General features: G+C 36.9%; 112 protein-coding genes, 1 tRNA gene, 3 pseudogenes and 5 other annotated features. Of the genes and pseudogenes, 89 read left to right on the forward strand and 27 right to left on the reverse strand.

What is annotated here, in order from left to right:
• Window positions 1-61 precede the first annotated feature (61 nt).
• The 4 genes from HRG09_RS00005 to sspI form a co-directional block, all read right to left on the reverse strand.
• Window positions 62-439 (reverse strand): ammonia permease, encoded by a 378-nt coding sequence (locus tag HRG09_RS00005; protein ID WP_174098774.1) that lies wholly within the window; start codon window positions 437-439, stop codon window positions 62-64.
• A gap of 128 nt (window positions 440-567) precedes the next feature.
• Window positions 568-1,281, reverse strand: coding sequence for a CPBP family intramembrane glutamic endopeptidase (locus tag HRG09_RS00010; RefSeq protein ID WP_174098775.1), 714 nt, complete (start codon window positions 1,279-1,281; stop codon window positions 568-570).
• A 145-nt stretch (window positions 1,282-1,426) separates the two neighbouring features.
• On the reverse strand, window positions 1,427-1,984 hold the full coding sequence (locus tag HRG09_RS00015) for an HD domain-containing protein (protein ID WP_174098776.1): 558 nt from the start codon (window positions 1,982-1,984) through the stop codon (window positions 1,427-1,429).
• 175 nt (window positions 1,985-2,159) lie between these two features.
• Window positions 2,160-2,369: a small acid-soluble spore protein SspI gene (gene sspI, locus HRG09_RS00020; protein WP_017153966.1), complete on the reverse strand. Its 210-nt coding sequence runs from the start codon at window positions 2,367-2,369 to the stop codon at window positions 2,160-2,162.
• Between the two features lie 114 nt (window positions 2,370-2,483).
• On the opposite strand from sspI, the gene HRG09_RS00025 reads away from it, so the two are divergent.
• From HRG09_RS00025 to pheT, 3 genes are all read left to right on the forward strand, one after another.
• On the forward strand, window positions 2,484-3,248 hold the full coding sequence (locus tag HRG09_RS00025; protein WP_174098777.1) for a TrmH family RNA methyltransferase: 765 nt from the start codon (window positions 2,484-2,486) through the stop codon (window positions 3,246-3,248).
• Between the two features lie 62 nt (window positions 3,249-3,310).
• Window positions 3,311-3,541, forward strand: a binding site (T-box leader).
• A gap of 45 nt (window positions 3,542-3,586) precedes the next feature.
• On the forward strand, window positions 3,587-4,621 hold the full coding sequence (gene pheS, locus HRG09_RS00030) for a phenylalanine--tRNA ligase subunit alpha (protein ID WP_174098778.1): 1,035 nt from the start codon (window positions 3,587-3,589) through the stop codon (window positions 4,619-4,621).
• Between the two features lie 18 nt (window positions 4,622-4,639).
• Window positions 4,640-7,060 (forward strand): phenylalanine--tRNA ligase subunit beta, encoded by a 2,421-nt coding sequence (gene pheT / locus HRG09_RS00035; RefSeq protein WP_174098779.1) that lies wholly within the window; start codon window positions 4,640-4,642, stop codon window positions 7,058-7,060.
• Window positions 7,061-7,180: 120 nt separating this feature from the next.
• Here pheT and HRG09_RS00040 read toward each other — a convergent pair whose 3' ends face one another.
• A complete protein-coding gene (locus tag HRG09_RS00040) occupies window positions 7,181-7,339 on the reverse strand; it encodes a hypothetical protein (RefSeq protein ID WP_174098780.1) in 159 nt (52 codons plus the stop codon).
• A gap of 191 nt (window positions 7,340-7,530) precedes the next feature.
• Between HRG09_RS00040 and HRG09_RS00045 the strand changes: the two genes are divergently transcribed.
• From HRG09_RS00045 to HRG09_RS00055, 3 genes are all read left to right on the forward strand, one after another.
• Window positions 7,531-8,559 carry a hypothetical protein gene (locus HRG09_RS00045; RefSeq protein ID WP_174098781.1) on the forward strand — a complete coding sequence of 343 codons (1,029 nt, stop codon included), beginning with the start codon at window positions 7,531-7,533 and terminating at the stop codon, window positions 8,557-8,559.
• 462 nt (window positions 8,560-9,021) lie between these two features.
• Window positions 9,022-9,274 (forward strand) — a binding site (T-box leader).
• A 52-nt stretch (window positions 9,275-9,326) separates the two neighbouring features.
• The gene (gene asnS, locus HRG09_RS00050) at window positions 9,327-10,718 is read left to right on the forward strand and encodes an asparagine--tRNA ligase (protein WP_174098782.1); all 1,392 of its coding nucleotides are present in this window, start codon (window positions 9,327-9,329) and stop codon (window positions 10,716-10,718) included.
• Window positions 10,719-10,811: 93 nt separating this feature from the next.
• Window positions 10,812-10,946, forward strand: a complete 135-nt coding sequence (locus tag HRG09_RS00055) for a YuzL family protein (protein WP_174098783.1) — start codon at window positions 10,812-10,814, stop codon at window positions 10,944-10,946.
• A 150-nt stretch (window positions 10,947-11,096) separates the two neighbouring features.
• Here the strand turns inward: HRG09_RS00055 and HRG09_RS00060 are convergent, their stop codons facing one another.
• Both HRG09_RS00060 and rnhC read right to left on the reverse strand, forming a co-directional pair.
• Complete coding sequence (locus HRG09_RS00060) at window positions 11,097-11,351, reverse strand: hypothetical protein (protein WP_174098784.1); 255 nt, start codon at window positions 11,349-11,351, stop codon at window positions 11,097-11,099.
• Window positions 11,352-11,518: 167 nt separating this feature from the next.
• A complete protein-coding gene (gene rnhC / locus HRG09_RS00065; protein ID WP_174098785.1) occupies window positions 11,519-12,457 on the reverse strand; it encodes a ribonuclease HIII in 939 nt (312 codons plus the stop codon).
• Window positions 12,458-12,580: 123 nt separating this feature from the next.
• Between rnhC and zapA the strand changes: the two genes are divergently transcribed.
• From zapA to HRG09_RS00100, 7 genes are all read left to right on the forward strand, one after another.
• Window positions 12,581-12,850 carry a cell division protein ZapA gene (zapA, locus tag HRG09_RS00070; RefSeq protein ID WP_000082702.1) on the forward strand — a complete coding sequence of 90 codons (270 nt, stop codon included), beginning with the start codon at window positions 12,581-12,583 and terminating at the stop codon, window positions 12,848-12,850.
• A gap of 1 nt (window position 12,851) precedes the next feature.
• Complete coding sequence (locus HRG09_RS00075) at window positions 12,852-13,391, forward strand: CvpA family protein (RefSeq protein ID WP_174098786.1); 540 nt, start codon at window positions 12,852-12,854, stop codon at window positions 13,389-13,391.
• A 54-nt stretch (window positions 13,392-13,445) separates the two neighbouring features.
• Window positions 13,446-15,164, forward strand: coding sequence for a DNA polymerase/3'-5' exonuclease PolX (gene polX, locus HRG09_RS00080; RefSeq protein WP_174098787.1), 1,719 nt, complete (start codon window positions 13,446-13,448; stop codon window positions 15,162-15,164).
• A 20-nt stretch (window positions 15,165-15,184) separates the two neighbouring features.
• Window positions 15,185-17,545 carry an endonuclease MutS2 gene (locus HRG09_RS00085; protein ID WP_174098788.1) on the forward strand — a complete coding sequence of 787 codons (2,361 nt, stop codon included), beginning with the start codon at window positions 15,185-15,187 and terminating at the stop codon, window positions 17,543-17,545.
• A 207-nt stretch (window positions 17,546-17,752) separates the two neighbouring features.
• Window positions 17,753-18,442, forward strand: coding sequence for a 23S rRNA pseudouridine(2604) synthase RluF (locus tag HRG09_RS00090; protein WP_174098789.1), 690 nt, complete (start codon window positions 17,753-17,755; stop codon window positions 18,440-18,442).
• Window positions 18,443-18,559: 117 nt separating this feature from the next.
• Window positions 18,560-18,811: a binding site (T-box leader), on the forward strand.
• A 121-nt stretch (window positions 18,812-18,932) separates the two neighbouring features.
• The gene (gene brnQ6 / locus HRG09_RS00095) at window positions 18,933-20,258 is read left to right on the forward strand and encodes a branched-chain amino acid transport system II carrier protein BrnQ6 (RefSeq protein ID WP_174098790.1); all 1,326 of its coding nucleotides are present in this window, start codon (window positions 18,933-18,935) and stop codon (window positions 20,256-20,258) included.
• A 141-nt stretch (window positions 20,259-20,399) separates the two neighbouring features.
• A complete protein-coding gene (locus tag HRG09_RS00100; protein WP_174098791.1) occupies window positions 20,400-21,599 on the forward strand; it encodes a class I SAM-dependent rRNA methyltransferase in 1,200 nt (399 codons plus the stop codon).
• A 92-nt stretch (window positions 21,600-21,691) separates the two neighbouring features.
• Here the strand turns inward: HRG09_RS00100 and HRG09_RS00105 are convergent, their stop codons facing one another.
• Window positions 21,692-21,886, reverse strand: coding sequence for a YwbE family protein (locus HRG09_RS00105; protein WP_174098792.1), 195 nt, complete (start codon window positions 21,884-21,886; stop codon window positions 21,692-21,694).
• Complete coding sequence (locus HRG09_RS00110) at window positions 21,887-22,060, reverse strand: hypothetical protein (RefSeq protein WP_098337984.1); 174 nt, start codon at window positions 22,058-22,060, stop codon at window positions 21,887-21,889. It abuts the gene before it with no gap.
• A 170-nt stretch (window positions 22,061-22,230) separates the two neighbouring features.
• Between HRG09_RS00110 and HRG09_RS00115 the strand changes: the two genes are divergently transcribed.
• The 9 genes and pseudogenes from HRG09_RS00115 (at window position 22,231) to HRG09_RS00150 (ending at window position 28,382) form a co-directional block, all read left to right on the forward strand.
• Window positions 22,231-22,923, forward strand: a complete 693-nt coding sequence (locus HRG09_RS00115; protein WP_174098793.1) for a response regulator transcription factor — start codon at window positions 22,231-22,233, stop codon at window positions 22,921-22,923.
• Window position 22,924: 1 nt separating this feature from the next.
• Entirely contained in the window at window positions 22,925-23,860 is a 936-nt protein-coding gene (locus HRG09_RS00120) for a HAMP domain-containing histidine kinase (protein ID WP_174098794.1), read from the forward strand.
• Between the two features lie 124 nt (window positions 23,861-23,984).
• On the forward strand, window positions 23,985-24,908 hold the full coding sequence (locus tag HRG09_RS00125; protein WP_174098795.1) for an ABC transporter ATP-binding protein: 924 nt from the start codon (window positions 23,985-23,987) through the stop codon (window positions 24,906-24,908).
• 33 nt (window positions 24,909-24,941) lie between these two features.
• Complete coding sequence (locus tag HRG09_RS28690; RefSeq protein ID WP_254610001.1) at window positions 24,942-25,178, forward strand: hypothetical protein; 237 nt, start codon at window positions 24,942-24,944, stop codon at window positions 25,176-25,178.
• A gap of 125 nt (window positions 25,179-25,303) precedes the next feature.
• The gene (locus tag HRG09_RS28695) at window positions 25,304-25,579 is read left to right on the forward strand and encodes a hypothetical protein (protein ID WP_254610002.1); all 276 of its coding nucleotides are present in this window, start codon (window positions 25,304-25,306) and stop codon (window positions 25,577-25,579) included.
• A gap of 48 nt (window positions 25,580-25,627) precedes the next feature.
• Window positions 25,628-26,332: an ABC transporter permease gene (locus HRG09_RS00135; protein WP_174098796.1), complete on the forward strand. Its 705-nt coding sequence runs from the start codon at window positions 25,628-25,630 to the stop codon at window positions 26,330-26,332.
• A 55-nt stretch (window positions 26,333-26,387) separates the two neighbouring features.
• A pseudogene (locus HRG09_RS00140) lies at window positions 26,388-27,256 on the forward strand (DUF4097 family beta strand repeat-containing protein).
• Window positions 27,257-27,279: 23 nt separating this feature from the next.
• Window positions 27,280-27,636, forward strand: coding sequence for a hypothetical protein (locus HRG09_RS00145; RefSeq protein ID WP_174098797.1), 357 nt, complete (start codon window positions 27,280-27,282; stop codon window positions 27,634-27,636).
• Window positions 27,637-27,689: 53 nt separating this feature from the next.
• The gene (locus HRG09_RS00150; protein WP_174098798.1) at window positions 27,690-28,382 is read left to right on the forward strand and encodes an ABC transporter permease; all 693 of its coding nucleotides are present in this window, start codon (window positions 27,690-27,692) and stop codon (window positions 28,380-28,382) included.
• A gap of 65 nt (window positions 28,383-28,447) precedes the next feature.
• Here HRG09_RS00150 and HRG09_RS00155 read toward each other — a convergent pair whose 3' ends face one another.
• Window positions 28,448-28,951, reverse strand: coding sequence for a DinB family protein (locus HRG09_RS00155; protein ID WP_174098799.1), 504 nt, complete (start codon window positions 28,949-28,951; stop codon window positions 28,448-28,450).
• A 192-nt stretch (window positions 28,952-29,143) separates the two neighbouring features.
• On the opposite strand from HRG09_RS00155, the pseudogene HRG09_RS00160 reads away from it, so the two are divergent.
• Window positions 29,144-29,311 (forward strand): annotated as a pseudogene (locus HRG09_RS00160) (sigma-70 family RNA polymerase sigma factor); the annotation flags it as partial.
• A 65-nt stretch (window positions 29,312-29,376) separates the two neighbouring features.
• Here HRG09_RS00160 and fhuB read toward each other — a convergent pair.
• Window positions 29,377-31,413 (reverse strand): Fe(3+)-hydroxamate ABC transporter permease FhuB, encoded by a 2,037-nt coding sequence (gene fhuB, locus HRG09_RS00165; protein WP_174098800.1) that lies wholly within the window; start codon window positions 31,411-31,413, stop codon window positions 29,377-29,379.
• Window positions 31,414-31,420: 7 nt separating this feature from the next.
• Window positions 31,421-32,395 (reverse strand): ABC transporter substrate-binding protein, encoded by a 975-nt coding sequence (locus HRG09_RS00170; RefSeq protein WP_174098801.1) that lies wholly within the window; start codon window positions 32,393-32,395, stop codon window positions 31,421-31,423.
• A 546-nt stretch (window positions 32,396-32,941) separates the two neighbouring features.
• Here HRG09_RS00170 and HRG09_RS00175 point away from each other — a divergent pair.
• The 6 genes from HRG09_RS00175 (at window position 32,942) to trxA (ending at window position 38,681) form a co-directional block, all read left to right on the forward strand.
• Window positions 32,942-34,633, forward strand: coding sequence for a long-chain-fatty-acid--CoA ligase (locus HRG09_RS00175; protein ID WP_174098802.1), 1,692 nt, complete (start codon window positions 32,942-32,944; stop codon window positions 34,631-34,633).
• 111 nt (window positions 34,634-34,744) lie between these two features.
• Window positions 34,745-35,332, forward strand: coding sequence for a fatty acid metabolism transcriptional regulator FadR (locus tag HRG09_RS00180; protein ID WP_174098803.1), 588 nt, complete (start codon window positions 34,745-34,747; stop codon window positions 35,330-35,332).
• A gap of 11 nt (window positions 35,333-35,343) precedes the next feature.
• Entirely contained in the window at window positions 35,344-36,120 is a 777-nt protein-coding gene (locus tag HRG09_RS00185; RefSeq protein ID WP_174098804.1) for an enoyl-CoA hydratase, read from the forward strand.
• Between the two features lie 79 nt (window positions 36,121-36,199).
• Complete coding sequence (gene etfB / locus HRG09_RS00190; protein WP_174098805.1) at window positions 36,200-36,973, forward strand: electron transfer flavoprotein subunit beta; 774 nt, start codon at window positions 36,200-36,202, stop codon at window positions 36,971-36,973.
• A 36-nt stretch (window positions 36,974-37,009) separates the two neighbouring features.
• Window positions 37,010-37,987, forward strand: coding sequence for an electron transfer flavoprotein subunit alpha (gene etfA, locus HRG09_RS00195; RefSeq protein WP_174098806.1), 978 nt, complete (start codon window positions 37,010-37,012; stop codon window positions 37,985-37,987).
• 379 nt (window positions 37,988-38,366) lie between these two features.
• A complete protein-coding gene (gene trxA, locus HRG09_RS00200; protein WP_003200692.1) occupies window positions 38,367-38,681 on the forward strand; it encodes a thioredoxin in 315 nt (104 codons plus the stop codon).
• Window positions 38,682-38,990: 309 nt separating this feature from the next.
• On the opposite strand, the gene HRG09_RS00205 is transcribed toward trxA, so the two are convergent.
• A complete protein-coding gene (locus HRG09_RS00205; protein ID WP_174098807.1) occupies window positions 38,991-39,236 on the reverse strand; it encodes a cytoplasmic protein in 246 nt (81 codons plus the stop codon).
• Window positions 39,237-39,521: 285 nt separating this feature from the next.
• On the opposite strand from HRG09_RS00205, the gene uvrC reads away from it, so the two are divergent.
• A complete protein-coding gene (gene uvrC, locus HRG09_RS00210; protein WP_174098808.1) occupies window positions 39,522-41,306 on the forward strand; it encodes an excinuclease ABC subunit UvrC in 1,785 nt (594 codons plus the stop codon).
• Window positions 41,307-41,615: 309 nt separating this feature from the next.
• Here uvrC and HRG09_RS00215 read toward each other — a convergent pair whose 3' ends face one another.
• The gene (locus tag HRG09_RS00215; RefSeq protein ID WP_174098809.1) at window positions 41,616-42,065 is read right to left on the reverse strand and encodes a YslB family protein; all 450 of its coding nucleotides are present in this window, start codon (window positions 42,063-42,065) and stop codon (window positions 41,616-41,618) included.
• A gap of 312 nt (window positions 42,066-42,377) precedes the next feature.
• Between HRG09_RS00215 and HRG09_RS00220 the strand changes: the two genes are divergently transcribed.
• The 5 genes from HRG09_RS00220 (at window position 42,378) to HRG09_RS00240 (ending at window position 46,514) form a co-directional block, all read left to right on the forward strand.
• Window positions 42,378-43,004, forward strand: coding sequence for a succinate dehydrogenase cytochrome b558 subunit (locus tag HRG09_RS00220; protein WP_174098810.1), 627 nt, complete (start codon window positions 42,378-42,380; stop codon window positions 43,002-43,004).
• Window positions 43,005-43,017: 13 nt separating this feature from the next.
• Window positions 43,018-44,811, forward strand: coding sequence for a succinate dehydrogenase flavoprotein subunit (sdhA, locus tag HRG09_RS00225; protein ID WP_174098811.1), 1,794 nt, complete (start codon window positions 43,018-43,020; stop codon window positions 44,809-44,811).
• On the forward strand, window positions 44,804-45,565 hold the full coding sequence (gene sdhB, locus HRG09_RS00230; RefSeq protein ID WP_001291832.1) for a succinate dehydrogenase iron-sulfur subunit: 762 nt from the start codon (window positions 44,804-44,806) through the stop codon (window positions 45,563-45,565). The genes sdhA and sdhB overlap by 8 nt, the downstream gene beginning before the upstream one ends.
• 145 nt (window positions 45,566-45,710) lie before the next feature.
• Complete coding sequence (locus HRG09_RS00235) at window positions 45,711-46,157, forward strand: acyl-CoA thioesterase (protein ID WP_174098812.1); 447 nt, start codon at window positions 45,711-45,713, stop codon at window positions 46,155-46,157.
• 162 nt (window positions 46,158-46,319) lie between these two features.
• Window positions 46,320-46,514 (forward strand): hypothetical protein, encoded by a 195-nt coding sequence (locus tag HRG09_RS00240; protein ID WP_254610003.1) that lies wholly within the window; start codon window positions 46,320-46,322, stop codon window positions 46,512-46,514.
• A 105-nt stretch (window positions 46,515-46,619) separates the two neighbouring features.
• Here the strand turns inward: HRG09_RS00240 and HRG09_RS00245 are convergent, their stop codons facing one another.
• Both HRG09_RS00245 and HRG09_RS00250 read right to left on the reverse strand, forming a co-directional pair.
• Entirely contained in the window at window positions 46,620-47,399 is a 780-nt protein-coding gene (locus HRG09_RS00245; RefSeq protein ID WP_174098813.1) for a M15 family metallopeptidase, read from the reverse strand.
• 232 nt (window positions 47,400-47,631) lie between these two features.
• Window positions 47,632-48,459 carry a 5'-nucleotidase, lipoprotein e(P4) family gene (locus HRG09_RS00250; protein WP_174098814.1) on the reverse strand — a complete coding sequence of 276 codons (828 nt, stop codon included), beginning with the start codon at window positions 48,457-48,459 and terminating at the stop codon, window positions 47,632-47,634.
• 371 nt (window positions 48,460-48,830) lie between these two features.
• Between HRG09_RS00250 and HRG09_RS00255 the strand changes: the two genes are divergently transcribed.
• The 3 genes from HRG09_RS00255 to HRG09_RS00265 all read left to right on the forward strand — a co-directional run bounded on the left by HRG09_RS00255 (window position 48,831) and on the right by HRG09_RS00265 (window position 51,485).
• Entirely contained in the window at window positions 48,831-49,715 is an 885-nt protein-coding gene (locus HRG09_RS00255) for an ABC transporter ATP-binding protein (protein WP_174098815.1), read from the forward strand.
• A 2-nt stretch (window positions 49,716-49,717) separates the two neighbouring features.
• Window positions 49,718-50,938: an ABC transporter permease gene (locus HRG09_RS00260; RefSeq protein WP_174098816.1), complete on the forward strand. Its 1,221-nt coding sequence runs from the start codon at window positions 49,718-49,720 to the stop codon at window positions 50,936-50,938.
• Window positions 50,939-51,053: 115 nt separating this feature from the next.
• Complete coding sequence (locus tag HRG09_RS00265) at window positions 51,054-51,485, forward strand: Rrf2 family transcriptional regulator (protein WP_174098817.1); 432 nt, start codon at window positions 51,054-51,056, stop codon at window positions 51,483-51,485.
• Window positions 51,486-51,541: 56 nt separating this feature from the next.
• Here the strand turns inward: HRG09_RS00265 and HRG09_RS00270 are convergent, their stop codons facing one another.
• Together HRG09_RS00270 and HRG09_RS00275 are read right to left on the reverse strand one after the other, a co-directional pair.
• A complete protein-coding gene (locus tag HRG09_RS00270; protein ID WP_174099298.1) occupies window positions 51,542-52,207 on the reverse strand; it encodes an aquaporin in 666 nt (221 codons plus the stop codon).
• Window positions 52,208-52,536: 329 nt separating this feature from the next.
• Window positions 52,537-53,502 carry a DMT family transporter gene (locus tag HRG09_RS00275; RefSeq protein ID WP_174098818.1) on the reverse strand — a complete coding sequence of 322 codons (966 nt, stop codon included), beginning with the start codon at window positions 53,500-53,502 and terminating at the stop codon, window positions 52,537-52,539.
• A gap of 105 nt (window positions 53,503-53,607) precedes the next feature.
• Here HRG09_RS00275 and HRG09_RS00280 point away from each other — a divergent pair, with 105 nt between their 5' ends.
• The gene (locus tag HRG09_RS00280) at window positions 53,608-54,180 is read left to right on the forward strand and encodes a helix-turn-helix domain-containing protein (RefSeq protein ID WP_174098819.1); all 573 of its coding nucleotides are present in this window, start codon (window positions 53,608-53,610) and stop codon (window positions 54,178-54,180) included.
• A 190-nt stretch (window positions 54,181-54,370) separates the two neighbouring features.
• On the opposite strand, the gene HRG09_RS00285 is transcribed toward HRG09_RS00280, so the two are convergent.
• Together HRG09_RS00285 and HRG09_RS00290 are read right to left on the reverse strand one after the other, a co-directional pair.
• A complete protein-coding gene (locus tag HRG09_RS00285) occupies window positions 54,371-54,556 on the reverse strand; it encodes a PspC domain-containing protein (RefSeq protein WP_174098820.1) in 186 nt (61 codons plus the stop codon).
• 211 nt (window positions 54,557-54,767) lie between these two features.
• Window positions 54,768-56,591 (reverse strand): APC family permease, encoded by a 1,824-nt coding sequence (locus tag HRG09_RS00290; protein WP_174098821.1) that lies wholly within the window; start codon window positions 56,589-56,591, stop codon window positions 54,768-54,770.
• 638 nt (window positions 56,592-57,229) lie between these two features.
• Here HRG09_RS00290 and gerE point away from each other — a divergent pair.
• From gerE to HRG09_RS00325, 7 genes are all read left to right on the forward strand, one after another.
• A complete protein-coding gene (gene gerE / locus HRG09_RS00295) occupies window positions 57,230-57,454 on the forward strand; it encodes a spore germination transcription factor GerE (RefSeq protein ID WP_000659484.1) in 225 nt (74 codons plus the stop codon).
• Window positions 57,455-57,644: 190 nt separating this feature from the next.
• A complete protein-coding gene (racE, locus tag HRG09_RS00300; RefSeq protein WP_217447869.1) occupies window positions 57,645-58,469 on the forward strand; it encodes a glutamate racemase in 825 nt (274 codons plus the stop codon).
• Window positions 58,470-58,804: 335 nt separating this feature from the next.
• Window positions 58,805-59,851, forward strand: a complete 1,047-nt coding sequence (locus tag HRG09_RS00305; RefSeq protein ID WP_174098822.1) for a GerMN domain-containing protein — start codon at window positions 58,805-58,807, stop codon at window positions 59,849-59,851.
• Window positions 59,852-59,980: 129 nt separating this feature from the next.
• Complete coding sequence (gene rph / locus HRG09_RS00310; protein WP_174098823.1) at window positions 59,981-60,718, forward strand: ribonuclease PH; 738 nt, start codon at window positions 59,981-59,983, stop codon at window positions 60,716-60,718.
• Between the two features lie 10 nt (window positions 60,719-60,728).
• Window positions 60,729-61,340: an XTP/dITP diphosphatase gene (locus HRG09_RS00315; RefSeq protein WP_174098824.1), complete on the forward strand. Its 612-nt coding sequence runs from the start codon at window positions 60,729-60,731 to the stop codon at window positions 61,338-61,340.
• Between the two features lie 13 nt (window positions 61,341-61,353).
• Complete coding sequence (locus HRG09_RS00320) at window positions 61,354-61,860, forward strand: metallophosphoesterase (RefSeq protein ID WP_174098825.1); 507 nt, start codon at window positions 61,354-61,356, stop codon at window positions 61,858-61,860.
• Between the two features lie 100 nt (window positions 61,861-61,960).
• Window positions 61,961-62,034: transfer RNA gene (locus tag HRG09_RS00325), tRNA-Gly, on the forward strand.
• A gap of 413 nt (window positions 62,035-62,447) precedes the next feature.
• On the opposite strand, the gene HRG09_RS00330 is transcribed toward HRG09_RS00325, so the two are convergent.
• Window positions 62,448-63,062 (reverse strand): PH domain-containing protein, encoded by a 615-nt coding sequence (locus tag HRG09_RS00330; RefSeq protein WP_174098826.1) that lies wholly within the window; start codon window positions 63,060-63,062, stop codon window positions 62,448-62,450.
• 149 nt (window positions 63,063-63,211) lie between these two features.
• Between HRG09_RS00330 and HRG09_RS00335 the strand changes: the two are divergent.
• From HRG09_RS00335 to ysxC, 8 genes and pseudogenes are all read left to right on the forward strand, one after another.
• Window positions 63,212-63,367, forward strand: a pseudogene (locus tag HRG09_RS00335) (group I intron-associated PD-(D/E)XK endonuclease); the annotation flags it as partial.
• A 345-nt stretch (window positions 63,368-63,712) separates the two neighbouring features.
• Window positions 63,713-63,961 (forward strand): hypothetical protein, encoded by a 249-nt coding sequence (locus HRG09_RS00340; protein WP_174098828.1) that lies wholly within the window; start codon window positions 63,713-63,715, stop codon window positions 63,959-63,961.
• Window positions 63,962-64,159: 198 nt separating this feature from the next.
• Window positions 64,160-65,158, forward strand: a complete 999-nt coding sequence (locus HRG09_RS00345; protein WP_174098829.1) for a hypothetical protein — start codon at window positions 64,160-64,162, stop codon at window positions 65,156-65,158.
• Window positions 65,159-65,490: 332 nt separating this feature from the next.
• Window positions 65,491-66,774 carry a trigger factor gene (gene tig, locus HRG09_RS00350; RefSeq protein ID WP_174098830.1) on the forward strand — a complete coding sequence of 428 codons (1,284 nt, stop codon included), beginning with the start codon at window positions 65,491-65,493 and terminating at the stop codon, window positions 66,772-66,774.
• Window positions 66,775-67,042: 268 nt separating this feature from the next.
• Entirely contained in the window at window positions 67,043-68,302 is a 1,260-nt protein-coding gene (clpX, locus tag HRG09_RS00355) for an ATP-dependent protease ATP-binding subunit ClpX (protein ID WP_018764399.1), read from the forward strand.
• A 106-nt stretch (window positions 68,303-68,408) separates the two neighbouring features.
• The gene (gene lonB, locus HRG09_RS00360; RefSeq protein ID WP_174098831.1) at window positions 68,409-70,079 is read left to right on the forward strand and encodes an ATP-dependent protease LonB; all 1,671 of its coding nucleotides are present in this window, start codon (window positions 68,409-68,411) and stop codon (window positions 70,077-70,079) included.
• A 232-nt stretch (window positions 70,080-70,311) separates the two neighbouring features.
• Window positions 70,312-72,642 (forward strand): endopeptidase La, encoded by a 2,331-nt coding sequence (lon, locus tag HRG09_RS00365; RefSeq protein ID WP_174098832.1) that lies wholly within the window; start codon window positions 70,312-70,314, stop codon window positions 72,640-72,642.
• Complete coding sequence (ysxC, locus tag HRG09_RS00370) at window positions 72,639-73,235, forward strand: ribosome biogenesis GTP-binding protein YsxC (RefSeq protein ID WP_174098833.1); 597 nt, start codon at window positions 72,639-72,641, stop codon at window positions 73,233-73,235. The genes lon and ysxC overlap by 4 nt, the downstream gene beginning before the upstream one ends.
• A 28-nt stretch (window positions 73,236-73,263) precedes the next feature.
• Here the strand turns inward: ysxC and HRG09_RS00375 are convergent, their stop codons facing one another.
• Both HRG09_RS00375 and HRG09_RS00380 read right to left on the reverse strand, forming a co-directional pair.
• Entirely contained in the window at window positions 73,264-73,680 is a 417-nt protein-coding gene (locus tag HRG09_RS00375; RefSeq protein ID WP_174098834.1) for an organic hydroperoxide resistance protein, read from the reverse strand.
• 2 nt (window positions 73,681-73,682) lie between these two features.
• Window positions 73,683-74,135 carry a MarR family winged helix-turn-helix transcriptional regulator gene (locus tag HRG09_RS00380; protein ID WP_174098835.1) on the reverse strand — a complete coding sequence of 151 codons (453 nt, stop codon included), beginning with the start codon at window positions 74,133-74,135 and terminating at the stop codon, window positions 73,683-73,685.
• 437 nt (window positions 74,136-74,572) lie between these two features.
• On the opposite strand from HRG09_RS00380, the gene hemA reads away from it, so the two are divergent.
• The 8 genes from hemA (at window position 74,573) to ysxE (ending at window position 83,317) form a co-directional block, all read left to right on the forward strand.
• On the forward strand, window positions 74,573-75,910 hold the full coding sequence (gene hemA / locus HRG09_RS00385; RefSeq protein WP_174098836.1) for a glutamyl-tRNA reductase: 1,338 nt from the start codon (window positions 74,573-74,575) through the stop codon (window positions 75,908-75,910).
• 16 nt (window positions 75,911-75,926) lie between these two features.
• Window positions 75,927-76,760: a cytochrome c biogenesis protein gene (locus HRG09_RS00390; protein WP_174099300.1), complete on the forward strand. Its 834-nt coding sequence runs from the start codon at window positions 75,927-75,929 to the stop codon at window positions 76,758-76,760.
• Window positions 76,761-76,775: 15 nt separating this feature from the next.
• Complete coding sequence (hemC, locus tag HRG09_RS00395) at window positions 76,776-77,705, forward strand: hydroxymethylbilane synthase (RefSeq protein ID WP_174098837.1); 930 nt, start codon at window positions 76,776-76,778, stop codon at window positions 77,703-77,705.
• A 2-nt stretch (window positions 77,706-77,707) separates the two neighbouring features.
• Window positions 77,708-78,466, forward strand: coding sequence for a uroporphyrinogen-III synthase (gene hemD / locus HRG09_RS00400; protein WP_174098838.1), 759 nt, complete (start codon window positions 77,708-77,710; stop codon window positions 78,464-78,466).
• Window positions 78,467-78,494: 28 nt separating this feature from the next.
• Window positions 78,495-79,484, forward strand: a complete 990-nt coding sequence (gene hemB / locus HRG09_RS00405; RefSeq protein ID WP_174098839.1) for a porphobilinogen synthase — start codon at window positions 78,495-78,497, stop codon at window positions 79,482-79,484.
• Window positions 79,484-80,773: a glutamate-1-semialdehyde 2,1-aminomutase gene (hemL, locus tag HRG09_RS00410; RefSeq protein WP_174098840.1), complete on the forward strand. Its 1,290-nt coding sequence runs from the start codon at window positions 79,484-79,486 to the stop codon at window positions 80,771-80,773. Before hemB ends, hemL begins: the two co-directional genes overlap by 1 nt.
• Window positions 80,774-81,042: 269 nt before the next feature.
• Entirely contained in the window at window positions 81,043-82,071 is a 1,029-nt protein-coding gene (gene spoVID, locus HRG09_RS00415) for a stage VI sporulation protein D (RefSeq protein WP_174098841.1), read from the forward strand.
• A gap of 220 nt (window positions 82,072-82,291) precedes the next feature.
• Entirely contained in the window at window positions 82,292-83,317 is a 1,026-nt protein-coding gene (gene ysxE, locus HRG09_RS00420; protein ID WP_174098842.1) for a spore coat protein YsxE, read from the forward strand.
• Between the two features lie 27 nt (window positions 83,318-83,344).
• Here ysxE and HRG09_RS00425 read toward each other — a convergent pair whose 3' ends face one another.
• Complete coding sequence (locus tag HRG09_RS00425) at window positions 83,345-83,539, reverse strand: hypothetical protein (protein WP_174098843.1); 195 nt, start codon at window positions 83,537-83,539, stop codon at window positions 83,345-83,347.
• Between the two features lie 272 nt (window positions 83,540-83,811).
• Window positions 83,812-84,043, forward strand: a binding site (T-box leader).
• A 39-nt stretch (window positions 84,044-84,082) separates the two neighbouring features.
• Here HRG09_RS00425 and HRG09_RS00430 point away from each other — a divergent pair.
• From HRG09_RS00430 to pheA, 24 genes are all read left to right on the forward strand, one after another.
• On the forward strand, window positions 84,083-86,728 hold the full coding sequence (locus tag HRG09_RS00430; protein WP_174098844.1) for a valine--tRNA ligase: 2,646 nt from the start codon (window positions 84,083-84,085) through the stop codon (window positions 86,726-86,728).
• 92 nt (window positions 86,729-86,820) lie between these two features.
• Window positions 86,821-88,122 (forward strand): bifunctional folylpolyglutamate synthase/dihydrofolate synthase, encoded by a 1,302-nt coding sequence (locus HRG09_RS00435; protein ID WP_174098845.1) that lies wholly within the window; start codon window positions 86,821-86,823, stop codon window positions 88,120-88,122.
• Window positions 88,123-88,289: 167 nt separating this feature from the next.
• Entirely contained in the window at window positions 88,290-89,249 is a 960-nt protein-coding gene (locus HRG09_RS00440; protein ID WP_174098846.1) for a stage II sporulation protein B, read from the forward strand.
• 216 nt (window positions 89,250-89,465) lie between these two features.
• Complete coding sequence (locus HRG09_RS00445; protein ID WP_174098847.1) at window positions 89,466-90,041, forward strand: Maf family protein; 576 nt, start codon at window positions 89,466-89,468, stop codon at window positions 90,039-90,041.
• A 139-nt stretch (window positions 90,042-90,180) separates the two neighbouring features.
• Complete coding sequence (gene radC / locus HRG09_RS00450; protein ID WP_174098848.1) at window positions 90,181-90,858, forward strand: RadC family protein; 678 nt, start codon at window positions 90,181-90,183, stop codon at window positions 90,856-90,858.
• A gap of 159 nt (window positions 90,859-91,017) precedes the next feature.
• A complete protein-coding gene (gene mreB / locus HRG09_RS00455) occupies window positions 91,018-92,034 on the forward strand; it encodes a cell shape-determining protein MreB (RefSeq protein WP_174098849.1) in 1,017 nt (338 codons plus the stop codon).
• Window positions 92,035-92,075: 41 nt separating this feature from the next.
• Window positions 92,076-92,930 carry a rod shape-determining protein MreC gene (mreC, locus tag HRG09_RS00460; protein ID WP_174098850.1) on the forward strand — a complete coding sequence of 285 codons (855 nt, stop codon included), beginning with the start codon at window positions 92,076-92,078 and terminating at the stop codon, window positions 92,928-92,930.
• Between the two features lie 12 nt (window positions 92,931-92,942).
• Window positions 92,943-93,485 (forward strand): rod shape-determining protein MreD, encoded by a 543-nt coding sequence (gene mreD, locus HRG09_RS00465; protein WP_174098851.1) that lies wholly within the window; start codon window positions 92,943-92,945, stop codon window positions 93,483-93,485.
• A 35-nt stretch (window positions 93,486-93,520) separates the two neighbouring features.
• Window positions 93,521-94,207, forward strand: coding sequence for a septum site-determining protein MinC (gene minC, locus HRG09_RS00470; protein WP_174098852.1), 687 nt, complete (start codon window positions 93,521-93,523; stop codon window positions 94,205-94,207).
• Window positions 94,208-94,209: 2 nt separating this feature from the next.
• Entirely contained in the window at window positions 94,210-95,007 is a 798-nt protein-coding gene (minD, locus tag HRG09_RS00475) for a septum site-determining protein MinD (protein ID WP_174098853.1), read from the forward strand.
• Between the two features lie 173 nt (window positions 95,008-95,180).
• Window positions 95,181-95,924, forward strand: a complete 744-nt coding sequence (locus HRG09_RS00480; protein ID WP_174098854.1) for a M23 family metallopeptidase — start codon at window positions 95,181-95,183, stop codon at window positions 95,922-95,924.
• Window positions 95,917-96,777: a M50 family metallopeptidase gene (locus HRG09_RS00485; RefSeq protein ID WP_174098855.1), complete on the forward strand. Its 861-nt coding sequence runs from the start codon at window positions 95,917-95,919 to the stop codon at window positions 96,775-96,777. The genes HRG09_RS00480 and HRG09_RS00485 overlap by 8 nt, the downstream gene beginning before the upstream one ends.
• A gap of 68 nt (window positions 96,778-96,845) precedes the next feature.
• Window positions 96,846-98,234: an Rne/Rng family ribonuclease gene (locus HRG09_RS00490; RefSeq protein WP_174098856.1), complete on the forward strand. Its 1,389-nt coding sequence runs from the start codon at window positions 96,846-96,848 to the stop codon at window positions 98,232-98,234.
• Between the two features lie 77 nt (window positions 98,235-98,311).
• Window positions 98,312-98,389: a sequence feature (ribosomal protein L21 leader region), on the forward strand.
• A gap of 14 nt (window positions 98,390-98,403) precedes the next feature.
• Complete coding sequence (rplU, locus tag HRG09_RS00495; RefSeq protein ID WP_003200848.1) at window positions 98,404-98,712, forward strand: 50S ribosomal protein L21; 309 nt, start codon at window positions 98,404-98,406, stop codon at window positions 98,710-98,712.
• 11 nt (window positions 98,713-98,723) lie between these two features.
• Entirely contained in the window at window positions 98,724-99,068 is a 345-nt protein-coding gene (locus tag HRG09_RS00500) for a ribosomal-processing cysteine protease Prp (protein ID WP_090687665.1), read from the forward strand.
• Between the two features lie 3 nt (window positions 99,069-99,071).
• Window positions 99,072-99,362: a 50S ribosomal protein L27 gene (gene rpmA, locus HRG09_RS00505; RefSeq protein ID WP_017150650.1), complete on the forward strand. Its 291-nt coding sequence runs from the start codon at window positions 99,072-99,074 to the stop codon at window positions 99,360-99,362.
• A 64-nt stretch (window positions 99,363-99,426) separates the two neighbouring features.
• Window positions 99,427-99,975 (forward strand): sporulation initiation phosphotransferase B, encoded by a 549-nt coding sequence (locus tag HRG09_RS00510; protein ID WP_174098857.1) that lies wholly within the window; start codon window positions 99,427-99,429, stop codon window positions 99,973-99,975.
• A complete protein-coding gene (gene obgE, locus HRG09_RS00515) occupies window positions 99,975-101,261 on the forward strand; it encodes a GTPase ObgE (RefSeq protein WP_174098858.1) in 1,287 nt (428 codons plus the stop codon). The genes HRG09_RS00510 and obgE overlap by 1 nt, the downstream gene beginning before the upstream one ends.
• Before the next feature lie 92 nt (window positions 101,262-101,353).
• Complete coding sequence (locus HRG09_RS00520; RefSeq protein ID WP_174098859.1) at window positions 101,354-102,061, forward strand: response regulator transcription factor; 708 nt, start codon at window positions 101,354-101,356, stop codon at window positions 102,059-102,061.
• A complete protein-coding gene (locus tag HRG09_RS00525; protein WP_174098860.1) occupies window positions 102,051-103,133 on the forward strand; it encodes a HAMP domain-containing histidine kinase in 1,083 nt (360 codons plus the stop codon). The genes HRG09_RS00520 and HRG09_RS00525 overlap by 11 nt, the downstream gene beginning before the upstream one ends.
• Before the next feature lie 93 nt (window positions 103,134-103,226).
• The gene (locus HRG09_RS00530; protein ID WP_174098861.1) at window positions 103,227-104,003 is read left to right on the forward strand and encodes an ABC transporter ATP-binding protein; all 777 of its coding nucleotides are present in this window, start codon (window positions 103,227-103,229) and stop codon (window positions 104,001-104,003) included.
• Window positions 103,978-105,891: an ABC transporter permease gene (locus HRG09_RS00535; RefSeq protein ID WP_174098862.1), complete on the forward strand. Its 1,914-nt coding sequence runs from the start codon at window positions 103,978-103,980 to the stop codon at window positions 105,889-105,891. The genes HRG09_RS00530 and HRG09_RS00535 overlap by 26 nt, the downstream gene beginning before the upstream one ends.
• A 49-nt stretch (window positions 105,892-105,940) precedes the next feature.
• Window positions 105,941-107,851 carry an ABC transporter permease gene (locus tag HRG09_RS00540; protein ID WP_174098863.1) on the forward strand — a complete coding sequence of 637 codons (1,911 nt, stop codon included), beginning with the start codon at window positions 105,941-105,943 and terminating at the stop codon, window positions 107,849-107,851.
• A 96-nt stretch (window positions 107,852-107,947) separates the two neighbouring features.
• The gene (gene pheA, locus HRG09_RS00545) at window positions 107,948-108,799 is read left to right on the forward strand and encodes a prephenate dehydratase (protein ID WP_174098864.1); all 852 of its coding nucleotides are present in this window, start codon (window positions 107,948-107,950) and stop codon (window positions 108,797-108,799) included.
• 91 nt (window positions 108,800-108,890) lie between these two features.
• On the opposite strand, the gene HRG09_RS00550 is transcribed toward pheA, so the two are convergent.
• The 3 genes from HRG09_RS00550 to HRG09_RS00560 form a co-directional block, all read right to left on the reverse strand.
• Window positions 108,891-109,538: an MOSC domain-containing protein gene (locus tag HRG09_RS00550; RefSeq protein ID WP_174098865.1), complete on the reverse strand. Its 648-nt coding sequence runs from the start codon at window positions 109,536-109,538 to the stop codon at window positions 108,891-108,893.
• A 124-nt stretch (window positions 109,539-109,662) separates the two neighbouring features.
• Window positions 109,663-110,205 carry a transcription repressor NadR gene (locus tag HRG09_RS00555; RefSeq protein ID WP_174098866.1) on the reverse strand — a complete coding sequence of 181 codons (543 nt, stop codon included), beginning with the start codon at window positions 110,203-110,205 and terminating at the stop codon, window positions 109,663-109,665.
• On the reverse strand, window positions 110,205-111,347 hold the full coding sequence (locus HRG09_RS00560) for an IscS subfamily cysteine desulfurase (RefSeq protein WP_174099301.1): 1,143 nt from the start codon (window positions 111,345-111,347) through the stop codon (window positions 110,205-110,207). Before HRG09_RS00560 ends, HRG09_RS00555 begins: the two co-directional genes overlap by 1 nt.
• A gap of 354 nt (window positions 111,348-111,701) precedes the next feature.
• On the opposite strand from HRG09_RS00560, the gene nadB reads away from it, so the two are divergent.
• From nadB to nadA, 3 genes are read left to right on the forward strand one after another with little or no spacing between them, the layout of a single operon-like run.
• Complete coding sequence (gene nadB, locus HRG09_RS00565) at window positions 111,702-113,228, forward strand: L-aspartate oxidase (protein ID WP_174098867.1); 1,527 nt, start codon at window positions 111,702-111,704, stop codon at window positions 113,226-113,228.
• A gap of 19 nt (window positions 113,229-113,247) precedes the next feature.
• Window positions 113,248-114,081 (forward strand): carboxylating nicotinate-nucleotide diphosphorylase, encoded by an 834-nt coding sequence (gene nadC, locus HRG09_RS00570; RefSeq protein WP_174098868.1) that lies wholly within the window; start codon window positions 113,248-113,250, stop codon window positions 114,079-114,081.
• A gap of 29 nt (window positions 114,082-114,110) precedes the next feature.
• Window positions 114,111-115,217 carry a quinolinate synthase NadA gene (gene nadA, locus HRG09_RS00575; RefSeq protein WP_174098869.1) on the forward strand — a complete coding sequence of 369 codons (1,107 nt, stop codon included), beginning with the start codon at window positions 114,111-114,113 and terminating at the stop codon, window positions 115,215-115,217.
• Window positions 115,218-115,343 lie beyond the last annotated feature (126 nt).

Here is a 115,343-nt window from a genome sequence, read left to right on the forward strand (position 1 = left end):
GAAAAGCAGAGAATTAATTTTCTCTGCTTTTTTGTTTTGATATTAAAATGAGAAACCTGCATTATCCTGGAATGGAGAATGAATCAGGCATAGACATCAGTTGATAGAAAGTAGCTCCTAGTATCCCTACCGTAAAAATAATCATTCCCATATTGCGAATACGAATCATTTGGTTACGTATTCCACTTATACCTGCTAACAAACCAGCTAACGCGAAAATAACCCAATACAGCACAGTTGGAATTGGAATAAGTTTTTCCATATCAATCCCCATTCCCCAGAAAACAAAAGGCATAGTGACAAATGAAAAACAAATCATCCCCATTGTAATAACAAATGGCTTTCGATACATAAGTCCTGCTATAACTAAATAGATGCCACCAACGATCCCACATGATACAAGTATGGGCATAAAGAAAATCCATAGAAAGCTTAACATTTACATATATTTATTCCTCCTGATTGATAAGTTATATTTTACAATACTAGGGCTATTTTGGATATTATTAAGGGTGAATTAGTTTTGTTCTAGTTAAAAGAGGTATCGCCACGTAGCGATACCTCTTTTTATGATAAAAATGCCAGTGTATTATTCATAATATGAAATAATATAGCTGGAATAATAGAATTTGTTCGTTTGCATAATATAGCCATCAATAGTCCCATAAGAAAAGTAACAACCATTACGCCAAGTGAGTATGTATGAGCGATCCCGAAAAGTAAACTTGTCCCAATTGCTGCAATCCAAAATGGAAAGCGTTCTGAGAAGAAGCGAAGGATGATACCCCGGAAAATAATTTCTTCGAAAATAGGAATGAAAATTGCAGATCCAATAATTAATAAAATTCGATATTGCTTTAGAACATCTAAGTTTAAAGCAGATGCTTGTTGCGTTGTTGCATCTGGAAATAGGTGTGTTAGGATTAGCGAATTTAAGGCGATGTTTATAGTGAAGAAAAGAATTAAGTATATGTAAGTACTCAATTTTTTAAGTGCTCTAAAATTGAAAGCGGATGACAATAAGTTTTTTGCTGGTTCATACTTATAAATGAACAATAATAAAACAAGTAATTGCAATAAAGTACTTGCAGTATTTCCTATGGATTCATACAAGGCGATTTGTTTTTTTTCCGTCAGGCCACTTGTATAAATTGTTACAGGGAGTGCGATGAATAATGTTAGAAGTCCTGTCCCAAAAAAGGCGAATAAGATAGAACCGATAAACTGTCCCCATGACATGGAATGTTTTTGAGTGTCTGTAAGCTGTATGGTTGGGGGCATGGATAGAACTCCTTCTGTATATTTTTATATATAATTATACATATTTAGTTTATAAATGTCACTTTCAAATATGACATATGGAAATGGTTTTGGAAGACTTTTTAAAATAATAAAAGAGGTATCACTCTGTAGTGATGCCTCTTTTTTATTGATAAATTCGTTCTTCTTTTTTATTAGATTTTGATTGCTGCACTTGTAATTCACACTCTACCATTCGATCTAATTGCTGAATGGCTTTGAGTGCCTTTTCATAAGAGATTGTTCGATAGTGATGTGCTCCGCCTGGCTCTTCATCTGCTTCGTCCGCCCACTTAATAATATTTTGTAGAGGGGTTCTTTCAATTGTTTGTTCTACTAGAAAAGAATCGGTATGCAGGAGAATAGCAACAGAAATTTCCTTTGCTTGCTTCGGGTGTTCTCCTAATCGGACCAATAATTTATGAGCTCTTTCCGCTCCTTTAATTGCATGAATATCATTCTTTTTATACAATTCATAGTCCCATTCTCCGCCTGTGTACCATGTATGATGTCCTATATCATGAAGAAAACCAGCCTTTGTTGCCGCATCGACTGAGGCGTGATGCTTTTTGGCTAAGTGAAACGCATGGTAAGCGACTGCAATCGCATGGACCATTCCAGAACGGTTGACATATTTTTGTGTAATATGATGTTTGAAAATTTGTTCAAGCGTAATACGGTGCATAAAACATTCACTCCTTTTATCTATTGATATATATAAAGAAAATCGATAGGTTTAAATGTATTTTGAACATTGTACTCCATCACGCTATGTTAGTAAAGTAGAAATGTTTAGGAGGAGAGAATTTTTTATGCATATAAAAATCACCCTAGCTCATGCCAAGGTGATTTTTAATTCTTCATTTTTTTAGCCCTTGCTCAAGTGTTTCTAACATCTCATGCTTTCCGTTTTCGTCGGCATTTTGCCAAATGACTTCAAATAAAACACCAAGCCCTGGAAGCATTTTTTCTTCACCGCTTTGAATTGCTTCTACAATTGTCTCTTGTAATTCGCCTTGTGTATTTCCTGCAACGTTTGCTAATACAGCGCCGCGTAGATTAAAGTTCATTACTTTCACCTCTTCTTCTGAATTGAAACTGACGTTAGTTTTTGTTCTTTTTTATGTAAATATGTATGAAAAATAGGCTATAATGAGAAGACAAGAAGAGAGGGAATACATATTATGAAAAACATTGATTCAGTACAAAATCCGCGCGTAAAGCAGTGGAAAAAGCTGCAGACGAAAAAAGAGCGCGATAAAAAAGGCCTATTCTTTGTAGAAGGATTCCACTTAGTCGAGGAAGCATTAAAGGCAGGGGGTGTCACAGAACTTATTGTCTCAGATCAGACAGATCTTCCAAAAGATTGGGCGGTTACGGATGTTGAAATGTATATTGTGCCGGAAGCAATTGTAAAAGTACTTCGTGAAACAGAAACGACGCAAGGTGTATTTGCTGTTTGTGAGAAGCGTGAGAAAGAAATCGCTCTTACAGATGGGAAATTTTTATTATTAGATGGCCTGCAAGATCCAGGAAATTTAGGGACAATTATTCGTACAGCTGATGCAGCTGGTATTCATGCCGTTGTGCTTGGAGAAGGATGCGTTGATGTTTATAATAGTAAAGTACTTCGTTCTACACAAGGTTCTATCTTCCACCTGCCGGTTGTAAAAGGAAACTTGGAAGAATGGGTAGATAAATTACAAGAAAAGAACGTTCCTGTATACGGAACAGCGCTTGAAAACGGAGTCCCATATGGTGAAGTAACGTCGACAGGAAGTTTTGCATTAATTGTAGGAAACGAAGGAAATGGTGTACGCCAAGAAATTCTTACAAAATGTAATCAAAACTTGTATATTCCGATTTACGGCGGGGCAGAATCGTTAAATGTTGCAGTTGCTGCAGGGATTTTAACGTATTATTTACAAAGCCCAGTTGCGAACAGGTAAAAAACTTCTTATAATAAGTTGAAGTACATGTTCATGATGAACATATAATAAAAGTAAAATAATGAAAAACGTTGATAGAGAAGAGTAGCTTGCAAAATCGCCATATAGGGAGAGAATGCCGTAGACTGAAAGCATTCTTATGGTAGACGGAAGTGAATTCACCTCTGGAGTTGGCGCCAGGACCATTGTATATGTAAAGGCGTTCCGGTCAAAGCTGACCGTTATAACGAATTGAGTGGGCAGACTTGTTCTGTCAATTTAGGGTGGTACCGCGAATTTACCTCGTCCCTTTTTTAGGGAGCGAGGTTTTTTTATTTTTAAAATTAGGAGGGTTCCAAATGGAAGCACGTTTAAAAGAGCTAAAGCAAAAAGCGTTAGAGCTGATTGAAGAAGCGAAAGAGCTAAAGGGCTTAAACGATGTACGCGTAGCGTATTTAGGGAAAAAAGGTCCAATTACAGAAGTATTACGCGGCATGGGGAAATTGTCTCCAGAAGAGCGTCCACGTATGGGAGCATTAGTAAATGAAGTACGTGAAGCAATTCAAACGCGTTTAGAAGAAAAAATTAACAATATCGAAAAAGCAGTAATCGAAGCAAAATTAGCTTCTGAAACAATTGATGTTACATTACCAGGTCGTCCTGTAGAAACAGGCTGCCATCATCCATTAACAGCTGTTGTTGAACAAATTGAAGATGTATTTATCGGTATGGGGTATGAAGTAGCTGAAGGAACAGAAGTAGAGAAAGACTACTATAACTTCGAAGCATTAAACTTACCAAAAGATCACCCAGCGCGTGATATGCAAGATACTTTCTACATTACAGAAGAAACATTATTACGTACACATACATCTTCTGTGCAAGCAAGAACAATGGAAAATAATAAAGAAAAAGGTCCAATTAAAATTATTTGCCCAGGTAAAGTGTATCGCCGTGATGATGACGATGCAACGCATTCACACCAGTTCATGCAAATTGAAGGTCTTGTCATCGACAAAAACATTCGCATGAGTGACTTAAAAGGTACACTGCAAGTATTCGTGAAGAAGATGTTCGGTGAAGACCGTGAAATTCGTCTTCGTCCAAGTTTCTTCCCGTTCACAGAGCCATCTGTAGAGATGGATATTTCTTGTATGATGTGTCACGGAAAAGGTTGCGGCACATGTAAAGGAACGGGCTGGATTGAAATTTTAGGTGCGGGTATGGTTCATCCGAACGTACTTGAAATGGCTGGCTATGATTCAAAAGAATATCAAGGTTTCGCATTCGGTATGGGTGCAGAGCGTATCGCAATGTTGAAATACGGCGTTGATGACATTCGTCATTTCTATACAAACGATGTACGTTTCTTACAACAATTCAAACGAGCGTAAGGGAAGGAGAGGATAAATATGTTCGTATCATATCGTTGGTTACAAGAGTATGTAGATATTAAAGATGTAACGGCACAAGAACTAGCAGATAAAATCACGAAAAGTGGTATTGAAGTAGAAGGCGTTGAAGTACTAAACAAAGGTGTAAAAGGTGTTGTTGTTGGTCACGTATTAGAATGTGAAAAACACCCGGAAGCTGATAAATTAAGTAAATGTCTGATTGACATCGGTGAAGAAGAACCAGTACAAATCATTTGCGGTGCTTCTAACATTGCAAAAGGTTTAAAAGTCCCTGTTGCAAAAGTTGGCGCTGTTCTTCCTGGTAACTTCAAAATTAAAAAAGCAAAACTACGCGGGGAAGCTTCTCACGGTATGGTTTGTGCACTTCAAGAACTTGGTATTGACGGGAAACTAGTTGCGAAAGAATATGCAGACGGTATCTTCATCTTCCCAAGTGATGCGGAAGTTGGTGCAGATGCGCTTGAAATTTTAAACTTACATGATGAAGTACTTGAACTTGGTTTAACACCAAACCGTGCTGACTGCTTAAATATGTTAGGCGTTGCGTATGAAGTAGCTGCTATTTATGGCCGTGAAGTAAAACTTCCAGCTGTAGAATTACAAGAAACAGCAGAAAAAACGTCTGACTACATTTCTGTAAGTGTAGAAGCAACTGAGCAAAACCCATTATACATTGCAAAAATGGTGAAGAATGTAAAAATCGGTCCATCACCAATGTGGATGCAAACGCGCCTTATGGCAGCTGGCATTCGTCCAATTAGCAACGTAGTGGATATTACAAACTACATTTTAATTGAATACGGTCAACCATTACATGCGTTTGACTACGATAAATTAGGTTCAAAAGAAATTGTTGTTCGTCTTGCAACAGAAGGTGAAAAAATTCAAACATTAGACGATCAAGAACGTACATTACAAGCGCATCACCTTGCGATTACAAATGGTACAAAAGCATTAGCTGTTGCTGGTGTAATGGGTGGAGCTGAATCTGAAGTTGATAATGATACAATAAACGTTCTAATCGAATCTGCATACTTCGAAGGTCAAACCGTGCGCCGCGCATCAAAAGACTTAGGTCTTCGCAGTGAATCAAGTGCACGTTTTGAAAAAGGAATCGACCCAACACGTACATTTGAAGCAATTCAACACGCAGCAGCTTTAATGGCGAAATATGCTGGTGGAGAAGCACTTGAAGGTGTAGTAGAAGTTGATAACTTGCAAGTACAAGAGCGTACAGTATCTGTTACAGCTGAAAAAGTAAACCGTGTATTAGGTACAGAAATCTCTGCAAGTGAAATGGGTACAATCTTCACAAACTTGAAGTTCCCATTCACAGAAGTAGAAGGAACATTCCATGTGAATGTACCAGCACGTCGCCCTGATATTACAATTGCAGAAGACTTAGTAGAAGAAGTAGGTCGTCTGTACGGATACGATCATATTCCAGTTACATTACCAACTGGTACAATGACGCGTGGTAAATTAACAGCGGCACAAACAAAACGCCGTAAAATACGTCGTTTCTTAGAAGGTGCTGGTTTATATGAAGCAATTACGTATTCATTAACAAGCGCTGATAAAGCGAAACAATATATGGTTGAGCCAAACGAAAAGGCGCCTGTAAATCTTGCACTTCCAATGAGTGAAGAGCGCAGCCAACTTCGTTTAAGCTTAGTACCACAATTACTAGAAGCAGTCGCATATAACAACGCTCGTAAAAACGACAGTGTTGCACTATATGAAGTAGGTTCTATCTTCTTACCAACAGCAGAAGGTGAACTTCCGAAAGAAGAACAACATCTTGCTGGTGTGATGACAGGTCTTGCACTTCACCATGCATGGCAAGGTGAGAAGAAAGTCGTTGACTTCTTCGTTGCAAAAGGTGTGTTAGAAGGATTATTCGACGTACTTGGCGTTGCAAGCAGCATCACATATGCTCCTGCAAAACGTGAAGGCATGCACCCAGGACGTACAGCTGATATTTTACTAGATGGAGAAGTAATTGGTTTCATCGGGCAATTACACCCAGAAGCGCAAAAACAATTAGATGTGAAAGATACATTCGTGTTTGAATTATCTCTTGTAAAAGTATTCAGTGCAGACGTAGAAGAAACTTACTACTCAGCAATTCCACGTTTCCCATCTATGACACGTGATATGGCAGTTGTAGTAGCAAAAGAAGTAAAAGCTGGCGAAATGAAGCAAGTAATTGCAGAAACAGGCGGAGAACTTCTAAAAGAAGTAACACTATTCGACTTATACGAAGGTGAAAAAATGGAAGAAGGCAAGAAATCACTTGCATTCTCTATGAACTACTTTGATCCAGAACGTACATTAACAGACGAAGAAGTAACAGAAGCACATAACCGTGTATTAACAGCGGTAGAAGAGAAATTTGGTGCGGAGTTACGTAAGTAAAAAAGCAGCCTTGTGGCTCATAGCCATCAAGTTAAGGTTAGGTATAATTTTCATCAAAAACAGCTACCCTTTCATGGAGTATCCATGAAAGGGTAGCTGTTTTTATGTCTTCAATGAATTTTACGGAAGAATTACAATTGTTAAGTCAGGAATTAAAGAATACATTTTCACTTTCATTTCTTGAATACGTTGTTTATATGCTTCCACGATACTAAATACAAAGGACTCGACAGCTTCAGGACCTTGATGGTAGACTTCTAAGATTTGTTCTCGGTTCATCTCCTTCACCTTCTAACCTTGATAATTCAAGTGTTAGCAGGAAAAAAGAAGGTAAATCTAAAAGATACAGAAAATAAGAAACCCTCAAATCAAGAGGATAGCTGAGTAGTTATATTTTTTTATTTGAATATCCCTACTTTTTTATTTTCCATGTTATGATAGATATGTTAATGAATTGAAGGGGTGGTTTTATGAAGTTTGGTAAAATGGGATTAGTGGTTGTGGCAAGTTTAAGTCTTTTCGCTTTATCTGCGTGTGGAAAATCTGCAAAAGAAACAGTTGTTTCTTCAACAGAAAGCATTTTAAATGCAAAACAAATGGAATCAAGCGGTTCAATTTCTTTTAAATTCGATTCTAATGCGAAAGATATGAAAATAGAAGATAAAGCAGCAATGGATATGTTAAAAAACATATCAATTACAGTTGATTCAAAAACAGATAAAGATGCAAAAAAAGACGAAGTAACAATTGGTGCAAATATTAAAACAGATGCAATGAAAATGGATATATCGATTCCAATGTTTATGGATGAAGGGAAAGAGGCTTTATATGTAAAAGCGAATAATGTAAAATCACTATTACAATTAGCTGGCGTTCCTGGTGATAGTTTCTCTACTCTAGAAGGAAAAGTTATCAAAATGGATATGAAAGATTTAGGAGAAGTAGATACAAAAGAATCTGCGAAAATCCAAGAGAAAGTACAAAAAGCGTTATTAGATGCAATCAAAGCGCTTCCTGAAGACAAATTTACAAAAGAAAAAGATGTATACACTGTAAAATTAACAGGTAAAGATTTAGAAACAGTGATTGAAAAGGTATTTGATGAAATTTCTACAATGAAAAACTTCACTGGAACAAAACAAGAAATTGCAGACTTTAAGAAAGAATTGAAAGATGCAAATCTTGATAAATCTTCTATTTCTTTAATTTATACAATGGATGGAAAAACAATTAAAAAACAGGATGCATTAATTCATATCGAAGCAAAAAATCCTGAAAACGAAAAAGAAACAATTAAATTTGATATGAATATTAATTCTGATATCAAATCTATCGATAAACCAATCAAATTCACATTCGATACTTCTGAAAAGAACATTGTTCCAATGGATGAGTTACAAAAAATGATTGGTGAATTTATGAATCAATCTATAAATGATAAAATGGATGGCGGGAAAGTAACTCCTGTTCAACCAGCTCCAACAGAACCTGCAGCATAAAAAAAGACCCCTTAAGGGGCATAGCTATCAAGTTAACAAAAATAAACCAGATGCTGAAAAGCATCTGGTTTATTTTTGTTGAGTGTATAGAACAAGTCGTAGTTAGTTTAAATGAACAATATGATTTTTTCATTGAGACATTAGAAAGAGAAGAATTATATGAATTTATCCCGCATTAACGGGCAGTAAGACCCCTACCTCAAAATTCAGCGAAAGCAAAGAAGTTAGGTGGGGGATCAACTGCCCGTAAAAGCCCGATTGGTTCAACTAATAATCAGTGGGGGATGAAGAAACCCCCCACTGATTAAAGTTTCACTTTATTGTAGAAACCGCATCTATAGCAGAATTGGAAGTAGAAGAAGATATAACCGCAGAATGGCGAGAGTGGTAAGTTTCATTTTATCAATAGGACAACTTGCATCTTTCCCTCGAATGTAGTACATTAATTTTAGTTTAACAAAATGAAAGACGATGATAGGGAAAAGTAGTATATACTATAATCCATAGCGAGTCAGGGACGGTGCGAGCCTGATGAGGCGGTATATGTGAAGAACACCTTGGAGTTGCTAACCGAAATTGAAGCTTGTATTCAAGAGTAGACTTAGACGGGAATCCGGCCTGTTACAAACCGGGAAGTATGTAAATACATACGAGTTAAAGTTGGTCTTTATGACAAATTGGGTGGTACCGCGAAGTTTAACCTTTCGTCCCTTTATGGATGAAAGGTTTTTTTGTATTTAAATATATCAGCAAAGGAGAATTTTACTATGGAAAACACATTAGTAAAAAGTCTGTATAGAGATACAGAAAAGTATGCAGATCAAACAGTACAAGTATCAGGTTGGATTCGTAACTTACGTGATTCAAAAGCATTCGGTTTCATCGAATTAAACGACGGTAGCTTCTTCAAAAGTGTTCAAATCGTTTTCGATACAGAATTAGATAACTTCAAAGAAATTGCAAAACTTCCACTTAGCTCTTCAGTTAAAGTAGAAGGTAAAGTAATTGCAACACCTGGAGCAAAGCAACCATTTGAAATTAAAGCAGAAAAAATTGATATCGAGGGCTTATCAGATTCTGATTACCCACTTCAAAAGAAACGTCACACGTTTGAATACTTACGTACAATCGCTCATTTACGCCCAAGAACAAATGCATTCTCAGCAACATTCCGTGTACGTTCTATCGCAGCATTTGCAATTCACCAGTTCTTCCAAGAGCGTGGTTTCGTACATGTTCACACACCAATCATCACTGGTAGTGATACAGAAGGTGCAGGCGAAATGTTCCGCGTAACAACGCAAGATTTAAACAACTTACCAAAAGGTGAAGACGGACAAGTTGACGAATCAAAAGACTTCTTCGGTAAAGAAACAAACTTAACAGTAAGTGGACAACTTAATGCTGAAGCTTATGCATTAGCGTTCCGTGATGTATACACATTCGGACCTACATTCCGTGCTGAAAACTCAAACACAACTCGCCACGCTGCTGAGTTCTGGATGGTTGAGCCTGAGATTGCATTCGCTGAGCTAGAAGATGTAATGGATCTTACAGAAGATATGCTGAAATATGCAATGAAATACGTACTAGAGCATGCACCAGAAGAAATGGAATTCTTCAACAGCTTTGTTGATAAAACAGTTCTTAAGCGCATGAACAACGTAATTAACTCTGACTTCGGTCGTATCACATACACAGAAGCAATTAAAGTGCTTCAAGAATCAGGTGCAGACTTCAAATATCCAGTAGAATGGGGTATTGACTTACAAACAGAGCATGAAAGATACTTATCAGAGGAAATTTTCAAACGCCCTGTATTTGTAACAGACTATCCAAAAGATATTAAAGCATTCTACATGCGTATGAACGATGATGGTAAAACAGTAGCTGCTACTGATCTTCTAGTTCCTGGCATCGGCGAATTAATCGGCGGAAGCCAACGTGAAGAAAGAATGGACGTTTTAGTAGACAGAATTAAAGAATTAGGCATGAATGAAGAAGACTACTGGTGGTACTTAGAACTTAGAAAATACGGCGGTACAAAACATGCTGGATTTGGTCTAGGTTTTGAACGTTTCCTAATGTACATCACTGGTATGGCAAACATCCGTGACGTAATTCCATTCCCAAGAACTCCAGGTTCTTCGGAGTTTTAAGATATGCAAAAAGAGAGAGGAAAATCCTCTCTCTTTTTTGTGCTGTATACTTTCTTATTTCTAAGTAAAAAGTAACAAAAAGGGGTGAATGAAATGGGTAAAAAAGTAAAAAAAGATCCTTCTAGAGCAAGCCTTGGTTCCTCGCAAGTTGAAGGGCAAGGAACTACAACGCACGAAACTGGATCCTTTAAAGTGCCTTCATCAAATAAGAGACAAAAGCGTAGTTAACCGTATAAAAAGAGTAGTCAAGATGACTACTCTTTTTATACGGTTTTATTTTTCTTATTTTCAATTTCTTTCACAATTTTATTGTAAAGGGATTCAATAGCTGCTCTTTTTTAGGTAAATATTCCTATCTCTGACTTATTATAAGTATTGTCATTTTGAAACCATTTTCTCAAGCTCTTTACAAAATTGTTCAAGTTTGTTAGGGTTATGAATCAATTCGTAAGCATCACAAGTACTAATATATTTGCGAACTCGAAATTTTAATAGAATAGATCTGCCGTACCGTTCTATTAATTCATTAAACTTTGGTTCTTCGTTTAATAATCGGATATTTTCTCTAATCCTGCTTTGTTTTTCATGTGGTTTACCTATTAAAACATTCAAAATCATTTGTAGTAATAACAAAGTAATCCCCTCTTTTGTATAGTTTTATAATGAGTGTGTAAAGAATTGAACTTTAATAAAATGAAATTTCTGTATATTTAAATTATAACAAAAAACAAGGCGAAAAGAAATACGGATTCTTTTCGCCTTGTTTAGTTCATTTATATATTGTCGATACTGAAAAATAACTATTTTTTCAATAAACGAAATGCTTTCTCTGTATTCGCAAAGTGAAGCTTCACAAACTCAGGAAGTCGTTCTTTCCCTAGTTTTTGAATTAACTTTGCTGCGGCAATATCAACTTGTTTGCCTGCTCCTTTTGGAAGCGGCATACCCGCCTTTTTGCTTAGTTCATCAAACTGTTTTACGAATGAATAACGAGCCAAGATGGAAGCGGCGGCTACTGCTAAGTGGACACTTTCGCCTTTCGTGGCGAAGTAAACATTTTCACGCTGTACTTCTTTTTGTTTTGCTAAGTATTTGTAATATGTATCAGGCTGCGTAAATTGGTCAATTAGGATGCCTTCTGGTTTTGTCGGCGCAATCTTTTTCAGTAAATTTGTAAGAGCCTTATTGTGTAAGAGCGCTTTTAGTTTCCCTTGATTGTTTCCTTTTTCGAACATTTCGTTATATTTTTCGTTATGCAAAACGAGAGAACTGTAAGGAACGACGTTAAGTAGTTGTTTTGCGATTTCGGCAATTTGTACATCATTTAAGTTTTTTGAGTCTTTTACACCAAGTTCTTTTAATAATGGAATTTGCTTTGCATCTACATATACAGCAACAACTGTCATTGGGCCGAAGTAATCTCCAGTTCCCACTTCATCAGATCCGGCTATAGACATTGTTCCAATAGAAGCAGGCGGAGCGTAGCGATGCGAATTTACTGTTTTCTTACCAAGAGATTTTGGTGCTTGAGAAACATCTTGCCAGCGTGCTGCTTCTTCCTGAGCACGAATACCTTGAAACATTACTTTACCGGATTTATAGGCTGTAATTGTGCAAGATGGGACTTTTGCCATAAAGACACCGCCTTGCGGAACTTTCGGGGCAATTGCTTGTTTGTACTTTTGTTTCATATCTTCAATTGTTGCAGGATTTGTTTGGATTACAATAGAATTTGACAAAGTAGTCGCTCCTTTTCTATATTGTTATTTTTATCATATCGGATTGTTCTTTCTGTTTCCATATTATGATGGTTCATGGTATGATAAACTTTAGGATTCTGTACGTGATTGGAGGCCGGTGAGTTGTCACAACAAAAGGGAAATAAAAGTCGAATTAATGTAGAAATCTATGGTCAACAATATTCAGTTGTTGGCGATGAAAGTACAAGTCATATCCGCATGGTAGCAGCAATTGTGGATGATAAAATGCGCGAACTTAATGCCAAGAATCCTTCGCTTGATACGAGTAGACTAGCGGTATTGACGGCGGTAAACGTCATACACGATTACATAAAATTAAAAGATGAACATGAAAAATTGAAAGAAAGTATGACAAAAAAAGGAATGGAATAACATGATTGATATTATTATCATTTTGTTGCTTGTTATGGGATTTTTCCTCGGTTTAAAAAGAGGATTTATCTTGCAACTTGTAAAGTTAACAAGCTTTATTATCGCATACCTTGTTGCATACTGGTACTGCAAAGATTTAGCCCCAGTGTTTGAGAGATTTATTCCGTATCCATTTGATAAGAACGTATCGGTTCCAGAATGGATTGATGCGAATAATATCGAAGCAGTATTTTATCAAGCAATTGCATTTATTGTATTATTTATTATTACAAAAATCGCACTTTCATTGCTTGGAAATCTGCTGAATATGTTTACAGAAATCCCGGTTTTAAAGCAAGTAAATGCGTTTGCTGGGGCACTTCTTGGCTTTTTGGAAGTGTATATTATTTTGTTTGTCTTAATTATTATTGGAACAATTCTTCCGATTGAACAAGTACAAACACCATTACAAAAATCATCAATTAGCAAAATCATTATAGACGATACACCGATTCTTTCTGAAAAGGTGAAGGAACTATGGCAGACTGGTAGCAGAGTATAACTTCTCTTTTTTCGGAAAGAGAAGTTTTTTCTATGAAAGAAAGGCGGGGTAAGAATGAAAGTGAATAAAAAACAAGTGATTAAATTACTGGAGACAATCGGCCTTTTTATGGAATTAAAGGGCGAAAATCCATTTAAAATATCAGCATTTCGTAAAGCGGCAGCAGCATTAGAAAGCGACGATCGTAGTCTTTCTGAAATTGAAGATTTTACAAAAATTCCGGGAATCGGAAAAGGAACAGCGGCTGTTATTCAAGAATATATCGAGGCTGGAACTTCAGAAGTATTAGAGGAGCTTGAAAAGGAAGTGCCAAGCAGCCTATTACCATTATTAAAATTACCAGGGCTTGGTGGAAAGAAAGTAGCGAAGTTATACAAAGAGCTTGGCGTTATTGATATAGAGACATTGCAAAAAGCGTGTGAAGAGAATAAAGTACAGGCACTTGCTGGATTTGGAAAGAAGACAGAAGAGAAAATATTAGAAGCAATTGCTCAAGTTGGGTCTCGTCCAGAGCGTTTACCAATCGCAATGGTTCTGCCTATTGCCGGGGAAATAGAAGAGAAATTGTCGAATATCCAGGAAATTATTCGATTCTCGCGCGCTGGTAGCTTGCGCCGCGTTCGTGAAACAGTGAAAGATTTAGATTTCATTATTGCAACGGAAGATCCAGCAGCAGTACGTGAACGTTTATTGCAGTTTGAGAATATGATTGAAGTGATTGCAAGCGGTGATACAAAAGTATCGGTTCGCCTTCAATATGAATATGACATTTCAATTGACTTCCGTCTTGTGAAACCTGAAGAATTTATTACAACACTTCATCATTTCACAGGTTCAAAAGATCATAACGTAAGAATGCGCCAAATTGCAAAAGATAAAGGCGAGAAGATTAGTGAATACGGTGTGGAAAATTTAGAAACAGGTGAAGTGAAAACATTTGAAACAGAAGAGGCATTCTTTGCTCATTTTGGCCTGCCGTTTATTCCGCCAGAAGTACGTGAAGATGGAAAAGAGATTGAGTTAATTCAAGAATATCCGAATTTAATTCAGTTCTCTGATATACAAGGTGATTTACATATGCATACAACATGGAGTGACGGTGCTTTTTCGATTGAAGAAATGGTACAAGCATGCCGCGCTCGTGGGTATAAATTTATGGCAATTACCGACCATTCACAATACTTGAAAGTGGCAAATGGTTTAACGAAAGGACGTCTTCGTGAACAAGGAAAAGAAATTGAGCGTATTAACGAAAAATACCCAGATATCACAATTTTACACGGAATCGAAATGGACATTTTACCAGATGCAACGCTAGATTTTGATGATGAGGTATTAGTGGAACTGGATTATGTCATTGGTGCAATTCATTCTAGTTTCTCACAAGATCGTGAAACAATTATGAAACGTTTGCGCACAGCGATTGAAAATAAGCATGTTACAATGATTGCTCACCCAACAGGTCGTCTTCTTGGGCGCCGCGAAGGGTACGATGTAGATACAGATTTACTGATTGAACTAGCAAAAGAAACGGATACAGTTTTAGAATTAAATGCGAATCCGAACCGTTTAGATTTAAGCGCAAAGCTATTAAAACAAGCACAAGATGCTGGTGTAAAAGTAGCAATTAATACGGATGCCCACACACTTGAAATGCTAGAAGATATGGAGACAGGTGTAGCGGCAGCGCGTAAAGGTTGGATTCAAAAAGATACCGTAATTAATACATGGGATATTGAACGTTTATTAGACTATATTAAACGGAATAAGTAACACAAGGGGGACGTGCAACTATGTTAGAACGAACGTTGCGTGTATTAGAATATAACAAAGTAAAAGAACAATTGCTTGAGCATGTTGCATCTTCGCTTGGTCGTGATAAAGTGAAGAGCCTTATGCCAAGTACAGATTTTGAAGAAATTGTAGAAATGCAAGAAACAACGGATGAAGCAGCAAAAGTCATTCGTTTAAAAGGGCATGTGCCACTCGGCGGAATTTTTGATATTCGTCCGAATGTAAAACGTGCAAAAATTGGAAGTATGTTAAGCCCGCATGAACTTCTTGATATCGCAAGTACAATGTATGGTAGTCGTCAAATGAAGCGATTTATTGAAGATATGATTGATAATGGCGTAGAGTTACCAATCTTAGAAACACATGTGGCACAAATCGTATCTTTATATGATTTAGAAAAGAAAATTACAAGCTGCATTGGCGATGGTGGCGAAGTACTTGATAGCGCGAGTGATAAACTGCGCGGCATTCGTAACCAAATCCGCACTGCAGAAAGTCGCATTCGTGAAAAACTTGAAAATATGACGAGATCTTCTAATGCGCAAAAGATGTTATCAGATGCAATTGTGACAATCCGTAACGATCGCTATGTAATTCCTGTAAAACAGGAATACCGCGGTGTATATGGTGGTATTGTTCATGATCAATCAGCGTCTGGGCAAACGTTATTTATTGAGCCACAAGTCATTGTAGAACTAAATAACGCGTTGCAAGAAGCTCGTGTGAAAGAAAAACAAGAAGTAGAACGTATCTTAATGATGTTAACAGAAGAAGTAGCAGTCGAAGCGGATATTGTGTTAGCAAACGTAGAGGTTATCGCAAACCTTGACTTTATTTTCGCAAAAGCATTTTATGCAAAGCGTATTAAAGCAACGAAACCAATTGTAAATAATGAGCGATATATGGATTTACGACAAGCACGTCATCCGCTGATTGATCCGGAAATTATTGTGCCAAACGATATTATGCTTGGTAAAGACTTCACAACAATTGTTATTACAGGCCCGAATACAGGTGGTAAGACAGTTACATTAAAAACAGTCGGCATCTGTGTATTAATGGCGCAATCTGGTCTTCATATTCCAGTAATGGATGAATCAGAGATTTGTGTGTTTAAAAATATCTTTGCTGATATCGGTGATGAACAATCGATTGAACAAAGTTTAAGTACGTTCTCCTCACATATGGTGAACATTGTAGATATTTTAGAAAAAGCTGATTTTGAAAGCTTAGTATTATTTGATGAATTAGGTGCTGGAACAGACCCTCAAGAAGGGGCAGCCCTTGCGATTTCAATTTTAGATGAAGTATATAACCGCGGAGCACGCGTTGTTGCAACGACGCATTATCCAGAGCTAAAAGCATATGGTTACAATCGTGAGCAAGTTATTAATGCGAGTGTGGAGTTTGATGTAAACACATTAAGTCCAACTTATAAGTTATTAATCGGTGTACCAGGACGCAGTAACGCTTTTGAAATTTCAAAACGCCTTGGTTTATCTGATCGCGTAATTGACCGTGCTCGTAATCATATTAGTACCGATACAAATAAAATTGAAAATATGATTGCAAAATTGGAAGAAAGTCAAAAAAATGCAGAGCGCGAATGGAACGAAGCAGAAGAACATCGAAAACAATCTGAAAAACTGCATCGTGAATTACAGCGTCAAATTATTGAATTTAACGATGAGCGTGATGAAAGATTACTAAAAGCGCAAAAAGAGGGCGAAGAAAAAGTAGAAGCTGCGAAAAAAGAAGCAGAAGGAATCATTCATGAACTTCGTCAATTGCGTAAAGCGCAGCTTGCAAATGTGAAAGATCATGAGTTAATTGAAGCGAAAAGCCGTCTAGAAGGGGCAGCGCCAGAACTTGTGAAAAAACAAAAAGTAAAAGTGAAAAATACAGCGCCAAAACAACAATTACAAGCTGGCGATGAAGTGAAAGTATTGACGTTCGGTCAAAAAGGCCAGTTGTTGAAAAAAGTAAGCGAGAATGAATGGAATGTCCAAATTGGTATTCTAAAAATGAAAGTAAAAGAATCTGATATGGAATACATTAACTCGCCACAACCGGTTGAGAAAAAAGCAGTTGCGACTGTTAAGGGAAGAGATTATCATGTTTCCTTAGAACTTGATCTTCGCGGTGAGCGCTTTGAAAATGCGATGATGCGTGTAGAAAAGTATTTAGACGATGCACAGCTTGCAAACTATCCGCGCGTATCGATTATTCACGGAAAAGGAACAGGAGCACTTCGCCAAGGTGTACAAGATTACTTGAAAAAACATCGCGGCGTGAAAAACTTCCGCTACGGTGATATGGGCGAGGGAGGCCTCGGCGTAACAGTTGTCGAATTAAAATAGCACAAAACCAAGCAAAAGGGGTAAACCATTATGTTTATGGACAAACTTGCAAAAGTATTGTTAGCTTGTTGCGGCATATTTTTTGTCATTGGGATTATTTATTTAGTGGTTTTTGCGAAGTAAGAGAGCGTCAATCTCAGTATGATTTATACCGCCTGAGATTGACGCTTTTTCTTTTTGGATAATCTATAGAAAAAGGAATAGACGATGAAAATTAACCAATTTATAAGCGAAACATTATCCTGCTCAAGACGAGAAACAGATCGCCTCATTAAAGCAGGACGCGTGGCAATTAACAGTGAAATTTGTACACATGGCATGATTGTTACGACGGATGATATTGTATCGATTGATGGTAAAGCGATTGAAAAAGAGGATAAAGAAAAAATCTATATTGCCTTCCATAAACCTGTTGGGATTACTTGTACGGCTGCGGAACATATTGAAGGAAACATTATTGATTACATTAAGCACCCGGAGAGAATCTTTCCTGTTGGTCGTTTAGATAAAGCGTCGGAAGGTTTAATTTTGTTAACGAACGATGGAGCGATTGCCAATCAAATTTTACACGGAGATCATGATCACGAAAAAGAATATATTGTAACAGTTGATAAGCCTTTTACAGATTGGTTTATTGACAGTATGTCTCATGGCGTGAAGATTAAAGACGGGATGACGAAGCCATGTAAAGTAACGCGAGTAGATGGTTCTACATTCCGAATTGTGTTAACGCAAGGAATGAATCGGCAAATTCGCCGAATGAGTAGGGCGTTTGGATATACGGTAACGAAGCTACAACGGGTACGAATTATGAATATTAAGCTTGATGGATTAGAAGTTGGAAAGTGGCGAAATGTCACAGAGCAAGAGTTACAAGAACTAGTGCGGCAGTTATAGGGAGAGAAGGAGCTAGTCCTTTTTCTCCTTTTTATTTTTGTCAGAAAAAATATAACTATTGATTTTTTTGAAAATAGCCCATATAATAAAAAACAACAAGATTCGACAATATATTTTGAAAAAGTAATGATGAGGACATGAGTTATTTTTTACGATTTTCAGAGAGGGAAGCCTTAGGCTGTGAGCTTCCTAATACGAAAAGGTACACTTACCACCTCTAAACTTCAAGAGTGAACTGCATGACGCATTGTAATTCTTGGCGGATAAAACCGTTATCAATTTACACGAGCTATAAAATGAGTTTATTTTGTTATACATTCATTTTATTAGAATAAGGGTGGAACCACGATTTCAACACTCGTCCCTTTGTTAGGGACGGGTGTTTTTTGCGTTCTTTTATAGGGCAAGTAGGATTGAAAGAGGAAATGTAACGAGTTTTTATTTCTGAATATTTTGTCTATTAAATGATTTTTTAGGAGGTAGAGAAAAAATGAAATCATCTTTAAAATTATCTGAGATATTTGCGATAAGTTTAATGTTATTTGCGTTATTCTTCGGTGCAGGTAATATGATTTTTCCGCCAGCATTAGGACAAAGTGCTGGAACAGATGTATGGATTGCATTGTTTGGTTTTGTGATTACAGGTGTAGGGCTGCCTTTACTGGGAGTTATCGCCATTGCTTTAAAAGGAGATATTAATAAACTCGCAGGTCGTGTTCATCCGTTATTTGCACTTGTTTTCATCGTTGCGATTTATTTATGCTTAGGTGTATTTGTTAGTGTACCCCGTACAGGAACTGTTGCTTATGAAATGGCCGTTGCACCATTTTTACCAAGTTCAGTGGCTAGTGCGGGATATCCACTCGTTATGTTTACGTTTATTTTCTTTGCGGTTACTTTTTATCTAGCATTAAATCCTTCGAAACTAGTAGGGCGCATCGGGAAAGTATTAACGCCGATTTTATTAGCCATTATTGCAGTGATTGTAGTGAAAGCATTAATTTCTCCAATAGGCGAGTTTGGTGCACCAACTGAAAATTATAAAGATCCGCTTTTTAAAGGATTTATTGATGGATATTTAACATTAGATGGATTGGCAGCACTTGTTTTCGGAAATGTAGTTATTAATACTTTAAAAGGACAAGGAATTACAAATAAGAAAAGTATTGCGAAAGTAACAATAATTGCAGGGATTATTGCAGCGCTTGGTTTACTGATTATTTACTTAGCACTTGCTTATCTTGGAGCTTCTAGTGTATCGCTTGGTATGGGAGAGAACGGCGGTGTTATTTTAACAAACGTTGTACATCATTTATTCGGTAGTTACGGTACACTATTACTTGGCGTAGCAATTGCAGCGGCATGTTTAACAACTTCTGTTGGAATCGTCGCAGCTTGTGGAGAGTATTTCTCAGTATTACTACCAAAGCTTTCGTATCAAAAAGTTGTTTTCATCTTCTGCGCATTAGCATTTATGGTAGCAAACCTTGGTTTAACACAACTAAATGCATTAGCGTTACCAATTTTAATTGCAATCTATCCAATTGGAATCGTATTAATCGTATTATCACTTATTGAAAATTACATTCGTATCCCACTAGCGATGTATGTGGGCGGAATTGTAGGAGCATTTGTTATTAGTTTCTTTGATGGTTTAAATAATGCGCATATTCAAGTTGCAACATTAGCGCCGATTCTAGAAAAAGTTCCATTTTATAGTGTAGGGATTGGCTGGCTCGTTCCAGGATTGATCGGTATGTTTGCTGGATATGTTGTTTCTGTTTTTCAGAAACAAGAAGTTGTTGTAGAGAAGTAGTTAACAGTTGCGCTAGGTGACGAGCTTGTTGTACTCGCAAAGCAATAATATGGTATAGTGAAACGAGGCTGTTTTTTCGGTCTCGTTTTTTAAATGCTTCCTATTAGATAGAAAGCATTCAAATGGAAAGGAAGACATTACATGCGATCAGAAGTAACTGTAAAGATAAAACCGAAATTTATAAAAGAAATTAAAAGTGGCTATCCACTTATTTTAAAAGATGCGATTCAAAACTTAAATGATATACGTGAAGAGGGGGCAATCATCAAAATTATTGATGAGAAGAACCAATTTCTTGGTAAAGGCTATTATGGAAAGCAAAATAAAGGATATGGCTGGATTTTAACGAGAAAAGAAAAAGAGAACATTGACCAATCTTTTTTTGAAAGCAAAATAAAATCAGCGTTACATAAGAGAAAAAGTTTTTATAAATCAAATGATACAACAGCATTCCGCGTCGTAAATGGTGAAGGTGATGGGCTTGGCGGTTTAATCATTGATTATTATGACGGTTTTTATGTAATAAACTGGTATAGCGAAGGAATCTATTCATTCAAAGAAGAGATCATTGGAGCTCTTCAAAAAGTAGCAAACTTTAAAGGAATCTACCAGAAGAAGCGTTTTGATACAAAAGGAAAGTATATTGAAGAAGATGACTTTGTAACTGGAGAACGTGGTGAGTTCCCAATCATCGTGAAAGAGAACGGTGTAAACTTTGCGGTGTATTTAAATGACGGAGCAATGGTCGGCGTATTTTTAGATCAGCGTAACGTTAGAAAACAAATTCGTGATACGTATGCGAAAGGGAAAACAGTGTTAAATATGTTTTCTTACACAGGTGCTTTCTCTGTGTTTGCAGCACTTGGCGGAGCAACAAAAACAACTAGTGTTGACCTTGCAAACCGTAGCTTAAGTAAAACAATTGAACAATTTAACGTAAATGGCATCGACTATGAAGCGCAAGATATTATCGTAGAAGATGTATTCCATTACTTTAAATATGCAGCGAAGAAACAAATGAAATTCGATATGGTCGTATTAGATCCTCCGAGCTTTGCACGATCTAAAAAATATACATTTAGTGCAGCGAAAGATTATAAGAACTTATTAAAAGAAACAATCGCTATTACAGAAGATAATGGTATTATTGTTGCTTCCACAAATTGCAGTACATTTGATATGAAGAAATTTAAAGGCTTTATCGACACAGCATTTAAAGAAATGAACGGGAAATATAAAATATTAGAAGAACATTCACTGCCGGAAGATTTCCGCACAATTGATCAATTTAAAGAAGGCGACTATTTAAAAGTAGTCTTCATCAAAAAAATTAAAGGATAATCATAATATATCAGTGCAAATGTACTAGATATTTACTTGCAGACAAAAAACGATAGAAAAAAGGAGCTCAATTTCAAAGTGAGCTCCTTTTCTTATTGAACAATATGCTGTACTCTACCGACTTGTCCATCTTGCAATCGCACTTTAATACCGTGCGGATGAGACGGTGAGTTTGTCAAAATGTCTTTTACAATTCCTCGAGTGAGTATACCAGTACGTTGATCTTTTTTTAAGACAATATCAACTTCAAGACCTGGTGAAATGTTTACTCGTTTTTGCCCGTTCATTTACACACCTGTACGTCTACGTTGATTGTTTGTTTTCTTCGTTTGTTGGTTTTGTAGTTTTTTCGTTGCTTGACTTTGGTTTTTCGCATTTGCGCCATTCCCATTTCCTTGCTTTTTCTTCGCAAGTTGCTCGCGCATTAAATCAGCTAAGCTTACTTTTTTATTTTCTGACATGGTAAGTCTCCTTTATATAAAGTGAATTTGTACATATTAGTAGTGAATTTTATCATATCATTGTTGGAGGAGGAAAGGAAGTTGGTTTGAAAATTCATATAATTCTTTTCCGTCTCCGGTAGTTACGATACAATGAAAATGTTAATGAGTGTAAAAAAGGGGATGGAAATATGTCACATCATATTTTATTAGTTGAAGATGACGTCTCAATTCAAGAGATGGTTGAAACATATTTAGTAAAAGAAGGCTTTCAAGTTACAATCGCATCAGACGGAGAAGAAGGAGTTATCACATTTTTTAAAGGTTCATTTGATTTGATTATCCTTGATATTATGATGCCGAAGTTAGATGGTTTAGAGGTCGTCAGAATGATTCGCGAAAAAAGTGCGGTTCCAATTTTAATGATGTCAGCGAAAGATACGGATGTTGATAAGGCGGTTGGTTTAGGGCTTGGAGCGGATGACTATATTTGTAAGCCATTTTCTATGATTGAGCTGGCAGCGAGAGTTAAAGCTAGTATTCGAAGATCAACAAAATATTCAAATTCGCAGCAAAAAGAAGAAATTATTGAGATTGGTGATTTGAAAATTGATCCAATTAACTTTACTGTGCATAAACAAGATAAACAATTAAAACTTACTTTAAAAGAGTTTGAGATTTTAAAACTGTTTGTGAAAAATCAAAATCGTGTATTTACAAAATCGCAAATTTATAACTTGATTTGGAATGAAGAATATTATGGTGATGATAATGTAATTAATGTTCATATGAGAAGGTTGCGTGAAAAGATTGAAGATGATCCATCTCATCCAAAGTATATTAAAACACTATGGGGCATTGGCTATAAGCTGGAAGTGATATAGTATGATCTTTCTGTTAACGATTGTTATTTTCATATTATTAGGTGCAATTTATTTTCAATATAGAATAGGAAAAAGCAAGAGTGCGAATGTACGTTATACATATGAAAAATTAGAGAATATTATAAAGCGGCAAACGGGTGAGAAATTATTAGTTGTGACGGATGATAAAGAACTGCAAAAGTTATTAGTAGCGATTAATCATTTATTAGATGCGAAACAAAAAACGAATGCTGATCATGTGAAGGTCGAGATTTCGATGAGAAAGATGCTTTCTAATATTTCACACGATTTAAAAACACCGCTTACTGTTATTCTTGGATATACAGAAATGTTAAATGTGGATAAAACGATAAATAAAGAAGAACAACAAATTTTGCTAGAAAAGGTACATTTAAAAACATTAGAAGTGATGGAACTCATTCATAAGTTCTTTGATTTGGCGAAATTAGAGTCTGGGGATAAAGCAATCGAAATGACAAAGGTGAACATGAATGAAGTGTGCCGAGAGCGAATTTTATCGTTTTATGATTTATTGACGACGAAAGGATTTGAGGTGCATATCGATATACCGGAGAAAAATGTATACGCACTTGGAAATGCTGAAGTATTGGGACGAGTGCTAAACAATTTAATATCAAACGCGATTGCGTATGGATATGATGGTAGAACACTTGGTATGACATTAAGAGATGATGATAGTTGTGTGTACGTTGATGTATGGGACAGGGGAAAAGGAATTGATGAATCTCATATTGATAAAGTATTTGAACGGATGTACACGTTAGAAGATTCGAGGAACCGATTGTATCAAGGAAGTGGCCTTGGACTTACAATTACAAAGCGACTTGTAGAGGCTTTAGGGGGAGAAATTCATCTTTCTAGTAAGCCATATGAGAAAACGGTATTTACAATTGTACTGAAAAAAATGAAGTTTTAGCTTGTAGAAACGGTGATTCTACAAGCTTTTTTGAACGTAAGGAATTTGTAAGGAATGGGTAAGAAAAAAGAGACTTTCATTGACTATGATAGAAATATAAGGTAATACGAAAGGGGAAAACAGTATGGAATATATATTAAAAACAAACCAGTTAACAAAAGTGTTTCACGGAAAAGAAGTAATTTCCGGTGTTAATATGCATGTGAAAAAAGGTGAGATTTATGGATTTTTAGGACCAAATGGTGCTGGTAAAACGACGATTATGAAGATGCTTACTAATTTAATAAAACCAACGAGCGGAGATATTGAAATTTTTGGTGAGAAGTTAACAGATACATCTTATGAAGTGTTAAAACGCATGGGAACGATTATTGAGTATCCTATTTTTTATGAAAAATTAACAGCTCAGGAAAATTTAAATCTCCATTGCGAATATATGGGTTACTACGATAAGAAAGGAATTGAGCATGCATTAGACCTTGTTAATTTACACAATGTGGAGAATAAAAAGGTAAAAGACTTTTCACTAGGGATGAAACAAAGGTTAGGAATTGCTAGAGCGATTTTGACAAAGCCCGAGTTATTAATTTTAGACGAACCAATCAATGGTCTAGATCCAATCGGCATTAGAGAATTGCGTGACCTATTTAAAATGCTTTGTAAAGAATACGGAATTACTCTATTAGTCTCTAGTCACATTTTAGGAGAAATGGAGCAAATGGCAGATACGATTGGTGTGATTCAAAATGGAAAGTTGATAAAAGAAGTTTCCATGAAGAGTATTAATGGTAAGCAAACGGAGTATATTGAAATTCACGTTCAAGACGTGAAACGTGCAGCTTACGTTTTAGAAAATAAGCTTAGCATAACAAACTACAAAATGATGAGTGCAAATATCATTCGTGTGTATGAAATGACAGAGGCACAGCAGACGATTTCAAAAACATTAATTATGGATGATGTGGAAATTGAAAGTATAAATAAAAAGCAAAGCTCATTAGAAGAGTACTTCTTAAACCTTGTAAATGGAGAGGGAATCCATGCTTAATTTAATGAGGCTTGAGCTTATGAAATTTAAATTGTGCCGACTATTAGAGGGGCACTCATTGCAATATGTATTGTTTCTATATTTATTCCAGTAATTATTTTTGATGGGGAACTTGATAGCTATGATAGTGCCTTTCAATTTATTGATCGTTTTTCTAGAGGAGTATTTATGATTTTCGGAGCAAGTTTAATTACGAAATTTATTATTCAAGAGTTTCAAAATAAAACGATAACAGTCATGTTTATGTATCCGATTAATCGAAAAAAATGATGGTAGCAAAAATTCTTATCATCATTCTGTTTACTTTATGCGCAATAATAATTTCAGATATCATCTTGTTTAGTTTCGTTTATATTTTAAATGTATATCATCCAGTAATCATGGAACCATTAACGATGGCAATTCTAACTCAGAACGCAGCGGAATTATTAGTGAATGCTTTAGCATCAACAGGAATCAGTTTAATCCCACTTTACTTTGGAATGAAAAAGTACTCAGTGCGGACAACATTTGTATCTGCAATTATTATTACGTGTTTATTTGCTTCTAGTTTGAATGGTGAAATTTCGTTATTCAGCTTTATTGTGATACCTATCATGATAGCGTTTGTTGGTCTATTTATTGCTTATATGACCATAAGAAAAATCGAACAAGTGGATTTGTTTAAATAAGAGCAAACAAGTACAGCAAAAAAATGTAGTAGATGGGGGAGAAGCACCATGCTTAAATTGATGAAATTAGAATGGAAAAAACATCGCTTATCTCGTTATTTTAAAGGAGTAGCCATTTGCATTATAGCAATTTTTGTTGCGGTCGGTCTCATGGCATGGGGTTCTAAAGTTGAGAGTGAGAGGATGTTTCCAGATTATGCAGGGTTCATGTCTTTAACAAATATTTTTATTAGAACAACATTTATGATTTTTTCAGCTGTTATTTTATCACGTTTAATTATTGATGAATACAAAAATAAAACGATGCAATTATTATTTAGCTATCCATTACAACGAAAAAAATTAATGCAAGCTAAGTTAGCGATTGTCTTTGGATTTTGTTTTGGGAGTATCGTTATCTCTACTTTTATTATTAGCATGTTAACATTCTTCTTAAATCCAATGATAGGATTCTTTGAAGCACGTGTTGCTATGGATGAAATGATTGCTACAATTCCAGCTACCTTTATTAGTGCATTTATGATGGCTGGAGTAAGTCTGATTCCTTTATATTTTGGTATGAGAAAAAAATCAACACCTACAACGATTACCTCGTCTATAATGATTGGATTATTGATTAACTCAACTGTTTCTAATGGGGGAGGACAGATTAGTTTGTTTGACTTCATTGTAGTACCGATTGCGCTTTGTCTACTAGGTCTTGCAATTGGCTATCTGTCTTATCATAAAGTGAACAAAATGGATGTGGCTTAAATACAGATACAATCTTGAATGAGATGTAGATTTAAAATGAACTGGGGAGTAAAAAATGAAGAAAACGATGTTAGCTTCTATTTTAATAGTTCTAGTTGCAGGAGTAGTTTTTAGTCTCAAGGAAGTAGGGGCAAAGAGTTTTGAAAAAGAAACTTCTTTTATAGTAGATAGCGTAGAAGAAATAGAAATAAATAACGAAAATTGGGATGTTGCGATCAAAGGCGTAGAATCAAACAAAGTAGCAATCGCAGTTGAGGGAAAGCAGGAAGATAAGAAGAATGATCCTGTAACAATGAAAAAGGATGGAAAGAAAATTGTCGTGGATCAGAAAGAGCAAAAGGAAGGTTTTGCGGGAGGATTCAGTTTTGGAAAGAAAGGTACTATTTATATTTCCATCCCAAAAAATGGAGTAGATACGATTACATTGAATAATAGTTCTGGTGATATAAAAATGAATGATGTAACAACTAAAAATATTGTATTTTCAAACGAATCTGGTGCTGAAAAGATTGAGGGGCTATCAGCAAAAAAAGGTGATTTTACATCAAAAAGTGGGGAACTAAGTTTGAAAAATAGTTCGTTACAGGAACTATCTGTAGCTTCTACTACTGGTGATAACTACCTTACAAATTAAGGAGCCCTAAGACAAAAGTTACTTCGACAGATGGTGAAGTATTGATTACAGAGACGATAGAAGGAAAGTCATTATTTGTAGAAACAAAATCAGGAGATATTGGGGTGTCTTATAAAGAAGCTCCAACTTCATTACAGCTTGCTGCTAACAGCGACTCATCCGACATAGTAGTGAGTTTAAATGGATTTAAGAAAAGAACGAATACGGAAAAAACAAAAGAAGGTGTAATTGGTGATGCATCAAATAAGGTGGAGCTTTTAAGCAAAAAAGGCACTATATATATCAAATAATAATCAGAAGAGGTGAATATATCATGCAGAAAAAATCAACGCGTTCCGTCAGTGACGTATTGGCTATGCTTGGCTTTTACTGTACGACGGGATTGCTAAGCGTTATTGTCGTTCCAGTTTTGGCAACGATTGCGTACGGTTTTGGTTTTTGTACTGTACTTATATTAATTGCAGGTATTATTCGTTCCTTTGGAGTTACATGGGTACAAATGGATATTGGTCCTGGTTTATCAATCCCTCAGGAGTGGAGCATGGTTTATGCTCTGGTCATAGGTGGAATCGTGGGAAGCATCGCCTATTTTAGTTGGAAGTATCTTTGTATTTATTTGAATTTTTTATCGAGAAATTATCGTAAAGTATTACCAACGAATAAACAATAAAATCAAACCGGTGGATTTTTAAAAATAAAATAGATGAACTAAGGGGGGATAAAATGTTGCAACTTATAAAGCTAGAAATGAAGAAATTTAAGCTTGGGTGGTATATAAAAGGTGCGGTTATTGCAAATATAGTGATGGTTGCGATGTTATTTTTTGTAAGCTATATGTCACAGATTGAAGGGGATGTAGAACTAGGAAATCCTCAAGGAATTCTTTTAATGGCGAGTGCAATGGTGCGAGGAACGTTTATTGTCTTTGCTGGAGTATTAATTGCAAAACTAGTAATTGAAGAATATAAAAACAAAACAATATTACTCATGTTTTCGTATCCAATTAATCGAAAAAAAATCATTGCTAGTAAGTTATTAATCACAGCAATGCTAACGTTTGTAACAGTTTTATTATCTAATATTTTTGTAATAGGTATCTTCTTTACATTGAATAGTTATATGTTAGTTATTCCGAATACAATAACGGTAGCTGAGTTGATTCAAGAAGGTATAAAAGTGATTCCTTTTGCTATTGCAGCTGCAGGAGCAGGGTTAATTCCATTATATTTTGGTATGCGTAAATACTCTGTTCCAACAACAATTGTTTCTTCCTTATTTGTTGTGATGATTGCATGTCAAAGTCAGCCAGAATTCTCATTAGCAACTTTTCTACCACTTCAATTAGCACTTGCGGCTATTGGTACTATAATTGCTTATTATGGAATTAGAAATATTGAGAAGGAAGATGCGTTATAAAGTTTCACATGAAACAAGTTACAGAAAAAGACAAGGTGCTCAAGTCGCCTTGTCTTTTTTCGTTATTACATTTTCGGAGCTTCCATCCCGGCAGCTGCCCATTCTTCCTTAGCAGGTCCATAAATACCAGGAACCTGTAACCCAGCTTGACGCATTAAGACAGTCATTTGACCGCGGTGATGATTTTGATGATTAATGAGAGTCATTAAAAAGATAGAGTTTGGCATGGGGCGCCCAAAGAAATCATTAATTGTCGTTAAATCCTTATCAGTCCACTCTGTTTGAAGTGCTTCCACAAAATCCATATTTACTTTACGATAGCCTTCCGCAATCGTCTTCGCAGAAGTTGGAACAGGATAATCTTTTGTTTCCCCCTCAAACTGTAAACCAGTTCCTGATAGCATCACAGGAACTGCAGTAACGATATGCCAAGCCACTCTTCCTAGAGTCCAATGCCCAGGTGCAATCTCTTGTGATAAAGATTCATCCGTTAATGCATCCAATACCTTTTGTGTAGACTCAGACTCGTATTTCCATGTTGTTAGAAAGCCCTCAATTGTTTGATACATGTTATCCCCCCAATGGTTATATTCATAGAGTAAATTCGTGAGACAAGGGGTTTTTCCTGCTCTTTTTATTTTGTATATTTACATTGATATAATATGGAATATATATGGAAAATTATATATATGTGTCAGAAAACTAACATGATAATTCGTATATTAAGTGAATAGAGAATGATACAAAGAGTGGTGATAGGGATGCGAGAATTGGAAATAGTAGAGGGGTTGCGAAAAAAGGATATGACTGCATTGCGTGCAGCAATTGATCAATATGGTGATTTAATTTATAAAGTTGTTCATAGTGTGTTAGATACATCGTATAGTAAAGTACTCGTTGATGAATGTGTGGATGATATTTTATATATTAATTTTATGCCACACTAATAAAAAACGAAGGCTTCTAAAATAATAGATGCCTTCGTTTTTATTCATTAACTAACTTTCTTCCCACTCTTCCTCATCAACCAAAGGAAGTATGGTGCTCCAAGCACAGCGACAACAAGCCCGGAAGGAATCTCTTTCGGATATGCAATCGTCCGTCCAAGTAAATCAGCGATGCAAAGGAGAATAGCTCCAAATAGCGCTGAACAAACAAATAATCTTTGATGGTTCATCCCAACAACGATGCGTGCTAAGTGCGGCGCAACGAGTCCTAAGAAGGCGATTGTACCAACGGCAGCAATGTTCACTGACGCGAGTAATGTTGCTAGGATAATAAGTGCAAAACGTGTTTTGTTTACACGTTGCCCAAGTCCTGTTGCTAAATCATCCCCGAGTACGAGAACGTCAAGCTGTTTCATCAAGAAGAATATGATTGGTACGAGAATAAGAGATGGATATAAGAGTATGTTTTCTAAGTGATTCCAGCCTCTTGCGTACGTACTACCTGATAACCAAGTTAAGGCGGCAGCTACGTTTAAGTTTGCCCTAACGATAAAGATTTGAATGATTGCTGATCCAAGTGCTGATACACCAATTCCAATTAATGCAAGTGCTGTCGGGCTAAATCCTGATTTCCATGAAAAGAAGAGGACGATTCCAACTGCAAGTAGTCCACCAATAAATGCACCGATTGGTAAGAAGAATCCTGGAAGTGCCGGGAAGACATACATAATTGTTAAAGCACCGACACCTGCACCAGATGAAATACCAATGATAGATGGATCGGCAAGCGGATTGCGTAATATTCCTTGAAAGACTAGCCCGCTTATTGCAAGACATGCTCCAGCAACAGCAGCAACGAGCATTCTCGGTAAACGAAGGTTCATCATCATGTTTTGATCAAATTGGGTAAGCTGTCCTGTTATTACATTTGTTATGCTTTCTATATAAGCATTGCTGCCGATTACAACGCCAAGAGCAACTGCTACAATACAAAGAACGAGTGAAATACTAATTACTTTTTTATAAGAGAAATATTTTGAGTTAGCACCAGCTGCATTTGCTCCGTTATCGTTCATATATTGTTTGGATTTCATCATGCGATAAACTAAGTAAATGAGCCATGGTGAACCAATCATTGCAGTAACAGCACCAACCGGAAGTTCAGCGCCAGTTGGGTCTATTAATCTGCCAACAACATCTGCTCCAAGTAATAAAATAGCCCCCCATAAGAAAGAGGAGAGAAGTAGTGGGAAATGTTGGCGATAGCCGATCAGGCGCATTAAATGCGGTGCAACTAAGCCAACAAAACCGATTGGTCCAACAACTGTTACAACGACTGCTGTTAAAAAAATCGCAGCAATAAAAGCAATAAAACGTGTTACTTCTGTTTTTTCTCCAAGTGAAACAGCAACATCATCACCTAAAAGAAGCACATTTAATTTACGTGACATAAACAGTACAGCAAGAAAGGCACAGACAACAAATGGAACCGCAAATTGAACACCATCCCAGTTATTTTGTACAAGTGACCCTGCGCCCCATAGAAATAGACCAGCCGTTTCATTTTCATAAAAAAGCTGCATTGTCCCGGTAAAGGCAGAAAGCATTAGTGTCACAACCATACCTGCTAATGCCATACGTAGCGGCGTTCCTTTTTTACCACCAGAAATACGATATACGAACAAAGCTGTTACTGCTCCTCCAATAAATGTGAATAGAAGCGAGTGGCTTTGTAAGTATTCCGGTAAAAAGATAGTAGCGGCAATTAAAAAGAAATATGCTCCTGAATGAATTCCCATTGTACTTGCCTCAGCAAGTGGATTTTTCGTTAAAGTTTGTAAAATAACGCCTGATGCAGCAAGCGCGCCACCAGCTAAAATAGCAATAGCGGCCCGTGGCAAACGCAGCATAATTAAGGTTTGATGTTCAAGAGATTGATTTGGAGAAAAGAGAGCATCCATAATCATGCTGTAAGAAATATTCGCTTGCCCTTGTCCGATATGAATAAAGAAAAGGAGAAGCAAGAGAGCTGCTCCTCCTCCGAATACAAGACTTGCTCGAAGTGTATGTTGTAAGTTATTCATTATGCAATCACTTCTTCGCTGTCATTACATCTGCAACTTGTTTTGCTAATGATTTTGCAGATTCAGGGCCACCGAAGATCCAAGTGTCGCCTTTTAGTTTATACATTTTGTTTTCTTTTTTGAATTTTAATTCTTCCCATGCTGGGTTACCTTTTAGTTGGTTATCAAAGATGTTATCATCATCAGCTACTATGTATAAGAAGTTTGCATCTTGTACATTTTGTAATGCTTCTACAGTTGTTTGTTTGAAGCCGTCTGGCTCAGATTTACCAGGTTCAAATGCATTTGTTAAACCTAATTTTTTCGTAACTTGTATTGCTGTAGAATTGTCTGTTAACAGACGGAATGTTGGGACATTTTTCGCTGTAAATGATTGTGTTAAGACGATATTTTTATCTTTTAAGTTAGCTTTTTCAATTTTTGCTTTTGCATCAGCAAATGTCTTGTCCATATCTGCTAATACTTTTTTACCTTGTTCTTCTTTTCCAACTGCTTTTGCAATTTGTTTAAATGTTTCTGTCATTTCTGCAAAGTGATCGTTGTTACTTGTTGATGGATCGAACATAATTGTTGGAGCAATTTGTTCTAATTCATTTTTAATCGCTTTACTACGGAATGAAGCTGTAATAATTAAGTCTGGTTTTAAGCGGTTAATTTCTTCTAAGTTTGGTTGTTGACGTGTACCGACATCCACAACATCTTTATTTGGTTTTGTTTCTGTATTTACCCATTTATTATAATTTTTAATATCAGCCATCCCGACAGGTTGAACGCCAAGTGCTAATAAATCTTCTGCATATACCCACTCAAGTACAACAACTTTTTTCGCTGGTTTATCTAACTTTGTTTCACCTTCAGCGTGTTTAATTGTTATAGCTTGTTTTTTATCATCTGTTTTTACTTCTTTCTTCTCTTCTTTTTGCTGTCCACATCCGACAACGAATAGAAGGATGACCATAAAAATACTAAGAACCTTTTTCATTTTTTTCCCCCAAATGAATTATTTTGAAATGATATATAATCTTCCTTCAATTGAAAAAGATTATCAGTTTCAACACGGAAATCATACTATGAAGGCTTTTGTGGTGTCAATCCTTTTCTTTCTATTCAGATAAAAAAATCTCTTTAGAGCATTGAGGGATTTGTTTGCTACTATAACGCTTTCAAAATATGAATTTGTGAATGAGCCTGTAAGAGGAGTAGGAGAAGAGCGGAAATTATAAAATAATTAGGATGTTATTATGTATAAATATAAAATTTAAAAGGCATATCCCTTTTTTTCTACGTAGCCATGACTTGTATATTGAACAATCGAAATGGAAGGAGAAGTGAAAAATACAGAATAAGGAAACAAGCCAAAATATTTTCATAGGACAATAATATAAATAGTTATAGGGTTACAATGGAATAGTTGTATAAAAGTCAGAATATTATGATTGTAACGCGATTGTGACTATAATATAATGAAAACAATCATCATGAATGAACATTCATTTTATTCTTGTAAGAGCAGAAAGGGGGAATGGGGATGGAAAAACCTTGGCTACAAAGTTATCCAAAGGAAATTCCACATACAATTTCTTATGATATTCAGCCACTTCACGTATATTTACAACAGATGTCTACGCGGTATCCAGAAAAGAAAGCGCTTCACTTTTTAGGTAAGGATATTACATTTTCAGAGCTAGATCGTAAGGTGAAACAATTTGCTAATTATTTGCGTAAGCTTGGTGTGAAAAAAGGCGATAGAGTTGCGATTATGTTACCAAACTGCCCGCAAGCTGTAATTGGATACTATGGTACATTGCTCGCAGGTGGTATTGTTGTACAAACAAATCCTCTTTATACAGAGAGGGAACTAGAATATCAGCTCCATGACTCTGGAGCGAAAGTTATTCTTTGTCTCGATTTAGTCTTTCCAAAAGTTATCGATGTCCAGTCTGCTACAAAGGTTGAGCACGTTATCGTAACCCGCATTGCAGATTTTTTACCATTTCCCAAAAACTTAATTTATCCATTTGTACAAAAAAAGCAAACAAACCTAGTTGTAAAAGTAACTGAAAGTGAAACGATTCATGTTTGGAAATCAGTAGAAAGAGAAAGTGATGCAAGTGTAGAAGTACCTTGTGATCCTGAAAATGATTTAGCACTCTTGCAATATACAGGAGGTACAACAGGATTTCCGAAAGGAGTTATGTTAACGCACAAAAATCTTGTATCGAATACACTGATGGGTGTGCATTGGCTATATAACTGTGAAGAAGGAGAAGAAGTGGTTCTCGGTGTCCTTCCATTTTTCCATGTGTACGGAATGACAGCTGTGATGAATTTAACTGTTATGCAAGGATACAAAATGATAATTGTTCCGAAGTTTGATATGAAAATGGTGTTTGAAGCAATTAAAAAGCATAAAGTGACACTGTTTCCAGGAGCTCCGACAATTTATATTGCCCTTTTAAATAGTCCTTTGCTTCAGGAATATGATATTTCTTCGATTCGTGCTTGTATTAGTGGTTCTGCTCCGCTTCCAGTAGAGGTACAAGAGAAATTTGAAAAGATTACAGGCGGTAAGCTCGTAGAAGGATATGGACTGACAGAATCATCTCCAGTCACACATAGCAACTTCTTATGGGAAAAACGTGTGCCGGGAAGCATTGGCGTCCCATGGCCAGATACAGATGCTCGCATTATGTCACTTGAAACTGGAGAGTCATTACCACCAGGGGAGATTGGTGAAATTGTTGTGAGAGGTCCGCAAGTAATGAAGGGATACTGGAATAAGCCTGAGGAAACAGCGGCTGTATTACAGGATGGTTGGTTACACACAGGTGATGTTGGCTATATGGATGAAGAGGGATTTTTCTATATAAAAGATCGTAAGAAAGATATGATTGTTGCTAGCGGATTCAATGTTTATCCACGCGAAATAGAAGAAGTATTGTATGAGCATGAAAAGGTGCAGGAAGTGATTGCGATTGGTGTCCCAGACCCATATCGTGGTGAAACTGTCAAAGTTTTTGTTGTACTAAAAGAAGATGAAGTTTGTTCTGAAGAAGAGTTAGATCAGTTTGCTCGTAAATATTTGGCTGCTTATAAAGTTCCAAAAGTATATGAGTTTCGGAGTGAGTTGCCCAAAACAACGGTTGGAAAGATTTTACGACGTGTCCTTATAGATGAAGAGAAGAAAAAGAAAGAGAACGAGGATGAGCAAACGGGCTAAAGGCCCTTTCTTTTTGGAAATATAAGATTGACAATTTTTACAATAGTCAGTATTATTGATATATGAATGATTATTCATTCAGTCATTCATCATCTTGAAGGGGACAGTAAAGTGAAAAAAAATCGACCAAAATATAACCAAATTATTGATGCGGCGGTTATTGTGATTGCAGAAAATGGATACCATCAAGCACAAGTTTCTAAAATTGCAAAGCAAGCTGGCGTTGCTGATGGGACTATTTATTTATATTTTAAAAATAAAGAAGATATACTAATTTCCTTATTCCAAGAGAAGATGGGAGAATTTATTGAAACAATTCGTCAAAAAACAGCAGGAATTGAAAGCGCTGTATCGAAGTTATTTATGTTGGTAGAAACGCACTTCTTGCTGTTGTCGCAAAATGATCCTCTTGCTATCGTTACTCAACTAGAGCTTCGGCAATCCAACCAAGACCTGCGCTTCAAAATAAATGAAGTGTTAAAAGGATATTTACAAGTCATGGATGAAATTTTGGAAACAGGTGTAAGACAAGGAGAATTCAGGACAGATTTAAATGTTCGCGTAGCAAGACAAATGATCTTCGGAACAGTAGATGAAGTTGTGACCAATTGGGTAATGAGCGATCATAAATATGATTTGGTCGCACTTTCAAAAACGGTACATGGGCTGCTTGTTTCAGCTTGTGGTTATCGTCAATAATGGGAGGGATCATGTTGAAATTCCTATCTGTAACAGTAGAAGACCATATCGCGGTGGCGACATTAAATCATCCGCCAGCTAACGCTATGTCTTCACAAGTTATGCATGACGTTACTGAGTTAATTGATCAAGTCGAAAAGGATGAAAATGTCCGCGTTGTCGTTCTTCATGGCGAAGGACGCTTCTTCTCAGCAGGAGCAGATATTAAAGAGTTTACTTCTGTTGAGGAAGCGAAACAAGCGACAGAGCTAGCACAGCTTGGACAAGTTACGTTTGAGCATGTAGAAAAATGTTCAAAACCAGTTATTGCGGCAATTCATGGAGCGGCACTTGGTGGTGGCCTTGAATTCGCTATGTCTTGCCACATGCGCTTTGTAACTGAAAGTGCAAAGCTTGGTTTACCAGAGTTAACGCTTGGATTGATTCCTGGCTTTGCAGGTACACAGCGTTTACCACGCTACGTTGGTAAAGCGAAGGCTTGCGAAATGATGTTAACAAGTGTACCGATTACAGGGGCACAAGCGTTAGAATGGGGACTTGTTAATGGTGTATTCCCTGAAGAGTCGCTTTTAGAGGATACTCTTCAAATTGCAAAACAAATTGCTAGTAAAAGCCCAGCGACAACTCGTGCTGTGTTAGAGTTATTGCAAACAACAAAATCATCTCATTATTATGAAGGTGTGCAGCGCGAGGCGCAAATATTTGGAGAAGTGTTTACGAGTGAAGATGGAAGAGAAGGGGTAGCGGCATTTTTAGAAAAACGCAAACCTTCATTTAGTGGTAGGTAGTTCGAATTATTTTTTTAATATAAATTAACAGAATATTAAAATTGGTGGAATCTTTCTGAAAAACAAGGGGGTAAATGGAATGAACATCTACGTACTCATGAAACGAACATTTGATACAGAAGAGAAAATCGCAATTAAAAACGGTGCAATTTATGATGGCGAAGCGGAATTCATCATCAACCCTTACGATGAATATGCGATTGAAGAAGCAATTCAAGTAAGAGACGCACAAGGCGGTGAAATTACAGTTGTAACAGTTGGCGGTGTAGACAGTGAAAAAGAACTTCGCACTGCGCTAGCGATGGGCTGTGATAAAGCGGTATTAATTAATATTGAAGATGATGTTGAGAATGGTGACCAATTTACAACAGCGAAAGTGCTTGTTGAGTACTTAAAAGATAAAGAAGCAGACTTAATTTTAGCTGGAAACGTAGCGATTGATGGCGCGTCTGGACAAGTTGGACCTCGCGTAGCTGAAGCGCTAAATATTCCATATGTAACAACAATTACGAAGCTTGAAATTAACGGTACAAGCGTGAAAATTGAGCGCGATGTTGAAGGTGATACTGAAGTGATTGAAACATCATTACCGCTTTTAGTAACAGCACAACAAGGGTTAAATGAACCGCGTTATCCATCGCTTCCAGGTATTATGAAAGCGAAGAAAAAACCGCTTGAAGAACTAGAATTAGATGATTTAGATTTAGAGGAAGTTGATGTGGAAGCAAAGACAAAAACAATTGAAATCTACTTGCCTCCTAAGAAAGATGCAGGAAAAGTGTTACAAGGCGAGCTGCAAGATCAAGTAAAAGAACTTGTATCGTTGCTCCATACAGAAGCGAAAGTAATCTAATAAAATACGAAATTATATATGCAGGAGGGAAAATCTATGGCTCGTAAAGTATTAGTAATGGGTGAAGTTCGTGACGGATCACTACGCAACGTTTCATTTGAGGCAGTAGCAGCGGCAAAAACAATTGCAGAAGGCGGTGAAGTAGTTGGTCTTCTAGTTGGAGAGAGCGTTGCATCTTTTGCAAATGAATTGATTCATTACGGTGCAGATCGCGTTGTGACAGTTGAAAATGATAAATTAAAATCATATACATCCGATGGCTATGCACAAGCGTTTCTTGCTGTGTATGCTGAGGAAAAGCCTGAAGGAATCGTATTTGGGCACACGGCGCTTGGTAAAGATTTATCACCAAAGCTAGCTGCAAAACTTGAAGCTGGTCTTGTTTCCGACGTCACTGCATTAGAAGTGGCGGGTGGTAATATTGTATTTACACGCCCAATTTACTCTGGTAAAGCATTTGAGAAGAAGATTGTAACAGACGGCATATTATTTGCGACAGTACGTCCAAATAATATTACGCCACTAGAAAAGGATGAAGCGCGTACAGGTGATGTGTCTCCTATTACAGTTGATGTAAAAGATCTACGTACAATCATTCAAGACGTTGTACGTAAAACGGCAGAAGGTGTAGATCTTTCAGAAGCGAAAGTTATTATTGCTGGCGGGCGCGGCGTGAAAAGTGAAGATGGTTTTAAACCGTTAAAAGAATTAGCAGATGTATTAGGCGGTGCTGTTGGAGCATCACGTGGTGCGTGTGACGCAGAGTATTGCGATTACTCATTACAAATTGGACAAACAGGTAAAGTTGTTACGCCAGACTTATATATTGCATGCGGTATTTCCGGCGCGATTCAACATTTAGCAGGTATGTCTAACTCGAAAGTAATCGTTGCAATTAATAAAGATCCAGAAGCAAGTATCTTCAAAGTAGCTGACTATGGTATTGTGGGCGACTTATTTGAAGTGGTTCCTTTATTAACAGAAGAGTTTAAAAAGTTAAAAGTGCATTCTTAATTTGAGTAACCCTTGAGTTCCAAGTGAAATACCCCTATATATAGAAAAAACGGGAGGTCCCCTGCCTCTCGTTTTTTAGCACGTATTTCTTGCTGATATAAAATTCGCGGTTATGAAAACAAAAGGAGGCTTGCACTCATTTTCTCTGTTTGTTTTGACATGGCATGGGACTAAAAAAGGCCCTGAACGCTTCTATGCATGGCCGGATGCTCTTTTCCACCTGAAAAAGAAAGGTTTTATGTTGTGTCTATATAGCTTGTATTTTTATATAGTATAAAGGGACCCTTTTTTGTTACAATACATAACGATACATAATATTCGCCACGTATATAACTTAATGATATACTTTTGGTAGAATACACTTGAAGGAGGAAATAAAATGGCAATTGTAAACGCAACTGACCAAAACTTCGCAGCTGAAACTAGCGAAGGTATTGTATTATTAGATTTCTGGGCACCATGGTGTGGACCTTGTAAAATGATCGCTCCTGTATTAGAGGAAATCGATGCAGAATTAGGCGAAAAAGTAAAAGTAGTAAAAGTAGACGTTGATGAAAACCAAGAAACTGCTCGCAGTTTTGAAGTAATGAGCATTCCATCTCTTTTCGTATTAAAAGATGGTAAAGTGGTTGACCAAGCGTTAGGTTACAAACCAAAAGAAGCGTTAGTAGAACTAGTTTCTAAACACTTCTAGTCGAAAAAGCTGCCGCAGGGCAGCTTTTTATTTATCCCGCCTTAACGGGCAGTAAGACTCCCACCTCAAAATTCAGCGAAGGCATTGTTCAGCTCTAGCGGGAATCTCAGGTCGTTTCGCCCCCTCGGATGAGGTGAAAAGCGTCTCTCCGCCTAAGGCTCCAACGTCCTGCGATTCTGAGCGAGCCGCTTCCGCTTTTTTAAAGAAGGTAGGTGGGAGATCAACTGCCCGTAAAGGCCCGATTGGTGAGGGCTGATAATCAGTGGGGGACGAAGAAAACCCCACTGATTAAAGTTTCATTTTATCTCATTAAAACCATCTTTGATGCATTTCTTTTAGAAAGCTTTCTGTGATTTTGTATCCAGAATTCTCTCCGATAACAGAGTCAATACCACAATAGGGACACGTTGCTGTATTATTATCATCAAACCATTCATCAATTTTAATTGGATTAAAAATTTTTAAACAATAAAAACAACCACATATAGTATCTTTTTCTAAGGAAGCTCTATTATGAGAACTAAAACGGTGTGCATCTTTAAAATGTTTTTCCATTGTTATCCTCCTGTTTACGCTGTTCTTTGATTGTCATATTTGAATGGATTTTTTTGTTTTATGCCCAAATCGTTTGTATCGTGTATTATTAAAATTTAAAAGGAAAAAATCCCAAATTCTATTTTTTAGTTTAACATGAAAATCAATAGTAAAATACGATGTGAAAAGATAAAAATATGTATAATAATTTCATTTTTTTTGCGCTTTCCGTTACAATGAAAGAACGTATGTTGGGGATATGGTGTTTAAAAATCATATAAGTATATAAGAAACGGAGGTATACGAGTGCACGAGCATTTAAAAGAAAAGTTAGCGATTTTACCAGATCAACCAGGTTGTTATTTAATGAAAGATAAACAAGGAACAGTTATATATGTCGGGAAAGCGAAGGTGCTTAAAAATCGTGTGCGCTCGTATTTTACCGGTTCGCATGATGGAAAGACACTCCGTCTTGTTGGGGAAATTGTTGACTTTGAATATATTGTTACTTCTTCGAATTTAGAGGCTCTCATTTTAGAATTAAATTTAATTAAAAAGTATGATCCGCGATATAACATTAAATTAAAAGATGATAAAACATATCCATTTATTAAAATTACAGCAGAAAAGCAGCCACGGTTGCTTATTACAAGAAATGTAAAAAAAGATAAAGGAAAATATTTTGGGCCTTATCCGAATTCACAGTCAGCGCATGAAACGAAAAAGCTACTGGATCGTATGTATCCGCTGCGTAAGTGTACAAAAATGCCAGATAAAGTGTGCTTGTATTATCATATGGGGCAATGTCTAGCGCCTTGTGTTAAAGAAGTAACCGATGAACAAAATAAAGAAATTGTTGATGGGATTACAAAATTTTTAAATGGTGGACATAAGGAGATCCGTTCAGAACTTGAAAAGAAAATGTATGAAGCATCCGAGAAATTAGAATTTGAGCGAGCGAAAGAGTTGCGCGATCAAATCGCCCATATGGATGCAATTATGGAAAAACAGAAGATGATTATGAATGATATTGTTGACCGTGATGTATTTGGATATGCGGTTGATAAAGGCTGGATGTGCGTGCAAGTTTTCTTTGTTCGGAAAGGTAAGTTAATCGAGCGTGATGTCTCTTTGTTTCCAATCTATGATGAGCCTGAAGAAGGATTTTTAACATTTATCGGTCAATTTTATGAACAAAACAACCATTTTAAACCGAAGGAAATTGTAGTGCCAGGAAGTATTGATCCTGAGTTAGTAGAGCGTTTCTTAGAAGTTGATGTAACGCAGCCAAAACGAGGAAAGAAAAAAGACCTCGTTGAATTGGCAAATAAAAATGCGAAAATCGCTTTAGAAGAGAAGTTTTATTTAATTGAACGTGATGAAGAACGTACAGTTAAAGCTGTTGAAAATTTAGGTAAGCAGCTTGATATTGAAACACCATATCGTATTGAAGCATTTGATAACTCAAATATTCAAGGTACGAATCCAGTTTCCGCCATGATTGTCTTTATTGATGGAAAGCCAGCGAAAAAAGAGTATCGAAAATATAAAATAAAAACGGTTCAAGGGCCGGACGATTACGAATCGATGCGAGAGGTTGTACGTAGACGTTATACGCGCGCTTTAAAAGAAAACTTGCCACTACCTGATTTAATTGTGATTGATGGAGGGAAAGGACATCTCGCAGCTGCTAGTGATGTGCTTGAAAATGAACTTGGGCTATATATTCCGATGGCTGGACTTGTTAAAGATGATAAGCACCGTACATCGCATTTAATTATTGGTGATCCACCTGAGCTTGTTGCACTTGGAAAAAATAGCCAAGAGTTTTATTTGTTGCAGCGTATCCAAGATGAAGTACACAGATTTGCAATTACGTTCCATCGTCAGCTTCACGGGAAATCAATTATTCAATCTGCTTTAGATGGGATTCCTGGAATTGGAGAGAAGAGAAAAAAGGTATTGTTAAAACACTTTGGATCACTAAAAAAGATGAAAGAAGCCTCGGTGACAGAATTTGTCGAAGCAGGGATGCCGCAAAATGTTGCAGAAACCATTTATTCCTATTTAACAGATAAGAAGACGTTGTAGTTTACAATGTCTTCTATTTTTTGGTATAATTTCAAAAGATTAAAAATAATTAGAAGTGAATGAATATACATTGTAAATCTGTTTTGATTTTTCGACATATAATCTGTGGCTGTGAAAACAAAAATAGTTTTTCACTCATTTCTTTCTTTTGGTTTCACGCAGCATGGGAGAAAAAAGAACCGGTCGATTCTATGCATGGCAGGATGCTCTCTCCCATCTAAAAAGAAAAGGTTTATGTCGTTTTTTTATTTGGAGTTATATAGAAAAGTCAACTAAACCTATATGTCTAGTTGACTGTTAATATAGATTCTACACTTCGACAGGATCTTTTACGTCCCATTTTACAAGAAATGTGATAGAATCTGAACGTTTTTTTTGCTCTTCATATGACTCTGCAACAACATTTCGCTGTGTTTGAATCTGCTCTGCAACAAATCCAGTCTCTAATTGGTAAGAAGAATGTCTATTTTGCTTTTGGCGCTCTGTAATGAGCGGGCTTGTTAGCTGAAAATGCATTTCACGACGTTTATGCTCGATGATGTTCAAACGGCCCCAACCAGCTTTTTCAAAGAAATGAATGACGTCTTCAATCGTCTCTAGCGGATATTTTCGTGCTAGGTTTCTGCCGGCCCAGTATAAGATGTCATCTAATTCTTTTCCAATTAGGTCAGGTAATACTTCTTCACGCAGCAATTCATAAGCGAAGGCGTTCAATGAAACATCTTCAAAAGATGCGATATCAATTGTATTTTTGCTCACAATATTCCCCTCTTTCTATAGGAATTATTATATAACATTTCTCATTTATAAAAACAGAACTTTCTTTAGGAAAATCTGAATATAGGGGAAGAAAAAAGGAAATGGCAAATTATATGCAAATTATGTACAAATTATGTATACGTTTTCTTGACGCTTCGACAAAAATAGGAGTAAAATGAACTTGGTATCAAATTATGCTGAAATATTTCGAATAATTTTTTCAGTTTTTCTTATAGCAATAGTGAAAAAACATTATTGTTATAAACTAATACTGGAAGCAGCAGTCAAACAATCAAGGGGGGTAATGGGGACATGAAAGGCCGCGAGTATACGTTTCGCAAGTGGCACTCATTAATGGGGGTCATTCCGGTTGGTGTCTTTTTGACGCAACATTTAGTAGTAAACAATTTTGCAACAAGAGGAGCAGAGGCTTTTAACAAAGCTGCTCATTTTATGGAGCTCCTTCCATTCCGTTATGCGCTAGAAATTTTCGTCATCTTTTTACCGATACTGTACCATGCTATATATGGATTATATATTGCATTTACAGCTAAGAACAATGCAACATCTTATAGTTACTTCCGTAACTGGATGTTTGTTTTCCAAAGAATTTCAGGGGTGTTCACGCTTATTTTCATAGCTTGGCACGTTTGGCAAACTCGTATTCAAGCATTGTTAGGTGCGCAGGTAAATTATGATATGATGGCAGATATTTTAAATAATCCAGCTATGTTTGGCTTCTATTTAGTTGGGGTTATATCAACAATTTTCCACTTTGCAAATGGACTATGGACATTCTGCATTAGCTGGGGAATTACAGTATCGCCACGTTCACAACGTATCTCTACTTATGTAACATTAGCTATTTTCTTAGGTTTATCTTATGTAGGTGTGAGTGCATTATTAGCGTTCATCGATCCACAGCTAGCAAATCAGTAAGGAGTGGGAGAGCATGAAAGGGAAACTTATAGTAGTCGGCGGTGGCTTGGCCGGCTTAATGGCAACGATTAAGGCAGCAGAAGCAGGAGTAAACGTGGAACTGTTCTCTTTAGTACCAGTAAAACGTTCGCATTCTGTATGTGCACAGGGTGGCATTAACGGTGCCGTAAATACGAAAGGTGAAGGGGATTCTCCATGGATCCACTTTGACGATACAATTTATGGTGGGGACTTCTTAGCGAACCAACCACCAGTTAAAGCAATGTGTGAAGCAGCGCCTGGTATTATTCATTTAATGGACCGTATGGGTGTTATGTTTAACCGTACAGAAGAAGGACTTCTTGATTTCCGCCGCTTCGGAGGAACACAACATCACCGTACAGCATTTGCTGGTGCAACAACAGGACAACAGTTGCTGTACGCGTTAGATGAGCAAGTGCGTCGTCATGAAGTAGCAGGACTTGTAACGAAATATGAAGGTTGGGATTTCCTACGTGCTGTTGTGGATGACGAGGGTGTATGCCGCGGAATCGTTGCACAAGACTTACAATCTATGGAGATTAAGAGTTTTCGAGCTGATGCCGTGATTATGGCAACAGGGGGCCCTGGTATCATCTTCGGAAAATCGACAAACTCTATTATTAATACAGGTACGGCAGCATCTGCTGTATATCAACAAGGTGCATATTATGCAAATGGTGAGTTTATTCAAATTCACCCAACTGCAATTCCAGGGGACGATAAATTACGTCTAATGAGTGAATCTGCACGTGGTGAAGGTGGACGCGTTTGGACATATAAAGATGGTAAACCATGGTACTTCTTAGAAGAGAAATACCCTGCATATGGAAACCTTGTACCTCGTGATATCGCAACGCGTGAAATCTTTGACGTGTGTGTAGAACAAAAACTAGGTGTTAATGGTGAAAACATGGTGTATCTAGATCTTTCTCATAAAGATCCGAAAGAGTTAGATATTAAACTTGGTGGAATCATTGAAATCTATGAAAAATTCACAGGTGATGATCCTCGTAAACTACCGATGAAAATCTTCCCAGCTGTTCACTACTCAATGGGCGGACTATGGGTTGATTACAAGCAAATGACAAGTATTCCAGGATTATTTGCAGCAGGTGAGTGTGATTACTCTATGCACGGCGGTAACCGATTAGGTGCGAACTCATTATTATCAGCGATTTATGGCGGTATGGTAGCAGGACCAAACGCGATTGAATATATGAAAGGTCTTTCAAAATCATCTGATGCTGTTTCATCAGCTACCTATGAGCAAAATGAGCTAATCGAAACAGAGAAATTTAACAATATTTTAACGTTAGACGGTAATGAAAATGCATATGTTCTTCATAAAGAGCTTGGAGAATGGATGACGGATAACGTAACAGTAGTTCGTGAAAATAAAAAATTACAAGAAACAGATGCAAAAATTGTAGAGTTAATGGAGCGTTATAAACGCATTAACATTAACGATACCGCGAAATGGAGTAACCAAGGTGCTTCATTTACACGTCAGTTAGCAAACATGTTTGAATTAGCTCGTGTTATTACAATTGGTGCATATAACCGTAATGAAAGCCGCGGTGCACATTATAAACCAGAATTCCCAAATCGTGATGATGCGAACTTCTTAAAAACGACAATGGCTAAGTTTGAGGGAGAAGGAAATGCACCAGCATTCCATTACGAAGACGTTGATATTTCATTAATCAAACCACGTAAACGTGATTATTCTTCAAAACATGATGTAGCTGCTAAGGGTGAAGAGAAGGGGGATAAACAACATGTCTGAGAAAACAATCCGCCTCATCATTACGAGACAAGATGGACCAGATGCACAATCGTTTGATCAAGAATTTGAGATTCCATATCGTCCAAATATGAATATTATTTCGGCTCTTATGGAAATTCGTCGTAATCCTGTTGATGCAAAAGGAAACCAGACAACTCCTGTTGCATGGGATATGAACTGTTTAGAAGAAGTATGTGGTGCTTGTTCTATGGTGATTAATGGTAAACCGCGTCAATCATGTACGGCTCTTATCGATAAATTAGAACAACCAGTTCGTATAAAACCGATGAAGACATTCCCGGTTGTACGTGACTTACAAGTTGACCGTAGCCGTATGTTTGATGCGTTAAAACGTGTTAAGGCTTGGGTTCCAATTGATGGTACGTATGATCTAGGGCCAGGACCAAGAATGCCAGAGAAAAAACGCCAATGGGCATATGAGCTTTCGAAATGTATGACATGTGGTGTTTGCTTAGAGTCATGTCCGAACGTAAACAGTAAATCTGACTTTATCGGACCAGCACCACTTTCACAAGCTCGCTTGTTTAACTCACATCCAACTGGTGAAATGCATAAAGCAGAGCGCTTACGTGCAATTATGGGTGATGGCGGTCTTGCGAACTGTGGTAACTCACAAAACTGCGTGCAATCATGTCCAAAAGGTATACCATTAACAACATCAATTGCAGCATTAAACCGTGATACAACAATTCAGTCGTTTAAAGATTTCTTTGGTAGCGACAACAACTATTAATAAATATTGCCTCTTCGATTCGAAGAGGCAATATTTATATAGATTGATAATCCTAGTTTACTTATCGCTTTAATTTTTTGTTTCTTCTGAAATTTAAGTTTGAGCGTACACTACTTATTAGAATAGAAGAAAAGGAGAGACGATTATGAAGAGGATTTCTTATATTGAAGACTTTGAGAAATGGGAAAAAGGTTTTTCGTTTTATATTCCTGTGAAAGTTCGTTTTTGTGAAACAGATATGTTTGGACACATGAATAATGGGATCGCCTTTACATACTTTGAGGAGGCACGTATTGAATTTTTTAAAGAATTAGGTTTTATGCAAGAATGGACACATGAAGCATCCGAAACAATGATTGTTGTTGCTGATTTACAATGTAACTTTTTGAAACAGATCTTTTTTGATGAACACTTACAAGTTTATGTGAAAGCTGAATCTATTGGAAACTCTTCTTTAGATTTGCACTATATGGTGAAAAATGAAACTGGGGAAGTTTGTTTAGTAGGGCGCGGGGCAATGGTGCAAGCATCGAAGAAAACGGGAAAAGGATCACCTTGGCCTGAAGAATGGAAGCAAAAGTTGCTACAATAAGGTGAGATATGAATAAAGTAGGCGCATATAAAAAATAATAATGTTGGCGGAGGACCTAATGACCATCTATTATTTTTGTTTTGAGGCTATACCGTGCTCTGATAATCTGGAAAAAACGACAGTATAGGAGCGTTTATTAATTGTTGGGTAGGCTCAAGTGATATGAATTCAGCATGGACCGAAGCGAATCACTACATTGAGAATGAAGGCTGGAAAATAATAAATGTTAAAGATCAATTTATTGCAGATCGAGAGCAGTACGAGACGGATTATGAATTAAAGGAAGAACTTGAGTGTTTTGATCTAGCCAAAAAGGATGGGATTGCCGCGATCTTTTACACATGGCCTGAAGAATAATGAGATATAGTATGTTAAGTGAAAAGAAATAAAAGTAGAAAACATATTATATATGGTTAATATGTTTCTACTTTATTTTTTATGTCTGAATAAGAGAGAATTCTCTTATTTTTTTGCCCCCATTGCTTCTTCTAATGTTAAGTGATGTTTGTGTAAGTATGTAGCATATGGATTACCGACGTATCTAAGGTGCCACGGTTCATATGAGTATTCTGTTGTATCTGTTTTATCTTCTAAATAGCGAATGACAAAGCCGAATTCATGAGCATGTTTGGCTACCCATTTTCCTTCGTCTGTTTCGCCAAAAATAGGTTCTAACTGATATTTTGCAGATTTAGAGCTAATATCCATTGCAAGGCCTGTTTGATGTTCACTTGTTCCAGGGATTGCGCTTACTGAATCTGCTTCAGCTTGTCCTTGTCGTTTTACGTACATATTATGTAATGATTGTTGTCGTTTGTAAGAGCGATATCCTGATACAGCAGTAAGTTCTAGTCCTTGCTCTTTTGCTGCATGGAACATTTTTTCTAGTGCTGTCGCGGCATCTTTACGAAGTAATGTTTTTTCTTTATCTTTTGGATATGCAAATGGAACGTCTGGTCTTATAAGGTCATCTGGTGTATAGCCATCTGGTAATTTACGATGCTTATTTACTAATACAAGAGGTGAATCCGGATTTGTAACAAGGGAGAAGTTCTCATCTATTTTTTTTGCTGTATGAGCTGCTTTTGGAAATGCAGGAATTTCTTCTTTTGGATGTTCCATATGTTTCTTTGTTTCGACAGCTTTCGCTTCATTTTGTAGTGGAAATTTAGAGCCGAAGTAAGCGAAGGATGTGATACCGATTACAATCGCAGTGGCAGAAATAATAATTACTTTTTTCATAACGCTGTGTAATCTCAGTCCTTTCATATAGTTTGTCTAACAGTCTTTATTATAAGTCTAGTTATTATAAAAAGAAATATAAGAGTCATAACGTAATAGAATTGCAAAGAAAATGTCAAAAAATGTGTGATTTTGTTGGATTTTATATGTGACGTTCAGATATATACATGATTGGATTTAGGGAATTGGGAGAGGAAATAGCAAAAAGGATGGCCTAGGCCATCCTTTTTTGCTATTTTACTTCAAATGATTTTAAGTTATCACGACGAATTTTATCTTTTTCTGTATCCGATTTTTTGAAGTTGTAATCATATAGAGCACCTTCCCAATCACCGTACATTGGGTTAGGGAAAATGATAAATTTTTCGCCAAACTGTGCTTTTGTTTCTTCAACTGTTTGATTGCGATCTTTTACAGATTTTCCATCGAATCCAGTGAAGTCAGATAAGTTGTCACCAAAGAATAGGACAATATCATGCGATTGTGAAACAAGCTCACGGCGCTTTTCTTTTCCTTTTTCTTTCGGATCTTGCAATAAAATATGTTCTTTTGTTGCTTGCGGAGCACCAACGCGCTCAAGGTTTTTAATTGTTGCATCTAGTTGGTTTGTTTTTCGGTTTGAAATGTAATAAATGTCTACACCTTTAGATTCCGTATATTTTAAGAAGTCAATTGCACCAGGAAGAGCCTCAGCTTCTGCTTTATTGATCCACTCATCCCATTTATAAGGATAGCCCTTTCCTTCTTTAACAGTCATTGCTTGGTGAGGACTGTTATCTAAAACAGTCTCATCTAAATCTAGTACAATTGCTGGCTTTTTGCTTGTACCTTTTGCAAGAGCTGCATCAAGTTTCAATTGTCCAATGTTATACCCTTGATAATACAATGCTTTCGTTTCACCAGCTGTTTGGAACCATAAATCAGCCATGAGTTGCTGGTCTGTTAATTTTACTTTTTCTTCTTTTGCCACAGTTTTCTCTGCTGTTCCTGAACATCCTACAAGTGATGTAGAGAGAACGGCTACAGATAATAATGTGGTAATTCCCCTTTTCATCTTCATATGTATCCTCCTTGATGTAAATAAATCATTTAATATTATATATTAAAATATAATATTTTACGTGATCTTTTTTATGAACTTTTGCATATTGTCCTTTGTATATACAGTAGTATGTCCTAGTTAAGTATAATAAGTAAAGAATTAGATGATGATAAATGACAATTTTTTTTGTCATAATGACAATTATAATTGACGAATGCTAGATTTTTATTTACAATTTTAACTAAATAAAACAAATGGTGGATGGGTATATGAGTGATCTTAAATTTAATTATAAAAATTAAAAGATTTATATAGGTTACAATATTTTTCCTGTATTCAACATACCATTTAGAAGATTGGAAGAATGATGAAAAAGGGGAGGGCTATATTTGAGCTTACAAATAAAAAACTTAACGAAAATATTTGGAGAATCAAAAGCGGTCAATCAATTAAAAATTTCATTACCAAAAGGTGAAGTGTTAGGACTACTTGGAAGAAATGGTGCAGGAAAAACGACAACGATTAAAATGCTCCTTGGTTTATTAACTCCTAATGAAGGATCCATTACGTGGAATGGGAAAGCAATTTCTCAAAGCGGTGTAACAATTGGCTATCTTCCCGAAGAAAGGGGATTATATACGAAAAGTAGAGTGATAGACCAGCTTCGCTATTTCGGTAGATTAGAAGGAATGACGAAAAAAGAAGTAGACCGTGCAATTGATCGATGGTTAGAAAAATTAGCGATCCCGGAATATAAATACAAAACGGCGGGGGAGCTTTCAAAAGGAAATCAGCAAAAAATCCAATTAATTGCTGCGCTTATTCACGATCCAGAGCTCCTTATTTTAGATGAGCCGTTTAGCGGACTAGATCCAGTGAATGCTGGTATGTTAGCAAACATTATTGAAGAACAAGTGCAAAGCGGAAAAACAATTATCTTGTCTAGCCATCGTATGGAACAAGTAGAAGCGTTTTGCCAACATGTGTGTATTTTGAAAAAAGGGGAAGCGGTTGTAGAAGGGAAACTAAGCGATATTAAGCAAGAATACGGTTTTCGAAATTTAACAATTGAAGATGCGGCGGAAAATGAACAAGCATTACAAGCCTTACATATTTCGTATGAAAAACAACAAGGACTGCTATATGTGAAAGTCCATGATGATGCAGAAGCTTTAATGATTTTAAAGAAATTGCAGGAACAAGGTATAAGCTTAAGACAATTTAAAATGTTAGAGCCGACGCTAAACGAAATATTTGTAGAAAGGGCGAAATAACAATGCGTAAATTTTCTCATGTATTTTCATTTTATTTTAGAGAATCATTTTTATCTAAAAAATCTTTGATTACGAGTGCTATTTTATTTTTAATTGTGTTTGGGATTGTAGCGTTTACCCACTTTACTTCTGATACAGATAAAGGGAAAGATAAAATTGCGGTGGTAACAGAAAGTGCTACATATAAAGTAAAAGAAAGTGATTTAAATAAATTACTTCCTTCAGCAAAAGTAACTGTAGCCTCAAGGGAAGAGTTTGATAAATTGTATAAGAAAGTGGAAGAAGGAGATTTAGACGGTTTATTTCATATCACGGAAAAAAATGGTATTCCAGAAGTTACGTATATGTATAGTGGATTTCCAAGTCAGTCAACTTCTACGCTCATGGTAAGTTATTTGAAGGAGCAATACACAGCTGTAATGATTGAGAAGAATAATGTTTCACCAGAAGTAGCGAAACAATTGCAAATGGAAATTCCGATGAAGCAAGAGGCAATAAAAGATCGGGCATCTTCCTTTGGTATCGGTTATGCATTTTCGTTTGCATTGTATATGTTTATTATCTCATTTGGAAATGCAATTGGGACAACAATTGCATCTGAAAAAGCATCACGTGTTATGGAACTTATGCTTCCAAAAGTAAAACCGCTTACGATGATGTATGCGAAAATTTTAGCTGTTGTAGCTACAGCTTTATTACAAATTGCTGTACTTGCTTGTGGATTTATCATTCCGTATTTATTAGGATGGGTTGATTTAAATAATGCTTCAATATTTGGACTTTCTTTAGATTTTTCAACTTTAGATACATTAGTAATCAGTATGTTTATTATCTACTTTATTACAGGATATTTACTATATGCGATGTTATATGCAGCGGCTGGAGCAGTTGTATCTAAGTTAGAAGATTTACAATCAGTCGCATTGCCGATTACATTTTTAGGTATGGGAGCATTCTTCATTAGTATGAAGTCGTTATTTGATCCAAATAGTACACTGGTTTTAATCAGTTCCTATATTCCATTTTTTACACCGATGGTTACGTTCTCGCGCGTTGTAGCTGGTGAAGCAGGAGCATTAGAGATTAGCGTTACATTAGCAATTTTAGTTGTAACAATTTTAATTATTAATTGGATTGCAAGCCGTATTTACGTCAATGGTGTGATGAATTACTCTGATAAAGTGAAATTTAAAGATTTAGCTAAATTTATTAAGCGTCAATAACCATGAAAGCATGATTTTTAGGGAATCATGCTTTTTCTTTATGTATAAATGAAATATAGTATATAATGATAAGTATCATCTTTTGATAGAATGAACGTAAAGGAGGGGCGTGCAGATGGGAATTAGTAGCCGTTTTACAGTAGGTGTTCATATGTTAACGTTACTTGCGATAGATCGAAGCTCTCGCTGTACCTCTGAATGGATTGCTGGTAGTGTGAATACAAATCCAGTAGTGATTCGCCGCATTACAGGAATGTTAAAAAGAGCGGGTCTTGTTGATGTCCAAGCAGGAAAGGGTGGCACATCGCTTGCTCGTGATTTAGAGGAAATTACATTACTTGATGTATATAAGGCAGTGGAAGTAGTCGAAGAAGGACATCTATTTTCTTTCCATGAGAGTCCGAACGTTGAATGTCCAGTAGGGGCTAATATTCAATCAGTCTTAGAAATTATCTTGATGCAAGCGCAGGAAGCAATGGAAAATGTGCTTGCGAACGTAACAGTTCAGCAACTTGTTACAAATTTACAATCAAAGATTCAAAAGTAAAAAGCGAGTCTCATATAAATGGGCTCGCTTTTTTACTTTCAGAAAGAATGAAAATTCTATTTTTCAGTATTTAATACAAATTTCCCTACAATGGCAGCAACGATACCACCAAGAATTGGAGCGACAATAAATACCCATAATTGAGATACAGCTTCTCCGCCAGCAAATAAAGCTGGTGCTAGGCTACGTGCAGGGTTAACTGAAGTTCCTGTTAATGGGATGCCTAGTAAGTGAACTAATACTAACGTGAAACCAATTACTAATCCAGCGAACTGTGCATTACCCTTTTTACCTGTTACAGCAATAATAACTAAAATAAAGACGAATGTTAAAATAAATTCAACTAAGAAAGATCCTGTTAATCCAAGTTTTCCAAAACCGTTTTGTCCTAAGTTATCTAAAGACAGATTAGCAGATTTTAAAATTGTTACTAATGTTGTAGTTCCTAGTAAACCCCCTAAAACTTGAGCTAATAAGTAACAGCCAAGTTCCTTAGCATTCATTCGTTCGTTTATGAACATGGCAATTGATACTGCTGGGTTTACGTGACATCCAGAAATCGTTCCAATGCTATATGCCATAGCAACAATTGATAATCCGAAAGCCATTGCGATTCCTAAAATACCAATTCCTTCAATTCCACCGCCTAAAACAGCAGTTCCAGTTCCGAATAATACAAGTACAAAAGTACCAATAAATTCAGTAATTCTTTTTTTTAGAATAATTTTCCTCCTTTAAATACGCATGAGAACGTATTATAACATAGAATGATGCTGTTCTAATTATAAACAAGGAATGAAAAAATATTCCGATTAAATAAATGATTAAGATTTATCCCGCATTAACGGGCAGTAAGACCCTCACCTCAAGATTTAGAGAGAAACGAGGAAGATAGGTGGGGGATCAACTGCCCGTAAAAGCCCGATTGGTGAGGGGTGATAATCATTGAGGGATGAAGAAACACTCAATGATTAAGGTTTCACTTTATACGATTTCAATTACATAAAAAAGCATGGTTCTCGAAAGAAGAATCATGCTTTTTAACGCCCTGTTATGCTGTTTTCTTTTGCCTAGCGACCGGAACAGAACGATTCAAAATGCTATTTGCGACCATTCCAGCCATAATGATAATCATCCCAATAAGTGAAAGCCCGATCGGAAACGAACCATTTAAGAAAATAATTTCACCAAGAACAGTAAATACCATCGTTCCAGCTTGCGTTGCTTCTACAGCGCCTAGTAAGGAAAGATTATCTTTCGCTAAATCCGTTGCAAAGAAAAACGTCATTGTGGCAATAACGCCTGAACATAATGCTAATAAAAATCCTTGAAGCATTTGTCCTGATGTTGGCATACCCGTTTCCCAAAAACCATATATTCCAAGAATAACTGCTATGGGAAGGCTACCAATCGCCATTCCTAATACACGTTGGAATGTATCAAGGCGTCCTCCTACAACCTCCATCATTTTTCGATTGCCAAATGGATATAGGAAAGCTGCGAGAACAACAGGAAGAAAACCGGATATAAATTGAGTTGCTGTAATATGCCCAGCTTCGGTTGCTTGCATACAAATGACACCGATTAAAATGAAAAGTGATACGTATAAACTACGAAGTGGGATTTTTCCCCGTACTCGTTTTGGACCTGTTTTTGTTTCGGTGGTAATAAAAAATAATGGCGATAGTAGCAAACCAGCAAGTATTGTAACTTGCCAAGTTCCTGCAACAAGCCAAGCTGGAGAAAAGACGGCTGCAAAGCTTAATAAAGAATAAAAACCGATGCCTGCTAAAGACCCCCAGCCTAGCCATGCAAAAGGATGTTTTCGCATTTCTGACCATAGTCCCCCGAGGTTTTTGCGAAATAAAACGATAAGGAATAAAATAGGAAGAGCAAATAAAAAGCGGAAAGAAGCAGTCCAAGCCCAGTTTGTTCCGGATACATTCATCGCTCTGTTAATAATAAATGTTGCAGAGAAAAAAGCTGATGATAAAATACCTAATAATATTGCACGCATAATGCGGAAGCACTCCCTTCGAGGTTTGAAATGTTTATGTATAGTATAATATGCTTATATGAAATAAAAGTAAACTATTTTATACTTTAAGGTGGTTTTGTTAATATGAAAGAAAAAGAGGATATGCAAACAAAAGAAGTCATTCAGCAAGTTGGTCAGTTATTACGACAAATTCGTAATGAACAAAAATTAAGTTTAGAAGAATTGGCACAAAAAACAGGAGTTAGTAAATTAACATTAGGAAAAATTGAAAGAGGTGAAACGAATCCAACATTAGCCGTCATCTGGAAAATTACGAAGGGGTTGTCAATCCCGTTGTCGAGATTAATGGTAGTTGGAGAGCCAGTAGCTATTTCACGATCAGGGGAAGGGTTTGCGGTAGATGCAGGGCAGGCATGGCGATTAGAAACTATATTTCGATATACGAAAGAAACCGGTATGGAGATGCATCGTGCTTGTTTAAGGCCCCGTAGTATATACGAACCGGAGTCTCACCATGAGGGAGCGATCGAACTCGTTACAGTTATGAAAGGACAAGTCGCGATTCAAGTTGAAAATGACGTGTATGAATTAAATGAATTTGATTCGATTCAGTTTGAAGCAAATAAGAAGCATAGTTACAAAAATGCTGGAGATGAGGTTGCTGTTTTACATTTAACGATGAAGTATTCTTCGTAACGGAAAATCGGTATAAAACCTATTTTTTTAGGTGGGAGAGAGCATCCGGCCATGTGTAGAAGTAGTCAGCTCCTTTTTTACTCCATGCCAAGTGAAAGTAAAGCGGGGAAGCCAGTGAGGTTATAGCCATGACTTATGTGTTAAAACGTTAAAATGTATAAAAAAGGCACCGATTGGGCACCGGTGCCTTTTAGTAAGAACGTGGCATAAGCAATAGACAAACGAGGTAAGCTAAAAAACCTGTTCCGAAACATAGAATCGCAATAACCCAAAGGATACGAATCATACTAGCACTTATATCGAAATATTCTCCTAAACCACCGCATACACCAAATAACATTTTATCAATTTCAGATCTACGTAACTTTTTTTCCATTATAAAATCTTCTCCTTTTTAATATCACCATGTTTTTCTTTTATGTATTGGTGATACCTTATACTTTTATCTTACATGGAAAAGAATATGGAAACTATTGAATTATATTACATTTTTCTGAAAAAAGATTGCAGTTTTGTAAGGTGTTTTTAGGAATATGCACCTAAATGGAAATGGATAGAAAGGTTTCTTTTTAGGTGCCATATTTTTGTTATTTTTGAAAGCGATAAGGTGCAGTCGTAACAATAACATTTTGCTTATATAAAAGGTATACGCGTAATAATACACTTGATTGATTGTGTAAAACGTTATGCCATCTTTTTTTAGTGATGAATTGTGGAATAAGAACTGTAACAAAATGATTCTTTTCCTCTGCCTTATGCTGAATAATCGTAATTAATTTTGCGATAGGTCGCATTAAGCTTCGGTAAGATGAGACAAATGTAACAAGACGAATGTTTGGTTGCCACTCTTTCCATTTTTCCTGCATACGTATTTCGCTTTCTTTATCAAAAGCTACATATACAGCGATAACTTGATCACCAATTGTTTCCGCGTAATTGATAGATTGTTCGACTACTTTTGTAATACCGGCGATGGGTACGATGACGACATTACCAGTCATTTTTTTAGGGAGGTTAGTGCAATCAATACGTAACTGTTCTCCCACCGCAACGTAATGATTATGAATGCGGTGAAAGATGAAAACAATGATAGGTAGGAAAACAAGAACGGACCATACGTGTGTGAATTTAGTAATGAAAAAAATAAGAAGTACAGTTAATGAGATGAGGGCACCTAGTAAGTTTGTTAATAATTTTGGTACCCAGCCTTGTGGTTTTTCGCGTAGCCACTTTATAATCATCCCTGTTTGTGACAATGTAAAAGGAATAAATACTCCGACAGCATATAGCGGAATTAATTGTTCGGTTTTACCTTGAAAGGCCATAATTAAAAATATAGAACCGATGCCTAGTGTAATAATTCCATTTGAATAGCCTAATCGATCTCCACGCATTAAATACATACGCGGCATATATTTATCTGATGCTAAATTAAATGCTAAAAGTGGAAATGCTGAAAACCCTGTGTTGGCAGCTAGCACTAAAATAAGAGCAGTTGTTCCTTGAATAAAGTAATACACAAAATTTCTTCCAAATATATTTGAAGCAATTTGAGACACGACAGTTTCATTATGTTTAGGTGCGATTCCATACCAATATGCTAAAAACGTGATACCAGTAAATAAAACCGCAAGAATCATGCCCATGATAACTAATGTTTTTGCTGCATTTTTTGCAGCAGGTTCTTTAAAGTTTGGAATCGCATTGGAAATGGCCTCTACTCCTGTTAAAGCGGAACAGCCAGATGAAAATGCCTTCAACAAAAGGAAGAGTGTAATTCCAGGCACGACAGTTCCCATCGGTGCATGTAAATTGGCGGGAGCTTGTCCAGAAGAAATCTTAAAAATACCTACAATTATTAAAATAACAAGTGCTAATACAAAGAGATAGACCGGATACGCCAATATCGAAGCGGATTCAGTTACGCCTCGCAGGTTTAAAATTGTAATGAACATTACAAGGATGACTGCGATAGGAACAGTATAGGTATGCAGCGCTGGAAATGCTGATGTAATAGCATCGGTTCCAGCAGAAACACTTACGGCTACAGTAAGGATGTAATCAACAAGTAGGGATCCTCCTGCAATGAGCCCGGCATTTGTGCCTAAATTTTCTTTTGAAACAACATAAGCACCACCTCCGTGTGGATAAGAAAAAATGATTTGCCTATACGATAAAATGAGTGCTGTCAATAAAATAAGAACTCCTATTGCGATGGGGATGGAATACCAAAAAGCAATTGCCCCAAATGCCGCCAGTACAATTAAAATTTGTTCTGTTCCATAAGCAACAGAAGAAAGGGCGTCAGAAGACAGAATAGCGAGTGCTTTTAGTTTGTTTAATTTTTGTTCCCCTAATGCTGTTGATTTAAGTGGTCTACCGATTAGAACACGTTTGAAGGCTGAAAACATAATGACACCACCAATACATAAAATTTTGCAGATGAAGCGTATTGTTAGAAATATCTACATTCCTACCTAGTAGTATTAGCGTTTTTTCACTGAATCTTTCTGAAAAGAAGAAGGTAATAACTGGAGTGAATGGTCTTAGGGAGAGAAAGGGTAGGTTTCTTTTTTATCTAATCTAATATTGTGATTGAATTGTTATTTTCAATAAGAGATATAAGTAAAGAGAAAGTTTAAGTGAAATTTGCTTAGACTTTTTTATTTAAGAAAGAAAGTGCATGGGTTTACAATACATAATTAGTTATTATAAGAAATCTTACCTTCTATGCATTGAATGTTGAAAAACATGCTTAAGCATTAAGATGTAAATTTTAAATAAGAGAAGCAGGTTGTTATGAGATAAATAATTATGTGTATGATGAGCATTTTCGCGTTTATTATTTAGTAATTTTTTGTGGATAGTGAGTTGGTGTTTAAAAAGGGATTTTGAGAAATTCTGAAATGCATATAGAGCGTAAATAACGTATGCAATTTAGCCCATTTTCATTCACCTCTTGCACATTTTGTTCATACAATATCTTGACTAAATAAACACCCAACTTACACATATACAGCTCTGGCTTAAGCAAGGAGGGTTATACCAGTTGAAGGAAAAAGCATATCAATCTAAACCTTTATTGACAAAGAGAGAGAGAGAAGTGTTTGAATTATTGGTTCAAGATAAAACGACGAAAGAAATTGCAGGTGAACTTTTTATTAGTGAGAAGACCGTACGTAACCATATATCAAATGCAATGCAAAAGCTAGGGGTTAAAGGACGTTCACAAGCGGTTGTTGAGCTTCTTCGTATGGGAGAACTCGAATTATAAACAGATGAAGTCGACTTTTTTATAAAAGGTCGGCTATTTTTCTGTCTTGCAAATTATGAAAAAAAGGAGCAAAATAAAAAAAGTCCCTGGTCTATACAGGTACATATTTAAAAATCGACTAAAAAGGATGCTTTAGTTTATAAGATCTAAAGTATGTAAGATATATTCGTATGCAAAAATAAGATGATGAATGAGAAAATGGGTGATTATGTTGAATAGAGCAATTGGTGTTATTGATTCGGGAGTAGGAGGATTAACAGTAGCGAAAGAGTTAATTCGTCAGCTACCAAAAGAGCGTATTATATATTTAGGAGATACAGCACGTTGTCCTTATGGTCCACGTTCTCGCGAGGAAGTGCGTCAATTTACATGGGAAATGACAGAGCATTTATTGGCACTTGATATTAAGATGTTAGTCATTGCTTGTAATACGGCAACTGCGGTTGTACTAGAAGAGATGCAAAAGCAATTACCAATCCCGGTAGTGGGTGTAATTCATCCAGGTTCGCGTACAGCCTTGAAAGTGACGAATACGTACCATGTTGGTATTATTGGAACAATTGGAACGGTAAAAAGTGGTGCGTATGAAGAGGCGCTAAAATCTATTAATAATCGTGTTATGGTAGAGAGTTTAGCGTGTCCGCCGTTTGTTGAACTTGTAGAAAGTGGAACCTTTGAGAGTGAGATGGCGTATGAGGTTGTTAGAGAAACGTTGCAGCCATTGAAAAATACTGAAATCGATACGCTGATTTTAGGGTGTACACATTATCCGATTTTAGGTCCAGTTATTAAGCAGGTAATGGGGGATAAGGTGCAGTTAATTAGTTCTGGAGATGAAACGGCTCGTGAAGTAAGCACAATCTTATACCATAGTAAGATGTTAAATGAAGGAGAAGAGCAAAGCGATCATCTTTTCTTAACAACAGGGAAAATTGATTTATTCAAAGAAATTGCATCTAAATGGTTTGGACAACCGATTGAAAATGTAAAACATATTAATCTGGAAACAACATAACAGTATAGACTCTTATATATATTCATTTTGATTATCTGACATATAAGTCACGGTTGTGAAAATAAAAAGGATTGTTTGCTTGTTTTCTCCTTTGGGTTTTACATGGCATGGGACTAAAAAAGTACTGACCGCTTTTATGCAAGGAGGGGCATTCTCTTCCGCCTAAAAGGAAGGGGTTTATATCGGTTTTTCAATCTGTGTGTTTATAGAAAACTCCTAAGAAATTAGGAGTTTTTTTATTTTGTAAATTGTAAGATAAGTTGTCATTGCTTGTTCTAAAATGATAAAAAGCTCGTATACATATAGTACAAACTTAGATTTTAGGGGGAAATGGTATGCCTAAATCCACTTTTAAATGGCTTGTTTGTACGGCAGTAAGCGCAGCTTTACTAACGGGGTGCGGTTTGTTGAATAAGGAGAAAGAAGCAGAACAAATTGATCCGCCGAAAAAAGTTTCGTATACAGAAGGTGAGAAGAAAGACACTGCCAAGAAAGGTAAGCAAGAGCAAACGACACAAAGGGAATTATATCTTGTTGATAAAAATGGTTATGTGGTGCCACAAACGTTGGCATTGCCTACTCCGAAACAAAATGAAGTTGTGAAACAAACATTAGAATACTTAGTGAAGGATGGTCCAGTAGAGAACTTACTACCAAATGGGTTTAAGGCAGTTCTTCCAGCAGGTACAACAATGACTATGGATTTGAAAAAGGATGGTACGGCAGTCATTGATTTTTCAAAAGAAATGAAGAGTTATAAAAAAGAAGAAGAACGCCAAATTATTGAGTCAGTTGCTTGGACATTAACGCAATTTAAAGAGATTAAACAAGTGAAGTTTCAAATAAATGGTGAAAAATTAGCGAAGATGCCAGTTGCTGGCACACCAATTGGTGAAGGTGTGAGCCGTGCGGACGGTATTAACTTTGATGATGAGCAAGTGGCGGATGTCACGAATACGAAGCCAGTGACACTTTATTTCTTAGCACAAAATAATAAAACACAGTATTATGTGCCAGTGACACGACGCGTAGCAGAAGGAAAGGAACATGAAGTAGCAACGGTTGTCAATGAGCTTGTTAAAGGGCCATCGGGTTCAGCTTTACTTAGTGATTTTAATCCTGGTGTGAAGCTTGTTAGTGAACCGAAAATACAAGATGGAAAAGTTACATTGAATTTCAATGAAAATATATATCTAGATAAAGAGAAAAGTAAGATTTCAAATTATGTATTGCAATCACTCGTTCTATCTTTAACAGAAAAGAAAGATGTGAAAAATGTTTCTGTTGAAGTAAATGGAAAAGCAAATCTTGTTACTGAGAAAGGTGAGAAACTAATAAAACCTGTTGATCGTCCGCAAAACGTAAATACAGGTAGTTTTTAATCGTAAATAATTTGATATACTTATGTAAGAAAGGGGAATTTCTTTTTGAGTTCCTCTTCTTATTGTTATACATATAAGCAATTGAAAATGGGCTATACTAACAGGTAGCAGTTACTAGGGGGTTATTTTATGCGAGTAGATGGTAGACAAGCGGCAGAACTGCGTCATATACGTCTTCATACAAATTATTTAAAACATCCAGAAGGTTCTGTTCTGATTGAAGTGGGAGATACGAAGGTTATTTGTTCGGCAACAATTGAAGAACGTGTGCCGCCATTTATGAGAGGCGAAGGGAAAGGCTGGGTAACAGCAGAATACGCGATGATTCCACGCGCGACAGAACAGCGTACAATTCGTGAGTCCAGTAAAGGGAAAGTAACTGGTCGCACAATGGAAATTCAACGTTTAATTGGACGAGCATTACGTGCGGTTGTTGATTTGGAAGCGCTTGGGGAAAGAACGGTTTGGATTGACTGTGATGTGATTCAAGCAGATGGCGGAACAAGAACTGCGTCGATTACAGGTGCTTATGTCGCAATGATATTAGCATTTGAAAAGTTATTACAAGCAGAAAAAGTATCTAAAATTCCGGTGAAAGATTATTTAGCTGCAACGTCTGTTGGAATTGTTGAAGGTCAAGGTGTAGTATTAGATTTAAACTATGCTGAAGATTCTAAAGCTGATGTTGATATGAACGTCATTATGACAGGAAAAGGCCAGTTTGTTGAAGTGCAAGGAACTGGAGAAGAAGCGACATTTAGCCGTGCGGAGTTAAATGAATTACTCGATGCAGCTGAACAGGGAATTCTACAACTCGTTGAAAAGCAAAAAGAAGCATTAGGCGATATCGTATCTCACATAGAGTAGAGGTGAAAATATGAAACAAGTTGTTGTTGCAACGAAAAACGTGGGGAAAGTGCGTGAATTTGCAGAGCTATTCGAGAGATTCGATTTAGAAGTAAAATCTCTTCATGACTTCCCCCATATTGAAGAAGTCGAGGAGACTGGTGAAACGTTTGAAGAAAATGCAATTTTGAAAGCGGACAGTTTATGTAAACAGTTAAATTCAATCGTTATTGCAGATGATTCTGGTTTAATTGTTGATGCGTTGAATGGAAATCCTGGTGTGCGCTCTGCTCGCTACGCTGGTGAACAAAAAGATGATCAGGCGAATATTGATAAAGTTTTAAAAGAATTGGATGGCGTTTCGATGGAAAAGCGTTCAGCGCGTTTTTATTGTGCGTTAGCGGTTGCTTTTCCAGAAAATGATAAAGAACCAGTTATTGTAAATGGCACGTGTGAAGGGAAGATTTTAGAACAGCCTCGTGGTGCAAATGGTTTCGGATATGATCCAATCTTTTATGTAGAAGAATATAAACGAGCAATGGCTGAGCTAACTTCAGACGAGAAAAATGAAATTAGTCACCGCGGTCGTGCTCTTCGTAAGTTAGAAGAGAAAATTCCAGCGTGGTTTTTAGACGAAGAATAAGGGAGAGAGACCGATGAGGGCTTTAATTGTAAGCGATAGTCACGGTTCTACGAAAGAATTACAGCAATTAAAGGATACATATGAGGGAAATGTAGATGTTATGATTCATTGCGGTGATTCAGAGTTAACACCAGAGCATCCAGATTTACAAGGGTTCCAAGTAGTAAAAGGAAATTGCGATTTCTATAATGGTTTTGACGAAGAAATCATTACTGATGTAGAAGGGATACGTTTTTTTGCTACGCATGGTCATCGGTACAATGTTAAAATGAGTTTGCAAACACTTTTATATCGTGCAAAAGAAGTGGAAGCGAACATTGTTTGTTTTGGACATTCTCATATGTTGGGAGCAGAATTTATTGATGATATTTTATTCATCAATCCTGGAAGCATTTTATTGCCGCGTTCCCGAAAAGAAAAAACATTTACTTTGTTAGAAATCAATGAAAATGACATTGAAATTCGATTTGAAACATTAGGTGGAAAAGTTGTCGTACATAAAACTTTTCAAAGAGGATAAGAAAAATTATCCTCTTTGAAAAAAGTGTTGACTTTATCCTCGTGTGCAAATATAATAAAACTTGTCGATAAGACATCAGCAAAAAATAAAAACAACATATGCGGGTGTAGTTTAGTGGTAAAACAAGAGCCTTCCAAGCTCTGGTCGAGAGTTCGATTCTCTTCACCCGCTCCATGTCCCAGTAGCTCAGCAGGATAGAGCAACGGCCTTCAAGAATAGGAGCCTTTATAGGGAAACAAGAACCTATAGAGTGGACGACACTATATCGGTGAAGCCTTAACAGTACGGCTGATGGTAATACCGAGGAAACTTACGATCTTCCTAAGAAGATTAAGGAGCTTTGAATGATTAAGTGAATCTTAATGGTAAGGGCTCTGAAGTATGATGAAAATCATCGTGAGGTTCCGTAGAGACTACACGTGTCGCACCTGAAATGGTGAAGATATAGTCCAGACTACAAACAGTAAATGCTGGTAGCGAAAGCTATAGTGGTAAGCTAAGCCGTCGGTCGGGAGTTCGAATCTCTCCTGGGACGCTAAAAAAACCTTGTTATCTTTTGATAACAAGGTTTTTTGTTTGTTTTTAAATTAGTTATTAATAAATTTCTCAAACACGAACCCATAATCTTTCACGTTATATTGCTTCTTCGTATCGACAAGCCAATTAAACGCAATTTGATTCATTTCTTTAAATTGCTCTGCTAAATTAACTTGTGCATTCGTAATACGGCTAAATGTGTTAGAAGCCATATCTAAACTTTTGTGAGCGTATTGTAATGTAATATCATTTTCATAGGAAATTTCCTCAATTTTGAGAAGGGCTTTATACAGGTCTTTTAATTCTTCAATATGTTTTTTATGAACATCAATGGAGTAATATTCATCACCCATATGGAACTTAATTTCTACATCTAAATCGATTGTGCCAGCGGTTTCTAGCGCTACATTTCTAATTTGATATTTACTGTAGCTAAAGCGACGTAATGTGCGTTTTTTACTCGCTGCACTCGTGCCATCTAAGTGAATTAAACCTTTGTTTGTAAAGCAATATTCATCTGATTTTGATTTAATGAGAAAATAAATTTTTTCCCCATCTTCATGCATAACATAATCATCGGCATCGACTTTATCATAATCTTTCGGTGTGATTACAGAACCTACATCGCTTAGTCCAAGAACATCAGCAGCTACTTTTTTGAACATATATTTCATCCCCTTTTTGTGTTCTGAATTGTACGAAAATATATTATCATTTTTTGTGCAAAATTTATATGTTTTAAATGAAAATTTTGAAGGAGGGATTGGGAGTGAGTTGCCGAATTTAGTTTAGTGAATAAGTGTAAAGATGTTGGGTGGATATTTACTGTGTATACTGGCCTCAAACAGGTTTGTACTATTACTTTAATCCGAAATCATTTAGTAAATCAATTAGCTTACGAATAGACCCTCCGAAAAATCAGCAAGAAAAGAACATTAAATTGGCAAACGAGTATAGAGAAATTCAGTAAAAACCACTTCCAATTATGTTGGGTGGTTTTTCTTTTATTATTTTAACAGAGAATCCCCCGTCTCAAGCTCGTTTAGAGGTAGGTGGGGGGAGTTCAATTTGGAATCTTACAATTCTGTAAGGTAAGTGTAAGGAAGTTCGATGGTAACAAATGGCCAGTTCTTTATAATGGAGGTAACAAAGATGAAACGAGGAGGAAGAAAAAATGAAAGGATTAGTTGTAACTGCTTTAACAGTAGCTTTTGGATTTGTGGCGTATGAGAAATTAATAGATGTCATTGATGTTGTGAAGCATTTAGTAGCATAGAGAGAATTGTTATGAGCGGGAAAGGGAATGGGTAGATGAATGGAATGGTTATTCGGAATTATAGGTGTCTGTAGTGTTATACTATTGTTATTTGTCCCAAGTGGAATACTAAGTCCCACTACAAGTTTATTTTTTATGTGTTTACTTGCCTGCATTATGCTTATTATCATGTTTCTGATGAAACAAAGTAAGCCAATCTTCTTTTTTAGCATGATTGTTGTTACAATTATTGTTCTCCAAATTATTACTCTTTTCGTATATCCTACAATTATAAAAGCTTTCCATTGATTAGAAAATCCTCTGCGTTATTTGCTGAGGTTTTTTGCTGTGTATAAAGAGGGTCTTCTGATGTAACTTTTTCATTTTAATTATAAAAGTTAAATATTTTCATATTTCAAATAAATGTATTTGGAATGTTGTTTTCTTAACAGTCATTTGTTATATTTACTTTGAAGAGATTTAAAATCTAAAAAAAGAGGCGGACGTATGGATAAAAAGGAAAATACGGTCGTATTGTTTCCACAGTTGTCGGATCGTTATATTGATCAAGGGTTTTTGGCGCTGCGGGAGCGAAAGTTCGAAGATGCATTGCGCTGTTTTGAAATATTGCGTCAGTATAATGGAGAAACAGAACAAACAGAATTAGCTTCAGTTATTTGTTTATTAGAATTAAAGCGAATGGACGAATCGAAAGAACGATGTGAGGAATTGCTTGAAACAGGGACAGTCTTGTTTGGGGATATTCTTGAAACATACGTTACAATTTTAGTTCAAACAAATGATTATGTAGGTGTAATTGAAACTGTTGAAGAGGTTTTGCAGAGAAAAGAATTGACCGTAGAGCAAAGAGAAAAATTAGCACAACTTGCTCAATTTGCCGAGAGTATGCTAAGTGGTGAGGATGTAACACCGATAGAACCAGATTTTGATTTAGAAGAATTTTCGGAGAATCTATTTGTGGAAAGTTTTGGGCAACAATTGCAGGTAATTAATGCTTTGTTACTTAAAAACCTTGAAAAAGCTTTGCCCGCTTTACAGAAATTTCTTATTGATGACACGCGACATCCGTATTTAAAAACTTCCATTATATACAAAATGGTAGAAAAGCGTATAGAAGAAGAAATAGAAGTAGAGAAATTTGGCGAAAGAATAATGATTATCCCAGCTCATTTGGGTCATAATGATGAGTATTCGAAAAAAGTTATACATATATTATCTAATCGATTTGAAAATGATCATCCTGATATATTTGAGGCAATTATTACATATTGGAGAGAAATGCAAACGAGTATTTTCCCGTTCCCGTTATTAATGGATAAGCATGAAGTATGGGCTGCGGTTTTAGAGAGAATTGGAAGAAAACGTTTTGGATTGATAATTGATGAAGAGGAACTGATGGAAGCGTATAATATTACGGTTGAAGAGTTTCATGTTGCTTATCAATGGTTTTTACGTGTGGAAAGAGAAGGGCATTTACCAGTATAATTATGAAAAAGAATCGTTCAGTTATTGAAACGAGAATATTCTATGTTATAATGTAAGGGTTGCAAAAGGCTGAATTATGCCTGTTTGTAAGAGGAGAGAAGTATAATTCTCTTACTTAATATGTTTCATATTATTCTCGAACAAAATATACCGTGTTTGTCTTATAGACAAATAATAGATTGGGAATCGCATGTTCTAAAGCTTATTGCTAGAAGGTTAAAAAACCTGAATCAATGGGCTTTCACGCTTTTATTATTTCTAAAAAAGAAATAATGGAAACTCAATCTGTAGAGGTATGTGCATACATTATTATAGTTGGAGGGAAAGAATAAATGGCTGTAAAATGGGAAAAATTAGAAGGTAACGTTGGCGTTTTAACAATCGAAGTTGATGCTAAAGAAGTAAACAACTCTATCGACGCTGCGTTCAAAAAAGTAGTAAAAACAATTAACGTACCTGGTTTCCGTAAAGGGAAAATGCCTCGTCCGTTATTCGAACAACGCTTTGGTGTTGAATCTTTATACCAAGATGCTTTAGATATTATCTTACCAAAAGCATACGGTGAAGCAATCGATGAAACTGGTATCTTCCCAGTTGCTCATCCTGAAATCGACATCGAGAAATTCGAGAAAAACGAAAACTTAATCTTCACTGCAAAAGTTACTGTAAAGCCTGAAGTTAAATTAGGTGAATACAAAGGACTAGCAGTAGAAAAAGTTGAAACAACTGTAACTGACGAAGATGTAGAGAATGAATTAAAATCTTTACAAGAGCGTCAAGCTGAACTTGTTGTTAAAGAAGATGGTACTGCTGAAAACGGCGATACAGCTGTAATCGATTTTGAAGGTTTTGTTGATGGCGAAGCATTCGAAGGCGGAAAAGGCGAGAACTACTCTCTAGCAATCGGTTCTGGTACATTCATCCCAGGTTTTGAAGAGCAATTAATCGGCTTAAAAGCTGGCGAATCAAAAGACGTTGAAGTATCATTCCCAGAAGAGTACCATGCAGAAGAACTTGCTGGTAAACCAGCAACATTTAAAGTAACAGTTCATGAAATTAAAGCAAAAGAACTTCCTAAGTTAAACGATGAGTTCGCTAAAGATGCAGACGAAGAAGTCGCAACTCTTGATGAGTTAAAAGCAAAACTTCGTACAAACTTAGAAGAAGGCAAAAAGCACGAAGCTGAGCACAAAGTTCGTGACGAAGTAGTAGAAAAAGCTGCTGCTAACGCTGAAATCGAAATTCCAGAAGCTATGATCGAAACTGAGTTAGATCGTATGGTTCGTGAGTTCGAACAACGCTTAAGCCAACAAGGTATGAACCTTGAGCTTTACTACCAATTTACAGGTACTGACGCTGACAAATTAAAAGAACAAATGAAAGAAGATGCACAAAAACGTGTAAGAATCAATCTTGTTCTTGAAGCAATCATTGAAGCTGAAAACATCGAAGTTACTGAAGAAGAAGTAACTGCAGAAGTTGAAAAAATGGCTGCAATGTACAATATGCCAGTTGACGCTATCACACAAGCTCTTGGAAGCTTAGATGCTTTATCTGAAGACCTTAAAGTTCGTAAAGCTGTAGACTTCTTAGTAGACAACAGCAAAGCTGCATAATAAAATAACAAGGCGCGATTTTAATCGTGCCTTGTTTTATAAATATAGATATAAATATATTTATAAAACTTTTCGATGAAGAAGGAAAAGGACCTTCTAAAGTCGAATATACATATTTCAAAAGTTTTAAAAATTTTTTATTTGTACATAACTAGTCATATTATTTGTATTTCTCGCCACGTAGTGACATAATATGTATTTACATACGATACATTTATCGTGTACATACGAAGGCAAGAGATTAGCACTTTGTAAGGGGTGTGAAAATATGTTTAAATTTAATGATGAAAAAGGGCAATTAAAATGTTCTTTCTGTGGTAAAACACAAACGCAAGTCCGAAAGCTTGTTGCTGGTCCAGGTGTTTATATTTGTGATGAGTGTATTGAGCTTTGTACAGAGATTGTGCAAGAGGAGCTTGCAAAAGACGAAGAAGTAGAATTCAAAGATGTACCGAAACCGGTAGAAATTCGTGAAATCTTAGATGAGTATGTCATCGGGCAAGATAATGCGAAAAAAGCACTAGCAGTTGCGGTATATAATCATTACAAACGCATCAATTCTAACAGCAAAATTGATGATGTAGAATTGGCGAAAAGTAATATCGCGCTTATTGGGCCAACAGGTAGTGGTAAAACATTGCTAGCTCAAACGTTAGCACGTATTTTAAATGTTCCATTTGCAATCGCAGACGCAACATCTTTAACAGAAGCTGGATATGTAGGTGAAGATGTAGAAAACATTTTACTAAAACTTATCCAAGCAGCTGATTATGATGTAGAGAAAGCGGAAAAAGGAATCATTTATATTGATGAGATTGATAAAGTGGCGCGTAAGTCAGAAAATCCATCAATTACACGTGATGTATCTGGTGAAGGTGTACAGCAGGCCCTTCTGAAAATTTTAGAAGGTACTGTAGCAAGCGTTCCGCCTCAAGGTGGTCGTAAACATCCGCATCAAGAGTTTATTCAAATTGATACAACAAACATCCTATTCATTTGTGGTGGTGCGTTTGATGGCATTGAGCCAATTATTAAACGCCGCCTTGGTGAAAAAGTAATTGGATTTGGTTCAGAGAAGAAAAATGCTGATGTAAATGAAAAGCATGTTTTATCTCACGTATTACCAGAAGACCTTTTACGATTTGGTTTAATTCCAGAATTTATTGGTCGTCTTCCAGTTATTGCGAACCTAGAGCCACTTGATGAAGGTGCTCTTGTTGATATTTTAACAAAACCGAAAAATGCACTTGTGAAACAGTTCCAAAAATTGTTGGAGCTTGACGATGTTGAACTTGAATTTGAAGAAGGAGCACTGATTGAAATTGCTAAAAAAGCAATTGAACGTAAAACCGGTGCTCGTGGACTTCGCTCTATTATTGAAGGCTTAATGCTAGATGTAATGTTCGAACTTCCATCTCGTAAAGATATCGAGAAGTGTATTCTTTCAAAAGAAACAGTAGCGGACAATGCACCACCAAAATTGGTGCTACAAGACGGTACTGTGCTTGATACAAAAACATCTGCATAGTGTAAGTGAGAAACAGCAATTTTTATAATTGCTGTTTCTTATTATGTTTAGCACTTTTCCTCCCAGGAAATACTAAATGGTAAAACATAGCGGGAGGAAATGAATCATGAGCTGGACAAACATATTTTTACTTGTTCAACTTGTTTTTGGTGTAATTGTCGGATTGTATTTCTGGCATTTGCTCAAAAACCAGCGAACACAAAAAGTTTCAATTGATCGAGAATCGAAAAAAGAATTAGAACAACTTCGCAAAATGCGCGAAATCTCTTTAACAGAACCGCTTGCTGAAAAGGTACGCCCTACATCTTTTTTAGATATTGTTGGGCAAGAGGACGGAATTAAATCATTAAAAGCGGCGCTTTGTGGACCGAATCCGCAGCATGTCATTATATATGGTCCTCCTGGAGTAGGAAAAACGGCAGCAGCACGTCTTGTGTTAGAAGAAGCGAAGAAAAATCAAAAATCCCCATTTCGTATGAACGCAACATTTATTGAGTTGGATGCAACAACGGCTCGCTTTGATGAGCGCGGTATTGCGGATCCGTTAATTGGCTCAGTGCATGATCCGATTTATCAAGGTGCAGGTGCAATGGGACAGGCAGGGATTCCACAGCCGAAAAAAGGTGCTGTAACAGATGCACATGGTGGCATTTTATTTATTGATGAAATTGGTGAATTGCATCCAATCCAGATGAATAAAATGTTAAAAGTATTAGAAGATCGTAAAGTATTTCTGGAAAGTGCATACTATAGCGAAGAAAATTCAATGATTCCAACATACATACATGATATTTTTCAAAAAGGCTTACCAGCAGATTTTCGCCTAGTTGGAGCGACAACCCGTTCTCCAGATGAAATTCCTCCGGCTATTCGCTCTCGTTGTTTAGAAGTTTTTTTCCGTGAACTCGATACGGAAGAAATTCAAAAAGTAGCGAAGAATGCAGCAGAAAAAGTAAAGATGAAAATCGGGGAACAAGGTATTGAATTAATTGGGATGTATGCAAGGAATGGAAGAGAAGCCATTAATCTTGTACAAATTTCTGCAGGAATGGCAATTAATGAGGAACGCTCATTTATTAAAGATGAGGATATTGAATGGGTCGTTCATTCTAGTCAGCTTACTCCAAAGTATGAAAAGCGTATTTATCCAATTCCAAAGATTGGCCTTGTGAATGGACTTGCAGTATATGGCCCGAATACAGGAGCGCTATTAGAAATTGAAGTAACAGCAATACCAGCTACGGAAAAAGGTACGATTAATGTTACAGGGATTGTGGAAGAAGAGAGCATTGGTAGTCAAACGAAATCAATCCGACGTAAAAGTATGGCGAAAGGTTCGGTTGATAATGTGTTAACCGTACTTCGTTCTCTCGATTTATTGCCAGAAGGATATGATGTACATATTAATTTCCCTGGTGGTATTCCAATTGATGGGCCTTCAGCGGGAATTGCAATGGCAACAGGAGTATACTCTGCTCTCCATCAAGTTTATGTGAATAATGAAATCGCAATGACAGGAGAAATAAGTATTCATGGTGAAGTAAAGCCGGTAGGTGGCGTATATGCAAAAGTGAAAGCAGCAAAAAAGGCGGGAGCAAAAAAGGTAATTATTCCTGCTGAAAATATGCAACCATTTTTATATACGATAAAAGGTATTGAAATTATACCTGTTCGAAAATTGAAGGAAGTTTTTGAGTTAACGTTCGTACAGGAAAATTTGCATCGTGAAATGAATGTGCATCATCAGATTGATGAAGGTGACGTACAGTCCATGTAAGATGAAACCGAATAAGGTTCTAATAGGAAGCTTTATGTAAGAGGAACGTCAACTAGAATGTAATAATATTTGCCAGACTTCGTTTAAGTTTGTATGCTTAAGCGAGGTCGCTTTTTCTTTTGTGGAACAAAAAAGTAAGAAATTTGTAATTGTAAGGAATCTCTGCAATTGCATCAAGAGGTATTGTAATATAAAATGGTTGAACAGGAGTTTAATTTATTATGGAGGTGCTATGTCTAGTATGAATACGAACGAAAGAATTGTGCCCCTCCTACCATTAAGAGGCGTTCTCGTATATCCAACGATGGTTCTGCATCTTGATGTAGGACGTGATAAATCGATACAAGCACTAGAGCAGGCAGCAATGGATGAAAATATCATCTTTTTAGCAATGCAAAAAGAAATGAATATCGATGATCCGAAAGAAGACGACATATATAGTGTGGGTACAGTAGCGAAAGTAAAGCAGATGTTAAAACTGCCGAACGGCACGCTTCGTGTCCTTGTAGAAGGTTTACATAGAGCAGAAATAGTAGAGTTTATTGAAGAAGAAGATGTAGTAAAGGTTTCGATTCAAACAGTAACAGAAGAAGAAGAGGGCACTTTAGAGGAAAAAGCCCTTATGCGTACGTTGCTAGAACATTTCGAGCAATACATTAAAGTTTCGAAAAAAGTATCGAATGAAACATTTGCTACGGTAGTTGATGTAGAAGAACCTGGTCGCTTAGCTGATTTAATTTCTTCTCATTTACCGATTAAGACAAAACAAAAGCAAGAGATTTTAGAAATCTTATCTGTAAAAGAAAGATTACATACACTCATTTCTATCATTCAAGACGAACAAGAGCTACTGAGCTTAGAAAAAAAAATTGGTCAAAAAGTGAAACGTTCGATGGAACGGACGCAAAAAGAATATTTCTTGCGCGAACAAATGAAGGCGATTCAAACAGAACTTGGTGATAAAGAAGGTAAAGGCGGCGAAGTTGAAGGGCTTCGTGAAAAAATCGAAGAGGCAGGAATGCCAGAAGAAACGAAGAAGGCTGCTCTAAAAGAATTAGATCGTTATGAAAAGTTACCAGTAAGCTCTGCGGAGAGCGGTGTAATTCGCAATTATCTTGATTGGTTATTAGCGCTTCCGTGGACAGAAGCAACAGAAGATATGATTGATTTAGCACATTCTGAAACAATCTTAAATAGAGATCATTACGGTCTTGAGAAAGTGAAAGAACGTGTGCTAGAATATTTAGCTGTTCAAAAGCTAACAAATTCTTTAAAAGGACCGATCCTTTGTTTAGTTGGTCCTCCAGGTGTGGGGAAAACATCTTTAGCGCGTTCGATTGCAACATCGTTAAATCGTAATTTTGTTCGTGTTTCCCTTGGTGGTGTTCGTGACGAATCTGAAATTCGTGGTCACCGTCGTACATATGTTGGAGCAATGCCAGGTCGTATTATTCAAGGAATGAAAAAGGCCAAGACAATCAATCCAGTCTTTTTATTAGATGAGATTGATAAGATGTCTAATGATTTCCGGGGTGATCCATCGGCGGCGTTACTTGAAGTATTAGATCCAGAACAAAACCATAACTTTAGCGATCATTATATAGAGGAACCTTATGATTTATCAAAGGTAATGTTTGTTGCAACTGCAAACACACTTGCAAGCATTCCAGGTCCGCTTCTTGATCGTATGGAAATTATTTCAATTGCTGGTTACACAGAGATTGAAAAGGTGCATATTGCTCGTGAACATTTATTACCGAAACAATTAACAGAACATGGTTTGCGAAAAGGGAACCTCCAAGTGCGCGATGACGCGTTACTTGAAATTATTCGCTACTATACGCGTGAGGCTGGTGTTCGTACGTTAGAACGTCAAATTGCAAAGATTTGTCGTAAAGCAGCAAAAATCATTGTTACAGAAGAACGTAAACGTATTATTGTAACGGAAAAAAATATTACAGATCTACTTGGTAAACATATATTCCGTTATGGACAAGCTGAAACGACAGATCAAGTTGGAATGGCAACTGGTTTAGCGTATACAGCTGCTGGTGGTGACACGCTTGCAATTGAGGTGTCTGTATCACCAGGAAAAGGAAAATTAATTTTAACAGGGAAACTTGGGGATGTTATGAAAGAATCCGCACAAGCTGCATTTAGTTATATTCGCTCTCGTGCAGAAGAACTTCATATTGATCCAGATTTCCATGAAAAGAATGACATCCATATTCACGTTCCAGAAGGGGCAGTTCCAAAGGATGGTCCTTCAGCTGGTATTACAATGGCAACAGCGCTTATTTCTGCGCTAACGGGTGTACCTGTAAGTAAAGAAGTTGGTATGACAGGTGAAATTACGCTTCGTGGTCGTGTATTACCAATCGGTGGATTGAAAGAAAAAACATTAAGTGCTCATCGTGCAGGCTTAACAAAAATTATTTTGCCAGCCGAAAATGAAAAAGATTTAGATGATATTCCAGAGAGCGTAAAAGAAAATCTTACGTTTGTGCCTGTATCTCATTTGGATGAAGTATTGGAGCATGCATTAGTAGGAGTGAAACAATGAAAGTAACAAAAGCAGATATTGTCATTAGTGCTGTTAAACCAGAACAATATCCAGATGGTGACTTACCAGAAATTGCATTAGCAGGTCGTTCTAATGTTGGGAAGTCTTCCTTTATTAATAAAATTTTAAACCGTAAAAAGTTAGTACGTATTTCTTCTAAACCAGGAAAAACGCAAACATTGAACTTTTTCTTAATTAATGAAATGATGCACTTTGTCGATGTTCCAGGTTACGGATATGCGAAAGTATCAAAAACAGAGCGAGCGGCATGGGGAAAAATGATTGAAACTTACTTTACAACGCGTGAGCAATTAGATGCGGCTGTATTAGTAGTTGATTTACGTCATTCACCAACAAACGATGATGTAATGATGTACGATTTCTTAAAGCATTATGAAATTCCAACGATTATCATTGCAACGAAAGCTGATAAAATTCCGAAAGGGAAATGGCAAAAGCATTTGAAGGTTGTAAAGGAAACACTTGATGTTGAGGCTGGTGATGAGGTTGTTCTATTTTCATCAGAAACAGGGCTTGGAAAAGAAGAAGCTTGGAAAGCCATTCATAAGTTTACAAAAACAAAAAACGTGTGACGATCCATCACACGTTTTTTTTGTTTACTTATAATACGTTTAATGTAACTTCAATATTCCCTCTAGTCGCTTTTGAATATGGACATACGCCATGTGCAGCTTCAACAAGCTTTTGTGCTTCATCATGAGAAACGCCAGCTACACGTACATCAAGTACAGCGGATAATCCAAAACCACCATCTGTATCTTTTCCAATTGAAATGTGGGCTGTCACTTCTGTACTTTCTACTTTTACACGTTTTGTACGAATTACAAGTTGCAGAGCGCTATCAAAGCATGCGGCGTAACCAGCTGCAAATAATTGTTCTGGGTTCGTTGCTTCGCCGCCCATACCGCCTAATGCTTTTGGCATTTTCACATCAAGATTTAGAATACCGTCTTCTGAAACAACTTTCCCGTTTCTTCCACCTGTTGCAGTTACAGTTGCTGTATATAATTTTTCCATGGTTATTCCCCTTTTCTATCATTGATTGTTTTCATGGTTTCAATTAATTTACTTAATTGAATTAATAATGATCGATATTCTTGTTCTGTAATTCCTAAATTGGTAGCCATAGTTTCTGGCAATGAACATACTTTTTCTTTTAAAGCGTTTCCTTGTTTGGTTAGTTCAATGCACACCTTGCGTTCATCTTCCTTAGAGCGAACACGTTTAATTAATTCTAATGTTTCCATGCGTTTTAACATAGGTGTTAATGTACCAGAATCTAAAAGTAGACGTTCGCCAATTTCTTTTACAGTTAATCCATCTTGCTCCCAAAGTACTAATAATGTAATGTACTGTGGATACGTAATACCCATTTCTTCTAAATAAGGTCGATAAAAGCGTGTTACTTCTCTAGAACAGGCATAAATCGAAAAGCAAAGTTGATTATCAAGATGTAAAGGATTCTCGTTCATAAGCATCCTCCTTTTTAAATTGTGCACAATTTAATTTTGTAAAATCAATATAACGAAAAAGAAATGAGTTGTCAAACACATTGCAACGAAAAAATGTTGAGTAATGTTTCACATGAAAGAAGTTGTTACATTTTGGAACAATCATACATATTTTTCTGTATGATGAAAGAAGATAAAAAAGATAGCCTTCCAATTCTTATGGAATAGTTTCCATCACTTGATTCTGACAGTTTTTTTTGGTAACGTACAAATAGAGTTATTATTTTATAATGATTATAAAGTAAGGTGTTTATGCAGATGAGTAACGGATTTCCTGCTCGGTGCGTGAATCAGAAAAAATAATTTATCGATGTTCACACGATTGTCAGATTCATAACAGGAAAGTTGTATTATGATAGTAGATAAGGTGATAAAACGGTTGAAGGGGGACATGCTGCGTGCATATTCTTGTTGTTGGTGTAAATTATCGAACAGCCCCTGTAGAATTTCGTGAGAAACTCACATTTCAGGCAGCAGAGTTAGAGCAGGCAATGACAACATTACAAAATCAAAAGAGCGTGTTAGAAAATGTCATTGTATCAACTTGTAACCGCACAGAAATCTATGCTGTTGTCGATCAATTACACACGGGACGATATTACATTAAGAAATTTTTAGCTGATTGGTTTCAGCTTGAGATAGAAGAGATTTCGCCATATTTGTCTATTTTTGAACAAGATGGTGCGATTGAACATTTATTCCGCGTAACGTGCGGATTAGATTCTATGGTAGTCGGTGAAACACAAATTCTAGGTCAAATGCGAAATAGTTTCTTAGAGGCGCAAGAAGTGAAAGCGACAGGAACAGTTTTTAATGAATTGTTTAAACAAGTCATTACGTTAGCAAAGCGTGCGCATTCAGAAACAACAATTGGTGAAAGTGCAATGTCTGTTAGTTATGCCGCTGTTGAACTTGGAAAGAAAATTTTCGGTGATTTAACAGATTGTCACGTTTTAATACTTGGCGCTGGAAAAATGGGTGAACTTGCATTGCAAAACTTGTACGGAAGCGGAGCGCGTAAAGTAACTGTTATGAACCGTACGTTTACGAAAGCGGAAACAATAGCTGAGAAATATATGGGGCATGCGAAACCGTTAAGTGAATTGCAATGTGCGCTTTTAGAAGCGGATATTTTAATTAGTTCAACGGGTGCTTCAGATTACGTGATTACGAAAGAAATGATGACAAGAGTAGAGCGGATGCGCTGTGGTCGGCCGCTATTTATGGTAGATATTGCAGTGCCGCGTGATATTGATCCAGCAATTGATGAGCTAGAGGGTTCTTTCTTGTATGATATTGATGATCTGCAAGGCGTAGTAGAAGCAAATCGTGCGGAGCGTTTGAAAGAAGCAGAAAAGATTCAGCTTATGATTGAAGAGGAAATTGTTGTATTTAAAGCTTGGTTAAATACACTTGGAGTCGTTCCGTTAATTTCAGCTCTTCGTGATAAAGCATTGGCAATTCAAAGTGATACGATGCAAAGTCTTGAGCGGAAAATTCCAACGCTTAGTGATCGTGAGAGAAAAGTGATTAGTAAGCATACGAAAAGTATTATCAATCAACTGCTAAAAGATCCAATTTTAGTAGCAAAAGAGTTAGCGGCTGAAGAGGGAGCTACGGAAAAGCTTGCTTTATTCGCGAAAATTTTTGATTTAGAAGTGCAAGAAGAGGAAGCAAAACAAACGGAAGAACGAGAACATGAACGAGCGTGGACATCATCCGTTCCATCTTTATAACTGGAAGGATGATCGGATGGACTTTTTAAATAATAGTATTATTTATCATATCGCAATTATTTTATATGCTTGTAGCATTAGTTTATATTTTATAGATTATTTCCAAAGTAACCGAAAGGCGAATCGAATTGCTTTTTGGTTACTTGCAATTGTATGGATACTGCAGTCTATTTTTATGTTACTTCGGGCTACGGAATCAGAGACAAATCCAATTTTAACGTTATTGTCAGGGATTTATTTTTATGTGTGGCTATTAATTACGATGTCACTCGTAATCAATCGATTTATGCGCATTGACTTTTTAGTCTTTTTTACAAATGTCATTGCATTTGGCGTAAGCGCTTTTTCTATTTTTACTCCGCTTGGAAAAATGTCGCCGGTACTTGCAGATCAATTAGTTTCAGAACTTGTATACGTACATGTAGGAATGGCGATTATTTCCTATGCGGCATTTACGGTATCGTTTATTTTTTCTATTATGTACTTGTTGCAATATCGATTATTAAAACAGAAAAAATGGAATGCGAGATTAAGAAGATTGGGGAATTTACCGAAGCTAGAGTCAATGTCTTATGGACTAAATTTATTTTCGGTTCCATTTTTCTTATTAGCTATTTTACTTGGATGTATATGGGGATATACAAAGCTAGATAATTTCCATTGGTATGACACGAAAGTAATCGGGTCTTTTGTTGTTTTATTTGTGTATTGTATGGGATTGTATTTACGAGGGTCAGATATATTGCAAGGTAAGAAGATTATAAATTGGAACATTGCTTCCTTTCTCGTTATGCTAATCAATATTTTCCTATTAAGCAGTTTATCCAACTTCCACTTTTGGTATTTATAATGAGGAGAGAAAATTATGCGCAAAATTATTGTCGGTTCAAGAAAGAGCAAACTAGCGTTAACACAAACAAATTGGTTTATTGATCAGTTAAAAGCGCTTGGTTTACCATATGAATTTGAAGTGAAAGAAATTGTTACAAAAGGTGATGTTATTTTAGATGTAACACTTTCAAAGGTAGGCGGGAAAGGCTTGTTTGTAAAAGAAATTGAGCACGCATTGCTTACGAAAGAAATTGATATGGCTGTACATAGTATGAAGGATATGCCAGCTGTGCTTCCAAATGGATTAACAATTGGCTGTATACCAAAGCGTGTCGATCCGCGTGATGCATTTATCTCAAAAAACGGGGAATCTTTTGCAGAGTTAGCAGAAGGTGCGACACTTGGGACAAGTAGTTTAAGACGAAGTGCGCAACTATTAGCTGCTAGACCAGACTTACAAGTGAAATGGATTCGTGGAAATATTGATACGAGATTACGTAAATTAAAAGAAGAAGACTACGATGCGATCATTTTAGCGACAGCTGGATTACAGAGAATGGGCTGGGATGATGATGTGATTACAGAGCATTTAGATGAAACGTTATGCGTACCTGCTGTAGGACAAGGTGCCTTAGCGATTGAATGTCGCGAAGGTGATAAAGATTTATTGCAATTATTATCTCATATAAATGATGCGGTAACAGAACGAACAGTGGCGGCTGAACGAGTATTCCTTCATAGACTTGAAGGTGGCTGCCAAGTACCGATTGCTGGCTATGCAACGCTTGGGGAGAATAATGCAATTGAATTAACAGCTCTTGTTGGCTCTATGGATGGTTCTGTTTTGTTAAAAGAAACAGTTACAGGTATGGATTCAGAGCAAGTTGGCCTAGAAGCAGCTGATCGTTTAATTAAGCAAGGAGCAAAAGAGCTCATCCTCGCTGCAACTAAGGAGCAACAGTAATCATGGCAACTCTTGCTGGCAAAACGGTACTGATTACGCGTGCAAAACATCAAGCAAGACAAATGAGTGTAGCAGTGAAAAAAGGGAGCGGAATTCCAGTGGAAATTCCGCTTTTGCGTATGGAAGGTGTATCCCAGCAAGTGTTTCAAAGTATATCGCAGCAGATACACTTATATGACTGGGTTATTTTTACGAGTAAAAACGGGGTAAGCTTCTTTTTAGATGGTTTAGGAGAGCGAATCCCCTCCACTGTTCGCATCGCTGCAGTAGGTGTGAAAACAGGTCAAGAATTAAAAAAGCGGGGTTATGAGGTTTGTTTTGTTCCAACATCGTTTGTTGCTGAAACCTTTGCAGAAGAATTTGTAAGAGAATTAAGCGGGAAGGAACGCATTTTATTTCCAAAAGGGAATTTAGCTAGAGATGTGATTCCGACTAAACTCCGAGAATTAGGAGTACTCTTAGAGGAACTTGTTGTATATGAAACAAAAACAAATGATAAGAGACAGCAAGATCTTATCGTAGCTCTAGAATCTGGTAAGATAGACGTGGTTACATTTACGAGTCCATCTACTGTTATAAGTTTTGTGAAATTACTCGAGGGTACAAACTGGAGAGAATGGATAAAAAAATGTACAATTGCTTGTATAGGACCGATAACAGAGCAGGAGGCAAGGCGTTATTTTGCCGATGTAATCGTTCCAAAAGAATATACAATAGAAGCGTTAATACAGTGCATTTCAAAATATAATCAAAATGCATAATCAATAAAAGAATGGGAGATAGAAATCTATGAATTCTTTACAATTCAATCGTCACCGTCGTTTAAGACAGAGTGGAAATATGCGTGCGCTTGTACGTGAAACGTTTTTACATACAGAAGACTTTATATATCCTATATTTGTATTAGAGGGAGAAAATGTTCGTAACGAAGTTCCTTCTATGCCAGATGTATATCAAATTTCTTTAGATCTTTTGCAAGCTGAAATGCAAGAAGTTGTAGATTTAGGTATTCGTTCTGTTATCGTATTCGGCTTACCTGCTGAAAAAGATGAAGTTGGATCTTCTGCATTTTGTGAGCATGGCATTGTACAGCGTGCAATCAAACAAATTAAAGAACAGTTCCCAGAGTTAGTAGTAGTGGCAGATACATGTCTATGTCAATATACAAGCCATGGTCATTGCGGCGTTATTGAGGATGGAATTATTTTAAATGATGAATCATTAGAAATTCTTGCAAAAACAGCAGTAAGCCAAGCGAAGGCAGGGGCAGATATTATCGCGCCATCTAACATGATGGACGGATTTGTAACTGCGATTCGCCATGCTTTAGATGAGAACGGCTTTGCACATGTACCGGTTATGTCATATGCGGTGAAATATTCATCTGCATTTTACGGTCCATTCCGCGATGCAGCCCACGGTGCACCGCAATTTGGGGATCGTAAAACGTACCAAATGGATCCAGCAAACCGCATGGAGGCATTCCGTGAAGCTGAATCAGATGTAAAGGAAGGAGCAGACTTTTTAATTGTAAAACCGGCTCTTTCTTACTTAGATATTATTCGTGATGTGAAAAATAAGTTTAATTTGCCAATCGTTGCTTATAATGTGAGTGGAGAATATTCCATGATTAAAGCAGCGGCGCAAAATGGTTGGATTAATGAAAAAGACATTGTGCTTGAGAAGCTATTAAGCATGAAACGTGCAGGAGCAGATTTAATTATTACGTATCATGCGAAAGATGCAGCACGATGGTTACAAGAAGGAGGCGCACGATAATGAAAAAGTTCGATAAATCGATTGAAGCGTTTGAAACAGCGCAAGATTTAATGCCTGGTGGCGTAAATAGTCCAGTTCGTGCGTTTAAATCTGTTGGGATGAACCCGCTCTTTATGGAACGCGGAAAAGGCTCTAAAGTGTACGATATTGATGGGAATGAATATATCGACTACGTATTATCATGGGGACCTCTTATTCACGGACATGCAAATGACCGTGTTGTAGAATCATTAAAAGCTGTTGCGGAAAAAGGAACGAGCTTTGGTGCCCCAACAGAAATTGAAAATAAATTAGCGCAGCTTGTAATCGAACGTGTGCCATCGATTGAAATTGTACGTATGGTAAACTCTGGAACAGAAGCGACAATGAGTGCACTTCGCTTAGCACGTGGTTACACAGGTCGTAATAAAATTTTGAAATTTATCGGTTGTTACCACGGGCATGGTGATTCTCTATTAATTAAAGCTGGTTCTGGCGTTGCAACGCTTGGTTTACCAGATAGCCCTGGAGTACCTGAAGGTGTAGCGCAAAATACGATTACAGTAGCCTATAACGATTTAGAGAGTGTAAAATATGCTTTCGAACAATTCGGTGACGATATTGCTTGTGTGATTGTGGAACCAGTAGCAGGAAATATGGGTGTTGTACCACCTCAGCCGGGGTTTTTAGAAGGACTTCGTGAAGTAACAGAGCAAAATGGTGCTTTGCTTATCTTCGACGAAGTAATGACAGGATTCCGTGTGGCTTATAACTGTGGACAAGGCTATTACGGTGTGACGCCTGACTTAACTTGTTTAGGAAAAGTAATTGGTGGTGGATTGCCAGTAGGAGCATATGGTGGTAAGGCAGAAATTATGCGCCAAGTTGCACCGAGCGGACCAATTTATCAAGCGGGTACATTATCCGGCAACCCTCTTGCAATGACAGCAGGTTATGAAACATTAGTACAATTAACACCAGAATGTTATCAAGAGTTTGAGCGTAAAGCGGAAATGTTAGAAAATGGCCTACGTAAAGCGGCTGAAAAACATGGCATACCGCATTATATAAACCGTGCAGGTTCTATGATTGGTATTTTCTTCACGAATGAACCAGTTATAAACTACGATGCAGCGAAAACATCGAACTTAGAATTCTTCGCAGCTTACTATCGTGAAATGGTAGAACAAGGTGTATTCTTACCACCTTCTCAATTTGAAGGATTATTCTTATCAACAGCACATAGTGATGCAGATATTGAAGCAACGATTGCAGCAGCAGAAATTGCAATGTCAAAATTAAAAGCGTAAAGTGAAAAAGGTTGTCAGGGTGAATCCTGACAACCTTTTTTTATTATGCTACATATTGTTGAAGTGCTGATAAATGGTACCTGATGGTCAGGATAAAGTGAAACTTTAATCAGTGGGGTTTTCTTCATCATCCACTGATTTTCAGCCCTCACCAATCGGGCCTTTAGGGGCAGTTGATCCCCCGCTGCTATATGAAAAATGAATAGAGAGCCTGCATGTGTAGTTTGATTTTTTACTCATAAAATAACCCCCATGCACATAAACCTGTAATGACATACAGTTTGGGAGGGGGAAAAGAAGTGGCAACTGATCATTCATTACGTTTTTCATTAAAAGAATCGGTTTGGTTCCAAAAAGGACAGGAAGTCGAAGAACTTTTGTCAATTTCGTTAGATCCAGACGTTGAGATAGAAGAGCTTGAATACGAAGTAATTGTGAGAGGGCAATTGGATTTAACGGGGGAATATGTTGCAAGGCAAGATGATTCTGCATTTTTATTACGAGATTTATCTCCGGCGAAATCGATTGATTATGTAGAAACGAGAGAAGATGGTGTAAACGAACTTGTACATTCTTTTCCATTAGAAATTTCGATTCCGCGAAATCGAGTGAAACAAGTTGAAGAATTGTATGTTTCCATTGAGGAATTTGATTATGAATTAAAGGAAAACGGTTGCCTGCAATTATTAGCAGATATATCGATATCTGGATTATGTGAGGACGAGAGAATACAGAATGAAATGCAAGAGGAAGAGATAGAGCATCTAGAAGTTGCTAGAATTGAGGAAGCAAAAGTGGTGGATGAGGATAAAGCACCAGCGGAAGTGGAAGAAGTAACAGTCCATACAGAATCAGATGGATGGGAGGATTATGCATTTGAGCCTTTCCAATTAGAGGAGCGTAAAGAACAAGAGTTAGAAGAGGTAGAAGATCTAGAAGAACCGGAAGAGGAAGAACGAGAAGAAGTAGCAAAAGAAACTACACCACAGTTTGAATTGTTTGGCCGGAAAGATTTTAAGAAAGAGAAGGAAAAGAAAGTAGAGGAAGAAGTCGAATCGGCATACTCGCAACGGGATGAAAATGCATTATACTTAACAAAATTGTTTTCGAAAGAGCCGGAAGAAGAATTTACAAAATTACGTATGTATTTCGTGCAAGAAGGAGATACAATTGAATCGGTTGCAGAGCGATATGAAACGTCTGTCCAGCATCTACACCGCGTGAATAAAACAGATGAAGTATATTTAACTGCAGGGCAAATTATCTATATACCTGTGCCAAGAGTGAAGACAAAGTGAGTGAAGAAGCTTCTTCTTCACCTCTTTTCTTTTTATTATGCGATCGTGGGCAGTAAAACCACAACCCCAGGATTTAGAGAGAGATGAGGAAGTTAGGTGGGAGATAAACCGCCTATAAAAGCCCGGTTGGTTCAGGCTCATAATCAGTGAGGATGAAGAAATGCATACTGATTAAAGTTTCACTTTATCTTACGTTTTTGAATGAGAAAGGATCATTCGTATGGATATAGAATTGAGAGATCGTTATGCGCCGATAGTACAGCGGTATCAATTGGACGTCCATCATATGGAAGAGCACGGGAGTGTCATAAAAATTTATACGAATCAAGGTCCATATGCATTAAAAAAATTGTCATCTCATCGATTGAAAAGAAATAATTTAATGTATCATGTTCAATTTTTACGTGAGAAGGGATTTACGCATTATGCCCCGATTTACCATGCGACAGATGGAAATCATATTTTGAGTGACGAAACATATAGTTATTATTTAATGCCTTGGCTAGAAAGAGCCGAGGGAAATGGAGAGGACAATGATCAATATCATAAAATGTTTCAGACGCTAGCGCTACTTCATCAAAGGACGGTAACAGAAGAGAAGTATACGGAAGAAGCATTAGAGGATCATTATACAAATATCTCCGATCGTTGGGAGAAGGATGGAGAACTCTTAGAGGAATTCCTTGTAGAGTCTGAAGCGAAATGGTATATGTCTCCATTTGAACTACAGTACTGTACGTATTTTCATCATGTGATGAGGGCGCGTGAATTTGCCACGAAACAGCTTTCGGAGTGGCATGAAGCGATGAAAGAGAAAGAAAAAACACGCGTTTCTTTTATTCATGGTAATGTAGCAATGAATCATTTTTTATTTGATTATGAACGAAACGGTTATTTTATTAGTTTAGAAAAGTCACAATTTGCAACGCCAGTTCAAGATCTTGTCCGTTTTTATTCCCGCTCATTGAACACATACCCGATTGCAAGAAGCGATCGTTTCGAATGGTATCAGGTGTATCAAAAGAATTTTCCGTTTACGAAAGAAGAACAACTCCTAATGTTTGCTTATCTAACATATCCGTCCCCATTTATTAGGCAAATTCAATCTTATACAAGCAAACAGCAGAAACGGGATGAAAAGAAAGAACTTCAAGGTGTGAAAATGTTACAGCAAGCACATTGGCTTGTAAGCAATATAGAATATTTCATTTCACAATTACAAGCTGCGCAGCAAGGAAATGAATAATAGCCGTAGTCTCAAGTTGCCGTGAGGCTACGGCTGGAAATGTAAGCGGATTGTTGCTATAACAAAGATGATAAGGATGATGAAATCTAAGAAGGTTGGAAGTAGTAATGTGCGAATTCCTTGGAAAATAGTAAGTGGAATGGCAAAATCAGAAAATATCGTTTGTAAATTTCTAACCCATGAAGGGGCTGAAAAATTGTAGGTGCGTCGGTAGCGTCGCATAATCAATCATTCCTCCGTACAGAAAGCATTTAATAAACATTAATCTTGAAATACAGTATGCAGGATAAGTACCTAGGGTGCTTGTGCTGCTTTTTTTATTTTTCGTACGTAGGTTATAAAAAATGCTTACGCTAATTGATGATTACACACTGATTTTTGGATGATGAGAAAATAAGGAATCTATCAATTGTAGAAAATTGTTGAAAAATATTTTTATCTTGACGAATATGGTTTCGTTTTTTACACTATTGTATATAATAAATAACAATTATATAAATGCATTGAAGGGGAAGAGTATAACATTAAACGTCTGCAGAGAGGAGAATCATTGGCTGTGAGATTCTCTAGATAGTCATGTTAGAAGGTAGCCCTGGAGCATCTTTTCTGAACGGAGTCATTCTCATTAGGAAAAGACGGATTTGTCCGTTATCAAATTAAGAGTATAAGCAAATTTTGAATTTGTTTGTAAATAAAGGTGGTACCGCGATGTCCCTCGTCCTTTTTTGGATGAGGGACATTTTTTATTTTGAAGGAGGGAAAATAATGTCAAACACGGAAAAGAATTTACCAACTAAATATGATCATATGTCCGTTGAAGAAGGCCGTTATAAATGGTGGCTTGAAGGCAAGTATTTCGAAGCAAAAGGAGATGCGGAAAAACAGCCGTATACAATTGTAATCCCGCCTCCAAACGTAACAGGTAAATTGCATTTAGGTCATGCTTGGGATACAACGCTTCAAGATATTTTAACACGTACAAAGCGTATGCAAGGATACGATGTATTATGGCTTCCTGGTATGGACCATGCGGGTATCGCAACGCAAGCGAAAGTAGAAGGGAAACTTCGTGAAGAAGGTATTTCACGTTACGACCTTGGTCGTGAGAAATTCCTTGAAAAAGCATGGGAATGGAAAGAAGAATATGCTTCTCACATTCGCGAGCAATGGGGAAAAGTTGGTCTAGGATTAGATTATACTCGTGAACGTTTCACATTAGATAAAGGCTTATCAGATGCGGTTAATAAAGTATTCGTTCAATTGTACGAAAAAGGTTTAATTTACCGCGGTGAATATATCATTAACTGGGACCCTGCAACACGCACTGCCCTTTCTGATATTGAAGTAATTCATAAAGATGTTCAAGGTGCATTCTATCATATGAATTACCCATTAACAGACGGTTCTGGTCACATTCGTCTTGCGACAACTCGTCCAGAAACAATGCTTGGTGATACAGCGGTAGCAGTTCATCCAGAAGATGATCGTTACAAGCATTTAATCGGAAAAACGGTTACACTTCCAATCGTAGAGCGTGAAATTCCGATTATTGCTGATGAGTATGTAGAGAAAGATTTCGGAACAGGTGTTGTAAAAATCACACCAGCTCATGATCCGAATGATTTTGAAGTAGGTAACCGTCACGACTTACCGCGCATTTTAGTAATGAACGAAGACGGAACAATGAACGAAAAAGCTGGTAAGTATAACGGTATGGATCGTTTCGAATGTCGTAAAGAGTTAGTAAAAGACTTGCAAGAAGCTGGTGTATTAGTAGAAATCGAGCCTCATATGCATGCGGTAGGTCATAGTGAGCGTAGCGGTGCAGTTGTTGAGCCTTACTTATCAACACAATGGTTCGTAAAAATGGCGCCACTTGCAGAAAAGGCTGTTGCTCTGCAACAAAAAGAAGAAGAAAAAGTAACATTTGTACCAGAACGTTTCGAGAACACATACTTACGTTGGATGGAAAACATTCACGATTGGTGTATTTCTCGTCAATTATGGTGGGGACACCGCATCCCAGCTTGGTATCATAAAGAAACTGGTGAAGTATACGTAGGTACAGAAGCTCCAGCAGATATCGAAAACTGGAACCAAGATAACGACGTACTTGATACATGGTTTAGCTCAGCATTATGGCCATTCTCAACACTTGGTTGGCCAAATGAAAATGATGAAGACTTCAAACGCTACTATTCAACAGATGCGCTTGTAACGGGCTATGATATTATTTTCTTCTGGGTATCGCGTATGATTTTCCAAGGTTTAGAGTTTACAGGAGAGCGTCCATTTAAAGATGTATTAATTCATGGTCTTGTTCGTGATGAGCAAGGACGTAAAATGAGTAAGTCTTTAGGTAACGGTATTGATCCAATGGAAGTTATCGAGAAATACGGTGCAGATGCAATGCGCTTCTTCTTATCAACAGGAAGTGCACCAGGTCAAGATTTACGCTTTAGCATGGAGAAAGTAGAATCTACTTGGAACTTCATTAATAAAATTTGGAATGCATCTCGTTTCGTATTAATGAACATGGATGACATGAAATATGAAGAAATTGATTTAACTGGTGAAAAATCAGTTGCAGATAAGTGGATTTTAACTCGCTTAAACGAAACAATCGAAAGTGTAACGCGTAACATGGATAAATATGAGTTCGGTGAAGCTGGTCGTTCATTATACAACTTCATTTGGGATGATTTCTGTGACTGGTACATTGAAATGGCGAAACTTCCACTATACGGTGAAGATGAAGCAGCTAAGAAAACGACTCGTTCGATTTTAGCTTACGTACTAGACCAAACGATGCGTCTACTACACCCATTTATGCCGTTCGTAACGGAGAAAATTTGGCAACACTTACCGCATGAAGGTGAGTCTATTACAGTAGCTGCATGGCCAACAGTTCGCGAAGATTTACAAGATACAGAAGCGGCAGCTGAAATGCATCTTCTAGTTGATATCATTCGCTCTGTTCGTAACATCCGTGCGGAAGTAAACACGCCAATGAGTAAAAAAGTTCAACTGCAAATTAAAGCAAAAGACGAAGCAGTACTGACGCAGCTTACGAAAAACAGCTCTTACATTGAGCGTTTCTGTAATCCAAGTGAATTAACGATTAAGACGGATTTACAAGCACCAGAAAAAGCGATGACTGCAATCGTATCAGGTGCAGAGTTATTCTTACCGTTAGCTGATCTTATCAATCTTGATGAAGAGAAAGCACGCCTTGAAAAAGAACTTGAGAAGTTCGATAAAGAGGTAGAGCGCGTACAGAAGAAACTTGCAAACCAAGGTTTCGTAGCAAAAGCTCCAGCGGCAGTTATTGAGGGAGAGCGTGCGAAAGAGCAAGATTACTTAGAAAAACGCGAAGCAGTTCGCCAACGTCTAGCTGATCTTCAAAAATAAAAATCTTTTTAAAGAGACTTACCATATTGGTGAGTCTCTTTTATTTGCGTATAATAGGATTTAAGAAGGTTTGTTGAAAGGGGAAGGTATACGTGATACATACATACGAAGAAGCAATAGAATGGATTCATAGTCGACTAAAGTTTGGTATTAAACCAGGATTAGAAAGAATGCAGTGGATGTTAGAAGAACTTGGGAATCCTGAGCGTTATATAAAATGTGTTCATCTTGCAGGAACAAATGGAAAAGGTTCAACTTTAACATATATGCGTTATATGCTAGAAGCAGAAAAATATAAGGTCGGGACATTTACGTCTCCATATATTGAAACATTTAATGAACGAATTGGCGTGAATGGAAAACCGATTGCAGACACAGAAATTGTTGAACTTGTAAATATGGTCAAACCAGTTGTAGAAAAATTAGATGAAACAGATTTAGGAGAAGCGACGGAGTTTGAAATTATTACAGTAATGGCAATCTGCTATTTTAGTAAAATAAACTTCTGCGATATCGTCTTGTTTGAAACAGGACTTGGAGGTCGTTTTGATTCTACAAATGTCGTTCATCCAGTTCTTACAATGATTACAAATATTGGCCGTGACCATATGCATATTCTAGGGAATACACTAGCAGAAATTGCGTATGAAAAAGCGGGCATTATTAAATCAGGTGTTCCTGTTATTACAGGCGTGCAGGATGAAGAAGCACTTGAGGTTATTCAAAAGGTTGCCAAAGAAAAAAATGCAAATCTTTATGAACTTGGAAAGCAATTTACAGCAATTCACCAGCGATCCGATGAAGATGGAGAGCACTTTGATTTTTCTTGTCCATTCGCTTCGTTTGAAGAAATTCGGATTTCGATGAAAGGAAGTCATCAAGTAGGAAATGCAGCACTAGCATTGATGGGGGCTATGTATCTTAAGACATACTTATCATTCTTACTGGAGGAAGAACATATTCGAGTAGGATTAAGTGAAGCATATTGGATTGGCCGATTTGAACGACTGCAAAGTAATCCGGACGTAATTATAGATGGTGCTCATAATCCAGAAGGAATTGCAAGTCTTGTGAAAACGGTGAAGGCTCATTATAGCGATAAGAATGTTATCGTTTTATTTACAGCTCTTGGTGATAAGCAATTAGACAATATGGTTGGTCCGCTTGAAACCGTAGCAGATGAAATGATTTTTACAACATTTACATTTGATCGAGCGATTTCTGCTAAGGAACTTGCTGCTCATTCAAATAAGGAATCAAAACAAGTTTTTGAGAACTGGAAAGAAGCGATTGATACGAAAATGAGCAAGCTACAAGAAAATGATGTTTTCATCATAACAGGCTCTCTTTACTTCATTTCAGAAGTTCGAAAATATATTCATGACAAAAACTAGGACAGCGACTTGCTGTCCTAGTTTTTTGTTCTACAAATGAAGTCAAATGCATACATATAGGATAACAATATGGGACAATTTGACGAACCTCTCCGACAAATATCTCGGTTTTTTTTGAAAGAAATATGTTATGATGCGGACAACGATAAGAGGTGAGGTGTGAGGGTATGGACAAGCAATCACGAACAATCTCAGTTAAAGTAAATGGAACGGAAGCAAATTACGAGGAAAAGAAGAAAGAAAAAGAAGAATTTGATTGGATGGTAGTAGAGAGTGAAACAACGCAAAATGTAGTGCCGTTTCAAAAACATAAGTTACCATCTATTCGGCAGCAACGAAAGAAATGGAGTAATATATTTATTTTCACAGCTACTACCGCGATTATTATTGGCACAGTGTTAGGAATGGGAATGCTTCACTTGTTAACGGGACAAGGTGCGGTCCGGGAAGCTACAGTAACAAGTGGAGAAAAGAATAATGGAGCAGAGCAAAAAGAAGTAACGGCTGAAGAGAAAAAAGCAGAAAAACCGAAAGTGGGAAATAGCGCTGCTTTAGAACCAATCACCTTATATTTCGTACAAGGTGGTCTTTATTCTTCTGAAGAAAAAGGACAGGCAGCTATTCAGGAGTGGAAAGATAATGGGAGCGTAGCAGCTATTAAACCAAATGATGATAAATATTCACTTGTAGTTGGAATTTCTAGTAATGAGCAATCCATAGATCAATTAGTTGGAAAGTATAAAAAAGACGGAGTATCAGTTTTGAAAAAGAAATGGGAAATTACAGATCAAGCATTGCTGAAAGACGATAAAGAAGTTGGTCTGTTGTTAAGTAAGTTGCAGCCCTTATACATGCATTTTGTAAAATACTTGGCAGGTATAGAAGTTGGGAATAAAAGTAATTCTAAAGAAGTAGCGACACTTGAGCAGGAATGGAAGGCTATTGAAAAAGAAGGGAAATCGATTAAACGTGAGGATGTAAAAAAAGTATATACGTATGCATCAGTAACTATGCAAACAATAAAAGAAGGGAAGACTGATAAAGAAACTGTAGCTAAATTGAACCAAGTTATTATTGATGGTTTACTTTCCTATGAAAAAATAGTTTCGCAAAAAGCAAAAGAGTAGGATAATGAAGTAAGGGGAAAGGAGTGTATAAACTTCTTTTCTTTTCTTTTGGATTATATATCTATAGAAATGTTTTCGCGGGAGAGCATATATAGTTATATAGTGAGAAAATATCATTTTCCAAAAAGAAAAAGGTAATTCTCTCATTTGTAGGAAAGGTATTTGTTTGGTACGATCAAGGTATATTTTTCTGCTTGATGTAAGGAAGGAGAACGTATGAAGAAACTTATTTTAGCATCTGGGTCACCGCGCCGAAAGGAATTGCTTGAACTAGCAGATGTATCGTTTGAAATTGTTGTAAGTGAAATAGAAGAAACAATTGGTGCGTATTCATCGCCTGCTGATATCGTAATGTCACTTGCTTTGCAAAAAGCATCGGCTGTAGCAGAAAATCATGATGATTGTGTGGTATTAGGTGCAGACACAATTGTTACATATGAATCGCGTATTCTTGGTAAGCCTTCTGATGAGAAAGATGCGAAAGAAATGCTGCAACTATTATCAGGAAAAACACATGAAGTATATACAGGGGTTGCGCTTATTTCAAAAGAAAAAACAGTAACGTTCTATGAGCGTACAGAAGTAACGTTTTGGGAATTAACAGAAGAAGAGATTGATGCGTACATTGTATCGAAAGAACCACTTGATAAGGCTGGAAGTTACGGTATTCAAGGAAAGGGTTCCATCTTTGTTCAACATATTCAAGGAGATTACTACAGTGTAGTTGGGTTACCAATCGCACGTCTTGTTCGTGAATTAAAACAATTTGATAGTGATGCATCCCATGCGTGAAATTGCATGGGGTTTTCTTTGCGATAAAGTGAAACTTTAATCAGCGGGGGTTTTCTTCATCCCCCACTGATTATTAGTTGAACCAATCGGGCTCTTACTGCCCGTTAATGCGGGATAAAATTGAAAAAGGAGTGAGAATATGAACGGCATTCGTGATGTTTTGAAAGAGGAACAACCACGAGAACGTTTATTAGTAGAAGGAGCAAGCAATTTATCGAATCGGGAACTACTTGCAGTGTTACTTAGAACGGGCTCTAAAGAAGAGTCTGTTCTAACATTAGCAGATCGAATTTTATATCATTTTGACGGATTACGAATGTTGAAAGATGCCACAATAGAAGAAATGACAAGTATTCATGGTGTAGGAATCGCTAAGGCCTCTCAGTTAATCTCTGCTTTTGAACTAGGAAGGAGAATGGTGCGTTTAGAGTACCAAAATCGCTATAGTATTCGGAGTCCAGAAGATTGTGCTAGTTATATGATGGAAGAGATGCGCTTTTTGCAACAGGAACATTTTATTTGTTTATATTTAAATACGAAGAATCAAGTTATGCATCGGCAGACCGTGTTTATTGGTAGTCTAAATGCCTCAATTGTGCATCCTCGCGAGGTTTTCAAAGAAGCTTTTCGCCGCGCAGCAGCCTCTATTATATGTCTGCACAATCACCCTTCAGGAGATCCCACGCCGAGCCGCGAAGATATTGAAGTGACAAGACGATTAGTAGAATGTGGAAGGATTATTGGTATTGAAGTCCTTGATCACATCATTATAGGTGACCATAAATTCGTGAGTTTAAAAGAAAAAGGTCATATTTAAGACTATTCTTTTTACTTATTTTGTTTTATAATGTGATTTATGAGTTTTTTGTAGGCATTCGCTTACAATAAAGGATAGAAATTATAAAAACGTACTGTTTTATTATAAATATAAAGTAAAAAAATGAGTTCGTGAAAATGAGAAAGGAAGATAGATGACATGTTTGGATTTGGTGGTTTTACTCGTGATCTTGGAATTGATTTAGGAACAGCGAATACGCTTGTATATGTGAAAGGAAAAGGTGTAGTTTTACGTGAACCTTCAGTTGTAGCTCTGCAAACAGACTCAAAACAAATCGTTGCAGTTGGTAGCGATGCGAAACAAATGATTGGTCGTACACCAGGAAACGTAGTGGCTCTTCGCCCTATGAAAGATGGTGTAATTGCTGACTATGAAACGACAGCAACAATGATGAAATACTATATTCAACAAGCGCAAAAATCAAATGGATTTTTCTCTCGCAAGCCTTATGTAATGGTATGTGTACCATCTGGCATTACTGCTGTAGAAAGACGTGCAGTAATTGATGCGACTCGCCAAGCAGGTGCGCGCGATGCATATCCAATTGAAGAGCCATTTGCAGCAGCAATCGGTGCAAACTTACCTGTTTGGGAACCAACTGGTAGTATGGTTGTTGATATCGGTGGAGGTACAACAGAAGTTGCAATTATTTCTTTAGGTGGGATTGTAACGAGTCAATCTGTTCGTGTTGCTGGTGATGACATGGATGATTCCATCATTCAATACATTAAGAAGAGCTACAATTTAATGATCGGGGAAAGAACAGCAGAGGCATTAAAAATGGAAATTGGATCTGCTGGCGAGCCAGAAGGTGTTGAGCCAATGGAAATCCGTGGTCGTGATTTAGTAACTGGTTTACCAAAAACAGTATTAATTAAACCTGAAGAGATTGCAGATGCATTAAAAGACACAGTAGAGGCAATCGTTGAATCAGTGAAAAATACATTAGAAAAAACGCCACCTGAATTAGCGGCGGATATTATGGACCGTGGAATTGTGTTAACAGGCGGTGGTGCATTGCTTCGTAACTTGGATAAAGTAATTAGTGAAGAAACAAAAATGCCAGTTCTTGTTGCAGAAAACCCACTTGACTGTGTAGCAATTGGAACAGGTAAAGCTTTAGATAATATCGACCTTTTCAAAACTGCTCGATAATATTTCAAAATAAAAATCAATGAAATTAAGAGGGTGTGAACGTGCCACAGTTTTTCTTAAACAAAAGATTAATTGTTTTGCTAGTTAGTATTATTCTTCTCGTGGCATTGATTGGAATCTCATTGAAAGAACGAAAAAGTCTAACATGGCCAGAGCAGTTTGTAAAAGATACTGTCGGTGTTGTAGAACGTGTATTCCAAAAGCCAGCGAATTATGTTGCCGGATTCTTTGAGAACGTAGAAGATGTAAAGCGCACGTATGAAGAAAATAAAGCATTAAAAGAAAAGTTAGATCAGTATGCGAAGTTATCCGTGAAAGTAAAAGACTTAGAAAAAGATAATGCGAAGCTTCGTGAAACGATTGATAAAAAAGATTCTCTTCGTGATTATAAGCCAATTCAAGCTACAGTGATTGCACGTAATCCGGACAAGTGGTATGACTTAATCGCCATTGATAGAGGTGAACAGCAAGGAATCCAGAAAGATATGGCTGTTATGACTTCAAAAGGTTTAGTAGGACGCGTGAAAAGTGTATCTCAATTTACATCAACTGTAGAATTATTGAGCTCACTGAATCGAACAAATCGTATTTCTGCTGTAGTAGAAGGGCAAGAGCGTATTTTTGGATTGATTGAAGGATACGACAAAGAAAAACAAACTCTTGTTTTCACAAAGATTCCATCTGATGTAAAAGTAGAGAAAGATCAAACAGTTGTAACATCAGGATTAAGTGATATTTTCCCGAAAGGGTTAGTAATTGGGAAAATTGTAGATGTTGCACCGGATGAATATGGATTAACACAAACAGCTTACGTAAAACCTGCTGCGGATTTAAATGATGTAGACCATGTTATGGTTACAAAAAGAGTTATGCCCTCAGCAGCGTTAGAACAGTAGGGGGGAGAAGATATGGCTATTTTGAAAAGAGCAATTCTTCCTCTACTGCTTCTTTTTGTGTTTTTATTCGAAAATATGTTTTCTACTGTAGTTCCAACGGAATTGTTTTGGAAAGATAGTATTGCAGCTCCGCATTTCTTTATGATTGTACTATGTTTTATTACCGTTTATTTTAGTCCTTTGCAAGGTATTTATTATGGACTATTATTCGGTTTTTTATTTGATACTGTATATACAGAACTTGTTGGTGTGTATATATTTGCTTATCCGATTTTAGCGTATCTTGTGTATAGTGCGATGAGAGTATTGCAATTGAATTTATTCATTGTTTCTTTTATTGTATTAGCGGGTATTGCGGCATTAGAATATTATGTATATGGATTTTTAACGTTGCTAGGACGTATTCATGTACCAGCGCATATCTTTTTCTCAGATCGTCTCCTTGCTACTTTATTGTTAAATGGAATTTTCTTATTGCTAGTTTGTTTCCCACTGAGACGATATCTTGTACGTCTTTCAAAAGCGATGGAAGAAAAAGAAAAAAGGATTTTCTGATTTTATGTCGAATTGAATCGTTGGGGTGAACTTTAGTGGAAGAAAAAAAGCAACAGAATGTAACGATAAAAGGGACAAAAGATGGACTGACATTACATTTAGATGATTGCTGTTCATTTTCTGAATTACTGAAAGAACTGGATGAAAAACTTTCTACTCACTATTATGATGGTGATGGACGTTCATTAATCGAAGTACATGTTAAAGTTGGCAATCGCTATTTGACAGATGTACAGCAAGAAGAAATTCGGACTTTGATTCGTAATAAAAAAAATCTTGTTGTCGATTCGATTGAGAGCGATGTTATCACGAAAGCTGAAGCAATAGAGTGGAAAGAAGAAACAGAAATTGTCCCTGTTTCCAAAATTGTTCGCTCAGGTCAAGTATTGCAAGTAAACGGAAATCTATTATTAATTGGAGATGTTAATCCAGGCGGAACGGTTATCGCTGGGGGAAATATTTTTGTCATTGGATCATTACGGGGTATTGCACATGCAGGATATTATGGGGATACAGATGCTGTAATCGCGGCATCTGTTATGAATCCGATGCAACTTCGAATTAGTGATGTGACAATGCGGGCTCCGGAAGAGAAAGAAGACGGAGCAGAGACGGCAGAATGTGCATATATTAATGAGAACAATCACATTGTTGTCGATCGCCTGCAACTTCTCACTCATCTCAGACCTAATTTAACAAAGTTAGAAAGGGGAATTGTATAGCTGTGGGAGAGGCAATAGTAATTACATCTGGAAAAGGCGGAGTAGGCAAAACTACAACGTCTGCAAACATTGGTACAGCCCTAGCATTATCCGGGAAAAAGGTTTGCTTAATTGACACGGATATTGGTCTAAGAAATTTAGACGTAGTAATGGGGCTAGAAAACCGTATTGTATTTGATCTTGTTGATGTCGTTGAAGGTCGTTGTCGTTTATCTCAGGCTCTGATTAAAGATAAGCGCTTTGATGAGCTTTATTTATTACCTGCAGCACAAACGAGTGATAAATCAGCGGTAACACCTGAACAAATGGATGAATTAATACAGGTATTACGTCAAGATTATGATTACATATTAATTGATTGTCCTGCTGGTATTGAGCAGGGATTCAAAAATGCGGTGGCAGGTGCGGATAAAGCAATTGTTGTAACGACACCGGAAGTATCTTCTATGCGTGATGCAGACCGTATTATCGGACTTTTAGAAAAAGAAGATATCGAACCACCCAAACTTGTTATTAACCGTGTGCGTAGCCATATGTTGCATGAGCAAGATATGTTAGATGTAGATGAAATTGTACGTACGCTTTCAATTGATTTACTTGGAGTTGTCGAAGACGATGATGAGGTCATTCGTGCCACAAATACAGGCGAACCTGTAGCGTTGCAGCCAAGTGGGAAAGCATCATTAGCTTATCGCAATATTGCAAGACGTTTGTTAGGCGAATCTGTACCTTTACAAGCCTTTGAACAAGAAAAAGTATCTGTTTTTACAAAAGTAAAGAATTTCTTTGGAATTCGTTAAAAGCACTTCGCATGTATGCGAGGTGCTTTCTTTTTTTCTTCTCATGAATATCTCCTCTTCAGAGTTCATACATATGTACAAACTGTATTTTGGTAAATAGAGAACTTTTATTTACTGGAAGTTTCACTTTACTCGCCTCTTGCAAGAAGAGGTGGCAAAAGGAAGGAGACAAGATGAAGAATAGACGTGTAGAAGAGATTAAAAAGCGGATTGCAAAGAGAAAAGAAGAACAAGAGAGACTCGAGGAAGAACAGTATTTTTCAGAAGGGAGCTATGATGGAGAAACGATGTTCATTGAAGAAGGTGAAAAAGAGGTGCATCCTCTTTTTCGAAAAGAAGTATTTTTATTTAAATTTTTATTAGCAGCAATTCTCGTTCTCTCGGTAGCTATTTTATTTAAAAATGCACCGGCTTCTTTTAACGGAGCAAAAACGGTTGTAAAACAAGTGATGCAAGAAGAGTTTCAGTTTGCTACTGTATCTAAATGGTACGAAGATCAATTTGGAAAACCGCTCGCCTTTCTACCTGCAAATGAAAAGAAGCAATCAGCGCAACAAAAAGATTATGCAGTTCCAGCTTCAGGGAAAGTCATGCAAAGTTTTCAAAAAGACGGCCAAGGTGTATTTGTACAAACAGCTGCGAATACAGCTGTTGAATCTGTAAATGAAGGAGTTGTCATTTTCGCTGGTAAGAAAGAGCAATTTGGAAATATAGTTGAGATCCAACATGCAGATGGTACGGAATCTTGGTATGGAAATTTAGGTGATACATCCGTGAAATTATATGATTATGTTGAAAAGAAACAAAAGATTGGAACAGTTGGGAGCAGTGCAGATAACAAGAATGGTAAGTTCTATTTTGCGATCAAAAAGAATGAAAAATTTATCGATCCAATTCAGGTGATTTCATTTGAATAAATATAGCGAAGTACTGTCAAAAATTACAGTGCACCCACTGTTTTGGGGAATTATAGCGATTGGAATTTTCACAGCGCGATTTAAAGAATTACTACTTTTATTTTGTATCGTTTTGATTCATGAACTTGGGCACGCCTTCGCAGCTGCTTATTATAAATGGAGGATTAAGGAAATCAAACTTTTGCCGTTTGGCGGTGTGGTGGAGCTTGAGGAACACGGGAATAAGCCGTTAAAGGAAGAATTAGTCGTTGTAATAGCGGGACCTATTCAACATGTATGGATGATTGGGCTAGCGTATGTCTTGTCTAGGACAGGATGGGTTAGTGAGGAACTGTATCATTTTTTTGTATGGAACAATTTAATTATTCTAGGGTTTAATTTATTACCAATTTGGCCGCTAGATGGTGGGAAAGTATTGTTTAATGTTTTATCACATCAATTCCCTTATTTACAGGCGCATGAGAAGATGATGAAAATATCATGTGTTTTTTTTAGTGTGATATTAGGGTGGCAACTCCTTTGGAATAGTAATAATATTATGATGTGGGCGCTTCTTCTGTTTTTAGCTATTTCTTTATATCAAGAATGGAAGCAACGGCGCTATGCGTTTATGCGTTTTTTACTAGAACGTTATTATGGAAACAAGCGAGATATTGAAAAAATTGCTCCAATCGAGGTGCGAACGGACGACCGGTTGTATACAATTTTTACAAAGTTTCGGAGAGGGTATAAACACTCGATTATCGTTCATGGCAAATATAAAGAGCACTATACATTAGATGAAAATGAATTGCTTTATGCTTATTTTACTGAAAAACGAACAACTTCATCTGTAGCAGAATTAATCGGTTAGTGTTGACGATGACACTAACCTTTTATATTGTAAGAGGAAAAGAAAATAAAAAAAGTGAGGAAAGTATTTTGAAAACGTTATACATCAACTATACTGGTTCGGAAAAGAGAGTTGCTGTTGAAGAAGAACAAGAGATTGTCGAACTACTATGGAAAAGAAACGAAGAACAAGAAATTATCGGACATATTTACTTAGGACGCGTAGTGCGCACAATTGCGGGGATGAATGCAGCTTTTGTAAATATAGGTTTAGAAAAACATGCATATCTTTCCTACGACGATGTTCCATCATCATATCGAATACACGAAGGGCAAGCTCTGCTCGTACAAGTTGTGAAAGAAGCAATTGATACGAAAGGCCCAAAGCTAACAGCTAATATAGAATTTACCGGGAAATATGTCGTTTATATGCCATATGATGAGATGCGTGCTGTTTCCCGGAAAATAAAAAGTTATAAGAAACGACAACAATTAATGGAAATTCAAGTCGAGGGAACGGGCGGCTTTATTTTCCGATCAGCATGTGAAAAAGGATCTTTAGATGAAATTCAAATGGAAATGAAACATTTTCAGGAACTGTTTGAAGGGTTAAAAAGAAAAGAGGAGCAAGGAAAGGCACCATTATTGCTTCATCGTCCTGAGACGTTTTTAGATCGTGTGTTCCAGGGGAATCCAGTTGAATCCGTCTCGAAAGTAATCATAGATTCACGTAGTATCTTAAAGGAAGTAGAAGATAAAGTGGGAAAAGAAAAGGTCAAACTGTATAATGAAAAGGCTTCTATGTTTAGTTACTATGGTATAGAGCGTGAAATTGAAAAAGCACTGCAAAAAATAGTGTGGTTACCAAACGGTTCTTATTTGATTATTGAACAAATGGAAACAATGACGGTAATTGATGTGAATACGGGTAAATTTACTGGGAAACAAAATTTGCAAGATACAGTGTTGCGAACAAATGAAATAGCTGCAGAAGAAATTGCTCGTCAATTAAGATTACGTGATATTGGTGGCATGATTTTAATTGACTTTATTAATATGAAAAAACAAGAAGATAAAGAGAGGGTAAGAGAGAGACTCATTTCTTCTTTACAAAGGGATCGTACATATACCCGTGTTCTCGGATTTACAGAACTCGGTATTTTAGAAATGACACGTAAGCGTAAGAAACATTCGCTGCGTGACGTATTACTAGAAGACTGTTCGCAGTGCAAAACGACAGGGTACGTGATTTCAAATGAAACAATTGCATATGAGCTGGAAAGAGAGCTTATTACGTACAATCATGTAGAAGATGAAGCGGTGTTAATTGCAGCGTCAAAAGAAGTGCAAAAAGTATTTTCACAAAAAGAATTACAAAAAAATATACCACTTAAAATTTATTTCACAGATGAAGAAACTGAGAAGTATGCGATTATTCGATTTGGAACGAAGAAAGAAATAATGAATCGAAAAAAATAGTTAGCAGAACATTTATTGACAATCGTCTATGTTTCATGATAACATCTCTATGTTATAGTTTATAGCACCTAAACTGCTATATGCTACAACCGCACAAGACAGGTTCCCCAAAGACATTTTATGTCTACCTCGTTTTGGCGAGTCTTAGTAATTATGAGGAGGTGCAAGTATGTACGCAATTATCGAAACAGGTGGAAAACAAATCAAAGTTGAAGCTGGTCAAGAAATCTACATTGAAAAATTAGATGCTGAAGCTGGTGAAACTGTTACTTTTGACAAAGTTCTTTTCGTTGGTGGCGAAAACGTGAAAGTTGGTAGCCCAGTTGTAGAAGGTGCAACAGTTACTGCGAAAGTTGAAAAACAAGGTCGCGCTAAGAAAATCATCGTTTTCAAATACAAAGCGAAAAAGAACAATCGTAAGAAACAAGGTCATCGTCAACCTTACACTAAGCTAGTGATTGAAGCAATCAACGCTTAATTCTGGTTAAGATGATTAAAATTACGATAAGTCGCACGAAATTAGGAAGTATCCAATCATTTAAAATGACTGGACATGCCGACTATGCGCCACATGGACAAGATCTTGTCTGTGCTGGAACAACTGCGGTTGTGTTTGGTTCTATAAATGCAGTGGAAGTACTTTGTAATGTGCAAGCAACTATTGAACTTGGAAGTGACGGCGGATTTTTAACGTATGAATTGCCTAATGATTTAGACGCTCATACGATGGAAAAAGCACAAACACTTTTAGAAGGATTAGTTGTTTCGCTTAAGACGATTGAACTTGATTACGGAAAGTATATCCGTTTAATAGAAAAAGTGCAGGAGGTGTAACGTATGTTAAGATTAGATCTTCAGTTTTTCGCATCTAAGAAAGGTGTAGGTAGTACAAAGAACGGTCGTGACTCTCAGTCAAAACGTCTTGGTGCTAAACGCGCAGATGGTCAAATGGTTTCAGGTGGTTCAATTCTTTACCGTCAACGCGGTACAAAAATTTATCCAGGTGTTAACGTTGGTCGTGGTGGCGATGACACTTTATACGCGAAAGTTGACGGCGTAGTACGCTTCGAGCGTCTTGGCCGTGACCGCAAACAAGTGAGCGTATATCCTGTTGCTCAAGAAGCATAAGAAACTCACGGAAAACTCTAACCTGAGTGCAGGTTAGAGTTTTTCTATATTAAGGAGTATCTGGATGAATAAAAAATGGACAATAATAGATGCATTGCGCCATTCAAGACATGATTGGCTTAATCGTATGCAGATGATTAAAGGAAATCTTTCACTTGGAAGAGTGGAAGAGATTCATGGGCTCATCGAGCGTTTTGTCCAAGAAGCGAGACAAGAATCTTATCTGGTGGAGCTATCGATGCCTCTATTTTCAGAGTGGATTTTAACATATAATTGGAAACAGCAGCCGTGCTTATTGGAGTACGAAGTATTAGGAAAAATACATAACTTATCTCATTACGATGAGGCAGTTTGTGCATGGGCAAATCAATTTTTCTCAATGCTTCAGCATAGTTTAGACGTTTATGTTGAAAATTATGTTTGTATCACAATTGAATGTGACGCGGAGAATGCTCGTTTCTTTTTTGATTTTCGTGGCAAGCTAACGGATGTAGAAGAACTACAAACGTGGCTTACAAACCAAAACAATGAATGGTATTCCATTTCTTATACAGTACGAGATGACGAAGTCTCGGTTATATTACAACCAATCGAAAAAAGTGTGGTGAAATAATGTTTGTAGATCAGGTCAAGATATATGTAAAAGGCGGCGACGGTGGAAACGGAATGGTTGCGTATCGTCGTGAGAAGTATGTTCCAAAAGGTGGCCCAGCAGGTGGCGATGGCGGTAAAGGTGCAGATGTTGTTTTCGTTGTTGACGAAGGCTTACGTACATTAATGGACTTCCGCTACCAACGTCATTTCAAAGCTGATCGTGGTCAGCATGGAATGAGTAAAGGACAGCATGGTCGTAAAGCTGACGATTTAATCGTAAAAGTTCCACCAGGAACAGTTGTAAAAGATGAAAAAACGGGTCAAATTCTTGCTGATTTAGTAACGCATGAGCAATCGGCAGTTATTGCAAGAGGTGGCCGAGGTGGCCGTGGTAACTCACGTTTCGCAACTCCAACGAACCCAGCGCCAGAAATCGCTGAGAACGGGGAACCGGGTCAAGAACGTGATGTCATCTTAGAATTAAAAGTATTAGCGGATGTTGGACTTGTTGGATTCCCAAGCGTTGGTAAATCAACATTATTATCCGTTGTATCATCAGCACGTCCGAAAATTGCAGAATATCACTTTACAACAATCGTTCCAAACCTAGGTGTTGTTGAAACAGGTGATAACCGCAGCTTCGTTATGGCTGACCTTCCTGGATTAATCGAAGGAGCACACGCCGGCGTTGGACTTGGACACCAATTCTTACGTCATATCGAACGTACACGCGTTATCGTGCATGTGATTGATATGTCTGGTTTAGAAGGCCGTGATCCATATGAGGATTATGTAACAATCAATGCGGAATTAAAAGAGTACAATCTGCGTTTAACAGAGCGTCCACAAGTTGTTGTTGCAAACAAAATGGATATGCCAGATGCGGAAGAAAACTTACAAGCGTTTAAAGAGAAAGTAGGAAACGAAGTTCAAATCTTCCCAATCTCTGCAGTAACAAAACAAGGTGTTCGTGATCTATTATTTGAAGTAGCAAACTTAGTGGAAACAACACCAGAATTCCCAGTACATGATGTTGTAGATGAATCAGAAGCAAGTGTAATGTACAAATTTGAAACTGAAGGTGTTAAATTTGAAATTACACGCGAAAGCGACGGTACGTTTGTGATCTCTGGTTACGATATTGAGAAAACATTTAAGATGACAGACTTCTCACGTGATGAATCTGTACGTCGCTTTGCTCGTCAAATGCGCGGAATGGGTATTGATGAAGCTCTTCGTGCACGTGGTGCAAAAGACGGCGATATTGTAAAAATTCTTGAATATGAATTTGAATTTATCGATTAAGACTGCCAAAATACGGCAGTCTTTTTTATAATGGAAAAAGGAGTGGTTTTAGAAGAATAATTTGTCGTGAGAAACAAGGGGAGAAAAAGAGCATGTATAAAATATTAATTGTAGAAGATGACGAAAAAATTGCGGGAATATTAGAGGAACATTTAGAAAGGTATGGATATCAATCGTTTAAAGCGAGCGATTTAAGTCATATAAAAGATGAGTTTGTAAAAATAAACCCTCATCTTGTGTTACTTGATATTAATTTACCGTACTTTGATGGCTACTATTGGTGTCGCCAAATTCGTACGGTTTCGAATGCACCAATTATATTCGTCTCTGCAAGAACGGGGGAAATGGACCAAGTGATGGCAATTGAGAATGGTGGAGATGATTATATTACAAAGCCATTCCACTTAGATATCGTAATGGCAAAGGTGAAAAGTGCACTTCGCCGAGGATATGGGGAGTATGCTTCTACGGCAGAGAGTGATTGTTTAGGGGTAAATGGATTGTTATTATTCCCATCTCAGCACACAGTAGAGTGGAAAGGGCAACAAACAGAACTTACAAAAAATGAATTTTACTTATTGGAATGTTTAATGAAACAAGCTAATCAATATGTAACGCGTGAAGAGTTATTAGAGGCCTTATGGGATGAAGTAGCTTTTGTTGATGATAATACATTAACTGTGAATGTAAAGCGTGTAAGGAAGAAATTAGAGGAGCTAGGTATTAAAAATGCAATTGTCACAAAACGTGGGTATGGTTATGCGCTTCTTACAGAGTGGGGCAAAGGGCATGAAGCTTAAAAGTTATCTCATCGATCGCTTCCCTTTAATTCTTTCTTATGTTGTCAGTCTTTGTTTATTTGGGCTTGTATTACAGCTGCAAAGCCTTTTAGAAAAGAGGTCAATTGATTTAGGAACTTGGCTATATGGACTATTATTAGGAACAGTCGTATTTATCATATACCTCATTTATGATTACCGAAAGAGAAGTGTATTTTTAAAAAGGATAGAACAATATATTACCGGGGGACAAACTTTGCATGATTCTTTACTCATTGATGCTTCTTATACGTCAGAGCAAGAAAAAATTGTAGAAGCGTTCACATTGCTGAGGCAGCAATATATGAGTGAAGTTCATAAGCAGCATGCAAAAGAACAGCAACAAATGATTTTCATGAACCAATGGATTCATCAAATGAAAACACCGGTATCTGTTATTGAGTTATTATTGCAGAAATTTGGTAAAGAACATCGTGAAGCAAGAGAAACAGTTGAAAGTATTCGGGAGGAAAATAATCGTATTTTACATGGTTTAGATTTAGCGTTACATATGGCAAGGTTAGAACAGTTGTCGAAAGATTATAAAGTAGAAGTAGTGAACGTAATAGAGGTTGTGCGAGATATTATTAATCAAAATCGAAAATCTTTTATACAATCCTCTGTATATCCGAAATTAATGTTTGAAGAAGAAACCTGCATGGTTGCTTCTGATCGGAAGTGGATTAGTATTGCAATCAATCAAATTATTATGAATGCAATTAAATACACAAAAATCTCGCAAGCGGATAAGAAAGAAATTCAGTTTCAAATAGAGGAGAAGGAACAGACAGTTTTATTACATATTTGTGATACTGGGATTGGTATTCCAAAGCAAGATATCAAACGAGTTTTTGAACCATTCTTTACAGGAACAAATGGAAGAAAAACAAGAGAAGCAACAGGAATGGGATTATATATTACAAAGGAAATTTGTGATAATCTTCATCACGGAATTTACGTGCAATCAACCGAAGGAGAAGGTACAACATTTACATTCCAATTTACAAAAGATGAAGAATATCATACATTGATGAGAAAAATGACAAAATTGTAAGATAACAAATGGTTTTGTAAGGAAAATCACTCGTTTCTTTCTCACATTTTTCTTATAGTAAATGTAAGAAGAAAACACATAGGGGGATTAGAAATGAGTGTTCTCGAAGTAAAAGGATTAACGAAGGTTTATCAATCAAAAGGATCAGTGGCAACGACTGCCTTGCATGATATAAATTTCAAAATTGAAGAAGGCGAATTTGTCGGAATTATGGGACCTTCAGGGAGCGGAAAAACAACACTTCTGAATTTATTAGCAACAATTGATAAACAAACATCAGGTCATGTTTATGTAAATGGTGAAGAGATTAGCCAAATGCGTGCTAAAAAACTAGCAGAATTTCGCCGTACACATTTGGGGTTCATCTTCCAAGATTTTAACTTGTTGGATACGCTATCCATTAAAGAAAATATTATTTTACCACTTGTAATGGCGAAGCGATCTGTAAATGAAATTGATACGAAAGTACTTGAAATTGCGAGGTTTTTAAACATCGAAGGAATTTTAAATAAAAAAGTATATGAAGTATCGGGTGGACAACAACAACGTGCAGCTGCTGCAAGAGCAATCATTCATGATCCAACATTAATTTTAGCGGATGAGCCAACTGGAAACCTAGATTCTAAATCTGCGAAATCATTAATGGGTGCACTGCAAGATTTACATGAGCAAAAGAAAGTAACAATTGCAATGGTAACGCATGATCCAGTGGCGGCTAGTTATTGCGAAAGAATTCTATTTATTCGTGATGGAGAAATTTTCTCAGAAATTCATAAAGGAAAAACAAAACAAGCCTTTTTCCAAGAAATCTTAGACGTACTTGCGATGCTAGGAGGAGAATATCATGAACTTTCGCCAGCTCGCGCTTAATAATGTAAAAGGAAATTGGCGCAATTATAAAGCTTTCCTTATTAGTAGTTGTTTATCGATTGTAGTATTTTTCATGTATGCTTCGTTCATTTATCACCCAGATATAGTGAGTGGAAATATTAGTATGAAGATGATGATTACAAAAGGATTAGAATCTATGAATTATATTGTCGTCATCTTCTCAGCGCTTTTTATTCTATATGCAAATTCAACGTTTTTACGAGCAAGAAAAAAAGAGTTTGGCTTATTAACATTAATAGGTGGAACGAAAGCGCAGCTTGGCCGAATGATTATGCTAGAGCAAATGATTTTAGGTGGAATTGCAATTGTAGTGGGAATTGGTTTAGGAATGCTATGTTCAAAACTGTTCTTCCAGGCTTTAAGTGTATTGTTAGGTATAGACAAAACCCTTCCGCTCGTCTGGAATGGCAAAGCTGTTTTAATTACAACTAGTGTATACTTCATTCTCTTCTTTCTCTTATCACTGTTTGGTATTTGGACGGTTGGTCGTTTACAAATTATTGATTTATTAAGAGAAGCGAGAAAGCAAAAAGTAGAGCCCTTTGCATTTACATGGTTATGTGTAGTTGGGATATTATGTATTATTGTCGCATATGTTCTTTGCTTCCAAGTGACGCTTATGAATTTTCTTATGTACTTCTTGCCGATTGTAGGACTAACAGTTGGAGGAACATATTTACTATTTACACAAGGTAGTACAGTTGTATTAAAAGCGTTACAAAGACGAAAAAAATCATTCTATACATATCCAAATATGTTTGTGCTTAGTAATCTTATTTATAAAATGAAAGATAATGCTCGTTTTCTTTTCGTTATTTCTATTATTACAGCTGTTGTTTCTTCAGCGGTTGGTACGCTTTACGTATTCTTTCAAGATATGAGTTATAAAACAGTAGCAAGTACTCCTCATGCAATTTCATATGAGGAAAAGGGAGTAAATTCGCATAATGTCATTAGTGACGAGAAAATGCAGACAACACTGAAAAAGCACGGGTTTGAAGATGCGAGAAAAGTAACATATGTAAAAATTCCTGCAAAACAAAAACTAGTGATGTTTAATGGTGAGCATGAGATGCCTTTAGGTATTATCTCAGAAAAAGAATATAATGCAGAAGCACGCAAGCAAAAGAAAGAGGAAGTTCATAATGTACCGGGAAGCGCGACGATGGTTTTAATTGATATGATGAATGACTTTGTGAAGGTAGATCGTACAAAGCCATTTGAGTTTACACTGAACGGACAAAAGCAATTTATTAAGTTAAATGATCCAATTTCACAGTCTGTTTTTAATGATGAAGGGTATCTTATTGTGAATGATCAAGACTTTGTGAAATATGCAGAGGCTATATCAGATGAAGAAAAGACAAAATATTACGGATATTATATTGAAGACTGGAAAGGAACAGAGAACCTTGTAGTAGAATTGAAAAAAGAAATTGCTCAAGAACAACAACAGAATTTCCATAATTCGGTTCTCACTTATAAAGCGATAAAGGAACAAGGGGCAATTACAATGTTCATTGGTTTCTTCGTAGCAGTACTCTTCTTCTTCTTTGCTTGCAGCATGACGTACTTTAAATGGTTTAACGATAAAGAACAAGATCGTATTCAATTTAAGTCATTAAAGCGAATTGGTATGACAGATAAAGAAATTCATAAAATTGCCATTCGTCAAATGGGTGTTATCTTCTTTATACCAATTCTCATTGGTGCGATTCATAGTGGATTTGCTCTTCATACATTAGGGAAAATGCTTTACTTAGATTTATGGAAATCAGGTGCAATTGTGATTGGGGCATATATTTTAGCTTCAGCAATTTATTTTATGGTTGCACAAAGAGGATATTTAAAACACGTAAAAAGCTAGGGGAACCTCTAGCTTTTTACGTGTGTAACAAGTTACAGGGAGGATGCTGATGAATATTAGACAGCTAGCGATACAAAATATAAGGGGGAATTGGCGGAGTTATAAAGTATTTTTCTTGAGTAGTTGTTTTGCTATATTTGCTTCTTATGGGTATATGTCAGTAATTGTACATCCTTCTATGCAAGAAACGATGTGGTATCAAAATGTACGGTGGGGGCTTATTGTATGTAACTTTATTATCATTTCTTTCTTTCTTTTTTTTATTTTATATTCCACCTCTATTTTTGTAGAAGCACGTAAAAAAGAATTAGGACTATATATGTTGATGGGAGCAACAAAGTCTAATATTGTAGGCATGATAATAATCGAACAGATGATTATCGGTTTTTTTGCTAACATTTTTGGTATTGGACTCGGCATGATATTTTTAAAACTCTTTTTTATGATATTTAGTATGCTGCTTAGACTTCCGAAAGAATTAACACTTATTTTTGATATGAAAGCTATTTTTACAACATTTATTACATATACAATTGTCTTTTTCGTTTTATCATTTGTAAGTGCTTTACGTATATGGAATATAAAAGTGATTCGTCTATTAAAAGAATTTCGAATAGATAAAAGGGAAACCAAAAGTTCGAAATGGCTCTGCATGCTAGGATTTGCTTGTTTAGGTATAGGATATGGTTTAGCATTACAGTCCACATTGCCAACAATAGCGATATATTTCATCCCTGTTGTTATATTCATTTCTATTGGAACGTATTTTTCGTTTACACACGGTGTGATACAAGTTCTAGAAGTGATAAAACGGAATAAAAGAATTATGTATACATATCCTTATTTATTTATAGTGAATCAATTATCACATAGAATGAAGGAAAATGGCCGTTTTTTCTTTCTTTTATCTATGGCAACGACTATTGTTGTTACAGCAACGGGTACGGTATTTTTATATTTTTCGGGCATGCAAGATATGTGGCGCGGAGGAGGGGCACAATCCTTTTCATATGTAGAAAAAGGTACTGGGTCTAATGAAATTTTTGATAAGAACATAGTTGAGAATCTATTACATAAACATGGATTTCATGAATTTCGCTATACAACTTTTGTAGGATTACAAACAACATTTCAGCCCGATAATGGAGAAAATACTGAGGCGACTATAATAAGAGCTAGCGAATATAATAAAGAGGCAAGAGAGCAAGGACAAAAAACGTATTCGCCAAAAAGAGGAACTGTTACTCTTGTTTATTATAATAAGCATAGGTCTCTCTTATATAATAAGAAAAATGTTCAATTAAATGTGTTTGGGCAGACATTTGATTATACAAGTAACGGACAAAAAGAAGAATCGCTATTTAATTATCACATGGATCAAGTAAATGGGATGTTTTTTGTCATGAATGATCAAGATTTTAATGGTATAGCAAATACAATGCCTCATTCTGAAAAACGTATATATCGAGGTTATACATTAGATAATATTGAAAATACAAAGAGATTAAATGAAGATTTACGTAAGCATATGAAACAAGATAAGAATGGCACATTTCGAAATAATATGGAATTATATTTGAGCATGAAAGAGATAGGGGAATTTACTTTGTTTACTGGTTCGTTTATTAGTATATTATTCTTTCTTACCTCATGTAGCATTGTGTATTTTAAATGGTTTCATACTATTTCATCTGATCGGAAGCAATATCGAGCACTATCTAAAATTGGAGTGACAAAGCAGGAAGTATGGAAAATCTCACGTTGGCAATTAAGTGTGTTATTCTTTTCTCCTATTTTAGTAGGAAGCATGCATAGTGCGGTTGCGTTATATACGTTCCATAGGACAGTTTTTAGGGAGGGCTCATTTCAAAACGTATGTGTTGTCATTGTGTTTTATCTTTTAGCATGCGTTATCTATTTCTTCTTCGCTCAAAGAGAATATAGGAAACATATAGACTAGCGAATGCTAGTCTTTTTTTAATATTCGAAATTTACATAGAAGAATATAAAAAATTATGGTATAACAATAAGAAAACGAAAAAGAGGGGAAAAGACGATGATTCGAGTTGGCTATTTAGGACCAGAAGCAACATTTACAAATATGGCGGTGAGTCGTTTTTTTCCGGAAGCAGAGCATGTACCGTATCGAACGATTCCTGATTGTATGGATGCTGCAGCAAATGGAAATGTTGATTTCGCTGTTGTACCACTTGAAAATGCAATTGAAGGATCAGTCAATATTACAGTTGATTATCTTGTGCATGAACAACCGCTTTTCATTGTAGGAGAAATTACAGTGCCCATTCAGCAACATTTGCTCGTCCATCCAGATTATGAAAAAGTATGGAAGGAAGTATATGCAGTACATTCTCATCCGCATGCGATTGCGCAATGTCATAAGTTTTTAAATGAAGAGTTAAAAGGTGTAACGGTTCGGGATATGACATCGACAAGTGCAGCGGCGCAGTATGTGAAAGAACATCCAGAAGAAAGGGTCGCTGCCATTGCAAATGAAGCGGCAGCGGAAAAATATGATTTAGCAGTTGTACAGCGTGATATTCATACGCATAAAAACAATCATACGCGTTTCCTCGTGTTACATAAAAAGAAGCAAGCGATGCTATCGAAAAATGGTGAGAACCGCGGAGAGAAAACGACGCTCATGATAACGTTACCTGCCGACTATGCAGGAGCGCTTTATCAAGTGTTATCAGCTTTCGCATGGAGAAAATTAAATTTATCAAAAATTGAATCCCGTCCGATGAAAACGGGCCTTGGAAATTACTTTTTCTTAATTGATGTAGACAAAGCATATGATGATGTACTATTACCAGGGGTGACTATGGAACTTGAAGCATTAGGTTTTTCTGTTACGGTGTTAGGGAGTTATTCTTCTTATTGGTTATAAAGGTGAGGTGAACGTTTAAATTGCTTGAAACGAAGAAGGTGTTTTAAAATGATATAAAAATCCCACTTTTACATGGTGGGATTTTTTTATATTACTTTAATTTTGTAAGACGATCCGCTAACTGCTCACGCCAAACATCTGCTAGCTCTGGAACAGCAAGAATCTTTTCAATCCCTTCGATATCTTTTCTTCTATGAAAATAGATTTCATTAGAGAACAGGATAGATACATTATTTGGATGATGCTCAAGTAATGTGATTTTGGAGTCTTTCCGAACAACACCTTCTTGAAGAACGCGACATAAATAGCCGGTATAACCCGTTTCTACAATGCGAGGTAAGATCCCAGGGATTCCGAGACGTTTGGAAATGGTACTACATGGAACTCTGCCTTGTGTGACTTGAATAATTGCCTCGCCTAATTGATATGTATCACCGATGAAAACATCACGTTCTAGCATATTTGTTACTGTAATATTTTCGCCAAATGTAGAAGGAGGGAGTACTGCTTGAAATTCTTGTTCCCATAGTGCGTAATGCTCATGTGGATAGACACAAACAGCGCGATCAGGTCCACCATGGAATCTTAGGTCGGCTACACCATCTCCGCGAAAGCCATCTTTTGATAAAAAGGTCTCTTCTGTAAGGACTTTACAGATACCCGTTGTCATTTCTTTGTTTTCTCCATATTGCATTTGCTTCGGTTTGCCGGTACTAAAGTGAATGAGTTCAATCCCCATATGTTATCCCCCTTTATAATTGATTTCAATATTATATCATTTCATATGAAAAAGCACAGAGAACAATGTAAGTCTCCGTGCTTTTTCATCTAGTCATGTACGATTGATGATGGTGGATTAAATGTTAATAAACAAGAAATCCAGCGCGATCTAGCGCTTCGCAGGCAGCGTTTAATTTTTCAGTGGAATCTGCTTCAATTGTATGTAAGTGGATCCCATCTGTTAATTGAGATAGATAGGATGCCTTTGTTTCTTCGATCTTTTGTAAATATTGTTCAACATCAAAGCGGTTGCTGACCATAATAGAAGCTGTTAAATCGCCGTATACAGGATGTTCTACTTTCACATCTTTAATTGTAACCCCATGATCGACAAGCATTGTTAGTTCTTGGCGGACTTCATCTGGTTTATGTTGACAGACGATAACACGTTCAAAAGCTTGTTGTTTTGCTTGTGGTTTTAAATATAAATACCCTTGTGCAGTTGCGATAATTGGTTCATTTCGTGCTTTTAGTAAGGAAATATCTTGCACAATGACTTGTCTGCTGACATTTGTTTTTTTGGATAACTCACTTCCAGATAACGGCTCGTTAGCTGCGAGGAGCCACTGCAGGATGAGTTGCCTTCTTTCTTCTCCTAAAATTTTTTTTCGATCATTTTGTTTCATTATAATTTAACACCTCTATAAAATTGATTTCCAATTGTGTGTAGTGCATGAATGGTTGCATCGATATGTTCTTTTGTTGTGTGACGTCCAAATGAAAAGCGGACGTACTGTTTTGCCTCTTCATACGTTTTTCCAATTGCAAGCATTGTTTTTGAAGGTTCTTGTTTACCGACTTGACATGCGCTTCCTGTTGAAATAGCGATGCCATGGCGATTACATTCTAACATTGTGTACTGACCTTCGATTCCCTTTATTGTAACCCCAATAATATGAGGTAAACAAGAAGTAGAATGTCCTTCTACTTGAATTTCAAGAGGAATTGCTTGTAATTGTTCCGTAAAATAAGATCGTAATTGTTCAAAACGAGTTCTTTCTTCTTCTCGGTCATCTAATATATATTCTGCCGCTGTTAGAAAGGAAGCAATGCCAGGCACATTAACTGTACCAGGGCGAAATCCTTTTTCGTGTGATGTCCCCGGGAAGACTTGCCCCCAGCGTACTTGTGGGTTTATATAGCAAGCACCTACACCTTTTGGTCCATATATTTTATGTGCAGAAACAGAAAGGCTATCAATATGCATCGCTGTAACATCAATTGGGAGCTTACCGAATGTTTGGACACAATCTGTATGAAATAAAATATTGTGTTTTTTTAGTAAGGCTCCAATTTTTGAGATAGGCTGAACGGTACCAATTTCAGAGTTGCCGTGTTGAATACTTGCTAAAACTGTATCGTCTGTAATAGCTGCTTCTAAAGCTTCAAGATTAATAAGCCCATCTGAATCTACAGGGATTTCTGTAATTGTATACCCTTGCTTTGTTAATGACTGAAAGTAGCTGCGAATGGATGCGTGTTCCATCGGTGTTGTAAGAATATGTTTGCCGCTTTTGGCATTTAAGAGTGATTGGATTGCAAGATAATTAGATTCTGAACCGCCGCTTGTGAAAAATACACCCTGTTCTTTTCCTCTAATCATTTGTGCAAGTGATGCCCTGCAAACTTGTAGTAAAGATGAAGCTGATCCCCCGATATCGTGTAAGCTTTGTTCATTACCGAAGTATTGCTGTGCTGCTTTCGTATATGTGTCAATTACTTCTTTGCTCATCGGTGTTGTAGCTGCATAGTCAAGATATATCATAATGTGTAGTCCTCTCTATAGTAGAGTTACATTCGTTTTTTAATGTAAATGAAAAAACTTTTTTTAGATGGGAGAGAGCATCCAGCCGTGCATAGAAGTGGTCAGAGCCTCTTCCTGCCCATGCCAAGTAAAAACAGAGAGAGAAAACGAGCGGAAGCCTCTTTTTCTTCTTCATAGCAGTGATTTATCCCGCATTAAGGGGCGAAACCCCCGACTGATTAAAGTTTCACTTTATATAGCATGAGAAAATTCGTAAAACAAAAATATTACTTTCTAAAAAACTCTTGTCATTATTTTAAATCTATGTAAATATAGGTGTCAAGACAGTTGAAAAGTGTAAAGTAGGAGGCAATGATCATGCCAAGTGCAGATGTCTTAATTATTGGAAGTGGTGTTGCAGCACTTAGTGTTGCGAAAGAGATTTGTCACGAAAAGAATGTGATGATTATCACAAAAAAAACAAGGCGGAATAACAATACGCATTTAGCGCAGGGCGGAATTGCAGCAGCTGTAGCTACCTATGACAAAGCGAATGATCATTATGAAGATACGATAGAGGCTGGTTGTGACTGTAACAACGAAGAAGCTGTTCGATATTTAGTGGAAGAAGGACCGAAAGAGATTCGAAATCTTATTGCAAATGGGATGAAATTTGATGGGGATGAAAAAGGACCTCATCTTGGAAAAGAAGGCGCGCATCGAAAACGACGTATTTTACACGCTGGGGGAGATGCAACAGGAAAAAACTTATTAGAGCATTTGATTCAAGAAGTAGCTCCTTACGTTACAGTAGTGGAGCAAGAAATGGTGCTCGATTTAATAATAGAAAATGATACATGTAAGGGTATTTTGACCCGTGATAGTGAAGGACATGTACATCGTTACTATGCTGAACACATTGTATTAGCTACAGGTGGCATTGGAGGTGTGTATGCATTTACGTCTAACGATGAGACGATTACAGGTGATGGACTAGCAATGGTGTACCGAGCTGGTGGGGAGTTGGTTGATTTAGAGTTTATTCAATTTCATCCAACAATGCTCTATGTAGGGGGGCGTTGCTGCGGACTTGTTTCAGAAGCGGTAAGAGGTGAAGGGGCTGTTCTGTTAAATGAAAAAGGACAGCGTTTTATGCTGGACGTACATCCGCAGCACGATCTTGCACCGCGTGATGTAGTGGCACGTGCGATTCATGAACAGCTTCTTGCAGGAGAAAGTGTATACTTGGATATTTCTTCTATTCAACATTTTGAAGAGCGTTTTCCTACTGTATCTGCATTATGCAAAAAGAATGGGATAGATGTGAAACAAAATAGAATACCAGTTGTACCTGGGGCTCATTTTCATATGGGGGGCGTCAAGGTGAATTGTGATGGAGAGACATCAATTACACATTTATATGCCGTTGGTGAAGTAGCCTGTAACGGTGTGCATGGTGCAAACCGTTTAGCGAGCAATTCACTGCTAGAGGGGCTTGTGTTCGGAAGACGAATTGGAGCGCATATTTTAGCTCATCCAGTACAAGGAAAAGAAAACGGTTATGAAAGAATTCATGAAGTATCTACAATTCCTCAATTACCAACGAAAAAAGAGATACAAGAACAGATGATGGAATACGTAGGAATTGTACGAACAGAAACGAGTTTATTATGTGCAAAGCAATGGTTTGAACAGTATGGTGTGCACAGTATTCAACTGCAATATGGAGCTTTTACAAATGAAGATATAACAATTATGAATATGCTAACAGTTTGCCATCTCATTACAGAAGCGGCATTGCAAAGAAAAGAGAGCATAGGTGGTCATTATCGTGATGATTATCCAAGCCGAAATAAAGTAACGAAAGAAATTATTCTTGCTAATAAAAAATTACAGCTTGTGTAATAAGGGGAAGAGGGATTTTATGAATGGGTTAAAGGTAAGAAAAGCATTGGAAAGTTTTTTTCTAGAAGATATCGGGGAAAGAGATGTAACATCGCAACTTATATTTCCTGATAATTTACAAGCCAAGGGGACATTTCTTGTAAAAGATACAGGTGTATTTGCAGGAACAGATATAATTGAACAAGGGTTTCGATTAATAGACGGCAAAAGTCAAGTTTCATTTTATAAAAAAGATGGAGATTTTGTAGAAAAGGGCGACACTCTAGCAACTGTACAAGGACCGATTGCCTCTCTATTAACAGCAGAGCGTGTAATTTTAAATGTCATTCAAAGAATGAGCGGTATAGCAACGATGACACATAGAGCAGTTCGGGCGCTAGAAAGTGACCATACACGTATTTGTGATACGAGAAAAACAATACCAGGGCTACGCATGTTTGATAAATATGCGGTTGTATGCGGAGGCGGATATAACCATCGCTTCGGATTATACGATGGTGTCATGATTAAAGATAATCACATTGCTTTTGCAGGGTCTATTACAAAAGCTGTTACATCTGTAAAAGAAAAGCTTGGACATATGGTAAAAGTTGAAGTGGAGACGGAGACAGAAGAACAAGTGCGAGAAGCTGTAGCTGCAGGAGCGGATATTATTATGTTCGACAATCGTACACCAGAAGAAGTTCGTGAGTTTTCTAAAATTGTTCCAAGTGCAATTGTAACAGAAGCATCAGGTGGTATTACAATTGAAAATTTATCAAAATACGGCAAAACAGGGGTAGATTACATTTCGCTCGGATTATTAACACATTCTGCGGGAGCATTAGATATTAGCTTTAATATTGAGGTTTAAGGCGAGAGGGTTAGAGGGGGAGAGTATTGATGAGTATTTTAGAGAAGGTTCAACCAATCGAAACGATGTTACCAGAGCGTTATCAAACAATGTCAGTACAAGAGATGGAAGAGCGTGTTCGTGAAATTAAAGAAAAACTGGGGGAAACGTTATTTATTCCAGGGCATCATTATCAAAAGGATGAGGTCGTTCAATTCTCAGATGCTGCAGGAGATTCATTGCAACTTGCACAAGTAGCGGCTAGCAATAAAGCGGCAAAATATATCGTATTTTGTGGTGTGCATTTTATGGCCGAAACAGCAGATATGTTAACGACAGATGAACAAGTTGTTATCTTACCAGATATGCGTGCTGGCTGTTCGATGGCAGATATGGCAGATATTGAACAAACAGAGCGAGCTTGGAAAGAACTTACGCAGTTATTTGGAGATACGATGATTCCATTGACATATGTCAATTCTACAGCAGCTATTAAAGCATTTTGCGGTCGTAATGGCGGTGCCACAGTAACATCTTCTAATGCTAAAAAAATGGTATCTTGGGCATTTACGCAAAAAGAGCGTCTTGTCTTTTTACCAGACCAGCATTTAGGAAGAAATACAGCGTATGACTTAGGGATTCCATTAGATAAAATGGCGGTTTGGGATCCGCATACAGATTCATTAGAGTACGATGGGGATATAGAAGATGTAAAGGTAATTTTATGGAAAGGGCATTGTTCGGTTCATCAAAATTTCACTGTCAAAAACATTGAAAGTGTGCGGAAAAACCATCCTGATATGAATATTATTGTTCATCCAGAATGTTGTTATGAAGTGGTAGCAGCTTCTGATTATGCAGGATCGACAAAATATATTATCGATATGATTGAACAAGCACCGTCTGGGAGCAAATGGGCGATTGGTACAGAGATGAATTTAGTCAATCGAATTATTCATCAGCACCCAGATAAAGAAATCATTTCGCTAAACCCTTTTATGTGTCCTTGTTTAACGATGAATCGCATTGATTTACCACATTTATTGTGGGCGTTAGAAACGATAGAACGCGGAGAGGAAATCAATGTTATTCAGGTAGACAAACAGGTGACAAAAGAAGCAGTTCTTGCTCTAAATCGTATGTTAGAGCGTGTGTAAAAGCGACGGATTTCCGTCGCTTTTTTATTAAACATAATTAGCCAATTGTAGTCATACATTGTGTTGAGGGAATCATTGTATTTTTCATATTCGTGCAATATTGTGTATGACTAAATGGTAAGAGCA

Origin of the sequence: Bacillus sp. Xin1, assembly GCF_013314535.1 — a bacterium.
Taxonomy (GTDB): Bacteria; Bacillota; Bacilli; order Bacillales; family Bacillaceae_G; genus Bacillus_A.

Excerpts from the sequence above, each read along its gene's own strand:
- HRG09_RS00100 (WP_174098791.1), top strand. The coding sequence starts at position 20,400 with ATGCGATCAGAAGTAACTGTAAAGATAAAACCGAAATTTATAAAAGAA.
- HRG09_RS00445 (WP_174098847.1), top strand. The coding sequence starts at position 89,466 with ATGAAGAAACTTATTTTAGCATCTGGGTCACCGCGCCGAAAGGAATTG.
- ysxC (WP_174098833.1), top strand. The coding sequence starts at position 72,639 with ATGAAAGTAACAAAAGCAGATATTGTCATTAGTGCTGTTAAACCAGAA.
- rplU (WP_003200848.1), top strand. The coding sequence starts at position 98,404 with ATGTACGCAATTATCGAAACAGGTGGAAAACAAATCAAAGTTGAAGCT.
- HRG09_RS00330 (WP_174098826.1), bottom strand. The coding sequence starts at position 63,062 with ATGTTCAAAAAAGTAGCTGCTGATGTTCTTGGACTAAGCGATGTAGGT.
- HRG09_RS00510 (WP_174098857.1), top strand. The coding sequence starts at position 99,427 with ATGAATAAAAAATGGACAATAATAGATGCATTGCGCCATTCAAGACAT.
- nadB (WP_174098867.1), top strand. The coding sequence starts at position 111,702 with ATGCCAAGTGCAGATGTCTTAATTATTGGAAGTGGTGTTGCAGCACTT.
- HRG09_RS00275 (WP_174098818.1), bottom strand. The coding sequence starts at position 53,502 with ATGCGTGCAATATTATTAGGTATTTTATCATCAGCTTTTTTCTCTGCA.
- spoVID (WP_174098841.1), top strand. The coding sequence starts at position 81,043 with ATGACATACAGTTTGGGAGGGGGAAAAGAAGTGGCAACTGATCATTCA.
- ysxE (WP_174098842.1), top strand. The coding sequence starts at position 82,292 with ATGGATATAGAATTGAGAGATCGTTATGCGCCGATAGTACAGCGGTAT.
- trxA (WP_003200692.1), top strand. The coding sequence starts at position 38,367 with ATGGCAATTGTAAACGCAACTGACCAAAACTTCGCAGCTGAAACTAGC.
- lonB (WP_174098831.1), top strand. The coding sequence starts at position 68,409 with ATGAGCTGGACAAACATATTTTTACTTGTTCAACTTGTTTTTGGTGTA.
- HRG09_RS00430 (WP_174098844.1), top strand. The coding sequence starts at position 84,083 with ATGTCAAACACGGAAAAGAATTTACCAACTAAATATGATCATATGTCC.
- pheS (WP_174098778.1), top strand. The coding sequence starts at position 3,587 with ATGGAAGCACGTTTAAAAGAGCTAAAGCAAAAAGCGTTAGAGCTGATT.
- HRG09_RS00380 (WP_174098835.1), bottom strand. The coding sequence starts at position 74,135 with ATGAACGAGAATCCTTTACATCTTGATAATCAACTTTGCTTTTCGATT.
- etfB (WP_174098805.1), top strand. The coding sequence starts at position 36,200 with ATGAACATCTACGTACTCATGAAACGAACATTTGATACAGAAGAGAAA.
- HRG09_RS00525 (WP_174098860.1), top strand. The coding sequence starts at position 102,051 with ATGAAGCTTAAAAGTTATCTCATCGATCGCTTCCCTTTAATTCTTTCT.
- HRG09_RS00105 (WP_174098792.1), bottom strand. The coding sequence starts at position 21,886 with ATGAACGGGCAAAAACGAGTAAACATTTCACCAGGTCTTGAAGTTGAT.
- HRG09_RS28695 (WP_254610002.1), top strand. The coding sequence starts at position 25,304 with ATGGCAATTCTAACTCAGAACGCAGCGGAATTATTAGTGAATGCTTTA.
- HRG09_RS00240 (WP_254610003.1), top strand. The coding sequence starts at position 46,320 with ATGAATTCAGCATGGACCGAAGCGAATCACTACATTGAGAATGAAGGC.
- HRG09_RS00120 (WP_174098794.1), top strand. The coding sequence starts at position 22,925 with ATGATCTTTCTGTTAACGATTGTTATTTTCATATTATTAGGTGCAATT.
- polX (WP_174098787.1), top strand. The coding sequence starts at position 13,446 with ATGAAAGTGAATAAAAAACAAGTGATTAAATTACTGGAGACAATCGGC.
- HRG09_RS00340 (WP_174098828.1), top strand. The coding sequence starts at position 63,713 with ATGGAATGGTTATTCGGAATTATAGGTGTCTGTAGTGTTATACTATTG.
- HRG09_RS00285 (WP_174098820.1), bottom strand. The coding sequence starts at position 54,556 with ATGGAAAAAAAGTTACGTAGATCTGAAATTGATAAAATGTTATTTGGT.
- HRG09_RS00005 (WP_174098774.1), bottom strand. The coding sequence starts at position 439 with ATGTTAAGCTTTCTATGGATTTTCTTTATGCCCATACTTGTATCATGT.
- HRG09_RS00555 (WP_174098866.1), bottom strand. The coding sequence starts at position 110,205 with ATGAAACAAAATGATCGAAAAAAAATTTTAGGAGAAGAAAGAAGGCAA.
- hemL (WP_174098840.1), top strand. The coding sequence starts at position 79,484 with ATGAAAAAGTTCGATAAATCGATTGAAGCGTTTGAAACAGCGCAAGAT.
- clpX (WP_018764399.1), top strand. The coding sequence starts at position 67,043 with ATGTTTAAATTTAATGATGAAAAAGGGCAATTAAAATGTTCTTTCTGT.
- HRG09_RS00550 (WP_174098865.1), bottom strand. The coding sequence starts at position 109,538 with ATGGGGATTGAACTCATTCACTTTAGTACCGGCAAACCGAAGCAAATG.
- rph (WP_174098823.1), top strand. The coding sequence starts at position 59,981 with ATGCGAGTAGATGGTAGACAAGCGGCAGAACTGCGTCATATACGTCTT.
- HRG09_RS00145 (WP_174098797.1), top strand. The coding sequence starts at position 27,280 with ATGCAGAAAAAATCAACGCGTTCCGTCAGTGACGTATTGGCTATGCTT.
- HRG09_RS00440 (WP_174098846.1), top strand. The coding sequence starts at position 88,290 with ATGGACAAGCAATCACGAACAATCTCAGTTAAAGTAAATGGAACGGAA.
- HRG09_RS00205 (WP_174098807.1), bottom strand. The coding sequence starts at position 39,236 with ATGGAAAAACATTTTAAAGATGCACACCGTTTTAGTTCTCATAATAGA.
- HRG09_RS00010 (WP_174098775.1), bottom strand. The coding sequence starts at position 1,281 with ATGCCCCCAACCATACAGCTTACAGACACTCAAAAACATTCCATGTCA.
- racE (WP_217447869.1), top strand. The coding sequence starts at position 57,645 with ATGAGAAAATGGGTGATTATGTTGAATAGAGCAATTGGTGTTATTGAT.
- fhuB (WP_174098800.1), bottom strand. The coding sequence starts at position 31,413 with ATGAATAACTTACAACATACACTTCGAGCAAGTCTTGTATTCGGAGGA.
- HRG09_RS00375 (WP_174098834.1), bottom strand. The coding sequence starts at position 73,680 with ATGGAAAAATTATATACAGCAACTGTAACTGCAACAGGTGGAAGAAAC.
- HRG09_RS00500 (WP_090687665.1), top strand. The coding sequence starts at position 98,724 with ATGATTAAAATTACGATAAGTCGCACGAAATTAGGAAGTATCCAATCA.
- HRG09_RS00290 (WP_174098821.1), bottom strand. The coding sequence starts at position 56,591 with ATGTTTTCAGCCTTCAAACGTGTTCTAATCGGTAGACCACTTAAATCA.
- HRG09_RS00115 (WP_174098793.1), top strand. The coding sequence starts at position 22,231 with ATGTCACATCATATTTTATTAGTTGAAGATGACGTCTCAATTCAAGAG.
- rpmA (WP_017150650.1), top strand. The coding sequence starts at position 99,072 with ATGTTAAGATTAGATCTTCAGTTTTTCGCATCTAAGAAAGGTGTAGGT.
- asnS (WP_174098782.1), top strand. The coding sequence starts at position 9,327 with ATGGAAAACACATTAGTAAAAAGTCTGTATAGAGATACAGAAAAGTAT.
- HRG09_RS00265 (WP_174098817.1), top strand. The coding sequence starts at position 51,054 with ATGGGAATTAGTAGCCGTTTTACAGTAGGTGTTCATATGTTAACGTTA.
- HRG09_RS00175 (WP_174098802.1), top strand. The coding sequence starts at position 32,942 with ATGGAAAAACCTTGGCTACAAAGTTATCCAAAGGAAATTCCACATACA.
- HRG09_RS00235 (WP_174098812.1), top strand. The coding sequence starts at position 45,711 with ATGAAGAGGATTTCTTATATTGAAGACTTTGAGAAATGGGAAAAAGGT.
- hemC (WP_174098837.1), top strand. The coding sequence starts at position 76,776 with ATGCGCAAAATTATTGTCGGTTCAAGAAAGAGCAAACTAGCGTTAACA.
- sdhA (WP_174098811.1), top strand. The coding sequence starts at position 43,018 with ATGAAAGGGAAACTTATAGTAGTCGGCGGTGGCTTGGCCGGCTTAATG.
- sspI (WP_017153966.1), bottom strand. The coding sequence starts at position 2,369 with ATGAACTTTAATCTACGCGGCGCTGTATTAGCAAACGTTGCAGGAAAT.
- pheA (WP_174098864.1), top strand. The coding sequence starts at position 107,948 with ATGATTCGAGTTGGCTATTTAGGACCAGAAGCAACATTTACAAATATG.
- nadA (WP_174098869.1), top strand. The coding sequence starts at position 114,111 with ATGAGTATTTTAGAGAAGGTTCAACCAATCGAAACGATGTTACCAGAG.
- tig (WP_174098830.1), top strand. The coding sequence starts at position 65,491 with ATGGCTGTAAAATGGGAAAAATTAGAAGGTAACGTTGGCGTTTTAACA.
- mreD (WP_174098851.1), top strand. The coding sequence starts at position 92,943 with ATGGCTATTTTGAAAAGAGCAATTCTTCCTCTACTGCTTCTTTTTGTG.
- mreB (WP_174098849.1), top strand. The coding sequence starts at position 91,018 with ATGTTTGGATTTGGTGGTTTTACTCGTGATCTTGGAATTGATTTAGGA.
- HRG09_RS00085 (WP_174098788.1), top strand. The coding sequence starts at position 15,185 with ATGTTAGAACGAACGTTGCGTGTATTAGAATATAACAAAGTAAAAGAA.
- HRG09_RS00040 (WP_174098780.1), bottom strand. The coding sequence starts at position 7,339 with ATGAACCGAGAACAAATCTTAGAAGTCTACCATCAAGGTCCTGAAGCT.
- sdhB (WP_001291832.1), top strand. The coding sequence starts at position 44,804 with ATGTCTGAGAAAACAATCCGCCTCATCATTACGAGACAAGATGGACCA.
- obgE (WP_174098858.1), top strand. The coding sequence starts at position 99,975 with ATGTTTGTAGATCAGGTCAAGATATATGTAAAAGGCGGCGACGGTGGA.
- HRG09_RS00155 (WP_174098799.1), bottom strand. The coding sequence starts at position 28,951 with ATGTATCAAACAATTGAGGGCTTTCTAACAACATGGAAATACGAGTCT.
- radC (WP_174098848.1), top strand. The coding sequence starts at position 90,181 with ATGAACGGCATTCGTGATGTTTTGAAAGAGGAACAACCACGAGAACGT.
- HRG09_RS00220 (WP_174098810.1), top strand. The coding sequence starts at position 42,378 with ATGAAAGGCCGCGAGTATACGTTTCGCAAGTGGCACTCATTAATGGGG.
- nadC (WP_174098868.1), top strand. The coding sequence starts at position 113,248 with ATGAATGGGTTAAAGGTAAGAAAAGCATTGGAAAGTTTTTTTCTAGAA.
- HRG09_RS00015 (WP_174098776.1), bottom strand. The coding sequence starts at position 1,984 with ATGCACCGTATTACGCTTGAACAAATTTTCAAACATCATATTACACAA.
- HRG09_RS00075 (WP_174098786.1), top strand. The coding sequence starts at position 12,852 with ATGATTGATATTATTATCATTTTGTTGCTTGTTATGGGATTTTTCCTC.
- HRG09_RS00135 (WP_174098796.1), top strand. The coding sequence starts at position 25,628 with ATGCTTAAATTGATGAAATTAGAATGGAAAAAACATCGCTTATCTCGT.
- HRG09_RS00045 (WP_174098781.1), top strand. The coding sequence starts at position 7,531 with ATGAAGTTTGGTAAAATGGGATTAGTGGTTGTGGCAAGTTTAAGTCTT.
- HRG09_RS00125 (WP_174098795.1), top strand. The coding sequence starts at position 23,985 with ATGGAATATATATTAAAAACAAACCAGTTAACAAAAGTGTTTCACGGA.
- HRG09_RS00025 (WP_174098777.1), top strand. The coding sequence starts at position 2,484 with ATGAAAAACATTGATTCAGTACAAAATCCGCGCGTAAAGCAGTGGAAA.
- HRG09_RS00535 (WP_174098862.1), top strand. The coding sequence starts at position 103,978 with ATGAACTTTCGCCAGCTCGCGCTTAATAATGTAAAAGGAAATTGGCGC.
- hemB (WP_174098839.1), top strand. The coding sequence starts at position 78,495 with ATGAATTCTTTACAATTCAATCGTCACCGTCGTTTAAGACAGAGTGGA.
- HRG09_RS00090 (WP_174098789.1), top strand. The coding sequence starts at position 17,753 with ATGAAAATTAACCAATTTATAAGCGAAACATTATCCTGCTCAAGACGA.
- HRG09_RS00345 (WP_174098829.1), top strand. The coding sequence starts at position 64,160 with ATGGATAAAAAGGAAAATACGGTCGTATTGTTTCCACAGTTGTCGGAT.
- HRG09_RS00305 (WP_174098822.1), top strand. The coding sequence starts at position 58,805 with ATGCCTAAATCCACTTTTAAATGGCTTGTTTGTACGGCAGTAAGCGCA.
- HRG09_RS00110 (WP_098337984.1), bottom strand. The coding sequence starts at position 22,060 with ATGTCAGAAAATAAAAAAGTAAGCTTAGCTGATTTAATGCGCGAGCAA.
- HRG09_RS00245 (WP_174098813.1), bottom strand. The coding sequence starts at position 47,399 with ATGAAAAAAGTAATTATTATTTCTGCCACTGCGATTGTAATCGGTATC.
- HRG09_RS00480 (WP_174098854.1), top strand. The coding sequence starts at position 95,181 with ATGAAGAATAGACGTGTAGAAGAGATTAAAAAGCGGATTGCAAAGAGA.
- lon (WP_174098832.1), top strand. The coding sequence starts at position 70,312 with ATGTCTAGTATGAATACGAACGAAAGAATTGTGCCCCTCCTACCATTA.
- HRG09_RS00055 (WP_174098783.1), top strand. The coding sequence starts at position 10,812 with ATGGGTAAAAAAGTAAAAAAAGATCCTTCTAGAGCAAGCCTTGGTTCC.
- HRG09_RS00150 (WP_174098798.1), top strand. The coding sequence starts at position 27,690 with ATGTTGCAACTTATAAAGCTAGAAATGAAGAAATTTAAGCTTGGGTGG.
- HRG09_RS00540 (WP_174098863.1), top strand. The coding sequence starts at position 105,941 with ATGAATATTAGACAGCTAGCGATACAAAATATAAGGGGGAATTGGCGG.
- HRG09_RS00280 (WP_174098819.1), top strand. The coding sequence starts at position 53,608 with ATGAAAGAAAAAGAGGATATGCAAACAAAAGAAGTCATTCAGCAAGTT.
- HRG09_RS00520 (WP_174098859.1), top strand. The coding sequence starts at position 101,354 with ATGTATAAAATATTAATTGTAGAAGATGACGAAAAAATTGCGGGAATA.
- hemD (WP_174098838.1), top strand. The coding sequence starts at position 77,708 with ATGGCAACTCTTGCTGGCAAAACGGTACTGATTACGCGTGCAAAACAT.
- etfA (WP_174098806.1), top strand. The coding sequence starts at position 37,010 with ATGGCTCGTAAAGTATTAGTAATGGGTGAAGTTCGTGACGGATCACTA.
- brnQ6 (WP_174098790.1), top strand. The coding sequence starts at position 18,933 with ATGAAATCATCTTTAAAATTATCTGAGATATTTGCGATAAGTTTAATG.
- HRG09_RS00315 (WP_174098824.1), top strand. The coding sequence starts at position 60,729 with ATGAAACAAGTTGTTGTTGCAACGAAAAACGTGGGGAAAGTGCGTGAA.
- pheT (WP_174098779.1), top strand. The coding sequence starts at position 4,640 with ATGTTCGTATCATATCGTTGGTTACAAGAGTATGTAGATATTAAAGAT.
- HRG09_RS00390 (WP_174099300.1), top strand. The coding sequence starts at position 75,927 with ATGGACTTTTTAAATAATAGTATTATTTATCATATCGCAATTATTTTA.
- HRG09_RS00170 (WP_174098801.1), bottom strand. The coding sequence starts at position 32,395 with ATGAAAAAGGTTCTTAGTATTTTTATGGTCATCCTTCTATTCGTTGTC.
- HRG09_RS00185 (WP_174098804.1), top strand. The coding sequence starts at position 35,344 with ATGTTGAAATTCCTATCTGTAACAGTAGAAGACCATATCGCGGTGGCG.
- HRG09_RS00425 (WP_174098843.1), bottom strand. The coding sequence starts at position 83,539 with ATGCGACGCTACCGACGCACCTACAATTTTTCAGCCCCTTCATGGGTT.
- HRG09_RS00320 (WP_174098825.1), top strand. The coding sequence starts at position 61,354 with ATGAGGGCTTTAATTGTAAGCGATAGTCACGGTTCTACGAAAGAATTA.
- HRG09_RS00260 (WP_174098816.1), top strand. The coding sequence starts at position 49,718 with ATGCGTAAATTTTCTCATGTATTTTCATTTTATTTTAGAGAATCATTT.
- HRG09_RS00250 (WP_174098814.1), bottom strand. The coding sequence starts at position 48,459 with ATGAAGATGAAAAGGGGAATTACCACATTATTATCTGTAGCCGTTCTC.
- HRG09_RS00530 (WP_174098861.1), top strand. The coding sequence starts at position 103,227 with ATGAGTGTTCTCGAAGTAAAAGGATTAACGAAGGTTTATCAATCAAAA.